The organism is Streptomyces sp. NPDC031474, from assembly GCF_055581185.1.
In genome coordinates, this window is the sequence record NZ_JBVIJX010000003.1 from 453,194 (window position 1) to 566,961 (window position 113,768).

At 71.8% G+C, this 113,768-nt stretch carries 96 protein-coding genes and 4 pseudogenes; 61 read left to right on the plus strand and 39 right to left on the minus strand.

The window, feature by feature from the left end:
* Positions 1-34 precede the first annotated feature (34 nt).
* On the plus strand, positions 35-1,441 hold the full coding sequence (locus tag ACZ5SK_RS07650) for a HEAT repeat domain-containing protein (RefSeq protein WP_334582174.1): 1,407 nt from the start codon (positions 35-37) through the stop codon (positions 1,439-1,441).
* 76 nt (positions 1,442-1,517) lie between these two features.
* On the opposite strand, the gene ACZ5SK_RS07655 is transcribed toward ACZ5SK_RS07650, so the two are convergent.
* Positions 1,518-1,934, minus strand: coding sequence for a hypothetical protein (locus ACZ5SK_RS07655; protein ID WP_334582175.1), 417 nt, complete (start codon positions 1,932-1,934; stop codon positions 1,518-1,520).
* 89 nt (positions 1,935-2,023) lie between these two features.
* Here ACZ5SK_RS07655 and ACZ5SK_RS07660 point away from each other — a divergent pair, with 89 nt between their 5' ends.
* From ACZ5SK_RS07660 to ACZ5SK_RS07685, 6 genes are all read left to right on the plus strand, one after another.
* Positions 2,024-2,503: a glycoside hydrolase family 25 protein gene (locus ACZ5SK_RS07660; protein ID WP_468575529.1), complete on the plus strand. Its 480-nt coding sequence runs from the start codon at positions 2,024-2,026 to the stop codon at positions 2,501-2,503.
* Positions 2,504-2,622: 119 nt separating this feature from the next.
* Positions 2,623-3,564: a coiled-coil domain-containing protein gene (locus ACZ5SK_RS07665; RefSeq protein WP_361702498.1), complete on the plus strand. Its 942-nt coding sequence runs from the start codon at positions 2,623-2,625 to the stop codon at positions 3,562-3,564.
* Positions 3,565-3,703: 139 nt separating this feature from the next.
* Positions 3,704-5,182 carry a glutamate-cysteine ligase family protein gene (locus ACZ5SK_RS07670; protein WP_468575531.1) on the plus strand — a complete coding sequence of 493 codons (1,479 nt, stop codon included), beginning with the start codon at positions 3,704-3,706 and terminating at the stop codon, positions 5,180-5,182.
* A gap of 72 nt (positions 5,183-5,254) precedes the next feature.
* Complete coding sequence (locus ACZ5SK_RS07675) at positions 5,255-5,752, plus strand: peptidylprolyl isomerase (RefSeq protein WP_334582179.1); 498 nt, start codon at positions 5,255-5,257, stop codon at positions 5,750-5,752.
* A 114-nt stretch (positions 5,753-5,866) separates the two neighbouring features.
* Positions 5,867-6,529, plus strand: coding sequence for a maleylpyruvate isomerase N-terminal domain-containing protein (locus ACZ5SK_RS07680; RefSeq protein WP_334582180.1), 663 nt, complete (start codon positions 5,867-5,869; stop codon positions 6,527-6,529).
* A gap of 74 nt (positions 6,530-6,603) precedes the next feature.
* On the plus strand, positions 6,604-7,149 hold the full coding sequence (locus tag ACZ5SK_RS07685; protein ID WP_334582181.1) for a YciI family protein: 546 nt from the start codon (positions 6,604-6,606) through the stop codon (positions 7,147-7,149).
* Between the two features lie 49 nt (positions 7,150-7,198).
* Here ACZ5SK_RS07685 and ligA read toward each other — a convergent pair whose 3' ends face one another.
* The 3 genes from ligA to ACZ5SK_RS07700 form a co-directional block, all read right to left on the minus strand.
* A complete protein-coding gene (gene ligA, locus ACZ5SK_RS07690) occupies positions 7,199-9,319 on the minus strand; it encodes an NAD-dependent DNA ligase LigA (protein ID WP_468575533.1) in 2,121 nt (706 codons plus the stop codon).
* A 121-nt stretch (positions 9,320-9,440) separates the two neighbouring features.
* Positions 9,441-9,896, minus strand: a complete 456-nt coding sequence (locus ACZ5SK_RS07695) for a hypothetical protein (protein WP_468418885.1) — start codon at positions 9,894-9,896, stop codon at positions 9,441-9,443.
* Positions 9,896-11,125: a molybdopterin-dependent oxidoreductase gene (locus tag ACZ5SK_RS07700; RefSeq protein ID WP_334582184.1), complete on the minus strand. Its 1,230-nt coding sequence runs from the start codon at positions 11,123-11,125 to the stop codon at positions 9,896-9,898. The genes ACZ5SK_RS07695 and ACZ5SK_RS07700 overlap by 1 nt, the downstream gene beginning before the upstream one ends.
* A 406-nt stretch (positions 11,126-11,531) precedes the next feature.
* Between ACZ5SK_RS07700 and ACZ5SK_RS07705 the strand changes: the two genes are divergently transcribed.
* Positions 11,532-11,837, plus strand: a complete 306-nt coding sequence (locus ACZ5SK_RS07705) for a hypothetical protein (RefSeq protein WP_468575534.1) — start codon at positions 11,532-11,534, stop codon at positions 11,835-11,837.
* Between the two features lie 165 nt (positions 11,838-12,002).
* Here the strand turns inward: ACZ5SK_RS07705 and ACZ5SK_RS07710 are convergent, their stop codons facing one another.
* Positions 12,003-13,022 (minus strand): LacI family DNA-binding transcriptional regulator, encoded by a 1,020-nt coding sequence (locus ACZ5SK_RS07710; RefSeq protein WP_334582185.1) that lies wholly within the window; start codon positions 13,020-13,022, stop codon positions 12,003-12,005.
* Positions 13,023-13,242: 220 nt separating this feature from the next.
* On the opposite strand from ACZ5SK_RS07710, the gene ACZ5SK_RS07715 reads away from it, so the two are divergent.
* From ACZ5SK_RS07715 to ACZ5SK_RS07755, 9 genes are all read left to right on the plus strand, one after another.
* Positions 13,243-15,177, plus strand: a complete 1,935-nt coding sequence (locus ACZ5SK_RS07715; protein ID WP_361702494.1) for a glycoside hydrolase family 127 protein — start codon at positions 13,243-13,245, stop codon at positions 15,175-15,177.
* Positions 15,178-15,258: 81 nt separating this feature from the next.
* Complete coding sequence (locus ACZ5SK_RS07720; RefSeq protein WP_334582187.1) at positions 15,259-16,512, plus strand: sugar ABC transporter substrate-binding protein; 1,254 nt, start codon at positions 15,259-15,261, stop codon at positions 16,510-16,512.
* Positions 16,513-16,521: 9 nt separating this feature from the next.
* A complete protein-coding gene (locus tag ACZ5SK_RS07725) occupies positions 16,522-17,490 on the plus strand; it encodes a carbohydrate ABC transporter permease (RefSeq protein ID WP_334582188.1) in 969 nt (322 codons plus the stop codon).
* Positions 17,487-18,308 carry a carbohydrate ABC transporter permease gene (locus ACZ5SK_RS07730; protein ID WP_079657547.1) on the plus strand — a complete coding sequence of 274 codons (822 nt, stop codon included), beginning with the start codon at positions 17,487-17,489 and terminating at the stop codon, positions 18,306-18,308. The genes ACZ5SK_RS07725 and ACZ5SK_RS07730 overlap by 4 nt, the downstream gene beginning before the upstream one ends.
* A 42-nt stretch (positions 18,309-18,350) precedes the next feature.
* The gene (locus ACZ5SK_RS07735; RefSeq protein ID WP_334582190.1) at positions 18,351-20,102 is read left to right on the plus strand and encodes an RICIN domain-containing protein; all 1,752 of its coding nucleotides are present in this window, start codon (positions 18,351-18,353) and stop codon (positions 20,100-20,102) included.
* Between the two features lie 227 nt (positions 20,103-20,329).
* Entirely contained in the window at positions 20,330-20,902 is a 573-nt protein-coding gene (locus ACZ5SK_RS07740) for an AMIN-like domain-containing (lipo)protein (protein WP_334582191.1), read from the plus strand.
* 149 nt (positions 20,903-21,051) lie between these two features.
* On the plus strand, positions 21,052-22,983 hold the full coding sequence (locus ACZ5SK_RS07745; protein WP_334582192.1) for a glycoside hydrolase family 5 protein: 1,932 nt from the start codon (positions 21,052-21,054) through the stop codon (positions 22,981-22,983).
* 141 nt (positions 22,984-23,124) lie between these two features.
* Complete coding sequence (locus tag ACZ5SK_RS07750; RefSeq protein WP_334582193.1) at positions 23,125-23,916, plus strand: polysaccharide deacetylase family protein; 792 nt, start codon at positions 23,125-23,127, stop codon at positions 23,914-23,916.
* A 285-nt stretch (positions 23,917-24,201) separates the two neighbouring features.
* Positions 24,202-25,368 carry a Cmx/CmrA family chloramphenicol efflux MFS transporter gene (locus tag ACZ5SK_RS07755; protein ID WP_334583768.1) on the plus strand — a complete coding sequence of 389 codons (1,167 nt, stop codon included), beginning with the start codon at positions 24,202-24,204 and terminating at the stop codon, positions 25,366-25,368.
* An 8-nt stretch (positions 25,369-25,376) separates the two neighbouring features.
* Here the strand turns inward: ACZ5SK_RS07755 and ACZ5SK_RS07760 are convergent, their stop codons facing one another.
* The 6 genes and pseudogenes from ACZ5SK_RS07760 to ACZ5SK_RS07785 all read right to left on the minus strand — a co-directional run.
* Positions 25,377-26,507, minus strand: a complete 1,131-nt coding sequence (locus tag ACZ5SK_RS07760; RefSeq protein ID WP_468575536.1) for an abortive phage infection protein — start codon at positions 26,505-26,507, stop codon at positions 25,377-25,379.
* A 143-nt stretch (positions 26,508-26,650) separates the two neighbouring features.
* Positions 26,651-29,701, minus strand: coding sequence for a glycosyl hydrolase (locus ACZ5SK_RS07765; RefSeq protein ID WP_468575538.1), 3,051 nt, complete (start codon positions 29,699-29,701; stop codon positions 26,651-26,653).
* A 309-nt stretch (positions 29,702-30,010) separates the two neighbouring features.
* Positions 30,011-30,451 carry a hypothetical protein gene (locus ACZ5SK_RS07770; protein WP_468575539.1) on the minus strand — a complete coding sequence of 147 codons (441 nt, stop codon included), beginning with the start codon at positions 30,449-30,451 and terminating at the stop codon, positions 30,011-30,013.
* A 17-nt stretch (positions 30,452-30,468) separates the two neighbouring features.
* A complete protein-coding gene (locus ACZ5SK_RS07775; RefSeq protein WP_468575541.1) occupies positions 30,469-31,320 on the minus strand; it encodes a DUF1932 domain-containing protein in 852 nt (283 codons plus the stop codon).
* Between the two features lie 101 nt (positions 31,321-31,421).
* On the minus strand, positions 31,422-32,903 hold the full coding sequence (locus ACZ5SK_RS07780; protein WP_468575578.1) for an MFS transporter: 1,482 nt from the start codon (positions 32,901-32,903) through the stop codon (positions 31,422-31,424).
* Positions 32,904-33,384: 481 nt separating this feature from the next.
* A pseudogene (locus ACZ5SK_RS07785) lies at positions 33,385-34,353 on the minus strand (helix-turn-helix domain-containing protein); the annotation flags it as partial.
* Between the two features lie 279 nt (positions 34,354-34,632).
* On the opposite strand from ACZ5SK_RS07785, the gene ACZ5SK_RS07790 reads away from it, so the two are divergent.
* Both ACZ5SK_RS07790 and ACZ5SK_RS07795 read left to right on the plus strand, forming a co-directional pair.
* On the plus strand, positions 34,633-35,958 hold the full coding sequence (locus tag ACZ5SK_RS07790; RefSeq protein WP_468575542.1) for an alpha/beta fold hydrolase: 1,326 nt from the start codon (positions 34,633-34,635) through the stop codon (positions 35,956-35,958).
* Positions 35,959-35,996: 38 nt separating this feature from the next.
* The gene (locus tag ACZ5SK_RS07795; RefSeq protein WP_468575543.1) at positions 35,997-36,506 is read left to right on the plus strand and encodes a molybdenum cofactor biosysynthesis protein; all 510 of its coding nucleotides are present in this window, start codon (positions 35,997-35,999) and stop codon (positions 36,504-36,506) included.
* A gap of 21 nt (positions 36,507-36,527) precedes the next feature.
* Here ACZ5SK_RS07795 and ACZ5SK_RS07800 read toward each other — a convergent pair whose 3' ends face one another.
* Positions 36,528-36,977 (minus strand): ATP-binding protein, encoded by a 450-nt coding sequence (locus ACZ5SK_RS07800; protein WP_334582202.1) that lies wholly within the window; start codon positions 36,975-36,977, stop codon positions 36,528-36,530.
* Between the two features lie 223 nt (positions 36,978-37,200).
* On the opposite strand from ACZ5SK_RS07800, the gene ACZ5SK_RS07805 reads away from it, so the two are divergent.
* The 3 genes from ACZ5SK_RS07805 (at position 37,201) to ACZ5SK_RS07815 (ending at position 39,850) form a co-directional block, all read left to right on the plus strand.
* Positions 37,201-37,848 carry an RNA polymerase sigma factor gene (locus ACZ5SK_RS07805; protein ID WP_334582203.1) on the plus strand — a complete coding sequence of 216 codons (648 nt, stop codon included), beginning with the start codon at positions 37,201-37,203 and terminating at the stop codon, positions 37,846-37,848.
* Positions 37,845-38,471: a hypothetical protein gene (locus ACZ5SK_RS07810; protein WP_468575545.1), complete on the plus strand. Its 627-nt coding sequence runs from the start codon at positions 37,845-37,847 to the stop codon at positions 38,469-38,471. The genes ACZ5SK_RS07805 and ACZ5SK_RS07810 overlap by 4 nt, the downstream gene beginning before the upstream one ends.
* A 149-nt stretch (positions 38,472-38,620) precedes the next feature.
* Positions 38,621-39,850 carry an acyltransferase family protein gene (locus ACZ5SK_RS07815; RefSeq protein WP_468575547.1) on the plus strand — a complete coding sequence of 410 codons (1,230 nt, stop codon included), beginning with the start codon at positions 38,621-38,623 and terminating at the stop codon, positions 39,848-39,850.
* Here the strand turns inward: ACZ5SK_RS07815 and ACZ5SK_RS07820 are convergent.
* Positions 39,838-40,671 carry a chitosanase gene (locus ACZ5SK_RS07820; protein ID WP_334582206.1) on the minus strand — a complete coding sequence of 278 codons (834 nt, stop codon included), beginning with the start codon at positions 40,669-40,671 and terminating at the stop codon, positions 39,838-39,840. The two genes, ACZ5SK_RS07815 and ACZ5SK_RS07820, sit on opposite strands and share 13 nt — an antisense overlap.
* Before the next feature lie 157 nt (positions 40,672-40,828).
* On the minus strand, positions 40,829-41,161 hold the full coding sequence (locus ACZ5SK_RS07825; protein WP_334582207.1) for a hypothetical protein: 333 nt from the start codon (positions 41,159-41,161) through the stop codon (positions 40,829-40,831).
* A 213-nt stretch (positions 41,162-41,374) separates the two neighbouring features.
* Here ACZ5SK_RS07825 and ACZ5SK_RS07830 point away from each other — a divergent pair, with 213 nt between their 5' ends.
* From ACZ5SK_RS07830 to ACZ5SK_RS07840, 3 genes are all read left to right on the plus strand, one after another.
* Positions 41,375-44,380, plus strand: coding sequence for a carbohydrate binding domain-containing protein (locus ACZ5SK_RS07830; RefSeq protein ID WP_361702481.1), 3,006 nt, complete (start codon positions 41,375-41,377; stop codon positions 44,378-44,380).
* 198 nt (positions 44,381-44,578) lie between these two features.
* A complete protein-coding gene (locus tag ACZ5SK_RS07835) occupies positions 44,579-44,653 on the plus strand; it encodes a tryptorubin family RiPP precursor (protein ID WP_443031380.1) in 75 nt (24 codons plus the stop codon).
* A gap of 102 nt (positions 44,654-44,755) precedes the next feature.
* A complete protein-coding gene (locus tag ACZ5SK_RS07840; RefSeq protein WP_468158202.1) occupies positions 44,756-45,802 on the plus strand; it encodes a cytochrome P450 in 1,047 nt (348 codons plus the stop codon).
* 33 nt (positions 45,803-45,835) lie between these two features.
* Here the strand turns inward: ACZ5SK_RS07840 and ACZ5SK_RS07845 are convergent, their stop codons facing one another.
* Positions 45,836-46,108 carry a hypothetical protein gene (locus ACZ5SK_RS07845; protein WP_079664549.1) on the minus strand — a complete coding sequence of 91 codons (273 nt, stop codon included), beginning with the start codon at positions 46,106-46,108 and terminating at the stop codon, positions 45,836-45,838.
* A gap of 174 nt (positions 46,109-46,282) precedes the next feature.
* Between ACZ5SK_RS07845 and ACZ5SK_RS07850 the strand changes: the two genes are divergently transcribed.
* On the plus strand, positions 46,283-46,987 hold the full coding sequence (locus tag ACZ5SK_RS07850; protein WP_334582210.1) for a hypothetical protein: 705 nt from the start codon (positions 46,283-46,285) through the stop codon (positions 46,985-46,987).
* A gap of 97 nt (positions 46,988-47,084) precedes the next feature.
* On the opposite strand, the gene ACZ5SK_RS07855 is transcribed toward ACZ5SK_RS07850, so the two are convergent.
* On the minus strand, positions 47,085-49,355 hold the full coding sequence (locus ACZ5SK_RS07855) for a M4 family metallopeptidase (RefSeq protein WP_468575551.1): 2,271 nt from the start codon (positions 49,353-49,355) through the stop codon (positions 47,085-47,087).
* A gap of 445 nt (positions 49,356-49,800) precedes the next feature.
* On the opposite strand from ACZ5SK_RS07855, the gene ACZ5SK_RS07860 reads away from it, so the two are divergent.
* Positions 49,801-50,268, plus strand: a complete 468-nt coding sequence (locus ACZ5SK_RS07860; RefSeq protein ID WP_334582212.1) for a hypothetical protein — start codon at positions 49,801-49,803, stop codon at positions 50,266-50,268.
* 58 nt (positions 50,269-50,326) lie between these two features.
* Here the strand turns inward: ACZ5SK_RS07860 and ACZ5SK_RS07865 are convergent, their stop codons facing one another.
* The 7 genes from ACZ5SK_RS07865 to ACZ5SK_RS07895 form a co-directional block, all read right to left on the minus strand.
* Positions 50,327-50,779: a flavodoxin family protein gene (locus tag ACZ5SK_RS07865; protein WP_334582213.1), complete on the minus strand. Its 453-nt coding sequence runs from the start codon at positions 50,777-50,779 to the stop codon at positions 50,327-50,329.
* Between the two features lie 63 nt (positions 50,780-50,842).
* Entirely contained in the window at positions 50,843-52,768 is a 1,926-nt protein-coding gene (locus ACZ5SK_RS07870; RefSeq protein WP_468575553.1) for a DUF2264 domain-containing protein, read from the minus strand.
* 23 nt (positions 52,769-52,791) lie between these two features.
* Positions 52,792-53,907 (minus strand): LacI family DNA-binding transcriptional regulator, encoded by a 1,116-nt coding sequence (locus tag ACZ5SK_RS07875; protein ID WP_334583770.1) that lies wholly within the window; start codon positions 53,905-53,907, stop codon positions 52,792-52,794.
* Complete coding sequence (locus tag ACZ5SK_RS07880; protein ID WP_334582215.1) at positions 53,904-55,553, minus strand: extracellular solute-binding protein; 1,650 nt, start codon at positions 55,551-55,553, stop codon at positions 53,904-53,906. The genes ACZ5SK_RS07875 and ACZ5SK_RS07880 overlap by 4 nt, the downstream gene beginning before the upstream one ends.
* A 48-nt stretch (positions 55,554-55,601) precedes the next feature.
* Positions 55,602-56,489: a carbohydrate ABC transporter permease gene (locus ACZ5SK_RS07885; protein WP_334582216.1), complete on the minus strand. Its 888-nt coding sequence runs from the start codon at positions 56,487-56,489 to the stop codon at positions 55,602-55,604.
* Complete coding sequence (locus tag ACZ5SK_RS07890; protein ID WP_334583771.1) at positions 56,486-57,340, minus strand: ABC transporter permease; 855 nt, start codon at positions 57,338-57,340, stop codon at positions 56,486-56,488. Before ACZ5SK_RS07890 ends, ACZ5SK_RS07885 begins: the two co-directional genes overlap by 4 nt.
* Before the next feature lie 236 nt (positions 57,341-57,576).
* Complete coding sequence (locus ACZ5SK_RS07895) at positions 57,577-59,145, minus strand: amidohydrolase family protein (RefSeq protein ID WP_457494863.1); 1,569 nt, start codon at positions 59,143-59,145, stop codon at positions 57,577-57,579.
* Positions 59,146-59,426: 281 nt separating this feature from the next.
* Here ACZ5SK_RS07895 and ACZ5SK_RS07900 point away from each other — a divergent pair, with 281 nt between their 5' ends.
* The 7 genes from ACZ5SK_RS07900 to ACZ5SK_RS07930 all read left to right on the plus strand — a co-directional run bounded on the left by ACZ5SK_RS07900 (position 59,427) and on the right by ACZ5SK_RS07930 (position 68,879).
* On the plus strand, positions 59,427-60,020 hold the full coding sequence (locus ACZ5SK_RS07900) for a hypothetical protein (protein WP_457494862.1): 594 nt from the start codon (positions 59,427-59,429) through the stop codon (positions 60,018-60,020).
* 144 nt (positions 60,021-60,164) lie between these two features.
* Positions 60,165-61,307: a LacI family DNA-binding transcriptional regulator gene (locus ACZ5SK_RS07905; RefSeq protein WP_334582219.1), complete on the plus strand. Its 1,143-nt coding sequence runs from the start codon at positions 60,165-60,167 to the stop codon at positions 61,305-61,307.
* Positions 61,308-61,693: 386 nt separating this feature from the next.
* On the plus strand, positions 61,694-63,091 hold the full coding sequence (locus tag ACZ5SK_RS07910; RefSeq protein WP_361702464.1) for an ABC transporter substrate-binding protein: 1,398 nt from the start codon (positions 61,694-61,696) through the stop codon (positions 63,089-63,091).
* 1 nt (position 63,092) lies between these two features.
* On the plus strand, positions 63,093-63,962 hold the full coding sequence (locus ACZ5SK_RS07915) for a carbohydrate ABC transporter permease (RefSeq protein WP_334582221.1): 870 nt from the start codon (positions 63,093-63,095) through the stop codon (positions 63,960-63,962).
* The gene (locus ACZ5SK_RS07920; protein ID WP_468575556.1) at positions 63,959-64,888 is read left to right on the plus strand and encodes a carbohydrate ABC transporter permease; all 930 of its coding nucleotides are present in this window, start codon (positions 63,959-63,961) and stop codon (positions 64,886-64,888) included. The genes ACZ5SK_RS07915 and ACZ5SK_RS07920 overlap by 4 nt, the downstream gene beginning before the upstream one ends.
* A gap of 38 nt (positions 64,889-64,926) precedes the next feature.
* The gene (locus ACZ5SK_RS07925; protein ID WP_361702462.1) at positions 64,927-67,053 is read left to right on the plus strand and encodes a beta-galactosidase; all 2,127 of its coding nucleotides are present in this window, start codon (positions 64,927-64,929) and stop codon (positions 67,051-67,053) included.
* An 89-nt stretch (positions 67,054-67,142) separates the two neighbouring features.
* Complete coding sequence (locus tag ACZ5SK_RS07930; protein WP_468575581.1) at positions 67,143-68,879, plus strand: RICIN domain-containing protein; 1,737 nt, start codon at positions 67,143-67,145, stop codon at positions 68,877-68,879.
* Between the two features lies 1 nt (position 68,880).
* On the opposite strand, the gene ACZ5SK_RS07935 is transcribed toward ACZ5SK_RS07930, so the two are convergent.
* Positions 68,881-69,531, minus strand: a complete 651-nt coding sequence (locus ACZ5SK_RS07935) for a phosphoribosyltransferase (protein WP_334582225.1) — start codon at positions 69,529-69,531, stop codon at positions 68,881-68,883.
* 21 nt (positions 69,532-69,552) lie between these two features.
* Positions 69,553-70,242: a dienelactone hydrolase family protein gene (locus ACZ5SK_RS07940; RefSeq protein ID WP_457494861.1), complete on the minus strand. Its 690-nt coding sequence runs from the start codon at positions 70,240-70,242 to the stop codon at positions 69,553-69,555.
* A 134-nt stretch (positions 70,243-70,376) separates the two neighbouring features.
* Here ACZ5SK_RS07940 and ACZ5SK_RS07945 point away from each other — a divergent pair, with 134 nt between their 5' ends.
* Together ACZ5SK_RS07945 and ACZ5SK_RS07950 are read left to right on the plus strand one after the other, a co-directional pair.
* Entirely contained in the window at positions 70,377-70,718 is a 342-nt protein-coding gene (locus ACZ5SK_RS07945; protein ID WP_334582227.1) for a hypothetical protein, read from the plus strand.
* Positions 70,719-70,726: 8 nt separating this feature from the next.
* Positions 70,727-71,182: an archease gene (locus ACZ5SK_RS07950; RefSeq protein WP_319672965.1), complete on the plus strand. Its 456-nt coding sequence runs from the start codon at positions 70,727-70,729 to the stop codon at positions 71,180-71,182.
* A gap of 52 nt (positions 71,183-71,234) precedes the next feature.
* Here the strand turns inward: ACZ5SK_RS07950 and ACZ5SK_RS07955 are convergent.
* The 3 genes and pseudogenes from ACZ5SK_RS07955 to ACZ5SK_RS07965 all read right to left on the minus strand — a co-directional run.
* Positions 71,235-71,393, minus strand: a pseudogene (locus tag ACZ5SK_RS07955) (RtcB family protein); the annotation flags it as partial.
* A 27-nt stretch (positions 71,394-71,420) separates the two neighbouring features.
* The gene (locus ACZ5SK_RS07960; protein WP_334582230.1) at positions 71,421-72,788 is read right to left on the minus strand and encodes a cryptochrome/photolyase family protein; all 1,368 of its coding nucleotides are present in this window, start codon (positions 72,786-72,788) and stop codon (positions 71,421-71,423) included.
* A gap of 16 nt (positions 72,789-72,804) precedes the next feature.
* A complete protein-coding gene (locus ACZ5SK_RS07965; protein WP_334582231.1) occupies positions 72,805-74,331 on the minus strand; it encodes an SDR family oxidoreductase in 1,527 nt (508 codons plus the stop codon).
* A 600-nt stretch (positions 74,332-74,931) separates the two neighbouring features.
* Here ACZ5SK_RS07965 and ACZ5SK_RS07970 point away from each other — a divergent pair.
* The 3 genes from ACZ5SK_RS07970 to ctaF all read left to right on the plus strand — a co-directional run bounded on the left by ACZ5SK_RS07970 (position 74,932) and on the right by ctaF (position 78,279).
* Positions 74,932-76,056 (plus strand): CapA family protein, encoded by a 1,125-nt coding sequence (locus ACZ5SK_RS07970; protein WP_334582232.1) that lies wholly within the window; start codon positions 74,932-74,934, stop codon positions 76,054-76,056.
* Positions 76,057-76,204: 148 nt separating this feature from the next.
* Complete coding sequence (gene ctaD / locus ACZ5SK_RS07975) at positions 76,205-77,878, plus strand: aa3-type cytochrome oxidase subunit I (RefSeq protein WP_334582233.1); 1,674 nt, start codon at positions 76,205-76,207, stop codon at positions 77,876-77,878.
* Entirely contained in the window at positions 77,875-78,279 is a 405-nt protein-coding gene (gene ctaF, locus ACZ5SK_RS07980; protein WP_334582234.1) for an aa3-type cytochrome oxidase subunit IV, read from the plus strand. The genes ctaD and ctaF overlap by 4 nt, the downstream gene beginning before the upstream one ends.
* On the opposite strand, the gene qcrB is transcribed toward ctaF, so the two are convergent.
* The gene (gene qcrB, locus ACZ5SK_RS07985; protein ID WP_443041366.1) at positions 78,197-79,744 is read right to left on the minus strand and encodes a cytochrome bc1 complex cytochrome b subunit; all 1,548 of its coding nucleotides are present in this window, start codon (positions 79,742-79,744) and stop codon (positions 78,197-78,199) included. The two genes, ctaF and qcrB, sit on opposite strands and share 83 nt — an antisense overlap.
* A 265-nt stretch (positions 79,745-80,009) precedes the next feature.
* On the opposite strand from qcrB, the gene ACZ5SK_RS07990 reads away from it, so the two are divergent.
* The 9 genes from ACZ5SK_RS07990 (at position 80,010) to ACZ5SK_RS08030 (ending at position 87,189) form a co-directional block, all read left to right on the plus strand.
* A complete protein-coding gene (locus ACZ5SK_RS07990) occupies positions 80,010-80,384 on the plus strand; it encodes a hypothetical protein (protein WP_079657579.1) in 375 nt (124 codons plus the stop codon).
* Positions 80,385-80,592: 208 nt separating this feature from the next.
* The gene (locus ACZ5SK_RS07995) at positions 80,593-80,955 is read left to right on the plus strand and encodes an ArsR/SmtB family transcription factor (protein WP_079664553.1); all 363 of its coding nucleotides are present in this window, start codon (positions 80,593-80,595) and stop codon (positions 80,953-80,955) included.
* A 181-nt stretch (positions 80,956-81,136) separates the two neighbouring features.
* A complete protein-coding gene (locus ACZ5SK_RS08000) occupies positions 81,137-81,604 on the plus strand; it encodes a hypothetical protein (RefSeq protein WP_334582236.1) in 468 nt (155 codons plus the stop codon).
* Positions 81,605-81,882: 278 nt separating this feature from the next.
* The gene (locus tag ACZ5SK_RS08005) at positions 81,883-83,313 is read left to right on the plus strand and encodes an ATP-binding protein (protein ID WP_468575561.1); all 1,431 of its coding nucleotides are present in this window, start codon (positions 81,883-81,885) and stop codon (positions 83,311-83,313) included.
* Complete coding sequence (locus ACZ5SK_RS08010) at positions 83,310-83,732, plus strand: roadblock/LC7 domain-containing protein (protein WP_334582238.1); 423 nt, start codon at positions 83,310-83,312, stop codon at positions 83,730-83,732. The genes ACZ5SK_RS08005 and ACZ5SK_RS08010 overlap by 4 nt, the downstream gene beginning before the upstream one ends.
* A complete protein-coding gene (locus ACZ5SK_RS08015) occupies positions 83,729-84,094 on the plus strand; it encodes a DUF742 domain-containing protein (protein ID WP_319346967.1) in 366 nt (121 codons plus the stop codon). Before ACZ5SK_RS08010 ends, ACZ5SK_RS08015 begins: the two co-directional genes overlap by 4 nt.
* A complete protein-coding gene (locus tag ACZ5SK_RS08020) occupies positions 84,063-84,689 on the plus strand; it encodes a GTP-binding protein (protein ID WP_334582239.1) in 627 nt (208 codons plus the stop codon). Before ACZ5SK_RS08015 ends, ACZ5SK_RS08020 begins: the two co-directional genes overlap by 32 nt.
* On the plus strand, positions 84,686-85,969 hold the full coding sequence (locus ACZ5SK_RS08025; RefSeq protein ID WP_334582240.1) for a cytochrome P450 family protein: 1,284 nt from the start codon (positions 84,686-84,688) through the stop codon (positions 85,967-85,969). The genes ACZ5SK_RS08020 and ACZ5SK_RS08025 overlap by 4 nt, the downstream gene beginning before the upstream one ends.
* Positions 85,966-87,189: a cytochrome P450 family protein gene (locus ACZ5SK_RS08030; protein WP_334582241.1), complete on the plus strand. Its 1,224-nt coding sequence runs from the start codon at positions 85,966-85,968 to the stop codon at positions 87,187-87,189. Before ACZ5SK_RS08025 ends, ACZ5SK_RS08030 begins: the two co-directional genes overlap by 4 nt.
* Positions 87,190-87,308: 119 nt before the next feature.
* Here the strand turns inward: ACZ5SK_RS08030 and ACZ5SK_RS08035 are convergent, their stop codons facing one another.
* Positions 87,309-88,844: a helix-turn-helix domain-containing protein gene (locus ACZ5SK_RS08035; RefSeq protein WP_334582242.1), complete on the minus strand. Its 1,536-nt coding sequence runs from the start codon at positions 88,842-88,844 to the stop codon at positions 87,309-87,311.
* Between the two features lie 212 nt (positions 88,845-89,056).
* A pseudogene (locus ACZ5SK_RS08040) lies at positions 89,057-89,518 on the minus strand (MarR family winged helix-turn-helix transcriptional regulator).
* A gap of 3 nt (positions 89,519-89,521) precedes the next feature.
* Between ACZ5SK_RS08040 and ACZ5SK_RS08045 the strand changes: the two are divergent.
* From ACZ5SK_RS08045 to ACZ5SK_RS08055, 3 genes are all read left to right on the plus strand, one after another.
* Positions 89,522-90,142 (plus strand): L-threonylcarbamoyladenylate synthase, encoded by a 621-nt coding sequence (locus tag ACZ5SK_RS08045; RefSeq protein ID WP_079657587.1) that lies wholly within the window; start codon positions 89,522-89,524, stop codon positions 90,140-90,142.
* A gap of 127 nt (positions 90,143-90,269) precedes the next feature.
* Positions 90,270-91,025, plus strand: a complete 756-nt coding sequence (locus ACZ5SK_RS08050; RefSeq protein WP_334582243.1) for a dienelactone hydrolase family protein — start codon at positions 90,270-90,272, stop codon at positions 91,023-91,025.
* A 169-nt stretch (positions 91,026-91,194) separates the two neighbouring features.
* Entirely contained in the window at positions 91,195-92,379 is a 1,185-nt protein-coding gene (locus tag ACZ5SK_RS08055) for a glycoside hydrolase family 64 protein (RefSeq protein WP_334582244.1), read from the plus strand.
* Between the two features lie 67 nt (positions 92,380-92,446).
* On the opposite strand, the gene ACZ5SK_RS08060 is transcribed toward ACZ5SK_RS08055, so the two are convergent.
* Positions 92,447-94,852, minus strand: coding sequence for a M4 family metallopeptidase (locus tag ACZ5SK_RS08060; RefSeq protein WP_457494855.1), 2,406 nt, complete (start codon positions 94,850-94,852; stop codon positions 92,447-92,449).
* A 372-nt stretch (positions 94,853-95,224) separates the two neighbouring features.
* Here ACZ5SK_RS08060 and ACZ5SK_RS08065 point away from each other — a divergent pair, with 372 nt between their 5' ends.
* The 4 genes from ACZ5SK_RS08065 (at position 95,225) to ACZ5SK_RS08080 (ending at position 100,124) form a co-directional block, all read left to right on the plus strand.
* Complete coding sequence (locus tag ACZ5SK_RS08065) at positions 95,225-96,052, plus strand: MHYT domain-containing protein (RefSeq protein WP_334582246.1); 828 nt, start codon at positions 95,225-95,227, stop codon at positions 96,050-96,052.
* 500 nt (positions 96,053-96,552) lie between these two features.
* Positions 96,553-98,058, plus strand: coding sequence for a metallophosphoesterase family protein (locus ACZ5SK_RS08070; protein ID WP_334582247.1), 1,506 nt, complete (start codon positions 96,553-96,555; stop codon positions 98,056-98,058).
* Between the two features lie 67 nt (positions 98,059-98,125).
* Positions 98,126-99,154: an LLM class flavin-dependent oxidoreductase gene (locus ACZ5SK_RS08075; protein WP_334582248.1), complete on the plus strand. Its 1,029-nt coding sequence runs from the start codon at positions 98,126-98,128 to the stop codon at positions 99,152-99,154.
* A 139-nt stretch (positions 99,155-99,293) separates the two neighbouring features.
* The gene (locus ACZ5SK_RS08080) at positions 99,294-100,124 is read left to right on the plus strand and encodes an aldo/keto reductase (protein ID WP_334582249.1); all 831 of its coding nucleotides are present in this window, start codon (positions 99,294-99,296) and stop codon (positions 100,122-100,124) included.
* An 18-nt stretch (positions 100,125-100,142) separates the two neighbouring features.
* On the opposite strand, the pseudogene ACZ5SK_RS08085 reads toward ACZ5SK_RS08080, so the two are convergent.
* The 6 genes and pseudogenes from ACZ5SK_RS08085 to ACZ5SK_RS08110 all read right to left on the minus strand — a co-directional run bounded on the left by ACZ5SK_RS08085 (position 100,143) and on the right by ACZ5SK_RS08110 (position 105,847).
* Positions 100,143-100,591, minus strand: a pseudogene (locus tag ACZ5SK_RS08085) (response regulator transcription factor).
* A gap of 233 nt (positions 100,592-100,824) precedes the next feature.
* The gene (locus ACZ5SK_RS08090) at positions 100,825-101,481 is read right to left on the minus strand and encodes a histidine kinase (protein ID WP_334582250.1); all 657 of its coding nucleotides are present in this window, start codon (positions 101,479-101,481) and stop codon (positions 100,825-100,827) included.
* Between the two features lie 214 nt (positions 101,482-101,695).
* On the minus strand, positions 101,696-104,038 hold the full coding sequence (locus ACZ5SK_RS08095) for a SpoIIE family protein phosphatase (protein WP_468575566.1): 2,343 nt from the start codon (positions 104,036-104,038) through the stop codon (positions 101,696-101,698).
* Positions 104,039-104,098: 60 nt separating this feature from the next.
* Positions 104,099-104,566: a peroxiredoxin gene (locus ACZ5SK_RS08100; RefSeq protein WP_334582252.1), complete on the minus strand. Its 468-nt coding sequence runs from the start codon at positions 104,564-104,566 to the stop codon at positions 104,099-104,101.
* Entirely contained in the window at positions 104,563-104,964 is a 402-nt protein-coding gene (locus ACZ5SK_RS08105) for a DoxX family protein (protein WP_334582253.1), read from the minus strand. Before ACZ5SK_RS08105 ends, ACZ5SK_RS08100 begins: the two co-directional genes overlap by 4 nt.
* A gap of 94 nt (positions 104,965-105,058) precedes the next feature.
* Positions 105,059-105,847 (minus strand): AraC family transcriptional regulator, encoded by a 789-nt coding sequence (locus ACZ5SK_RS08110; RefSeq protein ID WP_334582254.1) that lies wholly within the window; start codon positions 105,845-105,847, stop codon positions 105,059-105,061.
* A 147-nt stretch (positions 105,848-105,994) separates the two neighbouring features.
* On the opposite strand from ACZ5SK_RS08110, the gene ACZ5SK_RS08115 reads away from it, so the two are divergent.
* A complete protein-coding gene (locus ACZ5SK_RS08115) occupies positions 105,995-107,140 on the plus strand; it encodes an MFS transporter (protein WP_334583772.1) in 1,146 nt (381 codons plus the stop codon).
* A gap of 3 nt (positions 107,141-107,143) precedes the next feature.
* Here the strand turns inward: ACZ5SK_RS08115 and ACZ5SK_RS08120 are convergent, their stop codons facing one another.
* A complete protein-coding gene (locus tag ACZ5SK_RS08120) occupies positions 107,144-107,662 on the minus strand; it encodes a MarR family winged helix-turn-helix transcriptional regulator (protein ID WP_334582255.1) in 519 nt (172 codons plus the stop codon).
* Between the two features lie 408 nt (positions 107,663-108,070).
* On the opposite strand from ACZ5SK_RS08120, the gene ACZ5SK_RS08125 reads away from it, so the two are divergent.
* The 5 genes from ACZ5SK_RS08125 (at position 108,071) to ACZ5SK_RS08145 (ending at position 113,726) form a co-directional block, all read left to right on the plus strand.
* Positions 108,071-109,012, plus strand: a complete 942-nt coding sequence (locus tag ACZ5SK_RS08125; protein ID WP_334582256.1) for an SGNH/GDSL hydrolase family protein — start codon at positions 108,071-108,073, stop codon at positions 109,010-109,012.
* 118 nt (positions 109,013-109,130) lie between these two features.
* Positions 109,131-110,171, plus strand: a complete 1,041-nt coding sequence (locus ACZ5SK_RS08130; RefSeq protein ID WP_334582257.1) for a zinc-dependent alcohol dehydrogenase — start codon at positions 109,131-109,133, stop codon at positions 110,169-110,171.
* Between the two features lie 105 nt (positions 110,172-110,276).
* On the plus strand, positions 110,277-111,431 hold the full coding sequence (locus ACZ5SK_RS08135; RefSeq protein ID WP_334582258.1) for a sensor histidine kinase: 1,155 nt from the start codon (positions 110,277-110,279) through the stop codon (positions 111,429-111,431).
* 383 nt (positions 111,432-111,814) lie between these two features.
* Positions 111,815-112,795, plus strand: coding sequence for an ATP-dependent DNA ligase (locus ACZ5SK_RS08140; RefSeq protein ID WP_443041367.1), 981 nt, complete (start codon positions 111,815-111,817; stop codon positions 112,793-112,795).
* A gap of 154 nt (positions 112,796-112,949) precedes the next feature.
* Positions 112,950-113,726 carry an NPP1 family protein gene (locus tag ACZ5SK_RS08145; RefSeq protein ID WP_468575569.1) on the plus strand — a complete coding sequence of 259 codons (777 nt, stop codon included), beginning with the start codon at positions 112,950-112,952 and terminating at the stop codon, positions 113,724-113,726.
* Positions 113,727-113,768: the final 42 nt, after the last annotated feature.

Consider the following 113,768-nt stretch of genomic DNA (forward strand, 5'->3'; position numbering starts at 1 on the left):
CGGCGCTGTCAGTGGTCCCGGCTACGGTGGCGTCGTGGACAGAGAACAGTTGGTCGAAGCGCTCACCGGTGGTTGGGAAGACACCCGGACGGCCCGCGACGCCCTCGTGGAGCGAGGTGCCGAGGTGGTGTTCCCGCTGCTGGAAGTGCTCTGCGACGAGCAGTCGCCCGTCAACTGGGATTCCCCCGGGGAGATGTTGAGCCGCATCGGCGAGCCCGCGCTCGTCCCGCTCGTCGACGCCGTCACCTCGGCCGCTTCGCCCGAAGTGGAGCGCAGGGCCGGATGGGCGCTGGGGGGCCTTCAGGTCGAGGACATGACACTCTTCCTGCCCTTGCTGGAGCATCCGCACCCCCGCGTCCGGGTGAGCGCGCTCTCCGCCTTTCAGATCCGGGCGGAGGCAGCGTTGCCGTTCACCGAGCGGCTGTTGCCGTCTCTGGGCGACCCTGTGGAGGAGGTCCGGCGGCGCGCCCTGGCTGCGTTCACGGCCCTGGGCGCCGGCACGGTCGCCGCCCTGCGGCGGATACGCCGGGCGCCCGCGCGCGGGCCGCGGCTGCGGGCGGGGGCGTTGGAAGCACTCGCCGCCATCGGCGGGCCGGCCGCGCTGGACTCCGAAGACCTGGCCGCACTGCGCCGGTTGACGCGGATCAAGCAGCGTACGGAGGTGCCCGAGGGCATGCACCTGTGCGGATCCTGGTACGCGGTGCCGTGCGCCGATCGGCAGGCGGTGCTGGACGCCTTCGATCTGGGCGACGCCCAGTCGGTCACCCTGCGCACCGGCGCGGCCGCCTGGAACCACGACCGCCACAACTGGCGCCGGGTCCACGGACACGAAGCCTGCGCCCGAGCGTTCGTCAGCCCTGTGCTGGACGGCTGGACCCTGGTCTTCGGCCGGCCCTCCCAGGACGCCCACCGCATCGAGGAGGCCGACGACGCCTGTCGCGACGAGGTCATCGCGGGTGTGGTGCGCGAGCGGTGTGCGGAACTCAGCGACCGGTTCGGGGCGGCCCAGTGGTACGGGATGAGCTGCGGGGACGGCTGGACCGCCTGGTGCATCGCCGAGGCCGGTGAAGTGGTGCGCTTCTACGATGCGTTCAGCGCCGAAGACGACAGCGCCGAAGGAGACAGCGAGGAACCAGGCGACCGGCAACCGGGACACCCCGCCGAAGCCGGATACCTGCTGCCGCATCAGAGCGGCTCCTTCCCCGACAACCTCTTCGACGGGGTGGACCCATCGGACGTCGAAGCGCTCGGCGCCAGATACCGCCAGGTGAAAGAGGAACTCGGCATCCCCGACACCTGTTACGCCGCAGACGTGGCCGCCCGGCTGTCGGTCGATCCCGGCTCCCTCGGCCCCGGGACGACAGTCGCCGGGCACGGCGTACTCGCTCTCACCGCATGCGGCCGGGAACACGGCCACCCGGCCGGAGCACTGCCGATCTGAAGCAGCGGCCGAGGACCTCCAGTGCGAGCGAGCGGGGTGATCCCGGCGCAACCGGGCTCTCCCGCGCTCCCGCTCGTCACTCCGGCTGAGTCACCGTCAGCGCCCATCGGACGGACTCCGACGAAGCATCGACGGCGATGGTGAAGGAGCCCGGCCGGACGACGCCGGCGGGCATGGTCGCCGAGCCGACTCCGGTGCTCCCCGCCGGGCAGTCGACCGAGAAGTCGGCCACCTCCTCCTCCTGCGACTGCATCGTCACGCGCACGCTGCCATCGCCCTCGCACGCCACCGTGAGTACGGTCGGCAGGCCGTCCCAGGCACCGCCCGACGCGACTGCGCCGTCACCGGTCCGTTCTTCCACCCACACCAGACCGTCCGGGCCGGGGTGGGGCAACAGGGGACCGTCGGCTGCGGCGGCGGGCCCCGCCCCGACGCCCGCCAACGCACAGGCGGCCAGCGCCGTCACGGTCAGCGCTCTGCTCGTTCGACTCACGTTCGCTCCTCGGTGATCCGTCATGGACCCCGGAGTCTGCCGGGTTGATCGCTCCCGTTGCTGAGTACGCGTACTCAACAGCCATCAAGTTGGCCGAAACCGGTACCCCGAAGAACGGGCAACCTGGTCGGCAGTCCCCCGCACCTCACGGTGAGATCGTCCCACGCGCGGTCGGCTACACCGGGCAGCGTGCCGGCGACCTGCCGCCGGTCTTCGACCTGGAGCGCATGGACGACGGCAGTGAGGGCTGTCCCACCTATGCCTCGGTCTCCGACGCCAAGGCCTGGCTCGACACGGTGGAAGCGGCGTTCGGCCGGAAGCCCGTCATCTACACCCAGAAGTCGTTCCTCGACGACTGCCTGGGCTCGACCACCGCCTTCGCCGCGTATCCCCTCCAGCTCGCGGACTACCGTCGGTCGGTCACCGAGCCGCCGCTGCCGAACGGTTCCAGCACCTGGCTCATGTGGCAGTACACCGACGCCGCGCTCTTCGACGGCATCGCGGCCCCGGCCACCGCGGACCTCTTCAACGGCAGCCAGGCCGACCTCGACCGTGTGGCCAACCGGTGAGCCGTTCAATCGGTGAGCCGTTCAACCGGCGAGCCACTGACCGGTGAACCCTGCTCCCCGGCGCGGCGGCGGAGCGGCCCGAGGTGCGCGCCGGGCCTGCCGGGGGGAAGCTGACGATCATGGCACGCGAGGGTGGGCGGCCCGCCGAAGGGCACGACGTGGAGAGGCGTCTCGACGAGCTCTACGCCACGCCGCCCTCCGGCTTCGTCGCCCGGCGTGAGGAGCTGGCCGCCGAGGCCAGGGCGGCCGGCCGCGGGGAGGACGCCCGCCGGATCCGTGCCGCCCGCCGCCCCACGCTCGCCGCCTGGGCCGCCAACCTGCTGCTGCGCTCGCAGCCGCGGGAGTGCCGGCGGTTCCTGGACCTGGGGCGGGCGTTGCGCGAGGCGTACCGGACCCTGGACGCCGACGGGATCAGGGAGCTGTCCGAGCAGCGCCGCACGGTCGTCTCCGCGCTGTCCCGGCAGGCCGCCGAGCTGGCCCGGGACGCCGGGCACCGGCTGTCGGACACAGCCCAGCGGGACGTCGAAGCCACCCTGCGCGCCGTGCTCGCCGATCAGGACGCCGCCGACCGGTGGGCCGGCGGCCGTCTGGAGAGCGCCCTCACCCCGCCTGCGGAGTTTCCCTCAGGCGACGCCGAGGCGGCCGGCCCAGCGCGCGAGTCGGCCCGGACGGCGGTTGCGGCGCCCTCGGCACGGTCGCGGGCGAAGGACGAACTCACCGAGCGGCGCCGTCTGCGGCAGGAGCAACTCGCTCAGGCCCGCCGGGCGGCCGAGGCCGCTGACCAGCGGCTCCGTGAGGTGCACGCCGAGCAGGCGGACGCCGAAGCCGCGCTGCAACAGGCTCGTGAGCGGCTCGACCAGGTCGCTCGGCAGGAGTCCGCCGCCGAGCAGCGGCTGCGCCAGGCACGCCAGGAGCTCCGGCGGGCCGACCAGGAACGCAGCGCGGCCGAGGAACGGCTTCGGGCGAGCGCCGACGCCGTGTCCCGGGCCGGACGGGCGGCCCGGGACGCCTCGCGGGAGGTGGCACGTCTGTCCGGCGCCCACCGGCAGGCCTCTCGGTGACGGGCCCCTCGGTGACCTGCGAAAAATCCGCCGGCCGAGCAGGTCGTACCCCGGGGGACGTGCCACCTGGTGAGGGGCGTCCCGTGGTGCGACGCTGGAGACAGGAGGGCGTCCGACAAGGGACGAGCCGGGAGGGCCGATGGGACGTGACGTCCCGGCGCTGGTCTTCACCCGCGAGGACCGGCGCCGGTACCGGATCAAGATGCAGGAGTGCCTCGAGGTGTTCGCGCAGATGCTGCGCGAGTCGCGGTTCGAGTCCGAGCGGCCCCAGGTCGGCCTGGAGATCGAGCTGAACCTGGTCGACGACGAGGCCGAGCCGGCGATGCGCAACAGCGACGTCCTCGACGCGATAGCGGACCCCGCCTGGTCGACCGAGCTGGGCCGCTTCAACCTCGAGATCAACGTTGCGCCCCGCCGCCTGACGCAGGGCGGCCCCGACGCCTGGGAGTCCGAGATCCGCGCCGCGCTCAACCACGCCGAGCAGCGCGCCAGGTCGGTCGGCGCCCATCTGATCATGGTCGGCATCCTCCCCACCCTGCGGCAGGAGGACGTCGGCGAGGGGGCGCTGTCGGAGAACGCCCGCTATCGGCTGCTCAACGACCAGGTGTTCGCGGCGCGGGGTGAGGACCTTCGTATCGAGCTGGACGGTGTCGACCGGCTGCGGACCTACGCCGACACCATCACCCCGGAGGCCGCCTGCACCAGTACCCAGTTCCATCTTCAGGTCTCCCCCGACGAGTTCGCCGCCTACTGGAACGCGGCGCAGGCGATCGCCGGTATCCAGGTGGGACTGGCGGCCAACTCGCCTTTCCTGTTCGACAGGGAGTTGTGGCACGAGACCCGGATCCCGCTGTTCGAGCAGGCCACCGACACCCGCCCGCAGGAGATCAAGGTGCAGGGAGTACGGCCCCGGGTGTGGTTCGGAGAGCGGTGGATCACCAGCGTCTTCGACCTGTTCGAGGAGAACCTGCGGTACTTCCCCGCGCTGCTGCCACTGTGCGACGAACAGGATCCGCGCGAGACGCTGGCGCAGGGAGGCGTCCCCGAACTCGCGGAGCTGACCCTGCACAACGGCACGATCTACCGCTGGAACCGCCCGGTCTACGCCGTCGCCCACGACCGGCCGCACGTGCGCGTGGAGAACCGCTGTCTGCCGGCCGGTCCGACGGTCGCCGACACACTCGCCAACGGCGCGTTCTACTACGGCCTCACCCGCGCCCTGGTGGAGGAGGAGCGGCCGGTGTGGTCACGGATGTCCTTCCAGGCCGCCGAGGACAATCTGCACACCGCAGCGCGGCACGGGATCGAGGCCCGGCTGTACTGGCCCGGGATGGGCGAGGCGCCGGTGCCCGAGCTCGTCCTGCGGCGTCTGCTGCCGCTGGCGCACCGGGGGCTGGAGCTGTCCGGCATGGACGCGGCCTGGCGGGAGCCGTTGCTCGGCATCATCGAGCAGCGCTGTGTCACCGGCCGCAACGGGGCCGTCTGGCAGAAGGAGACGTTCCACCGCATCACCGACTCCGCCCACGCCGGTCGCCATGAGGCGCTGCGGCGGATGACGCAGCTCTACATCGACTACATGCACCTCAACGCCCCCGCGCACACCTGGCCGGTCGACTGACCGACCCCCGCCCGGGGACCGACACGGGACCCGCTGTGTGGCGGCACTCCCCGGACCGTGCAGGATAGGGGTATGACGAGCAAGGTCTATTTCGACATCACCATCGACGACAAGCCCGCTGGGCGCATCAACTTCAACCTGTACGACGACGTCGTCCCCAAGACGGCGGAGAACTTCCGTGCGCTGGCCACCGGCGAGAAGGGCTTCGGCTACGCCGGCTCGTCCTTCCACCGGGTCATCCCCGCCTTCATGCTCCAGGGCGGCGACTTCACCCGCGGCAACGGCACCGGCGGCAAGAGCATCTACGGCGAGAAGTTCGCCGACGAGAACTTCTCCCTCAAGCACGACCGGCCGGGGCTGCTGTCCATGGCCAACGCCGGCCCGAACTCCAACGGCTCGCAGTTCTTCATCACCACGGTCGTGACCGACTGGCTGGACGGCAAGCACGTGGTGTTCGGCGAGGTCGCCGACGACGAGAGCATGGCCCTCGTCAAGAAGATCGAGGCGCTCGGCTCCCGCAACGGCGCCACGTCGGCGAAGATCACCATCTCGGCGTCCGGTCAGCTCTGACCTCGCCCTGAACCGCCCACCTGCCGGCCGGGGTCCCGCCCCGGCCGGCTGCGCCGGTGCACGGCGGGGACGAAATCGGTCGCCGTGGGGGCAGCGCGCTGTTAGCTTGCGGGCGTGGATCTCTTCTCGCGCTCTTGGGCGGCGTTGCGCACGGCGGTCGCCGAACTCCCGGACGAGGACTTCTCACGCCCCTCGGGCTGCGCCGGCTGGCTCGTGCGGGATGTGGTGTGCCATCTGATCGTCGACGCCCAGGACGTCCTGATCACCCTTGTCACGCCCGCCGAAACGGAACCGACCCGGGACGCGGTGACCTATTGGAACCTCGTCGAAGCCCCCACCGGTGACGATCCTCTCGACGCGCTGACCGTCCGGCTGGCCGCCGCGTACGAAGAGCCGTGGCTGCTCAAGTTCCACCTGGACGATGTCGGTTCCGCCGCCGGTCGTGCCGCCGAACGCGCGGATCCGTCGGCCCGGGTCGGAACCCGGGACGTGGTGCTGACCACAGGCGACTACCTCGCCGCGTACGTCCTGGAATGGACGCTGCACCACCTCGACCTGATCGCGCACCTCCCGGACGCGGTGGAACCGCCCCCCGAGGGGCTCGCCCGGTCCCGCGAGCTGCTGGAGAAGATCGCCGGGGCCGCGTTTCCCGCGTCGTTCTCCGACACGGACGCCTTGCTGATCGGCACCGGTCGGCGTGTCCCGTCCGAAGCGGAGCAGGCCGAGCTGGGTGAGCTGGGTCAGTCGGCCCCGAAGCTTCCCCTCGTCCTCGGTTGACCGGCGCCGACAGCGCTCACCGCTGCCGGAAAGTCGGTTGATCTGCCGTCGCATGTCACAGAGGGTCTGTGGACATGGAGTTCTTCTGTTACCACCGCGATCGGCCCGGCTCCGGCGCATTGCGCGACAAGCTGGTGGAAGAGCACTGGTCGTACATGGACCGGTACACGGCGCAGTTGATCGCTCGCGGCCCGACCTTCGCCGACGACGACACCTGCACGGGCAGCGTGCACATCGTCGACCTGCCGGATCCCGCCGCCGCCCGCGCGTTCGCCTTCGACGAGCCCAACTACCAGGCCGGCGCCTACCGGGACGTGCTGGTGCGCCGGTGGCACAACCTGCTGGGACGCACCATGTGGGACTTCCCCGGCGGCCGGACCGGCGGCGACCGGTTCCTCGTGCTCGGCCTCGGTTCGGGGGATGCCGCCGACCTCGTCGTACCGTCCGACCGGGACGACCTGATCGCGTACGGGCCGCTGCTGTCCGACGACGGCGCCGGCTGGCTGGGGACGGCGGTGCTGCTCCGGGCCTCGGACCCGGACTCGGCACGCGCCGTCCTGACCCCGGACCGCTATGCCGACATCGAGGTCCACAACTGGGAGTTCGGCGGACGACGGTGACGAGACAAGGCCGCACCCACCTCGGCCGGGCCAGGGGCGGCCCGCCGTCTCATCCGGCATCGAGGTAGTCGGCGACCAGCGCCGCGAACTCGTCGGGGGTGGCGAGCCGGACGCCGAGGGTCTCGGCCTTGGCCCGTTTGGAGCCGGCGCCTTCTCCGGCGACGACCAGGGTGGTCTTCTTGGAGACGCTGGAGGAGGAGCGGCCGCCGGCCCGTTCGACAAGCTCGTTCATCTGGTTGCGGCTGAGTTTCTCCAGCGCCCCGGTCATCGCGCCGGTGACCACCACCGCCATGCCGGCCAGCGGCCCGCCTGTCGCATCCATGACCTCCGTGGCCTCCGTGACCTCCGTGGCCTGCCCACCGTCGGCGGTGTCGCCGGCTGTCCGGGCGGGCGGGGTCGCGCCGGGCTCCGTCATGTTCACACCGGCCACGGCGAGCTTGTCGATGAGCGGAGCCAGCTCGGCGAGTTCGGCGACGATGGACGGGGCCTTCTCGGTGCCGATGCCCTCGACCTGCTGGATCGTCTCGGCCTCGGCGGCGCGGAGCTCGTCCATCGTGGCGAAGTACCGGGCGATGCGGCGGGACATGGAACGCCCGGTGCCGCGCACGCCGAGCGCGCACAGCACTCTCGACAGCGGCTGCGCCTTGGCCGCGGCGATGGCGGCGAGAAGGTTGTCGGTACTGGTCTCCCCCATCCGCTCCAGCCCCAGCAACTGGTCGCGGGTAAGGGCGAACAAGTCGGCGAGGTCCTTGACGAGGCCCGCGTCGACCAGTTGGACGACCCGGGTGTGGCCGAGGCCTTCGATGTCGAGCTGGTCGCGTCCGGCGGCGTAGGAGAGGGCGGCGACGAGATGGCAGTTGCGGCCGTTGGTGCAGCGCCAGCGCTGCTCGCTGGTGTCGATGGCCGATCCGCACCGCGGGCAGGATTCGGGGAAGACGATGGGCTGTTCCTCGCCGGTGCGCAGGTGAACGACGGGGGCTTCGACGCGGGGAATGACGTCCCCGGGCCGGTGGACCATGACCGGGTCGCCGAGGCGCAGGTCGCGGCGGGTGATGTCGGCCGGGTTGTGCAGGGTGGCGTAGGTGATGGTGGAGCCGTCGATCTCCACCGGCTCCAGGACGGCCCGGGGCGCGATGATGCCGGTGCGCCCCACGTTCCACTCCACCGCCAGCAGCCGGGTGATCTTCTCCACGGCCCGCAGCTTGAAGGCGATCGCCCAGCGCGGGGCTCGCGACCCCGATCCGGCGGCTCGCTGGTCCGCGGCCAGGTCGGCCTTGACGACGATCCCGTCGATCCCGAACGGCAGCGAGGGGCGCAGTGCCGCGATCCCGGCCACGCGGTCCAGGACCCCCTCCACCGTGTCGGCGGTGCTGCCGGGCACCGCGGTGCTCGCGGTGGTGTTCACCCCGTACGCGACGGCACGCTTCATGAGGTCGCTGTGCGCGCACTCGCCCAGTTCCTCGGCCTGCGCCGGATCGGTGTCGGCGAGGGGCAGCAGGCCGTAGGCGAAGAACGTCATCGGCACCGTGTAGGCGCGCTCCCTGGCCCGCAGGGTGCCTGCCGCCGCGTTGCGCGGGTTCGCGAACGGCGCACCGCCGTGCGCGGTACGGACCTCGTTGGCATGCTCGAACTGGGCGGTCGTCATGAGGACTTCGCCGCGCACCTCCACGGTGACGGGCTCCGCCAGTTCGCCCGGCAGTCCGTCGATGGTGCCGATCGCGTGCGAGACGTCCTCCCCGGCCGTCCCGTCGCCCCGCGTGATCAGCCGCGTCAGACGGCCGTGGGTGTAGCGGGCCGCTATCGCCAGACCGTCCAGCTTCGGCTCCACGCTGTACCGGGTGACGTCGTGGCCGAGACGCCGGGCCAGCGACGCGGTCCACGCGGTGAACTCCTCCGCCGAGAACACGTTGTCGAGGCTGAGCATCGCCACGGTGTGCGGGACATCGCCCTGCACCGCTCCGCCGGCCACCTTCCCGGTCGGGGAACCCGCCAGCACCTGCTCGGGGTGCTCGGCCTCCCACGCCGCGACGGCGCGCACCAGACGGTCGTAGGCGTCGTCGTCCAGCACCGATGTGCCGGCCCCGTAGTAGGCGGCCGACGCCTTCACCGCATCCTCGACCGCCTGCGCGTAGGCGACGGCATCCACGATCACTGCACCGCGTGTTGTCATAGGTCACATCCTGCCTGCCACCACTGACAACGCCCGGGCCCTCGCCGGCGTGAACGCCGTCTGCCACCGGGCGGCGACCGTCGCCGACGAGGTCACGGCGCCCGCGTCGGCGCCGGTGAAGTCAGTGGGCGGCGGGCGGCCGCCGCTTCCTCGCCCGGCGCAGCCGCAGCGCCAGCAGCAGTGCCGAGCCGCCGAAGAGCGCGGCGGTGATCACCAGCCAGCGGGCGAGGAACCCGTCCGGCGACAGTCCGGTGGCCGACCGGTAGCGCTGGTCCACCCTGCCGCCGATCAGCGGGAACCACACGAGCAGCAGCAGACCGGAGAAGGCCGCCGGGACACGGACGTACATCGTCCACTCCCGGTGGCCGGCCGCCCCGAGCCCCCGCGCGAGCAGCCGGTCGGCCGACGCGTACAGGGGCAGCAGGACGAGGTCGTGCAGCAGCGCGGCGCCCACGATCCACAGTGCGACGCCGAACCAGTCGTCCTCCAGGAGCCGTACGCCGGCATAGGCGGCGAGCGCGAACGAACAAGCGAGCAGCAACAGTTGGAAGGGGCTGCCCCAGGGGATCCGTCGCATCACAGGTCTCCGAACGTCATCCGGGCCACCCACTTGGTGTTCAGCACACCGGGCGCGGCGGGCACGATCACCCGCGCCGGGTGACCGTGGTCGGGAGACAGCTCCTCCCCGTTGACGTACAGGGCGAGCAGGGACCGCGGGTCCGCGACCTGGTCGGCGCGCAGAGCGGCGTGCCGGAAGGCGCCGTGTCGCTGGAGGGACTCCACGAACAGGTCCGGCGGGTCGTCCTCGTACCCGACGAGCGCGGCGAGGTCGCGCAGCCGTACGCCGCGCCACCACTGGTCGGACGTCGACCACCCCTCGACGCAGGCGATGGGCAACGCGGAGCTGTGCAGCGGCAGTTCCGCGAGCCGGGCCCGGCTGAGGCGGACGGTGCCCGTGCGTCCGGTGACCACGAGCCGCCAGGCGTCCGCGCTCGTCTCGGCCGGGTCGATGACGGCGTACGCGGCGGTCTTGTTGATCTGGAAGCCGTTCGGGCCGCTGCCCGGGTCGGCTCCGCCGTGCGGGGCGAGGAGGGCCGTGCGGCGCAGGGCGTCGAAGTTCTGTCCCACCGTCGTCAGGAACAGCAGCAGCGAGCCGCCCCCGACGAACCACAGGGCGCCACGCCGCGAGACGGTCGGCGGGCTGGGGCGCGGCGACACCAGGTCGTCCCGCTCCTCGCGCAGGTGCCGCAGGTTGCGCAGTGCCTTGGGCGTCTTCAGGACGGCATGGGCGACGAACGCGGCGAAGAACACCCACGCGCCGTAGAAGTGCAGGCGGTAGAACGAGCCGGGGAAGACGTAGTCGAGCTGGACGTTGAGGACGCCGGTCGTGAACTCGAACAGCCCGCCGCCGACCAGCAACAGCAGGGAGATCCGCTCCAGGGCGTGGGCGAGCGAGCGGGCCGGCGGCAGCGCGAACAGCCTCGGCACCACCGACCACAGCTTGGCCAGCAGGACGGGGATCAGAGTGATGCCGAGGGTGACGTGCACACCCTGGTTCAGCCGGTACAGCCAGTGCGGGTTCGTCGGCCAGGCGAACAGGTAGAAGCCGAGGAGCCCCTTGTCCGGGGTCTGGTCGTTCACCGGCGAGAGGTCCGGGTTGTAGGCGGCGTAGGAGACCAGTCCCGTCACGAACAGCACGGTGATGCCGGCGAGCAGGACCAGGCCGAGCACCGAGGTGAACCAGGGGCCGCGCAGGGGGCTGCGCCAGAAGCCGGGAGAGGTGGGGAGCCGTGGGTCGTCGCGCATGCCCCGACCGTAGGCCGGGACACCCCGCCCAGAGGGTGCGCGGCCCATGACGAAACGCTGACGTCCGGCCCGCAGAGCGGCCCATGGTCCGCCACTCGGCCTAGTTGCCCCGCCCACCGGCACGGACAAGCCACCGTCGATTCCCTGCGGACGGATCCAGACGGCGGGCCATGGTGCCGGCGTGAAGCCCACCCCGCCGTCCGCCGAGCCGTGCTCCTCGCGCCCCGGCCGCAGCGCCGCCGGTCTCCGCCGCGACCTGTGTGCGGCCGGGGGCAGCCGCCCTGCTCGTGGCGGCGGACGTGCCGATCGGCCGCCATGTCCAACACACTGGCCACCCCGGGCCGGGCCCGCCAACTGACCGCTGGTACTGGGCAGTTGGGGCCCGCATGCCGGCCCGGGCACGCCGGTGGCCGTCCTGCCGGCGGTCGTGACGGCGGCGCACGGGACCGCCTTGGCCGCCGGGCCGCCCCAGCTACCCCGACTGCCCCAGCTACCCCGGCTACCCCAACTGCCCCAACTGCCCCAACTGCCCCAACTGCCCCAACTGCCCCAACTGCCCCAACTGCCCCAACTGCCCCAACTGCCCCAACTGCCCCAACAGAGCCTGCTCGCGACGTCGCGGCGTCGCGGCCTCCTGGCCCCCGGCTCCCGGCCCCCGGCCCCCGGCTCCTGGCTCCTGGCTCCTGGCTCCTGGCTCCTGGCTCCTGGCTGACGGTGTGGTTCGGCCCGGCCTCCTGCGCGATGTTCCTCCCCGGTCCTGTGCAGTCGGGTGAACGCAGCCGGGATCCACACCCGACAGCCCGTTCCCGGCAGCCCCGCACCCGACCGCCCGCGCGCGGGAACCCGGTGGCGGGGGCCGGGACCGCGCCGGCTGCGCTCAGCTGGACTCGCGCACCACCAGCCGGCACGGCACGGTGTGCACGCCGGGCCGTGGCTCGGTGTCGATCGCCCGGAGCAGTTCCAGGGCCGCGATCCGGCCGATCTCGGCGAGGTTGGTGTCGATGGTGGTGAGGGGTGGGCGGCTGGCCAGCGCCATGGTGTCCCAGTTGTCGTAGCCGACCACGGCGATGTCGCCGGGGACCGACACTCCGCGCTCGCGCAGCGCGTCCGCCACGCCCCGTGCTATCTGGTCGTTGCCGCAGAAGAACGCGTCGGTGTCGGGGGCGGTGCGCAGTACGGCGTCGGCGGCGCGCCGGCCCCAGGCCTCGCTCCACTCACCGAAGTGGATCCGTCCGGTCGACGGTTCGAGTGAGGCGCTCGCCAGTTGCCCGACCGCGTACTGGGCGCGTTCACGGGCGGCGGCGTGGTGTTCCGGGCCGGTGACGTGGGCGATCCGGGTGCGTCCGGTGGCCACCAGGTGCTCGATCGCCAGTCGCGCCCCGCCTTGGTCGTCGGTGACGACGGAGGTGTCGCGGGGGTCGGTGGACGGGGACAGCGCGTAGACGACGGGGACGGACTCGATGCCGGGCAGGGGCGGCCGGGGGTCCGTGCGGCGGCCGGTGACGATGATGCCGTCCACCCTGCGGTCCATGAGGTTGCGCAGATGGTGCTGCTCGCGGATGGCGTCGCCCCGGGTGTCGCACAGCAGGACGGAGATCTTCCCGGCGCCCAGCGCGTCCTCCGCGCCGAGCAGTACGGGTGTGCTGAACCGGCCTATCCCGTCCGTCGTCATCAGGCCGACCGTCCAGCTGCGGCCGCTGTGCAGGCTCTGCGCGTGCTGATTGGGCCTGAATCCCAGCTCCGCGACCGCGTCCAGCACCCGTTGACGCGTCTCGGGACGCATCCGTCCGCCGCCGTTCAACGCCTTGGAGGCCGTGCCGACGCTGACACCGGCGAGGGCGGCGACATCGGTCAGCCGGGCCCGGCCGTCGGGGGGAGAGCCTGGAGCAGAGGTCACGGGCAAACCTTTTCCTCGATGCCTCGATGATACGGACGCCCGACATGGTGGCAGGCGGCGGAGCCGTACGCCACCCCGCGGGAAAAACGAAAAAACTCTTGCGGCGGCTCTTGACCGGATAGGTCCGCTGCCCTCTACTTTCACGACGAGAAAACGGTTGCGCAAAACAGGCCCCGACGAGCACGTCGCTCGCCCTCGGCGCCCTCACCCCCGGAGAGTCATGCCCAGCACCCGCTCCACCCCGCCCGCCCCGGGACCGGTCCGCCTCGGCCCCGAAGCCCAGGCCGCGCTGCGCCCCGCCGCCGTCGGCATCGACACGGGTTTCTGGCACCACCGCCGTACGACCAACGCGCACGTCTCCCTTCCGCAGGGACCCGGTCTGCTGGAGTCCGCCGGGAACCTGCACAACCTGCGGCTCGCGGCCGGCGCCGCCGAGGGCGAGTTCCGGGGCGCGTACCCCTTCGTGGACACGGACGTCTACAAGTGGCTGGAGGCGGCCTCCTGGCAGCTCGCCCAGGCCCCGGACGACGACCTCGCCGCCGAACTCGCCGCCGAGGTCTCCCGGATCGTCGACCTGGTCGCCGCCGCCCAGCAGCCCGACGGCTATCTCAACACCTGGTTCCAGCTGGTCAAGGACGGGCAGCGCTACCAGGACCTGCGCTGGGGCCACGAGTTGTACTGCGCGGGCCATCTCATCCAGGCCGCGGTCGCCCACCACCGGGCCACCGGACGCCGCGAACTCCTCGACGTGGCGGTCCGGTTCGCCGACCAGGTCGACTCCGTCTTCGGCCCGCCCGGCAGCGGCAAACCCATCGACGGCGTCGACGGTCACCCCGAGGTCGAGACCGCCCTGGTGGAGCTGTACCGGGAGACCGGGGAGCGCCGCTACCTGGAGCTGGCCGGCTACTTCGTCGACCGGTACGGTCACGGCCTGCTGGGCGGCGAGGCGTACTGCCAGGACCGGGTTCCGCTGCGTGAGGCGACCAACGTCGAGGGGCACGCCGTACGGCAGTTGTATCTGCTGGCGGGCGCGGCCGACCTGGCGACGGAGACGGGGGACGCCGAACTGCGGGCGGCGGGCGAGCGGTTGTGGCGGGCGATGACCGCCACCAAGACCCACCTCACCGGCGGCCTCGGCGCGCACCACGACGAGGAGGACTTCGGGGACCCGTACGAACTGCCCAACGAGCGCGCCTACTGCGAGACCTGCGCCGCCATCGCCTCGGTCCAGTGGAGCTGGCGGATGGCCCTGCTCACGGGTGAGGCCCGCTACTCCGACTTGATCGAACGCACCCTCTACAACGGCTTCCTGGCCGGTGTCTCCCTGGACGGCGAGCGCTGGCTGTACGTCAACCCGCTCCAGGTCCGCGACGGTCACACCGACACCGGCGGCGACCAGTCGGCCCGCCGCACCCGCTGGTTCCGCTGCGCCTGCTGCCCGCCCAATGTGATGCGGCTGCTGGCGAGCCTGGAGCACTACCTGGCCAGCACCGACGACACGGGCCTGCAGATCCACCAGTACGTCGCCGGGCGCTACACCGCCGAGGGCGTCGCCGTACGCGCCGAGACCGAGTACCCCTGGCACGGCACCGTCCGCCTCACCGTCGAGGAGTCCCCCGTCGACCGTCCCTGGACGCTGTCCCTGCGCGTGCCGCAGTGGTGCCGCGACTTCCGGGTGCGCTGCGGGGAGCAGACGTACGACACGGCGGTGTCGGACGGCTGGCTGCGTCTGGAGCGCACCTGGGCGCCCGGCGACGAAGTGGTCCTGGAGCTGGGGCTCGAACCCCGGCTGACCGCGGCCGACCCCCGGGTGGACGCGGTACGCGGCTGTGCCGCGATCGAGCGCGGGCCGCTCGTGTACTGCCTGGAGCAGGCCGACCATCCGGGCGGCGGCCTGGACGACCTCGTCCTCGACCCGACCCGGCCGCTCGCCGTGAAGCACCGCCCGGACCTGCTCGGCGGTGTCACCACGGTCGTGGCGGCCGGCCACCGGCGCACCGTGCCCGAGCGGGACTGGTGGCCGTACACCCCCACGGACACCGCGCAGGCCGCCGGGCCCGCCGCCGGCGATCCCGTCGAGCTGACCGCCGTCCCCTACTACGCGTGGGCCAACCGCGAGGACGGCAGCATGCGCGTCTGGCTGCCCCTCTCCTGAACTCCCCCTGCTCCTGAACTCCCCCCGCTCCTGAACTCCCCCTGCTTCTGCGCCACTTCTCTACGACAACGAGGTCACCCCGTGATACCGACCCGCCGTACCCTCCTCGCCGCGCTCGCCGCGGTCGGCACTCTCGCCTCCCTCACCGCCTGCTCAAGCGGCTCCGACGGCTCCGACGGCTCGGGATCCTCCGACGCAGCCGGCGGGACCTACACCTTCTGGGACCCGTACCCGCAGTTCGACGCGTCCTCGCCGTGGGGCAAGCGCGTCGGCGAGTGCGGGACGAAGGCGGGCGTCACCGTCAAGCGGACCGCGTACGACACCACCGACCTCGGCAACAAGGCGCTGCTCGCCGCCCAGCAGGGCAACGCGCCCGATGTGATGCTGGTGGACAACCCGGTCGTCTCCACGCTGGTCGAGGCGGGCATCCTCAACAAGACGAGCGACCTCGGCCTCGACACCAAGTCGGTCCAGCAGAACATCATCGGCGCGGGCACCATCGACGACGCCGCCTACGGCATCCCGATCGGCGCCAACACACTCGCCCTCTACTACAACAAGAAGGTGCTGACCGCGGCCGGTGTCGACCCGGCCTCCGTCAAGGACTGGGCCTCCCTCACCGCGGCCCTGAAGAAGGTCAAGGCGGCCGGGAAGAAGGGCATCACCTTCTCCGCGATCGGCACCGAGGAGGGCAGCTTCCAGTTCTTGCCCTGGTTCTGGGGCGCGGGCGGGGACCTGACGAAGCTGGACTCGGCGAAGGGCGTGGCCGCGCTGTCACTGTGGAAGGGGTGGGTGGACGACGGCCTGGCCCCCAAGGACGTCCTGCAGAACACCCAGACCACCAGCTGGCAGGAGTTCGCCACCGGCGAGTACGCGTTCGGCGAGAACGGCACCTGGCAGCTCGGCAACGCCGACAAGGCCGGCTTCGAGTACGGCATCGTCAACGTCCCGGCTGAGAACGGCGGCTCGGCGCCGGTGCCGACGGGCGGTGAGTTCGTCACCGTGCCCGTCCAGAAGGACACCGCGCGCTATGACGTCACCAAGAAGATCGTCACCTGTCTGACCAACGACGCCAACCTGCTCGCCAGCGACACGACGCTGACGTATGTGGCGCCCACCGCCGCCGTCCAGGCCGAGCAGGTGAAGCAGAACCCGAAGCTCAAGCCGTGGGTGGACGCGGTGGCCGCGGCACGCGGGCGCACCAGCGGCGGTCTGGGCACCAAGTACCCGACCATCTCGCAGCAGATGTGGACCGCCGTGCAGGCCGCGCTGTCGGGGAGCAAGAGCCCCAAGGACGCCCTGGGCACGGCCCAGTCGAGCGCGCAGAAGGGCTAGGCGTCGGACATGACCATCGCCCGTGTCGACCGCCCGCGGCGGCCGTCGGCGGTGGTGAAGGCGAGCGGTTCCGGCTCGCTGCCGCTGCCCCGTCGGCAGCGGTGGCGAGGCCGCCTGGCCGCGTTCGCCTTCGTCGCCCCGCTGATCGCCTATCTCGCCGCCTTCTACCTCTATCCGCTGTACCGCAACCTCGACCTGAGCCTGCGCGACTACACCGTCCGCTCCTTCGTCGCCGGCGACGCCCCGTTCACCGGCTGGGACAACTTCCAGCGGGTCCTCGACGACCCCACGTTCGGCCCGGCACTGCGCCACACCATGGTCTTCACGTTCGTGTCGATCGCCTTCCAGTACGTCCTCGGGCTCGCTCTGGCCGTCTTCTTCAACCGGCACTTCCGGCTGGCCCCGACCCTGCGGGCCCTGTTCCTGATCCCCTGGCTGCTGCCGCTCATCGTCTCGGCGTCCACCTGGTCGTGGATGTTCAACAGCGAGTCGGGCGTGGTGAACTACTTCCTGCATCTTTTCGGGGCGGACCCGGTCGGCTGGCTCACCTCGCCGGACTGGGCGCTGACCTCGGTGATCGTCGCCAACGTCTGGATCGGCATCCCCTTCAACCTGGTGATCCTCTACAGCGGTCTGCAGAACATCCCCGCGGAGCTGTACGAGGCGGCCGCCCTGGACGGGGCGGGCGCGTGGCAGCAGTTCCGGCGCATCACCTTCCCGCTGCTGCGGCCGGTGTCGGCGATCACGCTGCTGCTGGGGCTGGTCTACACGCTGAAGGTGTTCGACCTGATCTGGATCATGACCAAGGGCGGGCCGGGGGACGCCTCCTCGACGCTGGCGACCTGGTCGTACCAGCTCGGCTTCGGCACGTTGCTGCCGAAGTTCGGTCCCGGCGCCGCGGTCGGCAACATCCTCATCCTCATCGCGCTCGTCTTCGGGCTCCTGTACATCCGTGTCCAGAGGAGGCAGGAAGCGTGAAGTCCCGTACCGGCTCCCGCCGTTACACCGTGATCGGGCTGGTCCTCACGGCGCTGATGCTGTTCCCGGTGTACTGGATGCTGAACGTGTCCCTCACCCCGCAGCAGGACATGCGGAAGTCCCCGCCCGACCTGTTCCCGCTGCATCCGACCTTCGAGGGCTATCGGGCCGTCCTGGACGACCAGTTGCCCTATCTGGGCACCAGCCTCCTCATCGGCCTCGGGACGGTCGCCCTCACCCTGCTGCTGGCTGCGCCGGCCGGCTACTCGCTGGCGAAGCTCCGCCCGCGCGGCGGCGGCGCCCTCGGGCTGTTCCTGCTGGTCGCGCAGATGATCCCGGGCATCGTCATGGCGATGGGCTTCTACGGCATCTTTCTCGACCTCGGCCTGCTGAACTCCTGGTGGGGGCTGATCGTCGCGGACTCCACCATCGCCGTGCCGTTCGGCGTCATGATCTTCACGGCGTTCATGTCGGGCATCCCCGGCGAGCTGATCGCCGCCTCCCGCATCGACGGCGCGGGCACCTTCCGCACGTTCTGGTCGGTCGTCCTGCCGGTGAGCCGCAACGCCGTCGTCACCGTTTCGCTCTTCTCCTTCCTGTGGGCCTGGTCCGACTTCGTCTTCGCCAACACCCTGGACGGCGGCGGCGATCTGAGGCCGATCACCCTCGGCATCTACAAGTACATCGGCAACAACAACCAGGAGTGGAACGCGATCATGGCCACCGCCGTGGTCGCCTCCGTCCCCGCAGCGGTCCTGCTGGTACTCGCCCAGCGTTACGTGGCCGCGGGCGTCACCGCCGGCGCGGTCAAGGACTGACACCCCCTCCAATTCCCTCCCTCCGTGAGGAGAACTCCCTTGATGAGCCGCACCAGACCACCCCTTCACGGCCGCCTCACCGCAGCCGTCGGCGCCGCCGCTCTCACCGCTGCCGCACTCGCCGCGGCGGTCCCCGCCGACGCCGCGCCCACGACAGCCACCACCCTGGTCGTCAACGCCAACCAGACCCTCCGGCCGGTCACGCACGTCGCGACCGGCAGTCTCTACGGCCTCGCGGACAACAGCACGCCCGCCGACAGCGTGGTCAACGCGCTCAAGCCGAACACCTTCGTCCAGATGGCCCCGGGCGGCTCCCAGCTGCCCAACGGCGAGCCCAAGCCCGCAGGGGACGCCCTCGTCGTCGCGCCGAAGGCGGCCCGCGCCGGCGCCAAGGTCGTCGTACGAATGCCGGACTGGTACCCGAACTTCCCCTACAAATGGGTGAGTTGGACCGACTGGCTGTCCGCGGTCGACAAGCAGGTCGCCTCCGTGCAGTCCTCCGGCGCGACGAACATCAGCGCGTACGAGCTGTGGAACGAACCCGACTGGACCTGGGACACCGCCAACGCGGGTGCGTTCAACGCGGGCTGGGCGCGCACGTTCAAGGAGGTCCGCGCCAAGGACACCAGGACGCCGGTCCAGGGACCGAGCTACTCGGCGTGGAACCAGTCCTGGATGAGCTCCTTCCTCACCGACGCCAAGGCGAGCGGCACGGTCCCCGACGTCATCGCCTGGCATGAGCTGCAGGGCAGCAAGGACATCGCCGCCCATGTCGCCGCCTACCGCTCCCTGGAGTCGAGTCTCGGCATCAGTGCGCGCCCGATCGCCATCGAGGAGTACGGGACTCCCGACGAGATGGGCAACTCGGGCGCACTCATCGGCTACGCCGCCAAGTTCGAACGGGCCGGGGTGCGTGACGCCGAGCTCGCCTTCTGGAACCACTACGGCACCCTCGGCGACACGCTCATCGACACCGGCGGTTCGCCCAACGGTTCCTACTGGACGTACAAGTGGTACGGCGACATGTCGGGGAACATGCTGGTCACCACGCCGCCCGCGCAGACCGGCATCGACGGTCTCGCCTCCCTGAACAGTGCGGGCAACCAGATCAGCGTCGTGACCGGGGGCTGCACCGGCTCCTGCGCCGTGACCGTGAACGGTCTCTCGTCCCTGTCGGCCTTCGGCAGCACGGTCCACGTCAAGCTGGAGTACAGCCCGCACACCGGCCGGCTCACCGCCTCCCCCGGCCCGATCACCGTCTCGGACGCGGACTACGCCGTCAGCAACGGCTCGATCACCGTGCCCGTCACGATGAACGCCTCCGACGGCTACCACCTGGTGATCACTCCGAGCGGCGCCTCCACCTCGCTCGCCGGGCGCTACCAGATCACCAACAAGAACAGCGGTCTCGCCCTGGACACCGTGAACGCGGGCACGGCCCAGGGCACTTCGGTGGTCCAGTCGACCTCCACCACGGGAACGGACCAGAACTGGACCCTGGTCGCGGCGGGCTCGGGCCTGTACAAAATCGTCAACCAGAAGAGCGGGCTGCTGCTGGGCATCAACAGCATGAGCACCGCCGACGGCGGCACGGCGCTGATCTGGGGTGACAACGGCACCGCCGACCACCTCTGGCAGCTCGTTCCGGCCCGCGACGGCTTCTACAAGATCGCCAACTACAACAGCGGGCTCCTGCTCGGCGTGAACGGCATGAGCACCTCGTCCGGCGCGCAGGTCCTGCAGTGGACCGACAACGGCACGGCGGACCACCTCTGGAAGCTGACCTCCCGCTGATCTCCCGCTGACCGCGCACTGACCCACGAGCCCCTGTGTCCCTGGCCGATGTCGGCGGCCGGGGACACAGGCTTGAGCTGCGGAAGAAGGTCCGTCGGTTTCAGGCCACGGGCTGCGCCTCGGGTCGGCTCTTCCGCGCCCAGCAGACAGACGTGAAGACAGTGCAACCCATGGGGCGATCCGGTTGTCTCAGTTGATGTCAGCCACGCAAATCCTTGGGGGAGATCATGGTGCGAAACAGAACCATCTGGGCCACCGCCGCCCTCCTGACCGCCACGCTCGGGGTGGCCGCGGTACCGGCCGAAGCCGCGCCGGCCGCCGCGGCCCGGACCGCTGCGGCCTGTCCCACCGGCTGGGGGAGCCTGGACAAGACGTTCGTCACCAGCACCGCGACTCCGGTCACGAACGTCAGGACCGGCGCCCACGACTGCTACGACCGGTTCGTCATCGACGTCCCGGGCGCGGGCAGCGACGCGCTCGGCTTCTCGGTGGGCTACGTCGACGTGCTCGAACAGGACGGTTCCGGCCGCCCCATCCCCGTCCGCGGCGGCGCCATCCTGGACGTCCGGGTGAACGCGCCCGCCTACAACCCCGAGACCGGCGCCCCCACCTACCCCGGCCGGGTCGCGCAACCGCTGCCGGGCGTGGACCTCACCGGCTACCGCACCTTCCAGGACACCCGGTACGCCGGGAGCTTCGAGGGCGTGACACAGTTCGGGCTCGGCGTGCGCGCACGTCTGCCCTTCCGTGTACTTCGGCTGGCCGACCACCTCGTGCTGGACGTCGCACACAGCTGGTGATATCCACGTCCACGGGCACTGCACCGCTGCGCGGCGCCCCGGCGCCCGGCCTCATCGGGCCGGCACCGGGCGCCGCGCGTCCGTAGGCAGGCAGCCGCCGCTCGTTCGCCTCCCACCGACACACACCCCACACGCCCCCAGAGGACCGGATGCAGACCTTCAGACCTGCCAGACTTGTCAAGTACCTGACAGCGCTTGCCACGGTTCTCGCCACCCTGACCCCGGCACCCGCCGCGGTCGCCGCCGCCCGGGCCCCTGCCGCCTCCGAGGGCGCCGCCCAGGCCACTCCCTGGGCGGCCGACACCTGGCAGCCACCGCTGTCCACCCGCGGCCGCTACATCGTCGACGCCCAGGGCCGCCGCTTCCGCCTGAAGTCGGCCAACTGGGACGGCGCACAGGGCTCGTGGACGGGAAACGGCGATGCCGCCGATCCCGCCGACCACCACGCCGGCCAGAACTCCTACGGCATCCCCCTCGGCCTGGACCGAGCCCCGCTGCCCGCGTTGCTCGCCGACTTCCACGCCCTCGGCATCAACAGCGTGCGGCTGCCGTTCTCCAACGAGATGATCCACGCCACGGCCCCCGTGCCGGACGCCGCGGTCACGGCCAACCCGCAGCTGCGCGGCAGGACACCCCTGCAGATCTACGACGCCGTCGTGGCCGCCCTCACCCACGACGGGTTCGCGGTCGTCCTCAACAACCACACCAACACCTCCCGTTGGTGCTGCGGCGTCGACGGCAACGAACGCTGGAACAGCGGCCAGTCCACTCGGCAGTGGACCGACGACTGGGTCTTCATGGCCCGCCGCTACGCCCCCGACCCCCGGGTCGTGGCCGCGGACCTCTACAACGAAGTACGCCGTGACGTGCTGGACGACCCCAACTGGGGCCTGGGCGACGACCACGACTGGTACACCGCGGCCCAGCTCGCCGCGGACCGCATCCTCACCGAGGGCAATCCGGGCCTGCTGATCGTCGTCGAGGGCATCAACTGGACCGGTCTGCCCGTCGACGGCCTCCCGCACGACCGCCCCACCCTCACCCCCGTGCGCACGCTGTCGCACACCCTGGTGGACGCCCACAAGCTGGTCTACTCCGCCCACTTCTACGGCTACACCGGCCCCCGGCACAGCGGCGCCACCGGAATCGGCGAGACCCACGACCCCCGCTACCAGGACCTCTCCCGCGACCAGCTGTACCAAGCCCTCGCCGACCAGGCCTTCTTCGTCACCGCGGAAGGACAGCACTACACGGCGCCCGTGTGGATCAGCGAGTTCGGCGTCGGCGCCCAGGAGACGGGCACCGCCGCCCGCACCTGGTTCGGGAACATCACCGACTACTTCGCCGACCGGGACGCCGACTTCGCCTACTGGCCCCTGGTCGGCTGGGAGGGCCACGACGACTGGGCGCTGCTGCGCTACGACAGCGCGGGGCGACGGTACGGGATCCTCGACCGGGGCGACTGGCGCGGCACGGCCTGGGAACACCTGATGGCCTCCCCGACCCGCACCGGCCCCGTCGCGCCGGCGCCTGTCTGGCGCATGCTCACCACCGACCACGGCGACGCCGTGCAGTCCCTGCGGGTGCGGTCGGGCGGCGACTGGGACCCCGGAGCCGCCAAGGCCGCCTGCCCCGACGGCCTGCGGCTGACCGGCCTCAGCCATACCGGCGGGCGGGGCCTGTGCACCGACACGAGCGGCGGCGATCTGCGGGCCGCGGGCAACGCCCAGACGGTCGTCACCGACGAACGCCATGTCCCGGCGGACGGCGACTGGGCCGGCGGGTACACCAAACTCCAGTGCCCCGCCGGCCAGTTCCTCATCGGCTACAGCCGGCGCGGCGACCGGGTGTCGGCGGCGCTGTGCGTCCCGTCCCGCACCGCGCTGGGCCGCCCGGGACGGACCGTCTGGTTCGACCGGTCCGACAACCGGCCCGCCGGCGACCCCGGCGGCGAATTCGCCCAGGGCCGCTACAAGGGCCAGTGCGCCGCCGACGAGTACGCCGCCGGCATCGCCTTCACCACCCGCCTCGGCAGCACGCCGGGCCCCGCGGCCCTGCTCTGCGGCCTGCTGCGGACCTGAACACCGTGCCGTGCGCGTGCTCGTGCGTCCCGGAACCTCCGCGAAATTGTCCGTGATCCGTAACAGACGGATCCCTTCCCGCTCTTAGCCCGTCCTGACAGCTGCAGGTGGTTCCAGCGACTCGACGAGGACAGGGCAGACATGGCGCGGCATGGCGGGCGGGGATGGTACGGCCGGGTCTTCGCGGCGGCGGTCGGGGTGACGGCGGTGGCAGCCGCCACCTCGGTGTGGACGGCACAGGCCGGCCAGTCCGACGATCCGCGGGCGGCAGCAGGAGTATCGGCGCGTCCCTCCGCCGCGGGCGCCGCCGCCGGCCGGGCGCCGGCGGCGGTGGCCGTGGAGATCGCCCACGCCTCGGACGCCGGGGCCCATGGCGTCAACATCACCATCGACGACGGGCCGGACCCGGTCTGGACCCCGCAGGTCCTGAAGGTGCTGGAGGAGAACGGGGTGAAGGCGACCTTCTGCATGGTGGGCACACAAGCCCAGGCCCACCCGGACCTGGTCAAGGCGGTGGTGGCGGCCGGGCACCGGCTGTGCGACCACTCCGTGTCGCACGACACGACCATGGACACCAAGTCCGAGGCCTACCAGTCGCAGCAGATCCTGGACGCCGAGCGCATGATCACCGAAGCCTCGGGGGGCGTGCGGCCCCTGTACTACCGGGCCCCCGGCGGCGCCTTCACCCCCTACAGCCGCACCCTCGCCGCGTCCCACGGGATGCGGCCGCTGGGCTGGAACGTCGACACCAAGGACTTCGAGCATCCCGGCGCCGCCGCGATCGTCGCCACCGTCAAGAAAGAAGTCTCCAACGGCCCGACCATCCTCTTCCACGACGCCGGCGGGGACCGCGCCCAGACCGTCGCCGCCCTGCGTGAGGTCCTGCCGTGGCTGAAGCAGCAGGGGTATTCGTTCGGCTTCCCGGTCCGTTGAGGCGAGTCAATTCGGTTGTGGGCGGGGGAGGCCGTCCGTAGGGTGCGTCGGGTGACGAGCCCCGAGTCGGACAGAGCGGAGCCGCCGGTCGCCCGGCGGCGGGTCGGCTGACCGGTCGACGACCGGTCGGTGCTCGACCCTGTTTCCGGTGACCGGACGCGCGCTCCGCGTGTCTCGTCCCGTTTCTGCTCTCGCCTCGGTCGCAGGTGACGCAGGTCGATGTCGACGGATGACGCGCGGATGCTTCTGCCCACGCATTCCGACGCTGGAGTCGATCCCTTGCCTGTGTTCGTCCACATCCTCGGCCTTGCTGTTTTCGCCCAGGGAACCTCCGAGTTCATGCTCTCCGGTCTCGTACCGGGAATCGCCCGGGACCTGTCCGTGTCGGTGGGTGCCGCCGCGAGTCTGACGTCCGCGTACGCCATCGGGATGGTCGTGGGCGCACCTGTGATGGCCGCGCTCAGCGCGCGTTGGCCACGCCGTCGCGCGCTCGCCGCGTTCCTGGCCGCTTTCGTCGTCGTGCATGTCGTCGGCGCCGTCACGACGAGCTTCCCCGTGCTGTTCGGGACCCGGGTCGTCGCCGCGATCGTCAACGCCGGTTTCCTGGCGGTCGCCCTGTCCGTGGCGACCGCGCTGACCCACCCGGCGAAGCAGACCAGGGCCACCGCCGTCCTGTTGTCGGGCGTGACACTGTCGTGCGTCGTGGGCGTGCCCGCGGGCGCGCTGCTCGGTGACTGGTCCGGCTGGCGTGCCGCGTTCTGGGCGGTCGCCGCGCTGTGCCTGCCTGCGTTGACGCTGGTCTTTCGGTCCGCGCCCGTCGACGCGTCCCGTCCGCGGAAGGTGTCGATCCGGGACGAGGCGCGGGACTTGAGGTCACGGGCGGTGCGGTCGGCGCTGGTCCTCGCGGCCCTGGTCAACGGGGCGACCTTCGCGACGTACGCCTATCTCGCCGTCCTTGCCACGGAGGTCGCCCACCTCCCCGAAGGCGCCGTTGCCGGGCTGCTCGCCGGGTTCGGGGGCGGAGCCTTCATCGCAGTGACGGTCGTCGGGCGGACGGGCGACGGCCGGATGCGGCGCGGCCTGGTACGCGCCCTGTGCGCGCTGCCGGTCGGATGGGCGGCGCTGGCCGTCGCCAGTACGGACGCGGTCCTGCTGTTCGTGCTGGCGGTCGTCCAGGGCGGGCTGTCGTTCGGTGTCGGATCGGCTCTCGTGGGCCGCGTCATGCGCGTCGCGTCCCACGCGCCGTCCCTGGGCGGGGCGTTCGCCACCGTGGCGTTGAACGTCGGCGCGTTCCTGGGGCCGCTGCTGGCCGGCGCCGCGACCGGCGCCGCGGACGACTACCGAGGCGCCGCATGGGTCAGCGCCGCCCTGGCCGCGGCGGCGACGGCGATCACCGTCACCGCCGCTTCACGCGCCCGCAACCGCGCACCCGTGCGGGAGCAGACGAGGTAGACGCCGGTTCAACGCGGTGTGCCCGGGGTGCGGTCGGCGTAGTGGCGGGCCAGGGCGTGGAAGGCCTGCTTGGGTTCCCAGTGCCAGCCCGCCTCCGGGTGCCCCGGGCGTTTCTGCACGGTCTTGGTGACGGCGTAGGACGCCATGTCGATGTCGAAGCGGGGGTTGTCCGCGCGGTGCGGGGCGTCGGGGGTGACGAACTCGAAGGCCATCGCCGCGTACAGTCCCATCGACTCGAAGACCCGTAGGAGCGCGGTGACGTAGTCGGCCTGGGTGCGTTCGCTGCGGACTAGGTGGCCCTTGATCTCCTCGGGGTCCTTGTCGTAGTCGACCACGTCCCAGCCCATGCCGCCCGTCTCCGGCGCTCCCACGTAGGCGCAGGTGCCGAACTCGGTGATGGTCAGGGGCTTGCCCCAGCGCAGGAAGCGGCGCAGTTCCTTCACGTAGTCGGCGGGCCGGGGGAAGAAGGAGTAGTAGTCGATGCCTACGACGTCGAACAGCGACCAGTCGACCTGGTCGTCCTGTGCGGCGGCGTAGCTGAGCCGGCCGTCGAAGACCGAGCGGCCGGTCCTCGCCGCGCGGGCCGTGAAGGCGTCGAGCCGGCGCTGCGTCACCACGGGGTCGTAGGTGCCGTTCAGGCGGTTGCGGACCCGCTCCAGCACGGTCTCCCCGGGCAGGATGCCGGGCACGAACAGCCAGAACTCGCAGCCCACGCTGAGGTCGACGCTCGCGCCCTGCCTGCGCAGCCGCTGCGCGACGCGGCCCGTCTCCGCGAGGTGTTCGAGGATGTCCCGCTGCGGGACGTCGCCCAGGGTGGGCTGCAGCCATACGTGCAGGCCCTGCTCGGCCGCCTCGGCCGCGGTCGCCGCGAGGCGTTCCACTCCGTCGCCGGTGACGTCGACCGTGTCGGCGTGCACGTCCTGGCGGATGGCCCGGATGTCCGCCCGCATCCGCTGGGCGTTCCAGCCCGTGGCCGGACTCTCGCCCTCCCCCACGGTGTAGACGACGCCCCGGTGCCTGAGTCCGCGCCGCCGTCCCGTGGCCTGTGCCCGCCCCGCAGGGCCGAGCGCGCCCGCGGCGCCGATCGCCGCCATCCCGGCCAGGAATCCGGCCCGACCGATCCGATTCGTTTCCGCCATGCCCCTACCGTGCTGGAGCCGGACGCGAGGCGCAGTCGGCCGATGGTCTGCCTCACGGCGACGAAGGTGGGTGCAGGGGGCGGGCGTACGGTCGTTTCGGCGGCCGGGACGCATCCGAAAGACGGCGCCCGCCCCCTCCCCCCTCAGCCGATCACGGCCTGACCGTACGGCAGCAGTCGTACCGGGCCCATGAGCCCGTGGTCCTGGCGGGCGACGGCGCCGAAGACGGTCGGCTGGGCGACCCGGAGTCGATTGACGAGGGGGGTCGCCACCTCCACCTCGATGACGTTGGCGCCGCGCCGGAGGAGGGGGCCGACGTCGACGACCGGCCTGAGCCGGTCGACGGGTGGCGCGCCGATGCCGTTGACGGTGACGCGGGCGGTGTCGGAGACCTGGCCGAGGTCCAGGTGTGCGCCGTGGCACGAGGTCCAGCCGGACGGCAGGTCGATCGTCGTGCGGTAGCGGCCGATGCCCGCGGAGTCGGCGAGTTCCGGGATCCGCGACCAGGGCAGCAGCGCGTCGAGGGTCAGCGTGCGGCGGACGAGCTCGGTGCGGGCGGGGGTGGCTCCGGGGCGCCGGTCCTCGACGTCCAGCCGCCACCGGCCGGGGGTGATCGGGGCGGGCACGGACGGGACGGTCGTGGTGACCGTGCGGCCTGAGGACAGCAGTGTCGTGTACGTCCCCGCCGTGGTCGAACGTGCTGTCAGCTTCCCTCCGTCGAACAGTACTTCGGGCGCGTCCGTGGTGAGGACGTGCGGTCGGGCGCCGTTGCGGTCGGCGAAGAGTCCCGGACGTCCCAGGGCGACGATCATCACCTGCCCGGGCTGCAGGGCGACGCGCACGGTGACGTCGCCGTGTTCCTCGGTGTACCGGGCGATCCGCGTGACCTCGCCCGTCCACGGGTCCAGCAGGTACGGGACGGTCGCCGCGCCCCGCGTCCGGCGGGTGTGACGCAGCGTCACCTCGTGGTCGATCGCTGCCACGGGCGGTTTGACGGCCTCCGCGTGCTTGCCGTTGCAGAGGTAGTAGAAGTCGGCGTCGCGGGTGACTCGATGGGCGTTCAGGAGTGTGGACGCGGTGGCGTGGCGTACGTCCGGGGTGACTCCGAGGCGGGTGAGGGCGTCGCCCACGGCGGCCTTGTCGGTGATCCGGGTGACGTTGGGCAGGCTGAGCAGCCGGGCGAGGAGCTCGTGCAGCCGGTCGGTGTCGCCGTCGTCCGGGACGCCCGGGGTCAGCGGCTGGTCGAAGGCGCCGAGCAGGACGATCGGCAGCCCGTCCTCGGCCAGCCTCAGCAGGCGGTGGGCGTCGGCCAAGGCGAGGGTGGGGGTGGAGCCGTAGAAGAAGTCGCCCTCGACGAACAGGGCCTTGTAGGCGGGTCCGTTCGGGGCGAGCCGGCCGCCGGAGACGGTGGCGCTCGGCAGGTCCAGGAGCGGGCCGCTGAGGAACTGGTGGGTCCAGCCGAGCGGCACGCCGGTCGCGGTGAACCAGGAGGCTCCGATGCCGGTGGCGGCGTAGCCGGTCTGCCGGAAGACGGCCACGTCGGCGCGGGCGGTGCCGGACTGGAGCACCCCGTGCACGCGTCCGAGACAGGCGGCGATGTCCGGCAGGTGCTGCCAGGTGGGCTGCCGGGGCCCCCACGATTCGCCGTAGCCGGGGCCGCCGTTGTACGGGCTGAAGGCGGCGAAGCCGGGCCAGCTCGCGCCGGGGGCGGTGGCGTAGGAGAAGCCGTGGACGACGGTCTGGTTGACGCCCGCCGCGTAGGCGCCGCCCATGGTGCGCAGGAAACGGTCCCAGGTGGTGCTGTAGGCGGTGCCGTTGTAGGCGCCCGCCTCGCAGGACAGGACGGTGTGGCCTGCCATGTCCCGGCCGCCGGCGAGGCAGCGGAAGTCGTCGAGGTTCTTGAAGCCGAGGGACTCGCCCTCGGGGAGGTCGAGGATCGCCGCCGAGGCGATCGCGTCGGTCTGCAGGCCGTAGGGCTGGGCGCGCAGGGTCATGCCGAGGGAGTGGGCCCAGTCCCGCAGCGCGCGGACGTGATGGCGGTTGAACAGGTCCGAGAAGGTATCCCAGAAGTCGTGCCGGATCTGCCGGGTCAGCTGCGCCTCGAACGCGAACACCTGGTTGCCGCCGCTCAGGACGAGGGCGGGCAGGTACGGCAGCAGGGGCCTGCCGGTGTGCTTCTCGAAGGCGTCCGGCAGTGACGTCGTCCAGGTCAGGCCGTCCGTCTCCAGCTCCACGGAGTCCTCGAAGAAGGCGCCGCCCGCCACCTTCAGCAGGCCGCGCAGGGTGGGCGTCAGCAGGTGCCGCTCCCAGTAGTCGGTGACGGCCGCGGTGCCGGCCGGGTCGAGATGATCGACGACGTAGGCGGCCGGGGAGGAGTGCGGGCCGGACTCGGGCTGCTGACCGCAGCCACGGGTCCAGTAGGAGACCAGCACCCAGTCCCCGGTCTCGGGCGCCGTCCAGGTCAGGGCGCCGTCCGCGTCGACGGCGGAGGTGAGGTCACGGACGCTGGAGGGGTCGAGCCCGGTCTCCTTTCGGGTGGAGTTGGCCGGGTCGACACGGGCGGCCTGCACGGCGAGGAGCCGCTGCCGGGTGACGCCGGCGGCGGGGGCGTGCGTGGGCGGCGGCACCGGGCCCCGGTAGGTGGCCCCTGCGGTCAACGAGGCCCGGCCGTGCACGAGTTCCTTGGCCGCGGCCTCGTCGTCCGGGGTGACGCCGGGGACCGCGACGGGCCAGCTGGGGCCGAGGGTGAGGTCGATGGTGAGGCCGCGTCTCGCGGCGCGACGCAGGGCGGCCTCGACGCCGTCGCGCCATGGTCTGCTGCCCCATCCGTGGTGCGCGGTGTCCAGGACCGACTTGTCCTTGACACTGTGATGGACGGCGGCGATCTCCGCGCCGCCGAATCCCGCGTCCGCGATCTGGTCGACCTCGCGGGCGATCTCGTCGGCGTTCACCAGACCGTCCGGCCACCACCAGCGGAACTTGGGGCGCACCCGGCGGGCCGGGTTCGTGAACCAGTCGGCGGCCGGTCCGGGGCCTGCGGCGACGTCCGGCGCCGCCACGGCGGGTGCGCCCGCGCCCAGGGTCGCGGCGATCCCGGCCGCGATGCCCGCCGTGGCCCCGGCGGCGAGAACCGCTCGCCGTGACATGCCGTCGAGCTGCGCGACCTCCGCGACGTCCGCGACCTGATCCTGCATGAGCGCCCCCTGTGATCGTCGACGGTGTTGATCGCCGAGGGTTTTTGAATCGTTTCAATCACTCTCGACGCGGGAACGCTAAGCCCAGGCTCCGACCAGGGTCAAGATCTACGACACTTCGGAGCGGCAGACGGACCGGCAGACGGACCGACGGCCGGTGACAAACACACCACCGGACACCGCCGCAGCCTCCGGGCCGTCAACCGGCCTGTGGAGTTGGACCAGTTGGCTACGGCGGCGGCTCCGGAATCCTGCGAGTCCTGCGAGTCCTGCGACGGCGAGGGCGGCCGAGACGATCAGGTCGAGCTGTCAGATCCGGCCGCCGGTGAGCCGGGTGAGGGGGCCGTGCGGGTGGCGGGCGGCGCGACGTCCTGCGGCGTACGAGGCCGCCGTCAGGGCGGACAGGCCGGCGCCGACTCCGGCGGCGACCAGCTTGCGGTGCGCGATGACCGTCCAGGCCGTCCTGGCGGTCGCGGCGACCTGCCCCGACGTCGCGACGATCGCCTGGCGGCCCGCCTCGACCCCCCGGGCGGCTCCGTGCGCCGCGCTCTGCACGGCCCCGGTCGTCGCCTCGGCCGAGCGCTCGACCCCGTTCTTCGTGGCCGAGGCCGCGTCGTCCGCCTTCGCCGCGGCGTTCTTCGCGGTCCGGGCGGCCGGAGCGGTCGCCTTGTCCGTGGTGCGCCGCGCCTTGGACGCGGTCAGCCGCTCCGCCGCGGACTCTTCGTTCGTCTTCTTGTTCGGTTCACTCATGGACATCGCGTTGCCGCTCACTGCGACGGCAAACTCCTCCGTTGACGCTTCGTGGACACCGGACCGTCCTCGACCAGCTCCGCGATCAGCTGCCCGCCGGTCACCGTCGGGTCGTCCTTGTGGGCCTCCCACCGTCCGAACGTCTCGGCGGCGGCCTCGGCGAAGGCTGCCGGTACGTCCACTGCGCGGCAGGCCCGGGCTATCTCGCGCATCTCCGGCTCCCACCGCCAGGCCCGCGGCCCGGCGGCGGCCAACTGCTCGATCCCGGCCAGTGGGGTGCCGGGCAGCGACTGCTCCGCCAGGTCGAGCAGATCGTCCAGCACCCCGTGGCCGTCGGCCAGCGCGCAGGCGTGGGCGGCCAGGGCGTACGAGATCTTGTTGTACGCGGCGAACGCCAGCTTGAGCGCGGACGCCCGCCCGATCGGCCCCGCCAGGACGACCGGGATGAGCGCCGTTCCGTCGAACAGGGCCGCGACCCGGGCCACGGCCGTGTCGTCGCCCGAGAGGTACAGCCGGGTCGTGCCCGTTTCGCGCGGGGGCGGCCCGGTGATGCCGCCGTCCACGACCGTCACGCCGGTGCCGTCGAACACCTGGGTGATGTCGGCCATCCGCTCCGGACTCACCGCGTTGGCATCGGCGTAGACGCCGCGAAAACCGGCCGCCGCCACCTGTCCGGCGACGTCGAGCGCAGCCGCGGGCGGACACACGCTGAGGACGACCTCGCATGTCCGGGCCAGTTCCTCGATGCTGCCGGCAGGCCGCAGCCCGAACTCGGCGGCCCGCCGCCGCGTCGCCTCCGACCGGCCTTCCGCCGGCCACCAGAGCCTGGCTCCCGCCGCCACGGCCTGCGCCGCAACGCGTGCTCCCATGGTTCCGGGGTACAGAATCCCCACGTCTCGATGCCCCATGTGCGGACACTAACCCGCCGGACCGCGCAGTTGCTCACTCGTCCCCCGTCGCGTCTGCGGGATCAGACGCCGCCCGGGACCGTGCTGCCCTTGAGGCGCTCCAGGTCGGAGGGGCGGACCTGGATCACCACGACCGCGATCAGCGCGGCCAGGAGCGTGAAGATCGCCGCCATGACGAAGGCGGCCGAGACGCCGGCGGTGAGGATCTCGTGGGACCAGGGGGCGGGAAGCTGCCCGGTGTGCCGGAAGCGCAGGCGTTCGGCCGGGGTCGCCTGGGCCAGGTAGGCGGGGATCTGCCGGTCCGCCTCGTTGCGGCTGGCCGTGCCGTACATCGTGACCAGGATGGACAGGCCGAGCGAACCGCCCACCTGCTGGGTGGCGTTGAGGAGTCCGGAGGCCGCGCCGGTCTCCTGCGGGGGCACGTTGGACAGCGCCATCAGGGTCAGGGAGACGAACTCCATGCCCATGCCGAGGCTGAAGACGAGGATCGGGCCGAGCACACTGCCCGCGTAGGTGGAGTGGATGTCGGTCAGGGTCAGCCAGGACAGGCCGGCCGCCGCGAGGATCGCGCCCACCACCATGAAGGGCTTGGGGCCGAACCGGGGCAGGAACCGCGAGGCCAGCCCGGCGCCGACCGCGATGACCGCGCTGACCGGCAGAAAGGCGAAGCCGGTCGCCAGCGGGCTGAAGCCGAGCACGTTCTGCACGAAGAGCGTGAGGAAGAAGAACATGCCGAAGATCGCGGCGGCGAGGCACAGCATGATCCCGTACGTGCCCGCCCGGTTGCGGTCGGCGAACATGTGCAGCGGCGTGATCGGCTGCCTGGACCGCCGTTCGACCAGGACGAACAGTGCGAGGACGACGACGGCCGCGCCGAACGAGGCCAGTGTGACGACGTCCCGCCACCCTTCCTGCGCGGCCCGAATGAACCCGTACACCAGAAGGACCATGCCCACGGTGGAGGTCAGCGCGCCGGTGAGGTCGAAGTGCCCGGGGTGGCGTTCGGATTCCCTGATCCAGTGGGGTGTGGCGAGGGCGATGAGCAGTCCGATGGGGACGTTGACGAAGAGCACCCACCGCCAGTTCAGCCACTCGACGAGCACGCCACCGGCGAGCAGGCCGATCGCGCCGCCGCCCGCCGAGACCGCGGCGAAGACCCCGAAGGCCCGGTTGCGCTCGGGACCTTCGCGGAACGTCGTGCTGACCAGGGAGAGCGCGGTCGGGGAGGCGACGGCGCCGCCCATGCCCTGCAGGGCGCGTGCGGCGAGGAGTTGGGCCTCGTTCTGGGCGAGGCCGCCGAGCAGGGAGGCGAGCACGAACAGCAGCACTCCGAAGACGAACATGCGCCGTCTGCCGAGGATGTCGCCGGTCCGGCCGCCGAGCAGCAGCAGGCCGCCGAAGGTGAGGGTGTAGGCGTTGACCACCCACGCCAGGCTCGTGGTGGAGAAGTCCAGGGAGCGCTGGATGTCCGGCAGTGCGATGTTCACGATGGTGATGTCCAGGACCACCATGAGCTGGCACGACGCGATGACCAGCAGCGCCATCGCGTTACCGCCGCCGTCCTGCCGGACGGTGGCCTCGGGTGCCGAGGTCGGTTGCGGAACGCTGCTCATGACATGTCGCCCGCTCGGACGCGGGCCCTGGGGAGAGGTCAGTGAACGGGCGCGTCCACTGTCGGGTCCACCGTTCGACGGTACGCCCGGGGCCGGGCCGTCACCACTCGATCACCCGTGGACGGCGTGCGTCGTCGGACGTGTACGGCGTGCGTCGTCGGGGGCCCGTGCCGTGCCAGGACTCCCCTGTTGTCCTGGCACGGCCTCGGCTGTCGCGGGTGTCGGCGTTCACCGCGGATCACCAGGATGCGGGAGAGGCGCCCGGGGTGTCGTTGGCCGACCGTCCACACCTGCTTGGCGGAGCGTCCACCCCTGTCTCCACCCCTGTCTCCACCTCTGCATCCACCGCCGCACCCTGCGCCGCGTCCACCGCCGATGCCGCGGGCGGCAGGGCTGAGCGTGCCGGGGGCTGCGCCCCGTTCAGCGCCTGTTCGCGCAGTTCGCTGGGCGGGAGGCCGTAGGCGGTGCGGAACGCCCGGGTGAACTCGGCGGCGCGGGGGAAGCCCCAGCGGGCGGCGACGGCGTGGATGGGCAGCGCGCGCCGCCGCGGGTCGGTGAGCTCGCGTCGGGCGTTTTCCAGTCGCTGGTCCCGGATGTAGGAGGCGACGGTGAGGCCTTCGGCCTGGAACAGGCGGTAGAGGTAGCTGCGGGAGATGTGGTGTGCGGCGGCGACCATGGCGGGGGTCAGGCCCGGGTCGCCGAGGTGTCGGCGGATGAACGTCTTGGCCTGGAGGGTGAGGGTGCGGCCGTGGGTCTCCGGCGGGAGCGGGAGGTCGGCGTCCGCGGCGTGCGCGAAGAGGGCCGTGACCAGGTCCGAGACGACCGTGCCCAACCGGGGTGCGTCCGAGGGCTGGTAGGGCGAGGTGTCCGCGACGAGTTGGAGGAGGAACTGCGAGAGCAGCGCGCCGATCCCTTCCCGGCCCGACAGGAGAGTCCCCAGCATCCGGTCGGCTCGGTGCCCGGGCACGGCCACCAGGGCGCGCGGGACCTCAAGGCCGACGATGGTGACGGAATCGGCGCCGGTGAAGACCTCCCACGACCGGGAGGAGGAGTTGATGTGGAAGTCGTTCATCCGGTAGGCGGCCTGTTGTCTGCCCCAGTCGGCGGCTCCCTCGCCCTTCAGCAGCAGGGAGAGGTGGTAGGTCTCGGGATCGGACTGGCGGACGAGCTTCGGCGTACGGCGGAAGACCAGGTGGTCGAAGGTGGCCGGCCACACCGTCACATCGCCCAGCCCGATCACGCGTTGGTGGCCGTGGTAGTCCGCGGTGCGGTCGCTGGTGAGGTGCATGGGCGCGTGGGTGTTGCCCATGCGCTCCGCCCACGCCTCGAACCGATCGTCCACCGGCAGGTCCGTGGTGCGGAACACCGACTCATGCAACACGGAGCAAGTCAACCACACCGCGCGAGCGGGCCTGATCGCCGATGCGCAGGCTTCGCGCTTGCTACCGGGGAGTCATATTACTGAACCGTAACCTACCGGCTGCTACCCGAGGTAACCGAACCACCGCTACGGTCCTGACAGATCGTCTAAGAGCGGTGCGGGCTGCGGTGGGCGACCGCGGTCGCGTGCCGCTCGGTCGTCACGGCCCGTACCCCACCGGGCCGTCCGCCACCCGAGCCGCAGACGAAGGCTCGGCCTCCCCCTTCCCGGAGGTCCGCCATGCCCACCCCCACCCGCCTGCTGGCCGCAGCCGTCACCGCGGCCGCCTGCCTCGGCGTCACCGCCGTACCCGCCGACGCCACAGTGCAGTCGGACGCCGTGGTCTCGCGCGGCGTCACCATCCCCACGTTCTACAACCCGCCCGCCACGCTCCCGGCGGCCGACGGCGCCCTGGTCCGCTCCGAACCACTGCCCCTCGCGCTGAGCCTGCCGGGCGTCGACGGACCGCTGCCCGGCACCGCGACCCGGCTGATGTACAAGTCCACGGACTCCGCCGGCCGGCCCATGGCGGTCACCGGCGCCTACATCGAGCCGTCGGCCCGCTGGAAGGGCAGTGGAGCACGGCCGCTGGTCGCCGTGGCGCCCGGCACCATGGGCCAGGGCGACCAGTGCTCGGCCTCCCTCGGCCTGGAACACCCGCTCCTGGTCAACGGCCAGACGCTGTCCGTCGGTTACGAGGACCTGGCGATCTACCGTCTCCTCGCGCGGGGCATCGCCGTCGTCGTCACGGACTACACGGGGCTGGGCTCGACGGACCGGCTGCACACCTACGTCAACCGGGTCGACGAGGCACACGCCGTCCTGGACGCCGTCCGCGCGGCCCGTGCCCTCGACGGTACGTCGCTCACGTCCGCCTCCCGGGTGGCGCTGTTCGGCTACAGCCAGGGCGGCGGGGCCACGGCGGCCGCCGCCGAACTGCAGCCCTCCTACGCCCCCGACGTCACCCTCGCCGGAACCTACACGGGGGCCCCGCCCGCCGACCTGGTCTCCGTCACCAGGGCCATCGACGGCAGCGATCTGGCCGGAGCGCTGGGCTGGGCGGTGAACGGGTTCCTGGAGTCCGACCCCGCCCTCGAGCCGATCGCCGACGCGCACCTCAACGCGGCCGGCCGCGCCGCGCTCAAGGACCTGTCGACGATGTGCGTCGGCGACGCCCTCCTCGCCTACAACTCGGCGCGCAGCACCGCCTGGACGACGGACGGGCGGTCCATCGGCGACGTCGTCCAGTCGGAGCCGGCGCTGAAGGCGTTCCTGGCCGACCAGCGCATCGGCGCCCTCGAACCGACGTCTCCGGTGCGGCTGGCGACCGGCACCGCCGACGATCTGGTGCCGCACGCGCAGGCGCGCTCGCTCGCCGCGGCCTGGTGCGCCAAGGGCGCCGACGTCACGTACAAGCCGGTGATCCTGCCGAGCGTCGGCCGGGCCCTGATCAACCACTTCACGCCGTTGCTCGTCGACCAGGGCCACGCGATCTCCTGGCTCACCGACCGGCTCAACGCTCGCCCCGCCCACTCCAACTGCGCCGCCCTCCCCCTCCTGCCCTGACCCGCCGAGCCGGGCGGCGCCGCGCTTAGGCTGGCTCCATGACCGAGATCGAGGTGGTGGAGCTGCTGGTGTCGGCGTCGCACCGGTTCGCGGGGCGGCCCGCGTCCGGGCCGTCGGACGGCCCGGACGACGAGCTCGTGCGGGAGGTTCAGGTCCGTCGCGGTCTCGGGCTGGTCGGCGACCGCTACTTCGGCCGCCCGGCCCACCGGGACGCGTCGGTGACCCTCATGGCCGCGGAGAACCTCCCGCGGCACATCGACGCGGCCGTCGGTCTCCGGCAGACGCGCCGGAACGTCCTGCTGCGGGGCGTCGACATCGACGCCTACGTCGGCTCGACCGTCGTCCTCGACGGCGCGGCCGGTCCCGTGGCGTTCGCCGTGAACCGCCCTGCGCGCCCCTGCGCGTGGATGGACGTCACCGTCGGCCCCGGCGCCCAGCGCGCCCTGCGCGGCAAAGGCGGCGTGCGGTGTACCCCGTTGTCGGACGGTGTGCTCGTCCTGGGCCGGGCTACGTTCGAGGTCGTCGACGCGTCTGCCGTCCGGGCCTGAGGCCGGCAGGGGCGGGACGCCTCATCGTGCGTCGGTCAGGCCCAGTCGGGCGACGATCCGTTTGCCCACGGGCGCCCGTACGACCTCGAATTCCTCGGCCACGGCCCGCACGATCTCCAGGCCGTGCTGGCCGACCCGGGTCGGATCCGGTGCGCGGGGTGCCGGCAGCACCGGATCGCTGTCCCAGACGGCGATCTCCACCGTGCCCCCGGTGACCCGCAGTTGCAGCAGGGCCGGCCCGGGCGCGTGTCTGAGCGCGTTGGTGACCAGCTCGCTCACCACGAGCTGGGACAGGTCCACGGCCCCCACCGGGACGGGCGGGCCACCCGGGCGCCGCACGCGGGTGAGGAAGTCGCCCGTGAGCTGCCGCGCCCGGGCGATACAACCGTCCTTGCCGTCCAGTGCCACCGTCGTCTCGGCAGGGGTCCCGTCGGACGCGGAGAAACCCTGGTCGGGCGGGACACCTGCCATCCGGACCGCCTTCACTACCCCGTTCATATCCGCGCGACTACCCGAGAACCCACCCCCTACGCCCCAGGCGCACCACTCACACGCCGCGCTCGGCGCGCCGACGCGAATCCGGCCGGCACGGCTGGGGGGTTCACCTTCTGTCGTGGACGTCTGTAACGCTTTTCGCGCCTCATTCCAAGAACAGGTGTAGTGCGTGTGACGAACCCGGTGGAAGGAGACGCCTGTGGCTGGCGCGGAACGGTTACCGAGTGGGCCCGCCGCGGCGGTGCGCGACCCGGAGCTCTTCGAGGAGTTCTACCGGCGCCACGTGGACGCGGTGCTGCGCTTCGTGGCGCGCCGGGTCGACGACCCGCACACCGCGGCCGACCTGACGGCGGAGATCTTCCTGACCGTCCTGCGCTCGGCCCACTCCTACCGGCCGCACCTCGGCAGTGAGACGGCCTGGCTGTTCGGCATCGCCCGCAATGTGGTGTCGTCGGAGCGTCGCCGGGTCGCGCGGGAGGCGGAGCGCGATCTGCGTTTCTCCGGGCGGAGGCTGCTGGAGGCCGACGACATCGTCCGTATCGAGGACAGACTCGACGCGGAGAGCCCGGGGCGGCGCGCCCTGGCCGCGCTGGCACGGCTCCCCGAGGGCGAGCGGGCCGTCATGGAGCTGATCGCGGTGGACCAGCTGACGATCACCGAGGCGGCGGCCGCGCTGGGCATACGCCAGGTCACGGCCCGCGTACGACTGCACCGGGCGCGCAAGACGCTGCGCAAGGAGGCGGACGTCGAGGCCACGGAGGCGAACCCGGTGCCCGCAGGAACGAGCTCCACGCCGGCCACGACGCCGGACGCATCGACGCTGTCCATCGCAAGGGGGGAAGCATGAGCACGAGGCCGACGTTCGAGGACCGGCTCCTGGACGAGCTCAAGAAGGAGATCGAGCTGCGCGAGGCCGGGGCGTGCCGGACCGAACCGACCGAGGTCGGAGCGGGCCGGGGCCGGACGAGGGCTTCCGTGCGCTCTCTGCTCGCTCCTCGCCGGATCGCCTTCGTCGCGGCGGCCTGCGCGATGGCCTGGCTCGGCGTGGCAGTCGTACCCGGCTCGTCGGCCGGCTCGTCGGCCGACACGGCGGCGTTCGCGGCGGAGCTGCACGGCGACGGCACGGTCGAGCTCACCGTCAAGGACCAGGCCATCGGGATCGACGCCCAGCGCGAACTGGCGAGGAAGGTGCGTCCTTGGGGCATCGAGGTGACGATTGATGTGCTGGCTCCCGGCTATGTCTGCGAGCGCAGCAGGTTCACCCCGTTCCCGGTGATCGACAGGCGAACCGGGAACGTGGTCCCCGGCATCGCGATCAAGGCCAGTTGGGACTTCACCTTGCGCCGGGGCAATGTGCTGGCCTTCGAGAACATGAAAGGCATGTCGCGGCCGCGCGCGGTCGAGCTCTACACGAGCAAGAACGAGGCCAAGCCCTGCGTTCCGCTGAAGCTCACGCTGCCCGACGAGTAGGGACTGTCCCGGCTCACGGCACACCTCAGCGAACACTTCACCGCACACCTCACCTCACCTCACCTCACCGAACACCTCGCCGCACAGAACCCGGTCTTCCCATGGAACCCCCGCTCGTCATCCGTCCATCCCCGGAGCCGTCACCCTCCGTGATCGCCCGGTCACCCGCGTCGCGCCTGGGCTGGCTCGACGCGTTGCGCGGCATCGCCGCACTCGTCGTGGTGCTCGACCACTCGTCGGCGGTGTTCCTGCCGGAGTTCCGGCAGGAAGTGATGCCGCAGTTCAACCTCGGCCGGTACGGCATCATGGTGTTCTTCCTGGTGAGCGGCTACATCATCCCCGCGTCGCTGGAGCGCCGGAGCTGTGTCCGGTCCTTCTGGATCGGACGGGTCTTCCGCATGTACCCGCTGTGGGCGGCGGCCGTCACCGGGTTCCTCGTCCTGAATCTGCTGGGCATCGCCGAGCTGCGCGACGGCCTGGGCCGACAGAGCCTCACCGCCGTGGCCGTCGCCCATCTCACCCTGCTCCAAGAGCTGCTGGGGACGCCGAGCGTCCTGCTCGTCCTGTGGACGCTCTCCTACGAGATGGCCTTCTATCTGCTGGTCGTCGCCCTCTTCACGGTCGGTCGGCACCAGCGGTCGGCGACGGTCGCCGTCGCCCTCGCCGGGTTCGCCGCCGTGAGCGCGACAGCGGGGGTCACCCTGCCGGCCTCGGCGCTCTCCTCAGCGGTCGGCACCGGCCCGCTGATCGCACTCGCCTCGGTCGCCATGGTGCTCGCCGTGTGCTGGGCGAGCGCCGGGTCACCCGCGCTACGGGTGGCCGGCGGGGTGCTGGGCGGGGCGTCGGCGCTCGTCCTGGTCGTTTTCAACGGCACGGTGCCCATGTGGGAGGGGCTGGTGATCCTCTCCGTGATGTTCCTCGGCACCGCCGTCCACCGGGCCGAGCACGGCCGGAGCAGTTGGCGGCGCGCGGCCGCCACCGCCGCCGTGGTGCTCGCGTGCGCCGTGGTGAGTGCGTACGGCCAGGGCGACGACGCCCACTTCACCCGGCGCGGCTGGATCCTGGCGTTCCTGCTGGCCGCGCTCACCTTCGGCGTGGGGCTGGCCGCGCGCCACCGGCGCGTACCGCGCGAGCTGACCGGTCTGGGAACGATCAGCTACTCGGTCTATCTGCTGCATCCCGTGCTGCTGGCGGTGACCGACGGCACGATCGGCCGGTGGCGGCAGGACAGTCCGGCGCTCGAGCTGGCGTTCTTCGCCGTGCTGCTGCCTTTGTGCGTACTGACCCACCGTTACATCGAAGTGCCGGGCCAGGCATGGGGCCGCAGGTTGGCACGACGTCGTCGGCCGGACTCGCGCAGAGCCGCTCAGCCGATGTGATAGCTGTCGCCGTACACCTTCCAGTCCAGGGGCGGGTCGAGGTCGAGGTTGCCCTTGCGCAGGAACACTCGCTGGGCCGTGTCGACGCGACTGGTGTCGCTGTGCGCCTCTTCCTGTTTCATGGCCCAGACCCGGGCGTCGAGGAAGGCGTTCAGATACGCCGTCTCGTCGCCGCCCTGGGCCGGCGGCTTCGCCTTGGTCAGCGCGCGCCGCCGGATGTTGCGGAAACTGGTGGAGTCGGAGCCGTCGCCGTGCATGACGATGGCGTCGTAGTAGGCGAACTGGCCCAGGACGCGCAGTCCGTCCGTCTTGCCCTGCTGGACGGCCGGGTTGAAGTAGACGCGGTCGCGTTCGTCGTTCTGGGCCTGCTGGAACGCCGTGTCCTGGGCGGCCTTGCGCCAGTCCTTCGGGTAGTTCGGGTCGAGGCCGGTGTGCGAGTCGGTGCCGTTGACGGCGCGCAGGGCGGGCAGGTACTTGGCGAGGACATTGCCGGGCTTGCGGTCGGTGTAGAGCTGTACGAGGTCGAGCATGTCGCCGGTGCCGGAGCAGAAACCGATGATGCCTGCGGTGTAGCCGCGGCCGTCGCCGATGTCCTCGATGTACCGGTACTGGGCCTTCCAGTCGAGCGAGGAGTTCTCCGCGCTCGACACCAGCTTCATGGCGATCTCCTTCTTCGCCGGGTCGTCGAGGCCCTTGGCTGCGGGGGCCGCGGTCGCCGGGTGGGCGTCGAGGAGGGGGGCTGCCACCAGGGCGCCGGCGAGGGCGAGGAAGAAGCGGCGGGAGGTGGGAGCGGGGGCGGGGCCGTCGATCGGCCGGGACATGTGCACCACAGTGGCTCCAGGTGAGGAGTGGGGGTGGGGTGGCTCTGCGCTGCAACTGACAGGAAGGTTTCCTATCAGAGCCCGGCGACAGAAGTAACCCATCGAAGCCATGTTCGTGCGATCGAACAAACTGACCCGCCGTCACGCGGGCCGCGCGTCAGAGCAGTCGGACCATGACGGAGATCAGGAACCCGGTGAGGCCGATGTGAAAGATGACCATGCAGACCCACTGCGACACCGACATGCGCCAGGACGCCGCGTTGAGGATCTCCCACTCACTCACCGCGAAGGCGGCCAGCACGAGGGCGAGCACCTCCCACACCACGTACCACCAGCCCGAGGGGGTCGCCCCCGTCGTACCGTCCAACGCGGCCGGAATGCGGGTCGCGCGACCCAGCAGGAAGAGGCCGAAAAGAAGCTTGTGCCAGCCATGACGGACCGCCGGTGCGGTGGTCGCCGCGTGAGTGGCGGGTGTGGATCCTGTAGACATTCGCACATTTGATCACCCTCCCGCGATGGAAGCCACCGTTCCGGTCGCCGAGCAGCCGCCTGCCCCGCGTCGCCCCCCCTTCCTGTGCGATCCCTTTACGCAAGTGTCATGGCCCTGTAACTTCCGTTCGCAAGTTCGCAAGTCCTTTCAGGAAGTTGCCGGTTTTTCTTTCAGGGCGACTCCCTGCCTTCGCTGCCCGCACCGGGAGAGGCCATGAGCCGCGCACCGAAGACGTCCCGTAGACGCACCCCGCCACGTCCGCTCGCTGTCGCCATGGCGACGGCCGGACTGTTCGGACTCCTCACGGGGCCGTCCGATTCCGATCCCGTCCCCCTGCAGCCGACCGCCGCCGCATCGAACACGGCGACCGTCTTCTACTACACGAAGACGAAGAACTGGTCCGCCACCTACCTCCACTACGCCCCCGACGGCGGCTCCTGGACCACCGTCCCCGGTGTGCGGATGGAAGCTGCCTGTACCGACTGGGTGAAGCAGAGCGTCGACCTCGGCTCGGCCGCGGGGCTGCAGGCCACGTTCAACAACGGCAGCGGCACCTGGGACAACAACGGCGGCAACAACTACGCCCTGGGCACGGGGACGGTCACCGTCAAGGACGGGGTGATCGCCCACAGCGACCCGTGCGCCGACACCGGCTCGGGGTCGGGGTCGGGGTCGGGGTCGGGCAACCAGGCGACCGTCTACTACTCCACGGCCGCCACCGGGTGGACCACCGCCAACATCCACTACGCCCCGGCCGGCGGGTCCTGGACGGCCGTCCCCGGGGTCGGCATGGAGAGCGCCTGCACCGGCTGGTGGAAGCGGACGCTGGACATCGGCACGGCCACGTCCCTCAAGGCCGCCTTCAACAACGGCAACGGGGTCTGGGACAACAACAACAGCGCCGACTACACGATCCCGCTGGGCGCCACGACCGTGAAGGACCGCACGGTCACCTCCGGCGCCGCGAACCCCTGCGCGACCCAGGCCCCCGACACGGAACCTCCGACGGCTCCCGCCAAGGTCACGGCGAGCGCCACCGGCACGTCGGTGGTGGTGAGCTGGGACGCGGCCACCGACAACAAGGGGGTGACCAAGTATCAGGTCACGCGGACCGGCGGCGCCTCGGGAACGGTGGTCACGGATGTCGGCTCCACGGTCCTCTCCGAGTCGGGGCTGGAGGAGAAGACCGCCTACACGTACACGGTGAAGGCTCTCGACGCGGCCGGGAACACCTCGCCCGCCTCCGCCGCGGTGACGGCGACGACGGGTGAGCGCGCCCCGGCCCCGGCGCCCGGCGCCCCGCTGGGCACCGACCCGCGCAAGGACCCCATCTACTTCGTGCTCACCGCCCGCTTCTACGACGGCGACACGTCGAACGACCGCGGCGGCAGCCAGCACGTCAAGTCCGGGAACGCGGCCGGCAACGACCCCATGTTCCGCGGCGACTTCAAGGGCCTGGTCGACAAGCTTGACTACATCAAGGCCCTCGGCTTCTCTGCGGTCTGGATCACACCCGTGGTCCTCAACCGCTCGGACTACGACTACCACGGCTATCACGGCTACGACTTCTACAGGGTCGACCCGCGGCTGGAGTCCGCCGGCGCCTCCTACCAGGACCTGATCAACGCGGCCCACGCCAAGGGCATGAAGATCTACCAGGACGTCGTCTACAACCACAGCTCGCGCTGGGGCGCCAAGGGCCTGTTCACCCCGACCGTGTACGGGGTCCGGGACACGCAGTGGAGCTGGTACTACGACGAGAAGGCCGAGGGCTTCGAGTACGACGGCCTGACCGTGGAGCCGAAGTCGGGGAAGTCGTACTACAACGGCGACCTGTGGTCGACGGCCGAGCCGACCGGCAACACCTGCCTGAACTGGGGCAAGCCCACCGGAGGCAAGAGCGCCGAGGGCTACACCCTCTACAACTGCCAGTGGCCGAGCCCCACTTCGGGCATGTTCCCGAAGGCGTACTACCACCAGTGCTGGATCGGCAACTGGGAGGGCGAGGACTCCCGGTCCTGCTGGCTGCACGAGGACCTGGCGGACTTCGACACCGAGTCGACGCCCGTGCAGAACTACCTGATCGGCGCCTACGACAAGTACATCGACATGGGCGTCGACGGCTTCCGGATCGACACGGCCGTCCACATCCCGCGCGTCACCTGGAACCGCCGTTTCCTGCCTGCCATCTACGACCGGGTCACCCAGAAGTTCGGCGCGGACGCGGCACGGAACTTCTTCGTCTTCGGAGAGGTCGGCGCCTTCGTCAACGACAAATGGAACCGCGGGTCCGTGAACCACTCGGCGCAGTTCTTCACCTGGAAGGAGCGCAAGGAGTACAGCGCCGACGACGAGAAGGCGGCCATCGAGCAGTTCACCTACGAGAACGACCTCGGCACCGGCAATCAGCCGACGTCGGCCAATGCCTTCCTGAGCGGCAACAGCTACCACACGCCCGACCGCAGTCTGTTCTCCGGCATGAACATCATCGACATGCGGATGCACATGAACTTCGGTGACGCGCAGAACGCCTTCAGCAACGGCAAGGATTCTGACGACAGCGTCAACGACGCGACCTACAACGTGGTCTATGTGGACAGTCACGACTACGGCCCGAACAAGTCGAGCACGCGCTACAGCGGGGGCACCGACGCCTGGGCCGAGAACATGGCGCTGATGTGGACCTTCCGCGGCATTCCGACGCTGTACTACGGCTCGGAGATCGAGTTCCAGAAGGGCAAGCAGATCGACTGCGGGCCGACCTGCCCGCTGGCGTCCACCGGGCGCGCGTACTTCGGTGACCACCTGGCCGGTTCCGTCACGGCCTCGGACTTCGGCACGGTCGCGAGCGCGAGCGGGACGATCGCCACGACCCTCGCCCAGCCGCTGGTCAAACACCTCCAGCGGCTGGGCCAGATTCGCCGGGCGGTGCCGGCGCTGCAGATGGGCCAGTACTCGACCGACGGGATCAGCGGCCAGATGGCGTTCAAGCGCCGCTACACCAGCGGGAGCACGGACAGTTTCGCGCTGGTCACGGTCACCGGTGCGGCGAGCTTCACCGGCATCCCGAACGGCACGTACACGGACGCCGTCACCGGCGATGTGAAGACCGTCTCGAACGGCTCCCTGTCGGTGGCCGCACCCGGCAAGGGAAATCTGCGGGTGTACGTGCTGAACGGGCCCGGAAAGGTCGGCGCCGACGGGCCCTATCTGAAATAGCATCGAATACGGCCGCCCGTCTATCCGAGAGTGCACGGCTTTTTGACTGGCAGTGCACTCCCGTTTTCACACCTGCGACGGGCATTCTGGCGTGATCACATCGCGTGTTTCCGATCACCGTTGACGCCTCGTCGGCCGGCGGCTCTACTCGATTCCGGTTCAGCGTCACTTCCTTTGCGATGGAGGTATTCCATGAAGATGTTCGGGGCACTGAAAAGGAAGATCGTCGGCGAGAAGAGCCTCAAGGCGTACGCCTGGTACCTCTGGTACTGAGCCGCCGTTGAGTAGGTGAGAAAACGCGTGCGCCCGCCGTCGCCGGTGACGGAGACGCGGGCGCACGCCACCTAAGGTCCGTCGCTTCGATGTGGAGACACCATGCCGTCGTCGCCCTCCCTCACCCAGCGTCGCAGGGTCGAATTCGCCCCGCGGATCCGTTCCCTGCTGGACGATCACCTCGGGGACGAGGTGTTCCGGCTCGATCCCGGCACGGTGGGCGTCGGCTCCGCCGGACTCATCGAGCAGGTCATGGCGACCCGGCCGGCGAACGACTTCGAACGGCCCACCTTCAAGCCCCTGCTCGGCCGGGCGATCCCACGGACCGAGGCCTCGGCCTTGATGCGGGCCGTGGGCCAGGACGTGCGTGCGGCGCTCGCGCAATCCACCGATCTGTCCACCGACCTCTCCGGGACCTGGCCGCGGGTGGCGCACACCTATCTGCGGGACACCGTCTTCGGGCGTGACCCGCGCCGGCTCAAGGTGCTCGTCGACCGGCGGCTGGAGTGGACGCCCAAGCTGACGTGGACGGTCATCGGCGTGGGGGCCGCGCTGCCGGGGCGCGGCGGGGCGCTCGCGCGGACCTCGCGGCTCGGCGCGTGCACGGCCGAGGCTCCGACGTACGGAGAACGGCGGCACGCCATGGGCATGTACCGCCGGGCCGCGGCTCCGGTGTGCTTCACGGTCGCGGCGCTGGTCGCGAACGCGCTGTGGCTCGGGGCTCCCTTCGCGCCCGGCACGCCGAACCGGCACATCATCCACGAGTCGCTGCGGCTGTTGCCGGTGTCCTGGAACGTGTTGCGGGTCGCCTCCCCCGAGTTCACCGCCCTCGACGAGCGCATCGGCGCCAAGGACGATGTCCTGATGCTGCCGCTGCTGTCCCACCGGGACCCCGCGCTGTGGGACGACCCGCATGCCTTCCGCCCCGAGCGGTGGCACGACCTCGACCCGGACACCGCTCCCGGATACCTCCCCTTCGGGCATGCGAGCGAACGCTGCTGGGGACGGCACATGGTGCTGCCGCTGGCCGAGCGGCTGCTCGACATCGCCCGGCACAACGGACTCGCCCCCGACCCCCGGCAGACGGCGGCCAGTGTTCCGCTGGCCGGCCTGATGGGTGTGGTCGACGTCCGCATGCTCTCCAGGTAGCGAAAAACAGGGGGAGTTGACGGGCCGGGTGGTTCAGGGGGTGCCCGGGGCGTCGCCGCGCCAGTCGAACCGGCGGTCGGCGGTGCCGCGCCGCTCGTACAGGGCGTGGCCGCCGGGCCCGTAGCGGCCTATCTCCGTGGTCAGCGCCACCTCGCGCAGCTCGTGGTCGGAGCGGTCCGTGATGTCCAGCAGCAGCCCGTCCAGCGGGCCGCCCACCAGGTGCGCGTACCGGCGGTCCGGGCGGGGGCCGGCGTCGTCGTGATCGGCGCCGTAGACCCGGCCCCGCAAGAACTCAACCTCGTCCATGACCAGCAGCTTGTCATCCACCACTGACAATGGCCCGGCGCCCTCGCGCTGCGGCCTCCGGCGGCGTTCTTCGGCCAAGCCGGTGGCGCAAACGTGGTGTCGGAGGGCATGTCCCGACTCAGCGGGTATCCACCCCTTACACGTCGTTGTGTGAGGGGTGGGGGGCCGGCCCTGATGGCACGCAGGCGGGAGCGGGCGCCCGCCGGGGAGTCGGCGTGGGCCAGGCGTCGGCGGTCCGTGCGTGAGCTGCGGGCCTCGGGCCGCGACGGGCCTCGATTACGCGAAGTGCTGCCGGCCCTCGCCACCCTGCTCGCCGTCGCGTGCGCCGCGGTCGCGGGACTCGCGCTGGTCTCCCGCACGTTCGGCGGCCGGGCCGGCGCGCTGCTCCTCGTGCCGCTCGCGGTCGTCGCCGTCGTCGTACGGCGTCGGTCCCGGCGGCCGGCCCGGCGGCGCGGTGGGTACTACACCGCCGAGGAGCTGGCCGAGTTGGACATGCCCGCGCTGGTGGTCGCGGTGGCCCGGATGCTCCGGCGGGACGGCTGGCGGGTGCTGCCGCCCCCTCGGCACGACACCCTTCACCTCGCCGCTCGTGACGGCCGGGGGCTGCTGCTCGACGTGGCGTTCCGTCCGGTGGCCGAGCCGCTGCCCGACGAGGAGTCGGCCTGCTCCTGCCGGGCCAGGATGCCGGCGCGGGGCCGGGCCGGTCCCCCGCTGCGACTCGTCGTGCACCGGGGCACGTTCACGCACCGGGACGAGGTGTGGGCCGCGCGCGAGGGCCGCATGTATCTGATCGACGGTCCCCGGCTTCGGCTGTGGGCCCGCGGCACGCCCCTGGCCCAGGTCGCGGGCGGAGTCGTCCCCACGCCTCGGCGTAGGTGAGGCCCGGCGACCTCGGCGGCCCGGCTCCACCGTCCGCGGACACGCGCCGCCGCCCGGGCCTGGTGAGACCCGGGCGGCGGTGTCAGGCGGTCTGCGGTCAGGGAGTGAGCTGCCAGCGCTGGATGTAGCCCGTGTCGATGGACGCACGGTCCTGGACGCGCAGCTTCCAGGTGCCGTTGACGGGTTGTGCGGAGGCGTCGACCGTGAAGGTCTGGTCGACGTTGTCGGCGGCGCCGCCGCTGCGGTTGAGCAGGGAGTAGACGGTGCCGTCGGGGCCGACGAGGTCGACGGTCAGGTCACCGCGGTAGGTGTGCACGATGTTGACGTAGACCGAGGTGGTGGCGGAGGCGTTGCCGTCGCGGCCCGCGATGGTGACCGGCGACTCCACGGCGGCGCCGTTGTCCGGGATGTCGACGCGGGTGGCGTTGGCGTAGATGTAGGCGATCCGCCAGGTGAAGGTGTCCGAGACGGACGCGCCGGTGCTGTCGGTGACCTTGAGGGTCACGTCGCTGCTGCCGAGGGTGGTCGGCGTGCCGGAGATCAGGCCCCTGGGGCTGATGCTCAGACCGTCGGGCAGCCCGGTCGCCTCGTAGGTCAGGCCGGCCCCGGTGTTGGTGGTGTAGGCGTCCACCTGCAGGCTGACGGCCTGGCCGATGCCGCTGGTCTGGTCGGCGATCGGGGCGACGTTGACGCCGAGGGCTATCCGGCTGCCCACGTTGATGCCGGCCCAGGCGTCGGCGACGGCGAGGTAGGTGGGGCTGTAGGCGCCGAAGAGGTCGGCCGCGGCCGACAGGGTGGCGGTGCGGGCGCTCGCGTAGTCGGTCGAGGAGGTCATGTACGTCGTCAGCGCCCGGTACCAGATGGCGGCGGCGTTCTCGATGCCGATGCCGGTGACGGCCTGGCCGTCGTAGGTCGGGCTGTCGTAGGCGACGCCGTTGACGGTCTTGGCGCCGCTGCCCTCGGAGAGCAGGTAGAAGAAGTGGTTCGCGGGACCCGAGGAGTAGTGGACGTCGAGGCCGCCCAGGCTCGGACTCCAGTTGTCGGCGGAGTCGCCGTCCTTGGAGGGCTTGTCCATGTAGCGCAGTGGGGTGCCGTCGCCGTTGATGTCGATCTTCTCGCCGACGAGGTAGTCGCCGGGGTCGGCGGTGAGGTTCGAGTGGAACTCGACGGCGGCGGCGAAGATGTCCGAGGTCGCCTCGTTCAGACCGCCGGACTCGCCCGAGTAGGTCAGGTTGGCGGTGGCGGCGGTGACGCCGTGGCTCATCTCGTGGGCGGCCACGTCGAGGGCGGTCAGCGGGTGGGTGTTGCCCGAGCCGTCGCCGTAGGTCATGCAGAAGCAGCTGTCCTGCCAGAAGGCGTTGACGTAGCTGCTGCCGTAGTGGGCGCGGCTGTAGGCGGCGACGCCGTCGTTGCGGATGCCGTTGCGGCCGTACACGTCCTTGTAGTAGTCCCAGGTGGCTGCGGCGCCGAAGGCCACGTCGACACCGGCGGTCTGGCGGTTGGACGGGGTGCCGTCGCCCCAGACATCGTTGTCGTCCGTGAAGAGGGTGCCGGTGCCGGAGGTGCCCTGGTTCAGGTCGTACGTCTTGTGTCCGGCGCGGCCGCCGTCGGTGAGCTGGTACGTCGATCCCGACAGGGTCGTGCCGAGGGGGACCGTGCCGGTGTACTGGCCGGTGCCGGTGCCGGTCTCCACCTGCTCGGCGGCGAGGAGCTGCTTGCCGGTGGTCGCGTCGGTGACCACCTGGAGTTCGCTCGGTGTGCCGTCCTGCTGGACGCCCCCGACGACCGTCTCCCAGGCCAGGACGGGCTTGCCGGCGCCGGCCCAGACCACGAGGCGGGGCGTGTTCGCGGTCGCGGAGCCCTTGACCTCGGCGCTCTTGGCGGCCGCGAGTGCCTTGCCGGTGGCGTTCGCGGCGGAGAGCTTCGGGGTGAGGGAGGGCACGGTGAGGGTCGCCCCGCTCGCCTTGGAGACGGTGGTGCGGCCGCTCTTGTGGTGGACGACCAGGTCGCCGCCGAGGACGGGCAGTCCGCCGTAGGTGCGCTCGTAGCGGGTGTGGGTGGCGCCGTCGGCGTCCTGGATGACGTCCCTCACCACGAGCTTCTCTTGGGCGCCGAGGGCGAGCTGCCGGGCCGTGGTGGCCGACGTGGTCTGCGCGCTCTTGATCAGCGAGGCGCGGCGGGCCGGTGACAGGGGCGTCGCGGCGGCGCCCGCGCGGGGCGTGGCGGTGATCCTGGACGGGCCCGGGTCGGCCGGAGCCGCACCGGCGGTGCCGGTGGGGGCGCCCAGGGCCAGCAGGGTCCCGATGGTCGTCAACGCGAGGGCGGTGGCGCGTCTGCGCCGGAGGGTGGGGCGGTGTCGCCGGGGCAACGGGTTCTCCTTCAGTGCGACGGTCGGCCGGTGATGGGGCCGAGGTGGGGCGGGCCGGCGGGGTGGGGCCGGTCCGGAGCGCTGCACGACAGGCGGGTGGAAGGAGGTGGGGGGTGAATGACAGGTGCGCCGCATGATGCGGGCGTGAAGGAATGGTGAACTTCGGCAGCAGAGTGGCACTCCGTGCACAGTTTTGTCATGGGAATGCCAAAACAACGGCTTGAATTGACCATGACCTTCTGGGGATTCGGTCTGCTCGGCGCATGTTTTCGGCCGGGGGGTGCACACCCGGCTCCCCGGCAGGACGAACCGCTTCCCTCGCCACAAGGCCTGTGCGACGGCCCGTTCGAGTGGTCGCGCCGCGCTCGTCGTCGTAGCGTCGGTAGAGAACCTCACCGGGGCGCGGCAAACCGGCGGGTCCCGGGTCGGGCGGGCGGGAGCGGAGATGCGACACACGACGAGAACAGCGGTCATGCTGTGTGCGGCGCTGGGCCTCACGGCGGCCGTCGGCTCGGCCTCGGCGGCACCGGCCGCGGCACCGCCCACGGTGCGCGAAGCCGCGGTGCAGAAGGCCACGGCTCCTGTACTGGTCGACTGCTTCTGGCACACACAGGTACGGCCGACGGGCTTCATCCTGGCGTGCGGCGACGGCAACAGTCGTCTCGTCTCACTGCACTGGAACAGCTGGGGCTCGCACTCGGCGCGGGCCACGGGGGTCAACGTCGTCAACGACTGCGACCCGTACTGCGCGGCGGGCACCTTCCATCCGTACGCCGTCGTGGTGAAGCTGGACCGGCCGCAGTCCTGGAAGAAGAACCCGCAGGTGCAGCACTACAGCCGGATCAGCCTGACCTACCCCGGGGCCAGGCCGGCGCAGTTCGCACGTGTCGTGACGTATCCGCTGTGGAACTGAGCCCTGGGCCGGCCGTCCTGCCCTGCCCGCCTGCCATGATCCACCGCGGCCGGGCCGGTCAGTCCAGCAGACCGGCCGCCACCGTCGCCCCCAGTTCCCACGCGGCCGCCACGTCCGCCTTGCCCGGTTCCCCGGTGACCGTGACCGGCTCGGCCGCGCGACGCCAGCCCAGGCCCGTGGTGATGGCCTCGATCCCGCGTACCGCGCCGGTGACGTCGTTGCCCCCGTGCACGTAGTAGCCGAAGGGCCGGCCGCGGGTCGTGTCGAGGCACGGGTAGTACACCTGGTCGAAGAAATGCTTGAGCGCGCCCGACATGTAGCCGAGGTTGGCCGGGGTGCCCAGCAGGTAGGCGTCGGCGGCCAGGACGTCGGAGGCGGTCGCGGCGAGAGCCGCCCGCCGTTCGACGCGGACGCCCTCGATCTCGGGCGCCGTCGCGCCCGAGACGACCGCTTCGAACAGCGCCTGGCAGTTGGGCGAGGGGGTGTGATGGACGATCAGCAAGGTGGCCACGGCACGGAACCCTGCCCGCTCCCCCGGCCCGGCCGCAAGCGGCGACGCGCGCGGCGCCGGCGTTCACCCCGGACCGGCCGGCGGGGTGACGGTCTCGATGGCGCCGTCCGGGAAGCGGATCTCCAGGGCGCCGTCGGCGACGCGGACGGCACGGGCTCCCGTCCGGGTGTCCGCCGGGAGAAGCGGGTCGGCGGTGAGGACCACCAGCGTCGCCAGGAGCAGCGTGCCGCCCGGGTGCGGTGTGGTGAGAACCGGGACGGCCGAGTCCTCGCCGTAGGCGTTGTGGCCGCGGGCCCGCGCCACCTCGGCGGTGGCGTCGTCCCAGCCGAGCAGGCCGACGAGGGCGGAGGTCAGGCCGTCGGCGCGGCGGGCCTGCGCCCAGGCCTCACCGGTCTGCGCGACGGGCGGAGCGTCGTCGCAGGCCACCGCCCAGCCGCCTTCGCGGACCGGCGTGCCGGCGGGTGCGGCGACGCGGTGCACCCGGACCTCCCACGGTCCGTGGACCACACTCACGGTGGTGAGGTGCGGGCGCTCGTCGCCGTCCGGGCCGAGCGGGGTGTGCCAGGACGCGGCGCGCCGGCCGGCCGCGTACAGCGGGTGGATGCGGCCGCGGCGGGACGGGCCGGTCGGCGTCAGCAGGGCGATGCGGTTGTCGGGTCCTGGCGGTTCGCCGGGGGGCGGGGTCTGGGGGGCGGTGGCGGAGGAGTAGGCGAAGCCCGTGTAGTGCGGGCTGTCGTCGGACGCGGCGGGCGGGGGCGGGAGCCGGTCGGCGCCGTGGTTGACGAGGCGGACGATCCCGTCGGCGGCCGTGGAGTGCAGCAGCCATCCCGGGGCGGGCAGGGCCAGGTGCCGGTCGGCGGTGTCGACGGGGGCCGCCTCCTCGCGTGCCGTCCACACGGGGTGGTCGGCGGGCAGGAGCAGACCGAGGAAGGCCTTGCTCGCCCAGTACGGGGACGCCGGTCCCGAGTACGGCTGGGTGACGGGAAGGTAGGACCGGTACCAGCCCAGCGTCAACAGGCCCTGCTCGTTCGGGACTTGGCGGTCGGTGAAGTGTTTCAGGGCGCCCGAGGCGAGGCGGCGGGTCCGGCCGGGTGACAGGGGGGTGGCGTCGGCGAGGACGCCCGCCCAGAGGGGGGCGGCGACGGCGTAACGGTAGGTGAGGGAGCGGCCCTGGTGGACGGGGGCGCCGTCGGAGCCGAAGAAGTACTGGTGGACGCCGAGGAACTCGCGCAGGCGGGCGCGGTGCACGGCGACCCGGGCGGGCTCCGCGCGGGGCCCGGCGACGCGGGCCCACAGGGCGGGGTAGAGGTGCAGGGCCCAGGCGTTGTAGTAGTCGAACTTGCGGCCGTCGCCGTCGGTGTACCAGCCACCGCCCCGGTACCAGTCGTCGAGGCGGTCCAGGCCCGCGTCGATCTCGGCGCGCTCGTGCGGACCGCCGACGGAGGCGAGAAACTCCTCGGTGATGACCTGGAACAGCCGCCAGTTGGAGTCGTTGGCGGTGGCGCCGACGAAACCGCCGAGCCAGGTGATCGCCATCTCCCTTGTTCTGTCGGACAGTTGGTCCCAGATCCAGGGGCGGGTCTCGTGCAGGGCGAGGGCGACGGAAGCCGCCTCGACCATGGGCTGGGAGCGGTCGGTGATGGGCGGCCAGTGCTCCGGATGGCGGGGGTCGACTCCGGCGGCGAGCCCGGCGGCGTAGCGTTCGACGAGGTCGTCTCCGACGGCGCCGTGCGAGCCCGCGATGCGGAAGGCGGCCAGCAGGAACGAGCGGGCGTAGCCCTCCAGTCCGTCCGACCAGGCGCCGGAGTGGCCGGTGCGGCCGGGCAGGCGGTACTGGGCGAGGCCGGGGGTGGCGTAGGGCCGCAGTGCGGCGAGCAGCCGGTCGGCGGTGGCCTCCCAGTGGGCGCGGGTGTATCCGGTGCGCGGGGACAGGTCGAGGTCGGGGGGCGGCAGTTGGCCGGCGTCGGCCGACAGGTGCGGCGCGGTCATACGGGGGCGGTTCCCTCCGTCGGTCAGTGGGCGCGCCCGGGCGGGGGCGCGGCGACGCTGTCGCGTACGACGATGTGGGTGCCGAGCAGATGGTGGGCGCCGGCGGCGTGTTCGGGGTCGCGCAGGGCGATGCGCACGGCGGCGCGGCCGAGTTCCTCGGCGGGCGTGCGGACGGTGGTGAGGGGCGGGTTGAAGTCCTCGGCGAGCGGAATGTCGTTGTAGCCGACGACGGACATGTCGTCGGGGACGCGCAGTCCGGCCTCGGCCAGGGCGCGCAGGGCGCCGGCCGCGACCATGTCGTCGCCTGCGAAGACGGCCGTGAACTCCGGGCGTTCCTTGAGGAGTTCGGTCATCGCGCGCAGCCCGGCGGCCCGTCCGAGTCCGCAGTCGACGACGTGGGCGGCGCTCGGCGGCAGTCCGTGCTCGGCGAGGGCGGCGCGGTAGCCGTTAACGCGCGCGTCCAGGGCGGTGTTCCCGGGCAGTCCGCCTAGGAAGACGATCCTGCGGTGGCCCGCCGACAGCAGATGTCCGGTGATGGCGCGGGCCCCGGCCTCGTTGTCGAACTCGACGACCAGCGCGGGGATGTCGGGGTCGGGGGCAGGCCGCCCGCACAGCACCAGGCGGGCGCCGGCGGAGTCCAGGGCCTGGGCGTAGTGGGCGACGCGTTCGCGGTAGGCGTCGTCCTCGACGACCCCGCCGACCAGGATCACCAGCCGGGCGCCCTCCTCCCGCATGAGTTGCACGAACTCCAGCTCGCGCTGCGGGTCGCCGCCGGTGGTGCCGACCAGGCAGAGCCGGCCGTGGACGGCGGCCTCCGCCTCGACGCCCTCGGCGACCTGGGCGTAGAAGGGGCTGGTGACCTGGCGCACGACGACGGCGACCGTCCTGCGGCCGCCGCCGACCAGGGCGCGGGCGTTGGCGTTGGCGACGTAGTCGAGGGCGCGGGCGGCGCGCAGGACCCGGGTGCGGGTGGCGGGCGGTACCGGATAGTTGCCGCTGAGCACGCGGGAGACCGTGGCCACGGACACGCCCGCCCGTTCGGCCACCTCACGGATGGTCACCCGCCCCTGTGTCGTCATGTCGCTCCGCGTTCCCCTCGCTCGTGTCCTCGTCCGCGTCCGCCGCCGCCGTCGCCTCAGGTGTTGGCGTGGTACTCCTCGGCGTACTCCCCGGCCATTCTGTCGCCGCCCCGGGAGCGCCACTTCTTCACCGCCTCGTCGTACTCCGACAGCGGGGCACGGCCGGCGACGACGGCGGTGATCGTGTCGTCCATCAAGGCCTTGAGAGTGGCGCCCTGGGAGGTCTCGGTGCCGGACTTCAGGCCGAAGGAGGCGTTGCGGATCGCGACCGGCGCCACCTTGCTCTGCCAGGTGTGCAGGGCTCGTACGGCAGCGGGCAGGCCCGGCAGGAACAGCACCTGAGGGCCGTCGGCCAGGAAACGGAACGGCAGGTTGGTGACGTTCTCCACCTCTCCGAGTTCGGTCGCCTGCGGGGAGCCGTCCTTGCCGCGGGTGAAGTGGACGCCCTCCACGCCGAAGTGGACGAGTTCCCACTCCTTGGTCCCGAAGGGGGCGGCGAGGTGGTCGAGGAGGCGCAGCAGCATCTGGATGCGTTCCTTCGACGCCTTCTTCAGGATCGTGTACCCGAAGGAGCGGCGGGCGGCGACGATGCCGCCGGGCGTGCCGTCGACGCTGTAGGGCAGGGCCGGCGCCGGGGTCAGCAGCCCTTCGGCGTCGAGGTAGCGGCTCTGGTAGGCGTTGAAGCCGTCCTGGAGGGAGGCGACGGTGCCGTTGAGGAAGAGGGTGCTGAGATCCACCGGGGAGATCGAGGTGGCGTCGGGGTGGTACGAGCCGTTCTTGCGCAGCTGGGCCTGGAAGGCGATCGCGGCCTTGTAACGGTCGTCGGTGTAGTGGGGGTGGAAGGTGCCGTTCTTGTCGACGGCCCAGGCGTTCGGGGCGTTGTGGGCGGCGGCGTGGACGGCGTTGCCGAAGAGGGAGCCGACGGAGGCGCCGAGCGCGTACCGCTTGCCGTGGGTGGCTTTCTTCGCCACGGCGGTGAAGTCGGTGGAGGTCCAGCCGTCCTTCATGCCGGCGTCGGTGAACAGGCCCTGGTTGAGCCAGAGGGTCGAGCCGGGCAGCGGGCGTTCGACGGGGACGCCGTAGAGCCGGCCGCCGATGCGGCCCATGTCGCGCCAGGCGTGGGTGGGGATGCCGGCCAGGTTGGGGTAGTCCCTGACGGCCGCGCCGGAGAGATACGGCGTCAGGTCCTCGGCCCTGCGCTGGACGAACTGGGCCTCGCGGGGCAGGGTGACCCCGCTGAAGACGTTGATGACGTCGGGCAGCGCGTCAGGGTCGCCGGCCATGACGGTGGCCATCTTCTTCTGGTAGTCGGCCTGCGGTACCACCGTGAACTCGATCTTCACGCCGAGGGCCTTCTCGACCGCCCGCCAGTACTGGTTCTGCGCGGCCGGCTTGGGCGGGGTGCCGAAGGTGACGGTCAGGACCCGCACGGTGGAGCCGTCGCCGGGCGTCCGGGCGACCGAGGTGACCAGGGAGGAGGGGTAGGACGTGAAGCCGGCCTGGACGCCGGCGTCGGTGGGGGCGAGGTCGGGGCGGGGTCCGGCGGGGGCAGCGTAGGCGGGCCAGGGGGCGAGCTTCTTGCCCGCGTTGGAGACGTCTGCGTCGTCCGAACCCGTGGAGCAGGCGGTGAGCAGACCGGGGACGGCGACGGCGGCACTCCCCGCGGCCACGGATCGCAGCAGCGAGCGTCGGGACATGCTGGGCATGACGGATGACCTTTCCGCGTGCGGCTCTTGAACGTGCTGGGTGATGGCTCAGCTCTTGACGGCGCCGGTGAGCACGCCCTTGGTGAAGTACTTCTGCAGGAAGGGGTAGACGAGCAGGATCGGCACGGTGGCGATCACCAGCACGGCCATCTGGATGGTCTGCGGCGCGTTCACCGTGGCCTCCCCGGTGGTGGTGTCGGTGAGGCCGGAGCCGGCCACGACATAGGTGCGCAGCACCTGCTGCAGCGGCCAGTGGTCGCTCTCGAGGTAGAGCGAGGCGTAGAACCAGGAGTTCCAGTACGCCACCGCGTAGAACAGTCCGACCACGGCGAGCGCGGCCTTCGACAGCGGCAGCACGACGGACCACAGCACACGCCAGTCGCCGGCGCCGTCAAGGCGGGCCGCCTCGTACAGCTCCTCGGGGATGCCCTGGAAGAAGCCGCGCAGGACGACCAGGTTGAAGACGTTGACCAGTACCGGGAGGATCAGCGAGCCGTAACTGCCGAGCAGATCCAGCTCCTTGACCAGCAGGAAGCCCGGGATCATGCCCGGCGGGAAGAGGAAGGTGAACAGGATCAGCAGCAGCACCGGCCGGCCGCCGAACACATGGGGGCGGGACAGCGCGTAGGCGAGGGTGACCGTGCAGACGAGGCTCAGCGCGGTGCCGGCGAGGGTGACTCCGGCGCTGACGGCGAGGGCGTGGGTGACGATGCCGCCGTCGAGGATGTCCCGGTACGCCTGCAGGGTGGGGTGTTCGGGCCACAGCACCCAGCCGCCGTTGGCCACGACCTCGCGCGGGGCGGCCAGCGAGGTCGACAGGATGACGAGGAAGGGCACGCAGACCAGCAGGACGACCGTGGTGAGGGCGACGGCCTTCGCCGCCTGGGTGACGGGCCGCGGCTTCTCCATCCAGCCGGGCCGGACATGGGCGCTCACTTGTAGACCCCCTGTTCGCCGAGGCGCTGGGCGACCTTGTTGGCCGCGTACACGAGCAGCGCGCCGACCACGCCCTTGAACAGGCCCGCGGCGGCGGCGAATCCGTAGTCGCCGCCGACGATGCCCCGGTAGTAGACGAAGGTGTCGATGACCTCGGCGGTCTGCGGACCGACGGCGTCGCGCTGGAGGAGCATCTGTTCGAAGCCGACGGAGAGGATGTCGCCCAGCCGCATGATGAGCAGCAGCACGATCACGGGCCGGATGGCGGGCAGGGTGATGTGCCAGAACCGCCGCCACGGTCCGGCGCCGTCGATCGCGGCGGCCTCGTAACTCTGCTCGTCGACCTGGGAGAGCGCGGCGAGGAAGATGATCGTGCCCCAGCCGGCGTCCTTCCAGATCACCTGGGCCACGACGAGCGGCCGGAAGGCGTCGGGGTTGCCGATGATGTCGACGGTGTGCAGACCGGCGTCGCCGAGATAGCCGTTCACCATGCCCGTGTCGCCCAGGACCTGCTGGAACAGGGCGACGACGATCACCCACGAGATGAAGTGCGGCAGATACGCCACCGACTGCACGAAGCGGCGGACGGTGCTCCAGGTGAGGCTGTGCAGGAGCAGCGCGAGGGCGAGCGGGACGGGGAAGTAGAAGACGAGCTGGAGGACGGCGATCCAGAGGGTGTTGAGGACGGCGTCCCAGAACTCGGCGTCCTCGAACATCCGCCGGAAGTTGCCGAGACCGACCCAGGGGCTGCCCCAGAGCCCGTCGAACGGCACGTACTCCTTGAACGCGATGACGTTCCCGGCGAGCGCGCCGTAGTGGAACACGAGGAAGTAGGCGAGCCCCGGCAGCATGAGCAGAAACAGGGTCCGGCTGCGGTGCTTCTGAAAACGTTTTCGCTCCCTTCGACGCCGCAGCGGACGACGGGACGCGCCACTCTCTTCCGTCTTGCTGGGGTCCTCGCGCAGCAGCGTCGCCACGGAGTCTCCTCCCCTCGATGGTCGAGTGAGGTGACGTTAAAACGTTTTCAGAGACCCGGTCAACACTTCTGACACAACTGCGGGTTGAGCCCTCGACGCCGTCACCCTGCCTAGGGGTGGCCGCCGCAGCCGCAACCCGTCGAGGTGGCGCCCTCCTGCGGCGGCGGGGTCTGCGCGGCCGCCCGCTGCACCGCGGCGAGCAGCCGTTCGCGCTCCTGCGGCGGGATCCAGCGGCCGTCGACCATCACCCCGTGGATCCGCTTCGTGTTGCGGATGTCGCGCAGCGGGTCGGCGTCGAGGACCACGAGGTCGGCGCTCATCCCCCGGGTCACGGTGCCGACCTGCGGCAGGCCCAGGGTGCGGGCCGCCTGGCCGGTGGCCGCGTGCAGCGCCTGCGCGGGGGTGAGTCCCGCCCGTACGAGGAGCGCGAGTTCGTCGTGCAGGGCGAATCCGGGGACGAGATAGCCGGTGCCGGTGTCCGTGCCTGCGGCCAACGGCGCACCCGCTTCGTGGAGTTCGGCGACGATGCGCAGTCGGTGCGTGAAGATCCGGCGGATCCGGCGGGCCTGTTCGGGGGTGCGTCCGCCGGTGAGGGCCGCGAGTTGGTCGGGCCAGGTCTCCACCTGCCAGGCGGGGAGGTACTTCCACTCCTCGGCGCCGGCCGGCACTTCGTCGGGCAGTTCCAGGGTGCGGTGCACGCTGAGGGTGGGCACGACCGTGGTCCGGTTGACGGCGAGCCGCCTGAACAGCGCATCCGCCCGGTCCCGGTCGTAGCCGAGGACCGCCCGCCACTCCAGCGGATGCACCTGGTCGAACCAACGGTGGTACCGGGACAGGCTGCTGGGGTCCGTGCCGTCGACGCGTACCTCGGCGAGGGCCCGCCGGATCTCCCGCTCGTGGCGGGAGGTCGCCAGCAGCAGTGCGTGCAGGTGCTCGATGCTGCGCTGCCCGGCGTCGCTGGCCTCCGCGATCCGTACGACGTCGGGGCAGTGCCCGAGGAAGGGAACGCCCTGGCGCCGGGCCTCGTCCGCGACGGCGAGGTACGCCTCCCGGGTCAGCCGCGAGTAGACCTTCACGAAGTCGGCGCCCTCGCGCACGACCTGCCGCACCGCGCGCCGGGCCGCGGCCCCGTCCGGCACCTCGATTTCGCCGCCCACGTCCTGGGCCCACAGGGACGGCGAGCCGTCGAGGACAGGGCTGCCGATGACCCAGCGGGGGCCCAGAAGGGCGCCGCCGCGGATCTTCTCCCGCCATGCGTGGTGCTCGGCCCTGCCCCACATCTCGCGCACGGTGGTCACGCCCGCGAGTGCGTACAGCGCGGGGACGACCGTCTCGGGGCCGTCGCTGTGGGTGTGCGACTCGACGAGTCCCGGGATCAGGTACTTGCCGGTCAGGTCCACCGTCCGAACGCCCGGCCGGGGCCGGCTGCGGGCGCTCGGCGCGACCGAGGCGATCCGGCCGGCCTCGACCACGACGGTCATGTCGGGGGCCGGCGCCGCCCCCGTTCCGTCGACCACGGTGGCGTGCGTGAAGGCCACCGCGTCCGGCGAGCGGCGCGCCCCGGCGTCCCGCCCCGCCTCGGCCGCCCGCGCCGGCGCCCCGCCCGTCAGCGCCGTACCCGTCACGGCGACGGCCCCGGCGACGAACCCCCGGCGTCCGATCCTCTGCACCTCGGTCATGTCCACTCCCCTCCGACGGCCTTTCGGCCCTCACCGTCCTGTTCGGCGACAGCGACCACGGTGTCGGGAAACGGGCGGCAGGTCAGTGGGCCCAGGACGTGGAACGGGGGTGGTGCTGAATGCACCTGCCGGCGGCGGGCACGGACAAGCGGCAGGGTGAGGTCAGTGTCCGGGCGAGGACGGACGGTCCGGGCATGAGGCCTGCTTGCAGACGGCTGAACTCGCGGCATGGCACCCTGATATGACGGTTGTTCAGGTGCCGACGACTCAAGGAGTGCGTGGTGCTCACCCGGAGTTCGGCGATGGTGTGCGCGGTCGGTGTGCTGGTCCTGGTCGGCTGCTCCACCAAGGGTGGCGAGAGTTCGGCGGCGCCGACGGACACCGGGCACTCAACGGTGAGCGGCGCCTCCGCCCCGCCGCCGTCGGCCTCTCCCAGTTCCCCGCCCTCGCCCTCGCTCTCGCTCTCCCCCTCGCCCTCCCCTTCCGCCTCTTCTTCGGCGCCGGCGTCCACGAGTCCGTCGCCGGTGCCCGTCACCGGCCCGGATCAGAAGCTGGTGACCATGACCGTCAGCGGCGGCTTCGCCGGGGTGAACCGGGAGGTCGTGCTGCGGGGCGACGGCACCGTACGGACCAACGACGGAGGCGAGTCCGCGGTGCGCCGCACCACAACGGCCCAGTTCACGAGCCTGCGCACCCTGCTCGGTGATCCGGAGCTCGCCGACGTCCCCTCGTTCACCAGGAACACGGGGGCGGCCGACATGTTCCAGTACACGCTTCGGTTCGGCGGCCGCACGGTCATGACGGACCGCTCCGCCGAGGAGCCCGCGCTCGACCGTCTCATCGACGCCCTGGAGAAGTGGCTGCCGGCGAACTGACCTCCGTGTTGGTCACGGATGCGTCCCCGACTCTTGACGACCGTCGTATGACTGCGTAGACATGACAGCGCAGACATGACTGCGCAGTCATGCAGTCGGCGTCTGTCATCATCGGTATGAACATCCGGCCGTACGGGAGACACCATGACGCGAGGGACAGGGCGGGGCGGGAGTTCCGCCGCGCCGCGCAGCGTGGACGTGGCCCGCCTGGCCGGCGTCTCCCAGAAGACGGTCTCGCGGGTTTTCAACGACGAGCAGTACGTCTCCGCCGACGTGCGCCGACGCGTCCTGGAAGCCGCGGAAACACTCGGCTACCGGCGCAACAACGCCGCTCGGGCCCTCGCCTCGGGGCGCACCCGCTCCATCGGCGTGGTGACGCTGGGCACGGCCCTGTACGGCCCCGCCACCCTGCTCATGGGCGTCGAGCGGGCCGTCCGGGACACCGGATACGCACTGCGAGTGGTCAACACCATGGAGGGCGACCCCGCGGGCATCGCGGGAGCCGTGGACTCGCTCCTCGACCAGGGTGTGGACGGCATCGTCATCTCCGAGCCGATCGACGAGCAGACGGACGACGGTGAGGTCGTCCTCCGCGTCGACGTGCCCGTCCTCGTCCTCGGCGCGCCGTCCCCCGTCGAGGCGCCCATGGTGCTGACCGCGGGCGACGGAGCCGACCAGATGGCCCGCGCCGCCACCGAACACCTGCTGGCACTCGGCCATATGACGGTCCATCACCTCGCCGGACCGCTGCGCTGGTATGCCGCCCGGGACCGGCTGGAAGGCTGGCGGAGGACGCTGACCGCCCATGGCCGGGACGTCCCGCAGGTCGTCGAGGGCGACTGGTCGGCCGCGTCCGGTTACGCGGCGGGACGCGCACTGGCCGCGGACGGCGACGTCACCGCGGTGTTCGCCGCCAACGACGACATGGCGATCGGTCTGATCCGCGCGCTGACGGAGGCCGGACGGCGGGTGCCGGAGGACGTCAGCGTGGTCGGTTTCGACGACATTCCGGTCGCGGCCTATGTGTCTCCTCCGCTGACCACGGTGCCTCAGCCCTTCGACGCCGTGGCGCAGGAGGGACTCAAGCGTCTGCTGCACGCCATCGAGAACCCGGACGCCGAGCCCTTGCCGGCGAGCGACCCACCGGTCGACCTCGTCGTCCGCACCTCGACCGCGCCTCCTGCGCACCGGACGACCCCGGCGCGCGGACGGCGTCCCGCCTCCCGGTCGCGCAGAGGCACGTCCAGCGAGCCGCTACCGAACGGAGGACCCTCCACCCGGCACTGAAGAACACGGATCGGCCCGACCGAGGCCGGCCGAACGCACCCAGCAACCAGTACCCAGCACCCATGGCCGCGCGCGTGATCCGAAGGCGAGCCGCCGTACCCCTCGCGCCCGCGTCCTCCCCGAGCACCGCGTCGCCCGCACCACATCGGGCCGCACCGAGCCGCCGCCCCTGAACACAGCGGGCCCCGAGCGAGGTCCTTCGCACCTTCGCTCCCCCTCTTCTCCCTCTCCTCCCTCTTCTCTCAGTACGTCTCTCAGCCTTTCTCTCAGCACGTCTCCCAGTACTTCTCTCAGTACTTCTCTCCTGTCTTCCCTCCCTGCTTCACCACGCCCCCGCACGCCCTCGCCCGGCGTGCCGTGACATTCGCCTCCGGCGGGAGTTCACCATGCCCAGAATCACGTCCTCACCCCTGTCCGGCAGCTCCGCGATGAGCCGTCGGCTGTTCCTCACCACGACCGGCGCCCTGTCGCTCGGCGCGGCCCTGACCGCCTGCGGCGGCGGCGACTCGGGCGGCTCCTCCGCCGCCGGCAAGCCGGTCAGCCAGGCCGACATCGACAAGGCGATGAAGACGCCGACCGAGCTGACGTTCTGGACCTGGGTCCCGAACATCGACAAGGAGGTCGCGCTCTTCGAGGCGAAGTACCCGGCCGTCAAGGTCAAGGTCGTCAACGCCGGCCAGGGCACCCCGCAGTACACCAAGCTGCGTACGGCGCTGAAGGCCGGCAGCGGGGCCCCCGACATGGTGCAGATCGAGTACCAGGCCATCCCGACCTTCACGATCACGGGCAGCCTGCTGGACCTGCGGCCCTACGGCGCCTCCGCGCTCAAGTCCACGTTCGTCGACTGGACTTGGGGTCAGGTCAGCGGAACGAACGGCGAGGTCTGGGCGATCCCCCAGGACACCGGCCCGATGGGCATGCTGTACCGGCAGGACATCTTCGACGCGCACGGCATCCAGGTGCCCAAGACCTGGGACGAGTTCGCCGAGGCGGCCCGTAAGTTGCACAAGGCCGACCCGGACGTCTACCTCACCAACCTCGCGGCCAACCAGGTGGCCGCCTGGCACGGCCTGTTGTGGCAGGCGGGCGCGAAGCCGTACGTCACGTCGGGCAAGAGCGACATCACGATCAGCGTGGACGACGCCGCCTCCAAGAAGCTCGGCGCGTACTGGGGCGGGCTCGCGAAGGAAGGGGTCATCGGCGTCGAGCCGGACTTCACCGACTCCTGGTACGCGGCCCTCAACAAGGGCAAGTACGCCACCTGGATCACCGCCGCCTGGGGACCCGTGTTCCTGTCCGGTTCCGCCAAGGCCACCGCGGGCAAGTGGCGGGCGGCCCCGCTGCCGCAGTGGGACACCGCCAAGCCCAGCTCGGGCAACTGGGGCGGCTCCACCACCGCGGTCATCCGCTCGACCAAGAACCCGATCGCGGCGGCGATGTTCGCGCAGTTCCTCAACAGCGACCCGGCCAGCGCGAAGATGTTCGCCACCGAGCAGTTCTTCTTCCCGGCGACCAAGGCGCTCCTCACGGACGCCCAGTTCACCGGCGACGCGCCCGCCTTCTACGGCGGCCAGAAGGTCAACCAAGTCTTCGCCGACATCTCCTCCACGGTCAACTCCTCCTTCCAGTGGCCCCCGTTCCTCGACCAGGCGGCGACCGACTGGACCGAGACCGTCGGCAAGTCCCTCGCCGACAAGTCCGACACCGTCGCCGCGCTCGGCGCCTGGCAGTCACGGCTCACCACGTACGCCAAGGGCCAGGGCTTCACGGTCAAGGGGAGTTGAGATGAGCCGTCGCCGGGCGGCAGGACCGCTGTTCGTCGCACCCTTCATGGTGCTGTTCCTCCTGCTCTTCCTCGCCCCGCTCGCCTACGCCGCCTACCTCAGCCTCTTCCAGGAGCGTCTGATCGGCGGAACGGTCTTCGTCGGCCTCGACAACTACGTCCAGGCCCTCAAGGACCCCCAACTCCTGCACGGCGTGGGCCGCGTGGCCCTGTTCTTCCTCATCCAGGTGCCGGTGATGCTGCTGCTGGCGCTGCTGTTCGCGCTCGCGCTCGACAGCGGGCTGCTGCGGCTCGCCCGGGTGATCCGGCTGGGCATCTTCGTGCCGTACGCCGTGCCGAGCGTGGTCGCCGCGCTCATGTGGGGCTATCTGTACGGGCCCGACTTCGGCCCGTTCGCCCAGCTCGGCCGGAAACTGGACCTCCCGGTCCCCGACTTCCTCGGTGACAGCTGGATGCTCGCCAGCCTGGCGAACATCGTGACCTGGGAGTTCGTCGGCTACAACATGATCATCCTGTATGCCGCGCTGCGCACCATCCCCGGCGAGCTGTACGAGGCGGCCGCGGTGGACGGCGCCGGCGCCTGGCGCATCGCCTGGTCGATCAAGCTGCCGGCGTTGCGCCCGGCGCTCCTGCTCACCCTGCTGTTCTCCGTCATCGGCAGCTTCCAGCTCTTCAACGAGCCGAACCTGCTGATGAAGATCGCGCCGGACGTCATCAGCAGTTCCTACACCGCCAACCTCTACGCCTACACGCTCGCCTTCACCGGCCAGCAGGTCAACTACGCGGCCACGGTGTCCTTCCTTCTCGGCCTCGTCATCGTGGTCGCCTCCTACGCCGTCCTGCTCACCGCGAACCGCCGGAGGACCCCGTGACGACGACAACCCCGGCGGCACCGGTGGCGCCGACGGCGGCGGTGCCGGCGGACAGCGCTGCCTCGAAAAGGCGCGCGGGCCGCCGCAGCACCCCCCTGACCATCGCCATGCTGGCCGCCCTGGCCTACTTCCTCCTCCCTCTGTGCTGGCTGCTGATCGCCTCCACCAAGAGCACCCAGGACCTGTTCAACAGCTTCGGCCTGTGGTTCTCGCACGCCCCGCAACTGCTGACGAACATCAGGCAGACCCTCACCCAGGACGACGGCGTCTTCGTGCACTGGCTGCTCAACACGGTGATGTACGCGGGGGTCAGCGCGCTCGGGGCCGCGCTGCTCGCGGCCGCCGGCGGGTACGGGTTCGCCAAGTTCCGCTTCCGCGGCGACCGGGGCGCCTTCAACCTGGTCCTGGGCGCCGTCATGGTGCCGACCACCGCCCTGGCCATCCCGACCTACCTGCTGTTCGCGAAGGCGGGACTGGTCAACACCCCCTGGGCCATCATCCTGCCCTCCCTCGTCAACCCGTTCGGCCTCTACCTGATGCGTATCTACGCCCAGGACGCCGTCCCCGACAGCCTGCTGGAGGCCGCCCGCATCGACGGCGCCGGAGAGGCCCGGATCTTCTTCCGGATCGCGCTGCGGCTGCTGGGCCCCGGCCTGGTGACGGTGCTGCTGTTCACGCTGGTGGCGACCTGGAACAACTACTTCCTGCCGCTGATCATGCTGAACGACCCGGACCTGTACCCCGTCACCGTCGGTCTCTCCTCCTGGGCCGCGCAGGCGCAGAACGGCGGAGCCGGCTCCAGCAGCGACATGCTCGCGCTGGTCGTGACCGGCTCCATGCTGTCGATCATCCCGCTCGTCGTGGCGTTCCTGCTGCTCCAGCGGTACTGGCAGAGCGGCCTGGCCGCCGGCGGCGTCAAGCAGTAACCCCCCCTCACGTCACTTCTCCTCCGGAGGTCCCCTTCATGGCGGAACTGCCCGCCCGCGTCCTGTTCGGTGCCGCTTACTACCACGAATACCAGCCCTATGAACGGCCGGACGAACGCCTCAAGACCGACCTCGACCTGATGGCCGACGCGCATGTCACCGTCATCCGGGTCGGTGAGTCCGTCTGGTCGACCTGGGAGCCCGAGAACGACGTCTTCGACCTCGACTGGCTCCAGCCGGTCCTCGACGGCGCCCACGAGCGGGGCATCTCCGTCGTCCTGGGGACCCCGACGTACGCCGTCCCGCCGTGGCTGGCCCGCCAGTACCCCGAGATCACCGGTGAGCGGCGCACCGGTGAGCGGATCGGCTGGGGCGCCCGGCAGGAGGTCGACTTCACCCACCCGGCGTTCCGCTTCCACGCCGAGCGGGTCATCCGGAAGATCGTCGCCCGGTACGCCGACCACCCCGCGGTGATCGGCTTCCAGGTGGACAACGAGCCGGGCAACGAACTCCTGCACAACCACGGCGTCTTCCAGCGCTTCGTGGACCATCTGCGCGAGACGTACGGCGACGTCGAGACCCTCAACCGCGAGTGGGGGCTCGTGTACTGGTCCCACCGCCTGTCCAGCTGGTCGGACCTGTGGACCCCGGACGGCAACGCACAGCCGCAGTACGACGTCGCCTGGCGCGCCTTCCAGGCCCGTCAGGTCACGGAGTTCATCGGCTGGCAGGCCGACATCGTCCGCGAGTACGCCCGGCCCGAGCAGTTCGTCACCACCTGCATCTCCTACACCCGCCCCGCGGTGGAGGACGACGAGCTGACCGACCCGCTCGACATCGCCTCCGGCAACCCGTACTACGGCATGCAGGACGCGCTGCAACTGCCCGACCCCACGCCCGACGGCCATGAGCAGATCTGGCAGACCACCGGCACCTGGGCGCTGTACCAGACCGCCGACTGGATGTTCTCCTCCCGCCAGGAGCCGTTCCTGGTCACCGAGACCAACGCCGGGTCCATCGGCTTCCCCTGGGACAACCGGCCGGCCTACGACGGCCAGTGGCGGCAGGCCGCCTGGGCGCTGGTCGCGCGTGGCGCCCGCATGATCGAGTACTGGCACTGGCACACGCTGCACTTCGGCGCGGAGACCTACTGGGGCGGCATCCTCCCGCACACCGGCCGCCCGGGCCGGACGTACGCCGAACTCGCCCGGCTGGGCGCGGAGTTCGAGGCCGCGGGCCCGCTCGTCGCCGGGCTCGAACCGGACGCCGACATCACGATGGTCTACTCGACGCCCAGCAAGTGGCTCATGCAGAAGTACCCGCCGCTCGCCAAGCCGGACGGCTCGCCCGACCCCGCCGCCTACCACCGCATCTTCGACCCCTTCTACCGGGGCGCCTTCGACGCGGGCCGTCAGGTCCGCATCGTGCACGCCCGCCAGTTGCACGACCCGAACGGCGAGCGCGAGGGGCTGACGCCCGAGGAGGCCGTCCGCCGTCATCCCGTGCTCGTCGTGCCGGCGCTGTACCTGGCCGCCGACTCGCTGCTCGACTGGCTGGCCGCCTACGCCCAGGCAGGCGGCCATCTGGTCCTCGGCCCGCGCACCGGCTACGCGGACGAGGAGGCCCGGGCCCGGGCCGAGGCCGCGCCGGGACGCCTCACGGAGGCGGCGGGCGTGGCGTACGACGAGTTCAGCAACCTCGTGCGGGAGGTCCCCGTACGACCCGCGCCGGGCAGCCCGCTGCACGTCCCCGAGGGCGCGACGGCGACGCGCTGGGCCGACGGCCTCACCGTCACCGACGCCGACGTACTCGTCGGCTACGACCACCCCCACTTCGGCCGCTGGCCCGCGGTCACCACCCGCGGCCATGGCGAGGGCCGTGTCACCTACGTGGGGACCGTGCCCGGCCGTGACCTCGCCCGGGGCCTGGCCGAGTGGCTGACCCCGGCGGCACGCCACGCCTGGGGTTCGCTCCCGGTCTCGGTCACGGCGACGACCGGCGCCTCGCCCGACGGACGCCGCGTGCACATCGTCCACAACTGGAGCTTCGAACCCGTGAGCGTCCCCGTGCCCGTGGACCTCTTCGACGCCCTGACCGGCGCCCGCGTCCCGGCGGGTGCGGCGCTGGACCTCGGCCCGTGGGACGTACGCGTCCTCCACTCCTGACCCACCCCCAAGGAGGGGCTGTGCAAAGAAGAAGACTCGCCCGAACGCTGGGCGGCCTCACCGCCGCGTCGGCGCTGCTGGTGATCCCGATGGCCACGGCGCAGGCGTACGACCCGACGGGCGGAATCCTGTACCAGCTGGGCGGCGAACCGTGTCTGAAGGGGCGCGGCAACTGCGCGATCTACCCGAAGTCGGCGGAGCTGGCCAGCGGACGGCTGGTCGCGTCGTTCGAGAAGTCCACCGTCGTGCCGGCGACGGGCAGCGCGGACCAGCAGACCCTCCCGGTCTACAAGAGCGACGACCACGGAACGACGTGGCAGCCGCTGTCGGAGGTCAAAGCTCCGGCGTATCTGTCCAGCGATCCCCGGTACGCGAAGTACACGAGCAACTGGACCAACCCGTACCTCTATGTGCTGCCGCAGGACGTCGGGAACCGGAGGCAGGGCACGTTGCTGCTGGCGAGCGTCGTGTCGGGCGACGACTACTACTACAAGGAGCACAAGGCGGCCGACCCGAACTGGACGCCGTCCAACGACGGGGACCGCAAGGACCTGGCGATCGCCCTGTACTCCAGCACCGACGACGGTGCGTCGTGGAAGGTCGTCAACGTCGTCGCGACGGGCGGCTGGCAGGGCGGCAGCGCGGGCGCGGTCGGGCAGAACATCGCGGGTGCGAACACGAACAAGCAGGTGGACCCCGTCTGGGAGCCGTACCTGATGGTCTACAAGGGCCGGCTCGTCTGCTACTACTCCGACGAGAACGACTACACCGGCTTCGACGCGGCCACCGGCGTCGCGACCCTGGACCCCGCCAACGACACCGCCGCGGACTCCCACGGCCAGATCCTCGCCCACCGGACCTGGGACGGCCGCAGTGCCGCGTGGAGCGCCCCCGTCGTCGACGTCGCCGGGCTGACCCAGGACATGGGCGGCGGCAAGACGGAGATCGGCGGCGGCCGGCCCGGCATGGCGAACGTCGTCCGCACGACGGACGGCAAATGGCTTCTGACCTTCGAGTACTGGGGCGGCGGGGTCAACACCAAGTACGTCCTCGCCGACGACCCGCTGAAGTTCTACACCGGCTCCGCGACGGGCACCGGCGTCACCGCCCTGCCGCTCGACACCGGTTCCCGCGCCCTCGCGACGGGCGGCAGCCCGGTCCTCATCAGGCTGCCCGGCGGGCGCCTGGTCTACAACGCGGCCGGCAGCGGCAACGTGTGGGTCAACGACAGCGGGCGCAGCAACGGCGCCTGGAAGGAGTACCAGACGACCTCGGCGGCCGGTTACAGCCGCGACCTGCAGTACGTCCACGGCACCGGCCGCATCGCGATCCTCAACAACCAGGGCACCTCCACGATCGCGTACGCCGAGGTCGATCTGGGTCACTCGGACGGCGCCTACTACCAGCTGGTCAACCGCAGGACCGACCAGGTGATCGGCACCGGGAACAAGACCAACGACGCCAACATCGGCAACGCGGACGTGCCCGACGTCCGGCTGGAGGCGCCGGGGTCGGCGGCGAACGCGGACACCCAGTACTGGCATGTGGTGACCGAGCCGAACGGCGGGGTGAGCCTGCTGAACAAGTCGGGCGGCCGGGCCGCGGCCATCTGGACGGGCAACGCGACGGCCGGCCAGAAGATCGGACAGTGGGTCGACAACAGCGCCACCGGCAGCTGGAACCTCGTGAAGACCAGCGACGGGTTCTACAGACTCCAGTCCGTCAAGAACACGAGCCTGTATCTGACCGGTGCGTCCGCAGGCGCGCAGCTCACCTTGCAGAGCGCGCTCACGGACGGTTCCCAGGACTGGGAGCTCGTGGAGTAGATCACCGCTGGGCGGCCGTGTGCAGGGCGTCCAGTACGTCCGCGTCCGTGAGCTGCTGGAAGTCCTCGTACCACAGGCCCACGGCCATGAAGTGGGCCGGCTGGTACAGGCAGATCACGTCGTCGGCCTCGGCGCGCAGGAGGAGCACCGCCTCCGGCGCGCCGACCGGCACCGCCAGCACGACCCGCCGCGGCGCGCGCCGCCATACGGACCGCAGCGCGGCACGGGCCGTGACGCCGGTCGCCAGCCCGTCGTCCACCACGATCACGGTACGTTCCCGCAGGTCGGGGGCGGGGCGGCCCTCTCGGTACAGCTCCTCGCGGCGACGCAGCTCGGTGCGTTCCCGCTCCACCACCGGGGCGAGCCGGCTCCTGCTGAGGCCCAGCCTGCCGAGGACGTCGTCGTCGAAGAGCGCCTCGTCGTCGCCGGTGATCGCGCCGACGCCGAGTTCCTCCTGGAAGGGGGCGCCGATCTTCCGTACGACGAGCACGTCCAGCGGGGCGTGGAGCACCCGGGCGACCTCGGCGGCCACGGTGACGCCGCCGCGTGGCAGGGCGAGCACGAGGGGGTCGGGCAGGGCGCCCTGCTCCTGCCGGGTCCGCAGCTCGTCGGCGAGTTTCCGTCCGGCCTGTCGTCGATCACGGAACTGCATGGCGACTGCCGCTCCTTCCGGTCAGTCCTCCCCCGTCCCGGGCGCTCCGCGCGTCGGCGGCGGTGCGGGCTTCAGGCAGTCCTCGCACCACTGCCTCGCCGCCTCGGCGACCTGCTCCAGCGCGCCGGGCTCCTCGAACAGGTGAGTGGCGCCCGGCACCACCTGGATGAAGTGCGGGACATGCAGCCGCCGGGCCGCCTCCTGGTTCAGCCGCAGCACCTCCGGGTCCCGGCCGCCCACGAGGAGCAGGACCGGCGCCCGTACGCGTTCCAGGGCCGCGCCCGCGAGGTCGGGCCGTCCGCCGCGTGACACCACGGTCAGGACCCGCTCCGGCCGCTCGGCGGCGGCCACCAGCGCCGCTGCCGCGCCCGTGCTGGCGCCGAACAGCACGAGGGGCAGCGTCCCGGTGTCGTGCTGGGCCGTCAGCCAGTCGAGGACGGCGACGACGCGGTGTCCCAGCAGCGCGATGTCGAAGCGGTACACCCCCGTCGCCGCGTCCTCGGCGTCCTCGCGTTCGGTGAGCAGATCGACCAGCAGGGTGCCCAGAGCGGCGGTGCGCAGTTCGGCGGCGACCATGCGGTTGCGGGGGCTGTGCCGGGAGCTGCCGCTGCCGTGGGCGAACAGCACCACGGCCCGGGCCTGCGTCGGCAGGACGAGGTCACCCGTCAGCGCGGCGCGGTCGACGGGCACCCGGACCAGTTGGGTGATCATCGCTCGTCGTCTTCCTTCCCCGGCGCGCCGGGGCCCTCGCGGGGCCTCGCCGGCCCGTCCGGACTCCTTCCGGGTATCCAGACTGCGGCCACCCAACCGGGGTACTCGGGGCGTCGAAGCACTCTTGCGGGGAGATGACCAGGATGCTGTTCGTCGGGCTGCTCCTGCTCGCGGCCACCGGTGCCTTCACCTGCCTGGTGATCGCCGACAACCTGTCCGGCGGCCCCGAGTACAGCGTGTCGGTGCTCGATCACCACATCGCGACCATGAACACGCTTGCCGCCTTCAGCTCCGGTCTGGCACTGGCACTCCTGTTCAGCCTGGGCCTGGCCGTGGCGACGAGCGGGGCGGCCCTGCGCCGGCGCCGCCACCGCAGGCCGCGGGTGGGCGGCACGGGCCGCACGACGGTGTCGGGCGAGCCGGCCGATCCGGCCGATCCGGACGCCCCGGCCGACGCATCGGGCCGGGAGAGGTGACGGCGGGCATGGTCGGCGACGGGGACGACGAGATTCAGGCGCGGCGGCAGGGCGAGAGCGGCCACCGCACGGTGCCGCACACCGCCGACATCCGCGTCGACGCATGGGGCACGAGCCGCGAGCGCTGTCTGGTGGAGGCGGCGCTGGGGATGGTGGAGTGCTTCGCCGACGTCACGGCGGTGCGGCCCACGGCCGTGGAGCGGGTCCAGTTCGCCGAGGCCGCCGACGACGATCTGCTGGTGGCGCTGCTGGACGAGGTCGTCTACCGGCTGGAGGTGCACGGTCAGGTGCCCGTCGATCTGGAGGCGGTGGCCATGGACGACGGCCTCGATGTGCGGCTGGCGGTCGCGGCGCTGTCGGAGGTGGAGATCGTCGGCTCGGTGCCGAAGGCCGTCGCGTGGCACGAGCTGCACATCGGGCCGGGCCCGTACGGCTGGTCGTGCGCGGTGACGGTCGACGTGTGACGGCCCGGAGGTCCGGGCGGGGCGAGGCGTCGGCCGGTGGGCCGCGGGGCGTTCAGCCCTTGACCACCCCCAGCGGCACCAGCCGGGCGTCCGTGCGGCACAGTCCGGCTCTCTCGCTCGCCGCCACCACCTCGCCCACGTCCTTGTACGCCTCCGGAGTCTCCTCGGACAGCCCGCGCAGCGACCGGGGGCGCACCGAAAACCCCAGGTCAGCGGCCTGGGGTTGGTTTTGGTCCGGTCACTCGGCGGCCCGTCGCTCCCTGAACCGGGCGGCAGCCGCGGCGAGATCCACGATCGGGGCGGGGTACTCCAGGCCCGCACGGGCGGCTGCGTCGAGGTGGGGGACGCGGTGGACCGCCGTGGCGTCGAGGTGGCGGAGCTCAGGGAGCCAGCGGCGTACGTACTCCCCGCGGGGGTCGTACCTGCGTGCCTGGACGAGTGGGTTGAGGAGCCGGTTCGGGCGGGTGTCCGTGCCGGTCCCGGCGACCCATTGCCAGTTGAGCTGGTTGTTCGCCACATCGCCGTCGACAAGAAGGTCCAGGAAGTGGCGGGCTCCCACCCGCCAGTCCACGTACAACGTCTTGGTGAGAAAGCTCGCCGCGAGCAGGCGGGCCCGACCCGGCATCCAGCCCTCGTGGCGGAGCTGTCGCAGGGCGGCGTCGACAACGGGGTAGCCCGTGCGGCCGTCCCGCCAGGCTTCGAAGTCCTTCGTGGCACGGCGCCAGCGGTCGTGCCGGGGGCGGTAGTCGTGGTCGGCCGCGTCGGGGCGGGCGGCCAGGACCTGGTGATGGAAGTCCCGCCAGGCGAGCTGACGGACGAAGGCATGCGCACCGGGACCGCCCTGGGCGCGGGCCCGGTGCAGCAGTTCGGTGGGTGAGAGGCAGCCGAAGTGCAGGTAGGGGGAGAGCCGGGAGGTCGCGTCGGCGGCCAGGTCGTCGTGCCGGTCGTCGTATGCGGACAGCGGGCCCGCCAGCCATGACCGCAGCCTGCGGCGGGCCTCGGATTCCCCGCCCGCGGGCAGGCCCGGCGACGTGGAGCCCGACGCGAGGGACTCTGCACGAGGAAGGCCGGCCGAGCCCACGTCCGGTAGCCGTACGACGTCCGGTGCGGGCAGGACGCCGCGCGCGGAGAAGCTCTCCCATCGGCGGAAGTACGGGGTGAAGACGGCGAAGTGGCCCTTGCCCGCCGGTGTCAGCGCTCCTGGCGGTACGACCGTCAACGAGGCTTCGTGGACGCGTAGCTCGCGTCGGTCGCCGGCCAGCTCCGCGCGCAGCCGGTCCTCGCGCCGTGCCGCGTACCGGCTCACCCCGCCCGCGATGTGCACCACGGCCGCCCCGGTCTCCGCCGCCACCCGACAGGTCTCCTCGACCACGTCGCCGACGCGCACCACCAGGCGGCCGCCCCGAGCCCGCAGGGCCGCGTCGAGGTCGGCCAGGCTGCCGGCGAGGAACGCCGCGCGGTTGGGTCCGGCGAAGCCGGTGCGGCGGATGCCGGTGTCGACGACGAAGAGCGGGACCACACGTTCGGCGTCCTTCAGAGCGGCCTGGAGGACCGGGTTGTCGTGCACCCGCAGGTCGGCGGTGAACAGGGCGACCGAGACGCGCACAGTTCCTTGAGCCCCCTCAGTGCGTACGGGCTGGTTCCGGGGTGGCCGATTCGGCCGCGGCGGCGATGTTGCGGGCCATGCCGCCGAAGACCACGGCGTGGAAGGGCGCCACGCCCCACCAGTAGGCGTGCCCGGCCAGGCCGTGCGGATGGAACAGGGCCCGCTGCCGGTAGACCGTGCGCCCCTGCGAGTCCAGGTCGACGGCCATCTCCAGCCAGGCCAGGCCCGGCAGCCGCATCTCCGCACGCAACCGGAGCAGCCGGCCCGGCTCGATCTCCTCCACCCGCCAGAAGTCGAGGCTGTCGCCGACCCGCAGCCGGGTCGCGTCCCGGCGGCCCCGGCGCAGACCGACACCGCCCACCAGGGTGTCCAGCCAACCCCGCAGGGACCAGGCCAGCGGCGAGGAGTACCAGCCGTTCGCGCCGCCGATCGCCTCCAGCACCCGCCACAGGGCCTGCGGCGACGCCGTGACCGTGCGCTCGCGGTGATCCGTGTAGAGGCTGCCGCCCGCCCAGTCAGGGTCGGTGGGCAGCGGGTCGCTCGGGGCCCGGGGAGTCGAGGCCGAGGACCACCTGGTGGCGACGTCCGCGTCCTGCACGCGCCGCAGAGCCAGCCGGATCGCCCGGTCGAGGGTGACCGGTCCCTCCGGAGGGTCCGGGACGTAACGGACGATGTCCCGCTCGGCGCAGACGACCTCGTGCTTCAGCGACTCCACCAGCGGGCGCGCGAGGGCGCCCGGCACCGGGGTGACCAAACCGACCCAGAGGCTGGACAACCGGGGGGTGAGCAGCGGAACGGGGAGGATGACGCGTTTCGGCAGCCCGGCGACGACGGCGTACCGCCGCATCATCTCCTCGTACGTGACGACATCCGGTCCGCCGATGTCGAAGGCGCGGTTCACGTCGTACGGAAGCCTCGCGCATCCCACGAGGAAGCGCAGCACGTCGCGGACGGCGATGGGCTGGATGCGGGTGCGCACCCAGCTCGGGGTCACCATCACGGGCAGCCGCTCGGTCAGATACCGCAGCATCTCGAACGAGGCCGAACCCGACCCGATGATCACGGCTGCCCGCAGTACCGCGGTCGGCACGCCCGAGGCCAGGAGGACGCGGCCCACTTCCACGCGGGAGCGCAGGTGGGGTGAAAGCGCGTGCTCGGGTACTCCGGAAGGGCTCAGACCGCCGAGGTAGACGATGCGACGTATTCCGGCGGTACGCGCCTGCTCACCGAAGATCCCGGCCGCGCGCCGGTCGGCCTCCTCGAAGCCCCGGCCGGTGCCCAGCGCGTGCACCAGGTAGTACGCGACGTCCATGCCCTCCATGGCCGCGCGTACGGCCCCCTCGTCCGTCACGTCCGCGCGCACGGCCTCCACCTGCCCGGCCCACGGATGGTCCCGCAGCTTGCCAGGGGCGCGGGCCAGGCAGCGCACGGAATGCCCGGCGGCCAGCAACTCCGGCACCAGCCTGCCGCCGATGTAACCGGTGGCACCGGTGACCAGACAGCGCAGCGGCCGGTCGTCGTCGGTCATGCCGATCGCACGCATGACTGTCGGGTGCGCCTTGTCCCGCGACGGCTGACGGACCAGGGGGCAGGAAACGTCATGGCTCTCATGTCCTCCCGGGGCGTTCCCCTCCGATGTGCTCTGTCGCTGTTCTCCTGAGCCCATGCTTGGGCCCAAGGACGAGCACCGCAACCTCGCCGGTCCCGGCCGGAGGATGGTGCCCACAGGGCCGGCGCACGCCCTGAGTGCCAACCGTGTGGGGCGCCCCGGTGTCAACCACGGCAACCACGGGCGCCCGGGCCCCCGTACAACGATGCCAGCGGCACGAGAACTCGCCCTGGCGGAAGAGCCTGCCGACGCCGACCGAGGCGAGGCAACCGGCAGTCAGTCGGAACCCACTCCGTCAGCAGCCGGCTGGAGCGCCTCACGTAGTCCACCTCGTCCACGACCACCGACAACGGGGCCTGGCCGAAGCGGAACGCCTTGGGTGGCACCCGCATCCGTCCCCGGGGTTCGATGCGGAAGCGGTAGGGACGCTCCTCGACCAGCTCCATCGCGGCCCTCCAGCGGCTCGCGTGCGCCCTTTCGGGGTACCCGGGCCCGGCCGCCGCCACGCATGCCCGGGAGGGTTACCGTGGGGACATGGGCGGCGCTGTGGTGACGCTGTTCCTGTGCGGCGATGTGATGCTCGGGCGCGGCGTCGATCAGATCCTTGCGCATCCCGGCAGTCCTCGGCTGCGGGAGGGATACGTCGGCGACGCCCGGGACTACGTCCGGCTGGCGGAGTCCGTCAACGGGCCGATACCCGCTCCCGTCGCCCCCTCCTGGCCGTGGGGCGAGGCGCTGCGGCTGCTGGCGCAGGCCGACCCGGACGTCAGGATCGTCAACCTGGAGACGGCCGTGACGCGCTGCGACGCCTTTGCGCCCGGCAAGGCGGTCCACTACCGGATGCACCCGGCGAACCTGCCCGCACTCACGGCCGTCCGTCCGGACGTGTGCGTCCTGGCCAACAACCATGTGCTGGACTTCGGCCGCCCCGGTCTGGAGGAGACGCTCGACTCGTTGGCCCGTGCGGGCCTGCGGACCGCGGGGGCCGGACGCGCCCCGGACGAGGCCTACGCGCCCGCCGCGGTGCCCCTCCCGGGCGGCGGCCGGGTGCTCGTGTTCGCACTCGCGGCGCGGTCCAGCGGCGTACCGGCCGACTGGGCGGCGAGCCCGACCGTGCCCGGTGTCTCCTATCTGCCCGAGCTGTCGGCGGACACGGCCGCGGCGGTGGTCCGGCATGTGCGGCGGACGAAGCGCTCGGGCGATCTGGCGGTCGTGTCGGTGCACTGGGGTGCCAACTGGGGGTACCGCGTCCCCCGCGATCAGATCCGCTTCGCGCGCGCCCTGGTGGACGGCGGCGTCGACCTCGTGCACGGCCATTCCTCGCACCATCCGCGCCCCGTCGAGGTGTACCGCGATCGGCTCGTCCTGTATGGCTGCGGGGACTTCATCGACGACTACGAGGGCATCTCCGGCTACGAGGAGTACCGCGACGACCTGCGGATCGCCTACCTCGTTCAGGTGGGGGCGGACACGGGACGGCTGGCGGGTCTGCGGATGGCGGCCCTGCGGGCCCGGCGGATGCGGCTCGAACCCGCGCCGGACGCGGACCGGGCCTGGCTGCGAGCGACGCTGGACCGGATCAGCGTCGGCGTCCGCATCACCCTGGACCCCGACGGCACGCTCGCCCTGGTGCGCCCCACGGCCCCGCGCGGCCCGTGAAGTGTGCGCGGCGGACCTGCGTCCTCTGACGGCGGACAGGAGGCGTGGCGCGGCCGGATCGCGCCGGTCGCGGCAGTAGCGTCGGCGCTGTCGTGCGGGCTCACCCCGCGTCCGCACCCGGTCACCGCCGGTCACCTGGAGGAGGACGATGACCGAACTGTCGGAACGCGCCGACGAGGACCACAGCGGCGCCTCCTCCCCGCAGTCGCTCGGCCGGACGCTGTTGCGCTGGGCGTCCACGACCGACCACAAGGTCATCGGACGTCTGTACATGGTGACGGCGTTCTGCTTCTTCCTCTTCGCCGGTCTGCTGGCGCTGGCGATGCGCGCCGAACTGGCCCGTCCAGGGCTGCAGTTCACCAGCGAGCAAGGCTACAACGAGCTCTTCACCATCCACGGCACGATCATGATGCTGCTCTTCGCGACCCCGATGTTCGCGGGGTTCGCGAACGCCGTGATGCCGCTGCAACTCGGGGCGCCGGACGTGGCCTTCCCCCGGCTGAACGCGCTGTCGTACTGGATGTACCTGTTCGGCGGTCTGATGGTGGTGTCGGGGTTCGTGGTGCCGGGCGGCGCCGCGGCGTTCGGCTGGTTCGCGTACGCGCCGCTGAACAGCGGCTACTACTCCCCCGGCGCGGGCGGCGACCTGTGGGTGATGGGGCTCGTGGTCACCGGCGTGTCGACCACCCTGGGCGCGGTCAACTTCATCACCACGATCATGTGTCTGCGCGCCCCCGGGCTGACGATGTTCCGGATGCCGATCTTCAGCTGGAACGTGCTGTTCACCTCGATCCTGGTGCTGCCCGCGTTCCCCGTGCTCACCGCGGCGCTGCTGGCGCTGGAGTCGGACCGGAAGTTCGGCAGCCATGTCTTCGACGCCGCGAACGGCGGCGCGATCCTCTGGCAGCACCTGTTCTGGTTCTTCGGCCATCCCGAGGTGTACATCGTGGCGCTGCCGTTCTTCGGGATCATCTCGGAGATCATTCCCGTGTTCGCGCGCAAGCCCCTGTTCGGCTACCTGCCGATGATCGGCGCGACGATCGCCATCACCATGCTGTCCGCGGTGGTCTGGGCTCACCACATGTTCGCCACCGGAGCGGTGCTGCTGCCGTTCTTCTCGCTGATGTCGTTCCTGATCGCCGTGCCCACCGGCATCAAGTTCTTCGCGTGGATCGGCACCATGATCGGGGGGTCCCTGTCGTTCGAGACGCCGATGCTGTGGGCGCTCGGGTTCCTGGTGTCGTTCCTGCTGGGCGGGTTGAGCGGGGTGCTCATCGCGTCCCCGCCGCTCGACTTCCATCTCACCGACTCGTACTTCATCGTGGCGCACCTGCACTACGTGCTGTTCGGCACCGTGGTGTTCGCGATGTTCGCCGGGTTCTACTTCTGGTGGCCGAAGTTCACCGGCCGGATGCTGGACGAGCGGCTGGGCAAACTGCACTTCTGGCTGCTGTTCCCGGCGTTCCAGCTGACGTTCCTGGTACAGCACTGGCTCGGCGAGGAGGGCATGCCCCGCCGGTACGCCGACTATCTCCCGCAGGACGGCTTCACGCTGCTGAACACGCTGTCGTCGGTGGGCGCGTTCCTGCTCGGGGTGTCCACGCTGCCGTTCCTGTACAACGTGTGGCACACGGCGCGGCACGGGCGGCTCGTCGCCGTGGACGATCCCTGGGGGTACGGGCGCGGGCTGGAGTGGGCGACGGCGTGTCCGCCGCCCCGGCACAACTTCACGGCGCTGCCGCGGGTGCGGTCGGAGTCCCCGGCCTTCGATCTGCACCATCCGGCCGTCGTGGAACTGGCGCGCGAGGAGGGTCTGCGATGAGGGCCGAGTCGTTTCTCTTCGGCGGTGTCGCCGCCTTCTTCGGGGGCTGCGCGGTGCTCTACGGGGTGTGGTCGCACGCCGATCCGGCCGGTACCGCGGCGCTGATCGTCGCGTGCCTCATGGCCGCGGTGATCTCGTTCTTCTGTGCGACCCACTACCGGCGCAAGGGGCTGCGCCCTCAGGACCGCGGGGACGCCGAAGTGGCCGACGGCGCCGGGCCGCTGGAGTTCTTCCCGCCCGAGAGCCCCTGGCCGGTCGTCGTCGCCGCCGGGTTCGCCGTCACCGCGACCGGGGTGGTGTTCGGACTGTGGCTGTTCCTCATCGGCGCCGGCGTACTGGGAGCCGGGGTGTTCGCGATGGTCTTCCAGTACGCAGACCGGGACTCCGGCCGGGTGGACTGACCGGTGTCCTGGGGGCGCCCGGCCGGAACCTCTCCACCGGCCGGTGGTCGCTCTCGTAACCGCCGGACACGGACTGGCGCACCTCGCCGGTCTCCTCCCCCTCGGTGAGGCGTTCCCGCTCGGCGGCCAGCAGGGCGTGGCACAGGCGCCGGGTCAGCAGGAAGGCCAGGACCGGGCCGACGACGAGGGCGACGCGCAGGATCCAGGTGAGGGCGTTGACGGAGATGCGGAACGTCTGGGCGACGATGTCGTTGCCGCCGCCCAGCAGCAGGACGCCGTAGAAGACGATCCCGGCGACGCCGAGCCCGGTGCGCACGGGGCGTTCACGCGGCCGGTCGCACAGATGATGCTCCTGCTGCCACTCCCCCGTGAGCCGCTGCTCCACGAACGGGTACGCGTACAGGGCGGTGAAGAGCAGCCCGGGCAGGACGACGGCCGGCAGCAGGACGTTCCACATCAGGGTGTGTCCGGCGAGGTTGGTCTCCCAGGGCGGTACCAGTCGTAGCGCGCCTTCCAGGAAGCCGACGTAGAAGTCGGGCTGGGAGCCGGTCGACACGATGTCCGGGCGGTAGGGGCCGTACACCCACACGGGGTTGATCTGCGCGAGACCGCCCATCAGGGTCAGCACCCCGAAGACCATGAGGAACAGGCCGCCCGAGCCGGCCGTGAACTGGGGGACGAAGGGTCTGCCGACGGCGTTCGCGTTCGTCCTGCCCGGGCCGCGCCAGTGCGTGTGCTTCAGGTGGAAGACGAGGATCAGATGGAGGGTGACCAGCGCGAACAGCGCGCCCGGCAGCAGCAGAATGTGCAGGCTGTACAGCCGGGGCACGATGTCGTGACCGGGGAACTCGGCGCCGAACGCGAACATGCTCACGTAGGTGCCCACCACCGGGATGGACAGCATGATGCCCTGCGCGATGCGCAGGCCCGTGCCGGAGAGCAGGTCGTCCGGGAGGGAGTAGCCCGCGAAGCCCTCGGCCAGCGCGAGCACGAACAGCGTGACGCCGATGACCCAGTTCATCTCCCGCGGCCTGCGGAAGGCGCCCGTGAAGAAGATCCGCAGCACATGCACGCCGATCGCGGCGACGAACACCAGGGCCGCCCAGTGGTGCACCTGCCGGATGAGCAGCCCGCCGCGCACGTCGAAGCTGATCTGCAGGGTGGAGTCGAAGGCCGCGGACATCCGGACGCCGCTCAGGGGCACGTACCGGCCGCGGTAGACGACCTCGTGCATCTCGGGCTGGAAGAAGAACGTCAGCCACACCCCGGTCAGCAGCAGGACGATCAGGCTGTAGAGGGCCAGTTCGCCGAGGAAGAACGACCAGTGGTGGGGGAACGCCTTGCGCAGCAGTCCGCCGCCGTCGTACAGCGGCAGCCGCTCGTCGGTCGCGTCGGCGGCCCTGCGGACCGCGCTGCCGCGCTCACCCTCCACGGACCGCCTCCTCCACACCGGTGCTCGGGTCATGCCTAGCCGCCGGCGCGCCGGTTGAGTGCCCGTGCCGCGCCAAACACCCGCGCGACACGGCAGCGGCACCCGTTCGGCCCAACAGGAGGAAGTACCGCTCAACTCTCGTATGTCCACGGTCAAAAAGGTGCGGAGATCTTCATGTTCCGACGCCTCTTGGACCAGTCCCGAAGCACGTCACCCACTCGGGGGACAGGCTTCGTACGGTCGGGGCACCAGCGGGGCCGGAGAAGCCCGGGCCCGTGCAACCGGCAGGAGGAGCGCCATGGCGAACGTGGAGATCTCGATGAAGGAGACGATGACCGCGGTGGAGGGGGCGCTGGGGGTCGCCGTCGTCGACTACACCAGCGGCATGGCTCTCGGCACGCTCGGCGGGGGCAAGGATCTCGACCTGAACGTCGCGGCGGCCGGCAACACCGATGTGATCCGCGCCAAGGTCCGCACCATGGAACACCTGGGGCTGAAGGGCGAGATCGAGGACATCCTGATCACGCTCGGCGGCCAGTACCACCTGATCCGGCTGCTCAAGGGGCGTGGCGGCAGCGGTCTGTTCCTCTACCTCGTCCTGGACCGCGAGCGGTCCAACCTGGCGATGGCCCGCCACCAGCTCAAGCGGATCGAGGCCGACCTCGAGGTGTAGAGGACCGGACGGACCGTGGCTTCGCACGCCCTCGAATTGAAGATTTCTTCATCTCGACACATCCAGATCAACGCATCACACGGGTGTGCGGGGCCCGCAGCCACCAGGATCGTGGCGCAGCACGTCGCGCGCGGCGGCGCACGGACAGGCGCGCCGCCGCACCATCGAGAACCACGCGCCGAACGCGGCAGGGAGCGAGTGAGTGACCATGCAGGTTCCCCTCTACCAGGCCAAGGCCGAGTTCTTCCGCATGCTCGGGCACCCGGTACGCATCCGGGTCCTGGAACTGCTGCAGGGCGGCCCCGTCGCCGTGCGGGACCTGCTCACCGAGATCGAGATCGAACCGTCCAGCCTGTCCCAGCAGTTGGCGGTGTTGCGCCGGTCCGGGATCGTGGTGTCGATCCGGGAGGGTTCGACCGTCACCTACGCGCTCGCGGGCGGTGACGTGGCCGAATTGCTGCGGGCCGCCCGTCGCATCCTGACCGAACTCCTGGCGGGGCAGAACGAGTTGCTGGCCGAGCTGCGCCAGGCCGAGCCGCCCGGCTTCAGGCTTCCTTCGGGCACGCCCTGAGGCGCGGGGTCCCGGCACGGACCCTCGGTGTACCCGGAGGGTGCCGAACAGTGGCGCGAACGTCGAACGAAACAGACTGAAACGCCACGGTTCGCCACCCCTTCCGCCACGTAGAAATATCTACCAGCATGCATACGCCCGGTCGGCGTGCGGCCGGTGGCGGACGGTACACGGAGCCGACATGAGCAATGTGATGTGGATGCGCGGCGTGGAGTGGCTGGCCGCCGCCGCGACGGACCCGCGCAGGTGCAAGCGGGAGTGGGACCAGGGCGACGGGGTCGCTCTGCTGGAGGCCGGCCGTTACTGGGACGTGCTGAGCGTGCCCGACGGCCTGGGGTTGCTCACCCTGGACCTGCTCTGGCAGACCTCGCGCCCCGCGCCGGGACCCACGCTGGTGGACACCGCGGCGCACCGGGTGGGGTTCTTCCTGCCGCCCGACCCCGGCAGCCGGTGGATCGGGGCGGGGCTGCGGCGGGCGGGCCGGGGTTCCTGGGTGGCGGTGCCTCCGCCGTACCGGGCCGCCCGGTTCCTGGAGTGGCTGATTCCGCCGGACGGTACCGGTGCGCTGCACGCACCCGCCACACTGGAGCTGGCACTGCGCCAGGCCAACGGCACACTGGCCGTGCTGGCCCCGGTGTGCGGTCGGTGACGCGTCGGGGACACCCCCTGCACGCGGGGCAGGCGGGCACGGTCCGGCGGCGGGGGCGCCGAAGCGGCCCTCCCAACTCACCTGTGCCCCAAGGACATTCAGACAGCCAACGCAGAAGTGAACAGATACCGGGCACATTCGGAGCACAGTCTCGCTCAACCGCACGGGATCGGTCGATGGCGATGTGTAGTGTGCTGCACGTGCCCGGTTCAAACGCATCGGGCCCAGCCCTGCCCTGAACCTCGCGACGACGCCCGACCCTCCCTGGAACCTCTTCGATGATCGAATTACCGGACCTGGTGACCGGCGGCCTGGCCGCCGGCACACTGTCCGCGCTCGCCCTCGGCGGCGGACTGCTGCGGCTACGGCGGCAACAGGCCCGGCAGCGAGCGGAGATCGCCGCCCTGCGCACCCAACTCGACGGTTCCCTGCGGTCGTTCACCGCCGAGGTCGAGCATCTGGCCGTGCGGCGGGTGCCGGCCGCCGCCCGTCAGGTGGCCCATCCGCACCTGACGGTGCCGGGACCGCTCCAGCCGTTGACCACCGGCACGTCCCTGGGCATCGCCCTGGAGAACGTGGTGCTGGCGCTGCAGTCCGAGGTGGCCGCCCAGCGCACCCGGGTCGACGCCGCGGCGCAGGCCGGGATGCGGGGCGCCACCCGGGAGATCCAGGCGGCCCTCTACCGGCTGCAGGACGCTCTGCGCGGACTGCAACAACGCTACGACGACCCGGAGTTGGCGCAGACCCTGTTCCGGCTGGACCACGAGAACGAGCAGTCGCTGCGCCGCGCGCAGGTCGCCGCCGTGGTGTGCGGGGCGTGGGTGGGGCTGGCGCGCGAGGAGTCCCACCTGGTGGACGCGGTGACCGGCGGTCAGGCGCGCCTCGCGGGCTATCACCGGGTCAAGGTCCACAACCACCTGGAGCCCGGTACCGCCCTGGTCTCGCACGCCGTCGAGCCGGTGGCCATCATCGTCGCCGAACTGCTCGACAACGCGCTGCGGCACTCCGCCCCGGACACCGACGTCGTGGTGAGCCTGGAGCACGTCCACCACGGGGCGTGCGTCACGATCGACGACGCGGGTCTCGGCATGACACGGGACGAACGCGACCGCGCCCAGCGGCTGGTGGCCGGTGACGACCCCATCCTGCTCACCGACCTCGGCGATCCGCCGCGCATGGGGCTGGCCGCGATCGGCCGACTGACCCGGCAGTTCGACCTGGCCGTCGACGTCTCCTCGGCCTCCCCGTACGGCGGAGTGCGCGCGGTGCTGCGGGTCGACAGCCACCTCCTCAGCATCCTCGACCCGGCCGACCGGCCGCCGGCCGCGAGCGCCCCGCGCACCACGCGTACGACACGCGCGGCTGTGCCCGACCGGCCCGCGGCCGCCCACGCGTACGACACCGAGGCCGGCGTGCCGGAGCCGCCGCCCGGGCATCACGAACCGCTGGACGCCGACGGCCTGCCACAGCGCCGTCGCCGCACCCGGGCAGCCGCACCGCAGGAGACCCCGGTGCGGCGTCCGGCGCGCGCCCCGGAGGAGGCCGCGGCCGCGCTCGGCGCGCTGCAGTCCGGCACGGCGGCGGCCCGCGCCGCCGCCCGGAACACCGGCGAGGGCGTCCACGCGGACGCCCCGGCCGACCAGACCGACCAGACCGACCAGACCGACCAGACCGACCAGACCGACAACGAAGGGGGAGCGGCCGGATGACCAGCCGCAACACGGGCGACACGGCATGGGTGCTGGACCCGATCATGCAGGTGCCGCACGTGCTGGCCGCCGTCATGCTGACCCGGGACGGGCTCGTGACGGGGTACACCGATGCCCTGTCGCAGCCGTCGGCGGAGCGGGTGGCCGCCATCACCAGCACGGTGCAGGGGGCCTGCCGGACGGCGGCGGCCGCGTTCGCCGACCGGGAGCGGGCCGACGTACGGCAGATCGTCATCGAGTCCGACCACGGATATGTGCTGATCGTGCCGACCGACCACGGCACCTGCGTGGCCGCCTACGGCGACGGCGAGGTACGGCTGGACCTGCTGGCGCACCGGGTGCACTCCCAGGTGGCGCGACTGGGCGAGAAGGCCATGGCGGCCGCGCCCCGAGGAGCCGACGACATCCCCTCGGCATGACCCGCCGCCCGGCCGGCCGGCCCCTGGTCCCCGCATATCTGTCGACCGGCGGAGTGACCCGGCCCAGCCGCCCCCACCTGGAGCGGCTGTCGGTGCTCGCCCGCAGCGGGGAGCCGCTGCCCGCCGGGCTCCCCGCCGCCGAACTCGCCCTGCTGGACACCCTGGAGAGCGGATCGCTGGCGGTGGTGGAGGCGGCGGCGCTGCTCCGGCTGCCGGTCTCCGCGGTGCGGGTGCTGGCCGCCGACCTCGTCGACCGGGACCTGGTCCTCGCCCGCGCGCCGATCCCGCCCGCCGACCGGTTCGACCCCGACCTGTTGAAGAGAGTGGCCGATGGCCTCCGCGCCCTCAAGCACCGCACCTAGCGCCGGCGCACCCGGCGCCGTCCACCTGCCGGACACCGCCCGCGATCTGGTGAAGATCCTCGTCGCGGGGCCCTTCGGGGTGGGCAAGACGACCCTGATCGACTCGGTGTCCGAGATCCGGCCGCTGCACACCGAGGAGCACCTGTCCGAGGCCTCCGCGCACGTGGACGACCTGGCCGGGGTGCGGGAGAAGACGACGACCACCGTCGCCATCGACTTCGGGCGGATCAGCCTGCCCGGTGGCGTCGTGCTGTACCTGTTCGGCACGCCCGGGCAGGAACGCTTCCGTGAGCTGTGGGACGACATCGCCTACGGGGCGCTGGGGGCGCTCGTCCTGGTCGACAGCCGCCGGCTCGACGCGTCGTTCGACGTGCTGGGCCTGGTGGAGGAGAGCGGGCTGCCGTACGCGGTCGCCTTCAACGCCTTTCCCGACGCGCCCCGCCACTACGGGGAGGAGCAGCTGCGCCGGGCGCTGGACCTGGAGCCGGGGACGCCGATGGTGACGTGTGACGCGCGGGACGCGAACTCCTCGATCGACGCGCTGCTCGCGCTGGTCGACCATCTCGTCGGCCGCGACCCCGTGGAGGCCCGGTGACCGCCTACCCCGCCGACCGGCGCGACTTCTCCCGCTCCGTGCCCGTACGCCTGTGGGAGGACGGCTTCGCGCCGGATCCGCACCGCTACTACAACGCGCTGCGCGCCCAAGGACCCGTCGGCTGGGCCGAGTTGGCTCCCGGAGTGCCCGCGTACGTGATCACCGACCGGCGGGCCGCGCTGGACGTGCTGCACGACGAGGAGACGTTCTCGCACGACCCGCGCGCATGGGAGGCGACCGTGCCCGTCGACTCGCCGGTGCTCGGCATGATGCGCTGGCGGCCCAACGCCCTGTTCTCCGACGGCGCCGCGCACCTGCGCTACCGCACCACCCTCATCGACGTCTTCGACCTGGTGGAACCGCACGACCTGCGCGAGCGGGTGCACCGGGCGGTGCGACTGCTGGCCGGGCGCATCGGTCCGCACGGCGAGGCGGACCTGGTCGCGGACTTCGCGCGGCCCCTGATGGCGCTGGTGTTGAACGACCTGTTCGGGCTGCCGGACGCTCAGGGCGACCGGCTCAACGAGGGTCTGGGCAAGATGATGGAGGGCGGCGCGCAGGCCGCCGAGGGCGAGGCGCAGTACGCGCAGTACGTGCTGGAGCTCATCGCGGCCAAGGCCGAGCAGCCCGGCGACGACCTGCCCAGCCGGCTGCTGGACCATCCGGCCCGGCTGACCCGCGAGGAGGTCACCTGGCAGGTGTTCCTGACCCTCGGCGCCGGGTTCGAGCCGACCGCGAACCTGCTGTCCAACACGCTGTCGAGGGTCCTGGGCAACCCGCTCTACTACTCCACCCTCACCAGCGGCGCCCGCCCGGTGCTGGACGCGGTGGTCGAGGTGCTGCACCACGAGACGCCGCTGGCGAACTACGGCATCTACTACGCCCGCGAGCCCGTGGCCTTCCACGGGGTGTGGCTGCGCGAGGCGGTGCCGGTGGTGATGTCGTACGGGGCGCTCGGGCTCCCCCCTGACCCGAAGGGCGGGGGAGGCGCCCCTGTCGCGGAGCAGCAGGTCACCGGCGGCCGGCATCCGAACGACGCCTCGCACCTGTCGTGGGGGGCCGGGGCGCACGCCTGTCCGGCAAAACAGCACACGCTGCTCATCGTCACCGAGGCGATCGAGCAGCTCACCCAGTGGCTGCCCGACCTCGACCCCGTCGTGCCGCGCGAGCGGCTGACCTGGCGGCCCGGCCCGTTCCACCGCTCGCTGACCGCTCTGCCCGTCCGGTTCAGCGCCCGCTCCGCCAGTTCCTCTCCCGACCCCTCAGGAGTCCGTTCGTGACCGTGACCGACCGCATCGTCCTCGACCCGTTCGGCGCCGATGTGCACGCCGAGAGCGCCCGGCTGCGCGCCCTGGGCCCGATCGTGCCCGTCGAACTGCCCGGCGGCATCCCGGCCTGGGCGCCCACCGGGTACGACACCCTCAAGGCGCTGATCCTGGACCCGCAGGTCAGCAAGGACCCCCGGCGGCACTGGCGGCACTGGGCGGAGCTCGGCGAACACCCCTCCTGGGGCTGGATCCTGGGCTGGGTCGGTGTGATCAACATGCTCTCCACGTACGGCGCGGACCACACGCGGCTGCGCAGACTGGTGGCGCCGAGCTTCACCCACCGCCGTACGGAGGCGCTGCGTGAGCGAGTGGAGGCGATCACGGCGGAGCTGCTGGACACGCTCGACAAGGGCGAGGGCGCCGTCGATCTGAAGGCCGGCTTCGCGTACCCGCTGCCGCTGCGGATCATCTGCGAACTCTTCGGCGTGCCCGAGGAGTTGAGGGCGGCCACCGGCCGGCTCATCGCGGCGATCATGGACACCTCCGACCCCAGCCCGGAGCATGCCGCCTTCGTCCAGGAGCAGATCGGCACGGTGCTGGGCTCGCTCATCGCCCACAAGAGCGAGCACCCGGGCGACGACATGACGACCGAGCTGATCCGGGTACGCGACGAGGAGGGCGACCGGCTCAGCGACGAGGAGCTGCTGTACACGCTGCTGCTGGTCATCGGGGCCGGCTTCGAGACGACCGTGAACCTGATCGGGAACGCGGTGGTGGCGCTGCTGCGCCGCCCCGAGCAGCTGGCGGCGGTGCGGCGCGGCGAGATCGGCTGGGAGTCGGTCGTGGACGAGACGCTGCGGCTGTATCCGTCGATCGCCACGCTGCCGCTGCGCTTCGCGGTCAGCGATCTGAAGGTCGGTGACGTGACGATTCCCGCCGGGGACGCGATCATCACGACGTACGCGGCGGCGAACGTGGATCCGGCGCACTACGGGCCGCAGGCGGAGGTGTTCGACGCGGCGCGCGCGGCGGACGACCATCTGGCCTTCGGGATCGGTGTGCACCGGTGCATCGGGGCCCCACTGGCCCGGATGGAGGCACTGACGGCGCTGCCCGCGCTGTTCGACCGCTTCCCCGGCCTGCGGCTGGACACCGGCGCCGGGGAGCTGCGGCAGGTGCCCTCGTTCATCGCGAGCGGCTGGCAGGAGATCCCGGTCCGGTTGCGGGACTGAGCGGGCGCGGGGGTGCGACCAGTCCCCCGTGCCGGTCGCACCTCCGCGGTTCCCCGAACCTACGTGCCCGGTGACCGCGTTGGGTATCGTGCCGGTGCCCGCTCACGGGGCCGGAGGACTCACCTGTGCACAGCCGAGTCCGGATGGCCCGATTCGGACCGCCCGGCCGATCCGTGCAGGTCGGGCTGGTCGAGGTCGCCGACCGCCAGATGGGCCAGGACGACTTCGTAGAGGTCGCTGCCGGCGGCGAGGAGCTGGCGTTCCAGGACGGGTTCGGCGCTGCGGACGTGTTCGCGGACGGTCTGCGCGTGCACGCCCAGCCGGTGGGCGGCCCGTTCGGCGTTGCCGCCGGCGGCGATCCAGGCGCGCAGGGTGCCGCGCAGGTCACGGCCGTCGGTGTCGAGACGGGCCAGCAGGTCCTGCGCCCAGCCGCTCAGCGCGGGCCCGGCGAGCAGTTCACCGAGGCGGGCGGGGGCCGGCTCGCCGGCCGTGAGGTCGTCCGCGATGGCGACCTGGGCGTTGAGCGCGAGGTGGACGGCGGCCCGCACGGTGAGGTCGGAGAAGTCGGTGCGCAGCAGGGCCTCGACGCGTTCCATGCGGGCGCGGACGGTGTTGCGGCTGACGCCGAGCACCTTCGCCGCGCTGACCGCCGTGAACTCCAGACCGAGGCGGGTGGTGGCGAGGAGTTCGGCGCGGGTGTGGTGCGCCAGGACGTCGAGGGGGCGCAGCAGACGGGTCGTCCAGGAGCGCAGGACCTCGGGGTCCATCAGGCGTTCGGGGTGGGTGCGTTCGGCGTAGACGGCCGTCTTGTCGGGTCGGAAGCGGGCGACGGCGAGGGCGCTGACGGCCTGGCCGTAGGCGGTGGCGGTGCGGGCGAGGCTCTGGCGGACGCTGCCGCCGAGGAACGCGCCGGGGTGGCGGTCGCACAGGGCGCGCAGGGCGCGGCCCGCGCTGTCGTCCGGGACGACGACGATGACGTGGCCGTCCATGGCGGGGCAGCGCACGACGAGGGCTTCGTCGTGGGTCGCCGCCAGGCAGGCCGCGGCGAGCCGGTCGCGTTCCTCGGGGCTGCTCTCGACGACGTAGACGCAGGCGGTGTCGGTGTCCAGCAGGCCGGGCCACAGCCCGGCGGCGACGCGGCGGGCGGCGACGGTGTCCTCGACCATGAGCAGTTGCAGGATGGCCAGGCGCAGATCGGCGGTGGCGCGGGCCAGGCGGTGTCCGGTCGCCGCGGTCTGCTGTACGCGCAGCAGGAGTTCCAGAGCGCCCACGGTGTGCGTGACGATGTCGGAGGCGCGCCGGTCGAAGGGGCTCGTGCGGGTCACGGCGAGCACGCCGGCGGCGGCCGGACACGGGAGTTCGACCCTGATCAGGCGCGTGTACCTGCCCCCGCCCTCCCAGGCGGCGGAGGCGAGTCGGCCGCCGGTGATGTCGGCGACCAGGCTCTCGTCCAGCGGGGTCGGCGCTCCGGCGAGGCAGGCGCCGGTGTCGTCGCGCAGGGAGACGGTCGCGTCGGCGGTGGCCGCCAGCCACTCGACGATTCTGCCGACGTCACGTCCCGCGGGACGCAGGTGGTCGAGGAGTTCCCGCGCCCACGCCGCGTCGGCGCCGTCCGCCGGGTCGGTGTGGAGGCTCTCGTCGTCCGGGCCGGCCATCTCGCCGCTCTCCTCGTCCCCTCACGGCCCGCGCGGGCCGAACCAGTCATATCGGTCCGGGACGTTACCCCACCCGATGCGAACACTCCCCGATGCGAACACTCCCCCGCCGCACGGCAGCCGGTGACCACGGAGGCGGACGGCGTGAGGAGCAGGGCCTTGTCCGTGTACGGGTGCGGTGAGGGAAGGGGCGACACGGGCGCGCGCGGTGCTCAGTGCGCGGCGGTGCGCAGATGGCGCGTCAGTGAGACGAGCGCGTCCGGCTCATCGTCGGTGAGGGACCGCAGGGTCTGCGCGAGGAAGGCCGCTTCCAGGTCGCCGACGTCGGTGAGGCGCCGGCGTGGCGTCGGACGGAGGTGGGCGACCGGCTTGTCGCCGCTGTCCTGGCGGCGCTCCAGCAGTCCGAGCGCGGTGAGCTGGGAGACCAGGGACGCTGACGTTGTCGGGTTTCATCAGCAGGGCGCCGGCGGCCTCGCGCACGGTGGCACCTTCCTGCTGCCCGACGAACTTCAACAGCAGGAGCTGCCCCTCGGAGGGCTTGGGATGCGGGACGGCGGACGGGGCCGGCGGTCCAGGGCCCGGTGCAGGGCGGGAAGACACGCCGCGAGCTCACAGGGCGCACGTCGTGGGCCGCCGCCGAGAGGACCGGCGGCCGCGGCACGGCATAAACTCAGCCAATGGCGAAGTACTACGACGTTCACCCCGACAACCCCCAGCCGCGCACCATCTCCCAGGTCGCGGCCGCCATCCGGGCGGACGCGCTGATCGCGTACCCGACGGATTCCTGCTACGCGCTGGGCTGCCGCCTGGGCAGCAAGGACGGCATCGACCGGATCCGGGCCATCCGCGACCTGGACGACCGGCACCACTTCACTCTCGTCTGCCAGGACTTCGCGCAGCTCGGCCAGTTCGTGCGGGTGGACAAGGACGTGTTCCGCGCGATCAAGGCGTCGACGCCCGGCAGCTACACCTTCATCCTCCCGGCGACGAAGGAGGTGCCGCGCATGCTCCAGCACCCGAAGAAGAAGACGGTGGGCGTGCGCATCCCGGACCATGTCGTCACCCAGGCCCTGCTCGCCGAGCTCGGCGAGCCCCTGCTGTCCAGCACCCTGCTGCTGCCGGGCGAGGACGAGCCGATGACGCAGGGCTGGGAGATCAAGGACCAGCTCGACCACGTGGTGGACGGGGTGGTGGACTCCGGTGACTGCGGCACCGAGCCGACGACGGTCATCGACTTCTCCGACGGCGAGGCGGAGATCGTGCGGCACGGGGCCGGTGACACCTCCCGGTTCGAGTAACTCCCCCGCCGCTCCTGCGGGTCAGGGGCCCTCGCGGCCGGTTCGGTGGTGCGTGCAACGATGAGCGCGGACCGGCCCGGCCGGACCGGTCGAGTGCTCGTCGTGAACCGCACAGAGAGGCGCCCCCATGACCTCCGTACAGGGAACAGCCGTGGACATCCCCACCGAGGACGGCGTCGCGGACGCCTATGTCGCGCATCCGGGCGACGGAACGCCCCGGCCGGGCGTGCTGCTGTACCAGGACGCGTTCGGTCTGCGTCCGCACCTGCGGGCGATGGCCGACCGGCTCGCCGAAGCCGGCTACACGGTGCTGGTGCCCAACTTGTTCTACCGCCACGGGCGCGCCCCCGTCAGGGAGTTGCCCGAGTTCATCGACCCCGCCGCGCGCCCGGAGATCTTCGAGTCGGTCTACCCGATGGTGCTGGCGCTGACCCCCGAGCTGATCGTCCGGGACGCCGACGCATATCTGCGGTGGATGGAGGAGAGCCCTCTGGTCGCAGCTGGTCCGGTCGCGGTGACCGGATACTGCATGGGCGCCCGGCTCACCCTGCCGACCGCCGGCGCCCATCCGGACCGGATCGCGGCGGTGGCCGGTTTCCACGGCAGCCGTCTTGTCACCGACGCGCCGGACAGCCCGCATCTGGCCGCCGAGCACATCACGGCCGAGGTGTACTTCGGCCACGCCGACAACGACCCCGGCCTGCCGCCGGAGCAGATCGAGCGCTTCGATCAGGCCCTCACCGCCGCCGGTGTCCGGCACACCTGCGAGGTCTACACCGGCGCCGAGCACGGCTATACGCAGGCCGACACCTCCGCCTACGACGAGCAGGCCGCGGAGCGGCACTGGGCCGCGTTGCTGGATCTGCTGAAGCGGACCTTCTGACCCCGACTCCGTTGACAGGGGCGTCCGCGGCAGGCCGTGCCGCGGGCGCCCTCTTTCGTTCACGTTGTTGACATGGGCACACCCCGATGTCACGTTGAGAGCGCTCTCAACAGGTACGGACCAACCCCCACAGGCCTGCCCCACAGGCCTCCCCCCACGGAGGTGGAGAGTGCTCACCAGGATCAGCACAGCACTGCTCGCGGCGATCGCCCTCATCGGCGCGCTGCTCACCCTCGGACCGCCGGCCACGGCCGCCGTCCCCGACACCGTCCCGCTCAAGATCACCAACAACTCCGGCCGTGGCGACGCCCTGCATGTCTACAACCTCGGCACCCTGCTGACGACGGGACAGCAGGGCTGGGCGGACGCGAACGGCGCCTTCCACGCCTGGCCCGCCGGCGGCACCCCGCCCACCCCGGCACCCGACGCGTCGATCACGGGACCGGCCGCCGGACAGTCCGCCACGATCCGCATCCCGAAGTTCTCGGGCCGGCTCTACTTCTCGTACGGGCGCAAGCTCGACTTCCGCCTGACCACCGGCGGGCTGGTGCAGCCGGCCGTGCAGAACCCGAGCGACCCGAACCGCGACATCCTGTTCAACTGGTCGGAGTACACGCTGAACGACTCCGGGCTGTGGCTGAACAGCACCCAGGTCGACATGTTCTCCGCGCCGTACGCGGTCGGCGTGCAGCGCGCCGACGGGAGCACGGTGAGCACCGGGCATCTCAGGACCGGCGGCTACAACGGGTTCTTCTCCGCCTTGCGCGCTCAGCCCGGCGGCTGGGCGAACCTCGTGCAGAGCCGGTCCGACGGGACCGTGCTGCGGGCGCTCTCCCCGCTGTACGGGGTGGAGACCGGGGCCCTTCCGGCGAACGTCATGGACGACTACGTCAACCGCGTCTGGCAGAAGTACGCCACGACGACCCTGACCGTGACGCCGTTCGCCGATCAGCCGGGCACGAAGTACTACGGCCGGGTCTCGGGCGGGGTCATGAACTTCACCAACGCCTCCGGAACGGTCCTCACCAGCTTCCAGAAACCGGACGCAGCGAGCATCTTCGGCTGCCACAGGCTCCTCGACGCCCCGAACGACGCCGTGCGCGGGCCCATCTCCCGCACCCTGTGCGCGGGCTTCAACCGTTCCACGCTGCTCGTCGACAGCAATCAGCCGGACACCACGACGGCGAACTTCTACCAGGACGCCGTGACCAACCACTACGCGCGCAAGATCCACGCCCAGATGGCCGACGGGAAGGCCTACGCGTTCGCCTTCGACGACGTCGGACAGCAGGAGTCGCTCGTCCACGACGGCGCGCCGCGCCAGGCGTACCTGACGCTCGACCCGCTGAACTGAGCGGTCGCGACGACGTCCCGCACGCGGAGGGGAGTCCGCGTGCGGGACGTCGGTCGAGCGGGGCGGATCAGCCGGTCGTGACGGCGGTGTCGTCGATGACGAAGCTGGTCTGGAGCGAGGTGTCCTCGACGCCGGAGAACTTCAGGGCGACGGTGCTGCCCGCGAAGGATCCGAGGCTGAAGGACTTCTGGACGTAGCCGGAGGCCGCGTTGAGGTTGGAGTAGGTGGCCAGGGTGGTCGACCCGGCGGTGACCGTCAGCTTGTCGTACTGGGTGCTGGTGGTGGTCTCGGCCGTGTCGACGTGGAGGTAGAAGGTGAAGGTGGTGTTGGTGCAGCCGCTCGGGATCGTCACCGACTGCGAGACCGTGTCCGTGTGGGTCGAGCCGTAGCCGTCGAGCCACGCCTTGTAGGAGCCGGTACGGGCCGCCTGGCCGCTGTCGTTGGTGATGACGCCGCTGGTCGCCGTCCAGGTGGTGTTGCCGGACTCGAAGCCCGCGTTGCCCAGGAGCTGGGTCGCGGTGCAGGAGCCGCCGCCCCCGGAGGAGTTGACGGTCCAGGTGAAGGACGCGGTCCCGGTGGCGCCGGTCGAGTCGGTCACCGTGACGGTGGTGCTGTAGGAGCCGGCCGTGGTGGGCGTGCCGGTGATCGCGCCCGTGGAGCTGTTGATCGACAGGCCGGTGGGCAGTCCGGTCGCGGCGTACGTCAGGGAGCCGCTGTTGGTGCTGGCGGCGGAGATCTGCAGGCTCACCGCGGTGCCGACGGTGGCGGTCTGGCTGCCCGGGTTGGTGACGGTGACGCCCGTCGACGGGACGGTGATGTGGCTGCCGACGTTGATGCCGGCGAAGGCGTTGCCGACCCCGGCGTACTGCGTGGAGCTGGAGCCGTACAGCGCCGCGGCCGCGTTGAGGGCGGCGGTGCGGGCGCCCGCGTAGTCGGTGCTGGACGTCATGTATGTCGTCAGCGCCTTGTACCAGATCTGCAGGGCCGCGGCCCGGCCGATGCCGGCGACGGCGACGCCGTCGGAGGTGGGGCTGTTGTAGGTGACGCCGTTGATGGTCTTGCTGCCGCTGCCCTCGGAGAGCAGGTAGAACATGTGGTTCGCCGGGCCCGAGGAGTAGTGCACGTCGAGGTTGCCGACGCCGGAGTACCAGCTGTCGGCCGAGGAGCCGTCCTTGCTGGGCTTGTCCATGTAGCGCAGCGGGGTGCCGTCGCCGTTGATGTCGATCTTCTCGCCGATGAGGTAGTCGCCCACGTCGGAGGAGTTGTTGGCGTAGAACTCGACGCCCGTGCCGAAGATGTCCGAAGTCGCCTCGTTCAGGCCGCCCGACTCACCGCTGTAGTCGAGTCCGGCCGTGTTGGAGGTGACGCCGTGGCTCATCTCGTGGCCGGCCACGTCGAGCGAGGTGAGGGCGTGGGTGCCGCCGGAGCCGTCGCCGTAGGTCATGCAGAAGCAGTCGTCGTCCCAGAAGGCGTTGACGTACGACGAGCTGTAGTGGACGCGGCTGTAGGCGGCCACGCCGTCGTTCTTGATGCCGCTGCGCCCGAAGGTGTTCTTGTAGAAGTCCCAGGTGGTCTGGGCGCCGAAGGCGGCGTCCACGCCGGCGGTCTGGGTGTTGGAGCCGGAGCCGGTGCCCCACACGTCGTCCGTGTCGGTCATCAGGGTGCCGGTGCCGGACGTGCCGTTGTTCAGGCTGTACGTCTTGTGGCCGCCGCGCGTGGTGTCGTACAGCTGGTACGTCGACCCCGACTGCGTGGTGGAGAGGTTGACGGTGCCGCTGTACTGGCTGTTGCCGGTGCTGGTCTCGACGCCCTCGTACCGGGCGAGTTGTGCGCCGGTGGCGGCGTCGGTGATGACGTGCAGCTTGCTGGGCGTTCCGTCGTCCTGCAGACCGCTGACGACCGTCTCCCAGGCGAGCTTCGGCGTGCCCTGGCCGGCCCAGATCACCTTGCGGGCGCTCTGTGCGGCGGGGTCCTTCGCGTCGAGCGCCTTGGCGGCCGTCAGGGCCTTGGTCTCGGCGGCGGCCTTGCCGTACGTGGCGGTCGTGGACTTGACCGAGACGGTACGGCGGTTGTTGTTGAAGGTCGTGCTCACCGTGCCGGCGGCCAGTGAGGCCGGGGGCGTGTGCACGACCAGGTCGCCGCCGAGGACGGGCAGTCCGGCGTAGGTGCGCTCGTAGCGCGTGTGCACGGTGCCGTCGTTGTCCTTCACGACGTCCTTGACGACCAGTTTCTCCTGGGCGCCAAGGCCCAGGGTCTCGGCCGTCTGCGTCGTCTTCGCCTCGGCGCTCTTGATCAGCGTGGTGTGCTGGGCGGGCGTCAGGTCGGCGGGCAGGCCGCCGGTGCGCAGGGGGCTGGGGTGGGGGGCCGCGGGCAGCGCGGTCGCCGGAACCGTCTGGACGCCGAGGGCCACGAGGGCGGCGGTGGAGAGCAGGGCCGCTCCGACGGTGGTCCGCTTGCGGGGGTTGGGTCTCACTCGTTCTCCTACTGCTGCGGCCGCGGGGGACGGCCGGTGACAGACCGGGCAGACGGCTGTGCTGTCCGGGACGAGCCGAGCTGTGCGGGGCCGAGAGAATCCGAGGGTGACGTGCCGCTGGCGTGCGGCAGTTGGGTGGGAGAATGACAGGCTTGTCGGTGGCATGTCAGCCTGACGGCGGCGCTTCGAGGGTTATCCCTCGGTGCCGGAGGCGCTCGCGGCCCGCACGCCCGGCCCGCCTGTGCGTGAGCTGTGCGTTCGCTGCCCGGGGAAGGGGCGGGCGGGCCGACAATCGGGAAACGCTTGCTATTACCACTCCCGTAGACGTAGACCTTCTGTCGTAAACAGCCGTCGCTCAGGGGGGAGTTGGCGATGGACGGAACGATCGACGGATTCCGGTACGGGGTGGTGACCCCGATCGCGGCCTATGTGATGGCCTGCTTAGGAGGAGCTCTGGGGCTGCGCTGCATCGTGCGGACGCTGCTCAACAACGATTCGTGGAAGCCGGGTTGGCTGGCCATGGGGGCCGCTTCGATCGGCTGTGGCATCTGGACGATGCACTTCATCGCCATGATCGGCTTCCAGGTGGAGGAGACACGGATCGGCTACCACGTCGGTCTGACGGTGCTCAGCCTCGCCGTCGCGATCGCGGTGGTCGGCGTCGGCGTGTTCATCGTGGGCTACCGGGGCGCCGGCCGCGGGTCACTGTCGCTCGCGGGCGTCGTCACCGGTCTCGGGGTCGCGGCCATGCACTACCTGGGCATGGCGGCGCTGCGGCTCAACGGGGACATCGACTACGCCCCGCCCACCGTGGCGCTGTCCGTGCTGATCGCGGTGGTCGCCGCGACGGCGGCCCTGTGGGCGGCCGTCACGATCCGCGGGTTTCTGCCGAGCCTGGGCGCCAGCCTGGTCATGGGCGTCGCCGTGTCCGGGATGCACTACACGGCGATGGCCGCGGTCAGCGTCCATGTGCACGGCGCGACGTCGTCGTGGGCCGGCGACAGCCCGACCTCGCTGCTGCTGCCGATGCTGATCGGCCCGGTCATCTTCCTGTTGCTGGCCGGGGTGGTGGTGATGTTCGATCCGCTGCTCGTGCTGGGCGACGGCGAGTGGAACCGGCCCGCCCGGGCGGGGCGTGCCGGTGCGGCGCAGGAGACGGCCGACCGGCCTGCCGCCGGCCGGTCGTGGAGCGATGGGTGAGGGGTTCGCGCAGGCCGAGGTGGTCGCGCAGCGTCGTGGCCGGGTACGCGGTGCGGTAGACACCGCGTTCCTACAGCTCCGGCACGCGCAGGTCGACGATGCCGTCGAGGCCGTCGAGGGCGAGGTACGGCGTGACGTTGAAGCCGTCGATCGCGCCACTCGGCGACCACCTTGCGCGGGTCGGCGAGCCGCAGGGCGGGGCCGGACAGGGTGGTTCCTTCCGAGGGCACGACGAAACGACCGGCCCGACGGGCCGGCGAGGGTCAGCGGCGTACGGAAGGACCGACGGCGGAGGCGGTGCGGCAGTGGCCGACATGCCGTCGGGTGATCAGGCGCAGGCCCGTGGCGGCACCCTGCGGTGCCGTACGGGATACGCGCATCCGGGCCTCCCCCGTCCGGGACGCACTGCCTCAACCTACGTGGTCGGCCGGGGTGCGCCGGCGGGACGCGCGGAAGTACCCGCCCGTGGCCGTGCATTGGATCATTGCTACGGTGCAGCGGTGTCTGACTCCTCACGCGATACCGCCGAAGGCGCAGGCTGGGGCGGAGCCGAACGCGGCGCCTACCAGCAGCTCATGCCAGGCCGGGTCGAGAAGATCTCGTGGCTGAATCCCCGGACGCTGTGGGCCGCCCGCAACGGTGTGCTGGCCTCATGGTTCGGCGACCCCACGGGCCGCACCCGCGGCCGCCTGGTGGCGCAGCGCGCGGCGGCCGGCGCCCCCGCCGACAAGGTGATCCGGCGTCAGGACCCGGACGACTTCTCCTTCATGGTCATCGGCGACACCGGCGAGGGCGACGACCCCCAGTACGCCGTCGTGCCGGGCTTTCTGAGGGTCAGTCAGGGCACGTCGTTCGCCGTCGTCGCCAGTGACGTCATCTACCCGGTCGGCAGCGCCGACGACTACGACACCAAGTTCTTCCGCCCGTACCGCGACTACCGCGCCCCCATCTACGCGATACCGGGCAACCACGACTGGTACGAGGACCTCGGCGCGTTCATGCGGGTCTTCTGCGGCGACGCCCCGCCCCTGCCCGCCGAGCCCGCGCCGCGCCTTTTCAGCCCGGCCTGGCTGCGGTCCCTGCTGTGGCACCGGCCGCGCCCGGGCGACGGTCAACGGCTCGCCGAGGCACGCGAGTTGAGGTCGGCCCCGGTCCAACAGACCGTACAGCCGGGGCCGTACTGGGCGATCGACGCCGGCCCCGTGCGGATCATAGGGATCGACACCGGACTGCTGGGCACCCTCGACGCCGAACAGGGCGCGTGGCTGCGCGAGGTGTCCCGGGGACCGCGGCCGAAGATCCTCATCACGGGCTCACCCCTGTACGTCGACGGCGAGCACCACCCCTGCCCCATCGAGGGCGGCGGTACCGTCGACGACATCGTCAGCGCGCCCGAGCACCGCTACGTCGCGGCGATAGGCGGCGACATCCACAACTACCAGCGCTATCCGGTGCGGCTGGCGGACGGCCGGACCCTGCAGTACGTGGTCTCGGGCGGCGGGGGCGCCTTCATGCACGCCACGCACACCATCCCCCGGGTGTCCGTCGCCGGCGTCACCGAGCAGGACTTCCGCTGCTATCCGCTGCGCGGCGACTCCCTCGCCTTCTACAGCCGGCTCTACGGGCGCCGGCTGCGGCTGAGCCGCTTCTTCGCGCTCACCGAGGCCGAGGGCCAGGCGGTCGTCGCCGAGCGGCTGGGCATCGGGCCGACCCGCACGCCGGGCCCCGAGGTGCGCGTGACGCGGCGGATCCGGCTGATCGCCGGCCTGCTGGGCACCGGGAGCCGACCGGACCGCCGCAAACGGTTCCGGCTGCCCGTCCGCAAGATCTACACCCAGCTGTTCTCGCCCAGCTCGGCGACGTACAGCCCGCCCTTCTTCAAGTGCTTCCTGCGGCTGGACGTCACGCCGGAGTCGGTCCGGCTGCGCTGCTACGCGGCCACCGGCAATCTCGCGCAGGAACTGAACCCGCCGGTCGAGGACGAGGTCACCATCCCGCTGATCTGATCACACGCACGCAATGTTCGCCTGACAGAATCGGGGCAGCACTGACGTACGACTGCTGGAGGAGTCCGTGTCGCCGACCTCACGCCCCTTGCGCAAGCTGGGCTTCCTCACCATCGGACTGTTCGAAGGGGACGACCCCGGCCGGGGTCACGAGACCACCCTGGAGATCATCGAGCTGGGCGAGCGGCTCGGCTTCGACAGCGCCTGGGTGCGCCACCGCCACCTGCAGTACGGCATCTCCTCCCCCGTGGCCGTGCTCGCGGCGGCCTCTCAGCGCACCCGCCGGATCGAGCTCGGCACCGCGGTCATCCCGCTGGGCTGGGAGAACCCGCTGCGTCTCGCGGAGGACCTGGCGACGGTCGACATCCTGTCCGGGGGCCGGCTCAACCCGGGGGTGAGCGTCGGCCCGCCGATGCACTACGACCAGGTCAAGGAGGCCCTGTACCCGGACACGTCCGGCGCGGAGGACTTCGGCTACGAGCGGGTGCGGCGGCTGCTGGACTTCGTGCGCGGCAAGTCCGCCACCGACTTCAGCGGGGTCGAGGGCTTCGAGGTGTTCTCCGACCGGGTGCAGCCGCACTCCCCGGGCCTCGGCCGCCGGCTGTGGTACGGCGGGGGCAGCCTGAACTCGGCCGAGTGGGCCGGGGACCACGGCATGAACTTCCTCACCAGCAGCGTCGTCAAGGCCGAAGGCCCGGACGACACACGGGACTTCGCCGAGATCCAGCTCTCTCACATCCGCGCCTTCCGCGCCGCGCACCCCGACGGCGAATCCGCCCGCGTCTCCCAGGGCCTCGTGGTCATCCCCACCGACTCCGCCTCGCCCGAACAGCGCGCGAAATACGAGGAGTTCGTGGCCAAGCGGCTGCCCCGTACGACCTCCCCGCAGGGGCCGGCCCGGCTGCTGTTCGCCCCCGACCTGGTGGGTTCCTCGGACGAGATCGCCGAACGCCTGCACGCCCACGCCGCGTTCCGTGAGATCGACGAGGTCGCCTTCGCGCTGCCGTTCACCTTCGAGCACGAGGACTATGTGCAGATCCTGACCGACACGGCGACGAAGCTGGGTCCGGCGCTGGGCTGGCGGCCGGGGACCTGACAGGTCACCTGCGGCCCGGCTCGGTTCCCGGTGCGTGGGAAGCCTGTGGGGGGCTTCTCGCCGGGGGGCGCTCCGGTTGATCGATGCGCCCCCTGTCCCCGAGGCTGGAGGGACGACACAGTCGAGGGAAGGCCCCATCGTGATCAACATCCCGGAGCACCCGCTCAACGACGGCACGAGGCTCCCGGCCCTGGGCCTGGGCACCTGGCCGATGGACGACGCCCAGGCGGAGGAGGCGGTGGCCGGGGCGCTCGGCCTGGGCTACCGGCTGCTCGACACGGCGACGAACTACCGCAACGAGAGCGGGGTCGGCCGCGGGGTGGCCCGGAGCGGGGTGGCGCGCGAGGAGATCGTGGTGACCACGAAGCTGCCCGGCCGTCATCACGGCTACGCGGAGACCCTCGCCTCCTTCGAGGAGTCCCGGCAGCGGCTCGGTCTCGCCTACGTGGACCTGTATCTGATCCACTGGCCGCTGCCCCGGGTCGACAAGTTCGTCGACTCCTGGCGGGCCATGATCAAGCTGCGCGAGGACGGCCTGGTCCGCTCGATCGGCGTCTCCAACTTCACCGCCGAACACATCGAACGGCTGGAGAAGGAGACGGGCGTGCTGCCCTCCGTCAACCAGATCGAGCTGCACCCGCTCTTCCCGCAGGACGCGCTGCGCGCCTTCCACGAGGCCAAGGGCGTCCGCACGGAGAGCTGGAGCCCGCTGGGCCGCGGCTCGGCGCTCCTGGACGATCCGGCCGTCGTCTCCGTCGCCGAGGCGATGGGCGTGACTCCCGGCCAGGTCGTGCTGCGCTGGCACCTCCAGCTCGGCGCGGTCCCCATCCCGAAGTCGTCGAGCCCCGAGCGGCAGCGCGCCAACCTCGACGTCTTCGGCTTCGAACTCGGCCCGGCGCAGATGGCGGCGATCGCGGACCGGGTGCCCGAGCGCCTGGGCGGGGACCCCGAGGTGCACGAGGAGTTCTGAGCGGCGGCGGCGTTCCGGTCAGCCGGCGAGACCGGCGTCGCGGGCCAGCAGGGCGGCCTGGACGCGGTTGGTGACGTCCAGCTCCGCCAGGATGCGGCTGACGTGGGCCTTGACCGTGCTCTCCCGCATGGCGAGGCGGGTGGCGATGTCGGCGTTGGTGTCGCCCCGGGCGAGAAGGGCGAGCACGTCGCGTTCGCGGGGCCGCCGTGGGGTGGAGCATGGCGGAGCCGACGGCCACCAGGTGGACGGCGCGCAGGATCTCGGCCGGGTCGGTGTCCTTGAGCAGAAATCCGTCGGCTCCGGCGGCGAGGGCGTTGTAGACGTACTCGTCGAGGTCGAAGGTGGTCAGGGTGATCACCTTCGGGTCGACGAGGGCTACGTCGACGCGGTGTGCGGTGGCCTGTTCGACGGCCTGGAGGCCGTCGGCGGACCAGGGCGTCGTCGTCGACGATCATGGTGCGGATCATGTGCGGGTGCCGTTCCGTTCGAGGCAGGCGGGGTGAGGGATGCGGGCGGTCAGTCGCCGGGCCCCCGCGCGGGCGGGACCGGCATCCAGCTGGCCGCCGAGGCTCGTGACGCGTTCGCGCAGACCGACGAGCCCGTAGCCGGAGCCGACGGTGTCCGCGCGGGGTGCGCCGGAGGGATTGGTGACCTCGACGAGGGCGTCCGACGGCCGGCGGCCGGTGGCCGAGGCGGACGGTCACTGGTGGGAGCCTGCTCGGGTTCGCCGTCCGTGGTCAGCTCGACGCGGTGCGCAGCAGACCGAGGCGTTCGACGACCGGTGCGGGCAGGGTGGCGCGCTCCTGGTGGCGAGCACACCGGTGTGCAGGGCGATCAGGCTCAGCCGGTGGGCCGGCACATCGTGCATCTCGGTGGACATACGGGACCGCTCCGCGGCACGGGCCGCCTCTTCGCGCAGCTCCGCCTCGACGCGCAGATGCCCGACGTCCGAGGCCAGCGCCTGGATCGGGCGTCGCCTGCTGCCCAGCCACGGGCCGACGAGCACAGCCAGCGGCGGCACCAGCACAGCCGACGCGTAGGTCTGTGCCCTCCACAGCTGGGTGTCCGGGTAGCTGAGCAGGTCGGCACCCAGCGCGGCGAGGGCGGATCCCACCGCCAGACGCGCCCGCAGGACCACCGCCAGGTCGAACAGGGCGATCCCCAGCAGCGGCAGCAGCGGCCATCCCCACCACGCGGTGGCCACGGTGACCAGCAGGGGGGCGGCAGGCCACCGCCACCGGCGCACGACCAGAGCCACTCCGCACAGCACGGCGGCGACGGTCACTTGACGCGCCATGGCGGCCGGGCCGTCTTCCTGGCCGGTTTCCTGCCCGTGGTCCGCACGCTCGCCCCCCATTTCGCGGGCGCCACCCGGCTGTCCTACCGCCGCATCGCCCTTGCAGCGTCGCCGCCGCCGGTCTGTGGGCGGCGGCCGAAGACGGCGTCGGCTACGCAGCGGCGACGTCTCTTCAGCGATCCTCACCCTCTGTCGGCGATCGGGGCGGCGCTCCTGCGGCATCGCTCAGTCCTGCGAGCACGCCGCGCCCCGCCCGCCCGGCCCTGCGTGCCGCTCACTCCGGCTCCAGCGACTGCTCCGCCCAGATCGTCTTGCCCCGGCCCGTCTGCCGGCTGCCCCACCGCTGAGTGAGCTGCGCGACGAGCAGCAGGCCACGGCCGCCCTCGTCGAAGGCGTGGGCGCGGCGCAGGTGGGGCGAGGTGGAACTGCCGTCGGAGACCTCGCAGATGAGGGTGCGGTCGCGGATCAGGCGGAGCTGGATGGGGGACGCGCCGTAGCGGATGGCGTTGGTGACGAGTTCGCTGACGACGAGTTCGGTGACGAACGCGGCCTCCTCAAGGCCCCAGGCGGACAGCTGCTCGGTGGCGGCCTGCCGGGTGGCGGCCACCTGCGCGGGGTCCGGGGTGACGTCCCAGGTGGCGACCTGATCCGTGCCGAGGGCGCGGGTGCGGGCGAGCAGCAGGGCGACGTCGTCGCTCGGCTCCTCCGGCAGGACGGCCTTCAGCACCGTGTCGCAGAGGGCGTCGAGGGTGGCGGCGGGTGCGGTCAGGGCGCTGCACAGTTCGCCGGTGGCGCGGTCGACGTCACGATCGCGGTCCTCGATCAGACCGTCCGTGTACAGGGCGACGACGCATCCCTCGGGCAGCTCCAGCTCGACGGCCTCGAAGGGCAGTCCGCCGACGCCGAGCGGGGGTCCGGGGGTCATGTCGACGAGGCGGGCGGTGCCGTCGGGCAGGACGAGGGCCGGTGCGGGGTGGCCGGCTGCGGCGAGGGTGAGCCGGCGGCTGACGGGGTCGTAGACGGCGTAGAGGCAGGTGGCGCCCAGTTCGGCGACGTCGTCGCCGCCCTCGTCGTAGGCCGCCAGATGGGTGACGAGGTCGTCGAGGTGGGTGAGGAGCTCGTCGGGCGGCAGGTCCACGTCGGCGAGGGTGCGCACGGCCATGCAGAGCCGTCCCATGGTCGCCGAGGAGGGGATGCCGTGCCCGACGACGTCCCCGACGACGAGGGCGACCCGGCTGCCGGAGAGCGGGATGACGTCGAACCAGTCGCCGCCGATGCCCGCGGTGGAGCCGCTGGGCAGATAGCGGTGGGCCACCTCGACGGCGGCCTGTCCGGGCAGGCCCCGGGGCAGCAGGCTGTGCTGGAGGGTGAGTGCGGTGGTGCGTTCGCGGGCGAAGCGGCGGGCGTTGTCGATGCAGACGGCGGCCCGGCTGGCGAGTTCCTCGGCGAAGACGGCGTCGTCGGCCTCGTAGGCGTCGACATGGGCGATACGAACGCCGACCAGGACGCCGAGGGTGGTGCCGCGGGCCAGCAGAGGCACCGAGATCACCGAGTGAACGCCGGTCCGGTGCCGGCGTCCCTCGGGGGCGCGCGCGTTGCGTTCGGCGAGCCACTGCATGAAATCGGGCTCACCCGCCTGCAAACGGATGGCGCGCCCCTCCCGCAGGGCGCGCGCGGGCGGACTGAAGGGCGGATGGACGTCGGTCTCGCCGAGACGGACCGCTGCCTCCGGGGTGCCCTCGTGGGCGGACCCGTGGGCGACCCGGCGCAGCACGACCTCGCCGTCCGGGACCGGCGGCGGCTCCTCGGCGCCGAGGACCCAGTCCAGCAGGTCGACGCTGACGAAGTCGGCGAACCGGGGAACGAGGAGATCGACCACCTCCTCGGTGGTGCGCACCACGTCGAGAGTGGTGCCGATCGAGGCCGCGGCCTCGTTCAGCAGGGTGAGCCGCTGGCGGGCCAGGTACTGCTCGGTGCTGTCGAAGGAGGCCAGGGCGACACCGACGACCTCGCCCGTTGGCTCCCGCACGGGCCACATCTCGGTGGTCCACGCGTGCTCCCGGTTGAGGGAGGGGGCGCCGGTCCAGCTCTCGTAGCGGACCGGGCGGCCGGTCTCGGCGACATGGCGGAGGTGCCAGTTGAAGCCGCGGCTGTGCTCGGCCTCCTGGACGGTGTCCGGGAAGTAGCGGCCGAGCAGAACGTCCTCGGAGACGCCCATGACCTTGCAGGCGACCTCGTTCAGACGCAGATAGTGCTGGTGGGGGTCGAAGACGGACATCGACATGGACGCCTGCTGGAAGGCCCGCCCGGCGAGGGTCGGTTCCGGGTCCGAGGGCCGTTCGGTGGAGACGGTCCAGCCGACGGGCTCCCCGTCGGGGCCCAGCACCGGGCAGGCGGTGACGGTCAGGGTGACGTGCCGGCCGTCGCGGTGGCGTACCACGACGGGCCGGGTCCACGCCGACGCCGGACCCCGCGGGAGCTCCTCGGCGAGCAGATCGGTCACCGCCCGCCCCACGGCCTCTTCGGCCGTATGGCCCGTCAGCAGACGGGCACCCTCGCTCCAGCCCGTCACGATGCCGCGGGCATCGATGACCGCCGCAGCGACGACATGCTCCATGCCGTCCAGAATGGTCCCTTTGTCCCGCCGCATCAACCGCGCCGGTCCGGCCCCCGGCCCTCAGGCGCGGTGGGTGCGCAGCACGTCGAGGGCGCGGTCGGCGTGGGTGTTCATGCGCAGTTCGCTGCGCACGACCTCCAGGACGGTGCGGTCCTGCCCGATGACGAAGGTGACCCGCTTGGTGGGGGCCAGGGAGAAGCCGCGCTTCACGCCGAACCGTTCCCGCACCGCGCCGTCGGCGTCGGACAGCAGCGGCATGCCGAGCGTGTGCTTGCCGGCGAACTCCTGCTGACGGTCGACGGAGTCCCCGCTGATGCCGACGGGGCGGGCGCCGACGGCGGCGAACTCGGCCGCCAGGTCACGGAAGTGGCAGGCCTCGGCGGTGCAGCCCGGGGTCAGGGCGGCGGGGTAGAAGAAGAGGACCACCGGCCCCTCGGCGAGCAGGTCCGTCAGAGTGCGTACGGCGCCGGTCTCGTCCGGCAGGGCGAAGTCCTCCACGACGTCGCCGGTCTCCAGAGCCTTGGTCATGCCCGTCCCTCCAGGGTGTTCACGGTGTCGGTGCGGCGGTCGGCGACGCTGCGGGCCCACAGCACGAGCGGCGCCTGCAAGGGCAGGCGGCCGACGGCGGCGGCCTTGAGCGGGGTGGGACGGTGACGCCAGTCCCACGCCATCTTGACGTTGGCGGGGAAGACGCCGACGAAGAACGCCGCCGTCGCCAGCGCGGCCGTCCTGCGGGTCCGGGGCAGGGCCACCCCCGCGGCCAGCGCCAGTTCGGCGACGCCGCTGGCGTACGTCCAGGTCCTGGGCGAGCCGGGCAGCGCGCGCGGGACGATCGCGTCGAACGGGCGCGGCACGGCGAAGTGGGCTACGCCCATGCCGGCCAGCAGACCTGCCAGCAGCAGGGGTGAGCGTTCGGACCGGGGCACGGTTCCTCCTCAGATGACCTCGCGCCCGAGATTACGGGAGGGCAGAGGGGCGGCCGGAGGCGGGGTACGCGGTCGGGGTACGCGGTCGGGGACCTCAACTCGCGGGCAGCACGGTGCTGTTGTCGGCGGGCAGGGTGCGTCGGGCGCTCCGCTGGTGCCGGCCCGGGGTGTAGCCGTACGCCGTGCGGAACACGTCGATGAACGCGCTGGCGGAGGACCAGCCGCAGCGGTGGGCGACCGTGGTGACGGGTGTGTCGTCGGCCAGCAGGCGCAGAGCGTGGTAGAGCCGGGACTGGGTGCGCCACTGGGGGAAGGTCATGCCGAACTCGCGGCGGAAGAGGCGGCTGAGGGTGCGTTCGCCGGTGCCGGTCGCGGCGCCGAGGGCGGCCAGGGTGCGCTGGTCGGCGGGGTTCGTGTGGACGAGTGCGCAGACCGCGGCGAGCCGGGGGTCGACCGGGGTGGGCAGCCGCATCGGCTGCTGTGGGGAGGCGCGCAGCTGGTCGCGCAGGACGGCGAGCAGGCGGTCGCGTTCGGGGCTCGTGTCCTCGGGGGCGCGGGTGTAGGCGAGGATCAGCTCGCGCAGGAGCGGGCTGACGGCGAGGACGGTCGGGGCGTCCAGGCCGAGCGGGTTGTCGTCGGCGGACAGGCCGACCAGGTGCAGGTCGAGATGGCCGTAGGCCCGGTGCGCGTGCGCGGTCCCGGCGGGCACCCACAGGGCGCGGGTGCCGGGGGCGAACCAGGTGCCGGCGTCGGTGGTGACGGCCAGGACGCCGGAGCCCGCGTAGACGATCTGGTGGTCGTCGTGCCGGTGCGCGTCGATGCGCTCGCCGGCGGCGAGCGGCTGGGCGCGGGTGGGCGCCTTGGGAGCGTGACGGACGGGCACGGCCCGACCGTCGTGGCGGATGTTCGGCACAGGACGGCAGATTATCGGAAGTGCGACAGCCGCCCCGGCCGCGACGATCGCAGCGTGCCGAGAAACCGAACCTCCAAGAGCCGGACCGTCACTGCGAAGAACCGAGCCGTCACCCTGATGTCCCTGGGCCACGCCTGTGTGGATGTGTACCAGGGGGCGGTGGCCGCGCTGGTCCCCTTCTTCGTGGCCGAGCGGGCCTATTCCTATGCCGCCGCCTCCGGGATCGTGCTGGCGGCCTCCTTGTTATCGTCGGTGGCACAGCCGCTGTTCGGCGTGCTGACCGACCGGTGGGCGATGCCGTGGCTGCTGCCGCTCGGCGTGGCGGCCTCCGGTGCGGGGATCGCGCTGAGCGGGGTCGGCGGCTCGTACGCGCTCACCCTGGCGGCGGTGGCCGTGTCCGGGATCGGCGTCGCCGCCTATCACCCGGAGGCCGCGCGGACGGCCCGTGCGGTCTCGGGCGGCCGTCACACGGCGATGGGCTGGTTCGCGCTCGGCGGGAACGTCGGCTTCGCACTCGCTCCGCCGCTGGTCGCGGCCGTGGTCGCGACCTGGGGGCTGCGGGCCTCGCCGCTGCTGGGTCTGCCGGCCCTGGCGGGGGTGGCGCTGTGCGCGGCGGCGGTCCGCTCGGCGGCCGACCGCACCGGGCCCGTCCCGGCGGCGGCCGAGGGGGCGGCCCGGGACGACTGGCCGTCGTTCCTGCGGCTGTCGGGTGCGGTGGTGTGCCGGTCGATCGTCTTCGTCGGCCTGAGCACGTTCGTCCCGCTGTACGTCCGCGAGCGCACAGGGGGCGGGGCGGCGGCGGGAACGGCCGCGCTGTGCGTGCTGTACGCGGGCGGCGCGGTGGGGACGCCGGCCGGGAGCCGACTGGCCGAGCGCTACGGGCGACTCGAGGTCGTACGCCACTCGTACGCCCTGACGGTGGTGGCGGTGACCGGTGTGCTGCTGGTCCCGGGCCCGCCCCTGTTCCTGTGCGTCGCGCTCGCCTCGGCCGGGCTGTACGTCCCGTTCTCGCTGCACGTGACGCTGGGCCAGGACTGTCTGCCCCGGCGCGTGGGCACCGCGAGCGGTGTCACCCTGGGGCTGACCGTGAGCGTCGGAGGCGCGGCAGCTCCGGCTCTGGGCGCGCTCGCGGACGCCGCCTCCCTGCGGACGGCCCTGCTGCCGCTGGTCCTGCCGCCCGTGGTGGCCTGGCTCCTGCTGCGCGGCCTGGGCGAGCCGGTTCCGGCGACCGCTCTTGCGGCCGGGGCCGGCTCACGCGCCTGAGCGTCAGACGCCGCGGGCGGCGGCCGGCTGCTCGGGTTCCTCTTCGACGGCGTAGGCGAGGAAGTCGTCGACCATGCGGTGGAAGAGCGTGGCGAGCCGGCCCAGCTCCTCCGGGGACCAGTCGGAGAGCGCCAGTTGCATCCCCCGGACGCCCGCGTCGCGGACCCGGTCGATGGCGGCGCGGCCGGCCTCGGTGAGCTCGATCCGCTGGGCCCGGCCGTCGTGGGGGTCGGGGACCCGGGTGACGTATCCGGACTTCTGGAGCTGCTGCACCGTGCGCGTCACATGGGAGGCCTCCACGCCCAGGCGCTGGGCCAGCTCCCCCGGCCGCAGCGGCTCGGAGTCGGCCACCTGCCGCAGCAGCGCCACGGCGGCGCGGTCGAGGGGGACGCCGGCCAGCGTCATCAGCCGGTCGTGCTGGCGGGCGCGGGTGCTCAGATAGGTGATGCGGGTGAGCGCGCGCTCGATCTCGATCACTTCCGGCGAGGCGACGGAGGGCAGGGGGAGCGGTTCGGTGGACATAGACCCACTTTACCATCTTGTTGCGTAACTCAAGTAATTTGCTGCGGGTTCGAGGGGGCCGCCCGCTCACGGCTGGTCACTTGCTTGACTCAAGTAATCCACATATGCTTGCCTAACTCAAGCAATATAGAAACCACCCGGCCGCCCCTCCCCAGGGGTGTGACCGCACAGACCGGAGTCGCCTTGAGCGGAGACGACTCCCACGCACCGAACCCGTGGGGACGGGCTCGGCGCGGTCCCGGGCCCGGCCGCCGGCTCACTCCCCCCGACCGGCGCCGGGCCCCGGGACACCTCCCCCTCCACGCCCGCCCGACCGCCCCGGCCGCCCCTCCCCCGGACGGGCACAACAGCCCCACGCACCACGGCTGCACGGCGTGGACCACCCGGGACGAACAGACAGGACCGCCTATGAAGACCTCCGTACGAGCCGCGCTGGCCGGGGCGCTCGCCTGCGGCGTGCTGACCACCGCGATCGTGATCAGCCGGCAGGACGACAGCCCCTCCGCCGCCCCGCCGAAGGGCCCGTACGTCGCGCTGGGCGACTCCTACACCGCCGGTCCGAAGATCCCCGACCAGGGCGGCAGCCCCGCCGGCTGCGACCGCTCCGACCGCAACTACCCGGCGCTCGTCGCCCGCCGGCTCGGCCTGGCCGCCGCCGACTTCCGTGACGTCAGCTGCAGCGGCGCCACCGTCGCCGACCTGAGCGCGGCCCAGTCCACGGACCACGGCACCAACCCGGCGCAGCTGTCCGCGCTGTCGGACCGGACCCGGCTCGTCACCCTCGGCATCGGCGGCAACGACATCGGCTTCGCCGCGCTCGTGAAGAGCTGTGTGAAGTCGGGAGTGCTGCACTTCGCGCTGAGCGGCTTCAAGGCCGACACCGAGGACGCCGGGGAGGCCGGGAACGCGCCCTGCCGGGCCCAGTACGTCTCCGCCGGCGCCGACGAGGTACGGCAGCGGATCGAGGCGGCGGACGAACGGCTGGGCCATGCCCTCGCCGAGGTCAAGCGCCGCGCGCCGAAGGCCCGCGTCTACGTCGTGGGCTACCCCGCGATCCTGCCCCCGCACACCACCGACTGCGCCGGCGAGATGGGCCTCGCGTCCGGCGATGTCAGCTACCTCCACGACAAGGAGCAACAGCTGAACCGGATGCTGCGGGAGCGGGCCGACAAGGCGGGGGTGGGCTACGTCGACACCTACACCCCGTCGGTGGGGCGTGACGCCTGCGCCGATCGTCAGGTGCGCTGGGTGGAGCCGCTCGTGCCGCTCGCCCCGGCCGCCGCCGTCCACCCCAACGAGCGCGGCGAGCGGGGCATGGCGGACGCCGTGGCCAAGACCCTCGGCCTCTGACGGCCACTCGCAGCGACCGGTCCGTCGGACGACGGGCACGGCCGCCTGACACCCACCCCCGGCACCACCTGTTTCCCGTTCCGTAGCGCGTTTCGAAGCACCGAGAAAGGCTCCCCTCATGAGCACGATGAAGTCCGTCCGCACCGGCGGGGTCGACAAGATCGACGTGGTGGACGTCGAGCGGCCGGCGCCCGGCCCGAAGGACGCGCTCGTGCGGATCCGCGCCTGCGGCATCTGCGGCACCGACGTCACCTTCCTGCACATGGGCGGCATGCCCGCCCGGGCCCATCTGGGCGGCGACCTGCTCCCGGTGGCGCTCGGGCACGAGCCGGCCGGTGAGGTCGTCGAGGTCGGCGCCGAGGTGGACGGCCTGAAGGTGGGCGACCGGGTGGTCGTCAACCCGCAGGACGCGCCCACCGGGATCATCGGCTGCGGCGGGAAGTTCGGCGGGATGAGCGAGTTCCTGCTGATCGAGAACGCCGAGGTCGGCAAGAGCGTCGCCGTCTTCCCCGACAGCGTGCCGTTCGACGTGGCCTCGCTCAACGAGCCGATGGCCGTGTCCCGGCACGCCGTCAACCGCTCCGAGGCGAAGCCCGGCGACAAGGTCGTCGTGTTCGGCGCCGGGCCGATCGGGCTGGGCGCGGCGATCTGGCTGAAGCTGCGCGGTGTGGAGCACGTGGTGGTCGTCGACGTCATCCCCTCCCGGCTGGAGAAGGCGCTGGCCGTCGGCGCGGACGCCGTGATCGACTCCGCCGAGGAGGACGTGGCCGCGCGTCTGACCGAGCTGCACGGGCAGAGCGCCAACGCTCTCGGCCAGCCCCGGCCGGGCACCGACGTCTTCCTCGACGCGGCGGGTGCCCCGGCCGTCTTCAACACGGTGGTGCAGTCGGCGAAGTGGGGCGCGAAGCTGGTCATGGTGGCCGTGCAGAAGAAGGGCGAGTTCGACCTCGGCGGGATGCTCCGCAGCGAGCTCACCCTCGTCGCCTCCCAGGGCTACCCGACCGAGATCTTCGAGGTGACCCCGGAACTGGTCGAGCATCAGGAACGGTTCGCCAAGCTGATCAGCCACCGCGTCCCGTTCTCCGCGGCCGACCGAGCCTTCGAGCTGGCCCTGACGCCGGGCGCGGCCGAGAAGGTCGTCGTCACGCTGGACGACTGAAGTCCGCGTCGGGGTCCACCGGCCGGAGTCGCTCCCCGGCCGGCGGCCCGCGCAGGTCCCCCCTCCACCGTCCCCCTGCTGCTCTTCACGAGAGGAACGGCATCCATGCGCGCGACCCTGCGACAGGCTGCGCGGGCCACGGTCCACCTGTTCCTGGCCGCCTTGACGGCCTTCGGGTCGTATCTCTTCATCACCGTCCTGCTGATCACCGCCACCGGTGCGGTCGCGGTGGTCGGGATCTGGCTGCTGCCCGAGACCGTGCTGCTGATCCGCCGGATGGCGGGCGCCAAGCGGCAGTTGACGGCGTCCTGGACCGGCCGCGAGATCCCCGAGGCGTACCAGCCGATCACCGGTCCCGTGCGCGAGCGACTGCGGACGGCCGTCCGGGACCCCGGGACGCTCACCGACGTGCGCTGGATGGTGGCGTACTACGCCTACGGCTGGCTGGCGGTGCTGATCCTGCCGTTGTGGCCGGCGGGCCTGCTCGTCGACGGGGTGTGGAGCGGGCTGCTGGGCCGGGAGGCGCTCGTCCTGCCGCTGATCGTCAGGCTCGCCGACCGGGAGGCGCACTGGTCGGCCGCCCTGCTCCGGCCGTCCCCGAAGGCGCTGCTGGCCCGGCGCGTGGAGCAGCTGACCGCGACCCGCGCGGACGCGGTCGCCGCGCACGGCGCCGAACTGCGCCGTATCGAACGGGATCTCCACGACGGCGCCCAGGCGCGTCTCGTCGCGCTCTCCCTGCGGATCGGGCTGGCCCAGCGGGCGTACGGGGCCGATCCGCGGACGGCGCGCAAGCTGCTCGCCGATGCGCAGGACCAGGCCGAGGAGGCGCTGACGGAGCTGCGGCAGGTGGTGCGCGGCATCCATCCGCCGATCCTCACCGACCGGGGGCTCGTGGGAGCGGTGCGGGCGCTCGCGGCCGGCAGCGGACTGCGGGTGGCGGTGCAGGCGGACGACGACCTGACAGACGGGCCCAGGGCGCCGGCCGCGGTGGAGGCGGCCGCCTACTTCGTGATCGCCGAGGCGCTGACCAACGCCGCCAAGTACAGCCGGTCCGACCGGGCGGATATCGTCCTGGCGCGTTCTGGGACCGGGCTGAGCGTACGGGTGCGCGACGAGGGGTGCGGCGGCGCCGACGAGAGGGGCGGGTCGGGACTGCTGGGAATGCGGCGCCGGGTCGCCGCGCTCGACGGGACCGTACAGGTGACGAGCCCGCTCGGCGGGCCGACGGTGATCGATGTGGGCCTGCCGTGCGTGTGGTGAGCGCAGGCCGTGGCGCGCGGCGCCCGGCACGGCGCCCGGGTCGTGGTGGCCGCCGCGCCGCTCGTGATCGCGGTCAGCGGTGCGGAGGAGGCGCAGGGCCGTGTCGTCGAGGAGCGGGTGCGCATCGTCCGGGCGCTGCACGACCTCGTCGCCCACCAGCCGGCCCTGGCCGACGCCCCGGCGGGCCGACGACCTCCGAGATGGACGAGCACCCGGTGCCCGGGACCGCGCCCAGCCGGTCGTCAAGGCCTGCCAGGCCGGGCTGATGGCGGCCCCTGCGGCGGCGCCGGACGCTTACTGAGGGCGCGTCGGGCACAGCGCCGTTCAGGCGAAACCGGCGTGTGTGCGGCGTGCATCGGTCCGGCCGTGTCCACACCTCACCCGTGACACTCCCCCTCATCGCCCCGATGCTCGCCACCCCGGGCAGGCTGCCGCCCGCGGCCCACGACGCGCGCTGGGCCTACGAGACCAAACAGGACGGGCAGCGGGCCGTGGTGTACCTCGCCGGAGACGGCAGCATCACGCTGCGCGCCCGCTCGGGACAGGACATCACCGGCGCCTACCCCGAACTGCGCCCCCTGGGCGACGCGCTCGGCGCCACACCCGCCGTGCTGGACGGCGAGGTCCTCGCCCTGGACGAACAGGGCCGGGCCGACTTCCAGTTGCTGCAGGCCCGGATGGGGCTCGTCCAGGCACCGGGAAAGGCCGCACGGCTGGCCGCGACGGCCCCCGTGCACCTCGTGCTGTTCGACGTTCTGCACCTCGGCGACCGCTCCCTCCTGCCGCTGCCCTATCTTCAGCGCAGGTCCCGGCTGGAGTCGCTGGCGCTGGAGGGGCCGTTCTGGTCGACGCCCGGGGCCCTGGTGGGGCACGGACGCGAGGCCCTGGAGGCGACCCGTGCCCACGGTCTGGAGGGGCTCGTCTGCAAGCGGCTGGACTCGGTGTACGAGCCGGGCGTGCGTTCCCGAGCCTGGATCAAGATCCGGAACATGCGCGTCGCGGACGTTCTGGTCGGCGGCTGGCTGCCCGGCAAGGGCCGGCTGTCGGGGCTGCCCGGCGCCGTCCTGGTCGGCCAGCGGTCCGCGACGGGGCTGCGGTACGTCGGCGGGGTGGGCACCGGTTGGAGCGAGGCCGAGCGGGTCGAACTCGCGTCGCTGCTGCGGGCCGCCGCGACGGACGTGTGCCCCTTCCACCCCGTACCGCAGGCGGCGGGCGCGCACTGGGTCGTGCCCCGGCTGGTCGGCGAGGTCCGCTACAGCACCCGTACCCGGGCGGGGCTGCTGCGCCAGCCGTCCTGGCTGCGGTTGCGGCCGGACCTGACACCCGAGGAGTCCGCGGCCGACCTCCCGGACATTTCCTCCTGACCTCACCTCAGCAGCCAACTATTGGGCTGTGCTTCACCACCGGTACGCCCGCGACCCCTTGGCGCGGAAGGGAAAGGCGAGGAAGCTGAACTGCTTTCAACTCCCTCTCCGCACATAGCCGTTGGGCTGCGCCCGCAACCCCGAGGAGGACGCGGTGTCATCACCGAAGTTCAAGGCCCACCGCAGGAGGTGGCTCACCGGGCTCGCCGGCGCCGCCGCGCTCGTCGTCGCCGTCCCGTCGGTCGCCTTCGCCGCCCCGCCGGCGGCGCTGCCGTCCAACGCCAAGGCCGCCGAGCTGGCCTACCAGCCCGCGTTCGACTACGACACCGACGGCTGCTACCCGACCCCCGCCATCGGCCCCGACGGCACGATCAACGGCGGCCTGAAGCCGACCGGTTCGCTCAGCGGCGACTGCCATGACGCGTCCGACCTGGACAACACCAACAGCTACTCGCGCTACAAGTGCAACAACGGCTGGTGCGCGTACCTGTACGGCCTGTACTTCGAGAAGGACCAGGCGGTGGCCGGCAGCAGCATCGGCGGGCACCGCAACGACTGGGAGCATGTCGTGATCTGGGTGCAGAACGGCCAGGTCCAGTACGTCTCGACGTCCAACCACGGCTCGTTCACCGTCACCGCGGCCTCGGGCGTCCGCTTCGACGGCGCGCACGCGAAGATCGTCTACCACAAGGACGGCATCCGCACGCACTGCTTCCGCCTGGCGAACGGCAATGACGAGCCGCCGGAGAACGCCAAGCACACCTGGCAGTACCCGCCGCTGGTCGGCTGGAACGGCTACCCGTCGGGCCTGCGCGACAAGCTGAGCGCGTACGACTTCGGCAGCGCCAACTTCGGTCTGAAGGACGCGAACTTCGCCAATCACCTCGCGTCGGCCAAGCCGTCGGGTATCGCCTTCGATCCCGCCGCGTGAGTCCCGGCCGCCGTCCGGGCCATCTGTTCCTCGGCCGTGGAC

Excerpts from the sequence above, each read along its gene's own strand:
- ACZ5SK_RS07685 (WP_334582181.1), top strand. The coding sequence starts at position 6,604 with ATGGAGTTCTTCTGTTACCACCGCGATCGGCCCGGCTCCGGCGCATTG.
- ACZ5SK_RS07780 (WP_468575578.1), bottom strand. The coding sequence starts at position 32,903 with ATGGCGCTGCTGGTCATCGCGTCGTGCCAGCTCATGGTGGTCCTGGAC.
- ACZ5SK_RS07860 (WP_334582212.1), top strand. The coding sequence starts at position 49,801 with ATGCGACACACGACGAGAACAGCGGTCATGCTGTGTGCGGCGCTGGGC.
- ACZ5SK_RS08100 (WP_334582252.1), bottom strand. The coding sequence starts at position 104,566 with ATGACCAAGGCTCTGGAGACCGGCGACGTCGTGGAGGACTTCGCCCTG.
- ACZ5SK_RS07850 (WP_334582210.1), top strand. The coding sequence starts at position 46,283 with ATGGCACGCAGGCGGGAGCGGGCGCCCGCCGGGGAGTCGGCGTGGGCC.
- ACZ5SK_RS08005 (WP_468575561.1), top strand. The coding sequence starts at position 81,883 with ATGATCGAATTACCGGACCTGGTGACCGGCGGCCTGGCCGCCGGCACA.
- ctaF (WP_334582234.1), top strand. The coding sequence starts at position 77,875 with ATGAGGGCCGAGTCGTTTCTCTTCGGCGGTGTCGCCGCCTTCTTCGGG.
- ACZ5SK_RS07740 (WP_334582191.1), top strand. The coding sequence starts at position 20,330 with ATGGTGCGAAACAGAACCATCTGGGCCACCGCCGCCCTCCTGACCGCC.
- ACZ5SK_RS07775 (WP_468575541.1), bottom strand. The coding sequence starts at position 31,320 with ATGGGAGCACGCGTTGCGGCGCAGGCCGTGGCGGCGGGAGCCAGGCTC.
- ACZ5SK_RS07830 (WP_361702481.1), top strand. The coding sequence starts at position 41,375 with ATGAGCCGCGCACCGAAGACGTCCCGTAGACGCACCCCGCCACGTCCG.
- ACZ5SK_RS08120 (WP_334582255.1), bottom strand. The coding sequence starts at position 107,662 with ATGTCCACCGAACCGCTCCCCCTGCCCTCCGTCGCCTCGCCGGAAGTG.
- ACZ5SK_RS07870 (WP_468575553.1), bottom strand. The coding sequence starts at position 52,768 with ATGACCGCGCCGCACCTGTCGGCCGACGCCGGCCAACTGCCGCCCCCC.
- ACZ5SK_RS07880 (WP_334582215.1), bottom strand. The coding sequence starts at position 55,553 with ATGCCCAGCATGTCCCGACGCTCGCTGCTGCGATCCGTGGCCGCGGGG.
- ACZ5SK_RS07750 (WP_334582193.1), top strand. The coding sequence starts at position 23,125 with ATGGCGCGGCATGGCGGGCGGGGATGGTACGGCCGGGTCTTCGCGGCG.
- ACZ5SK_RS07930 (WP_468575581.1), top strand. The coding sequence starts at position 67,143 with ATGGCCACGGCGCAGGCGTACGACCCGACGGGCGGAATCCTGTACCAG.
- ACZ5SK_RS08090 (WP_334582250.1), bottom strand. The coding sequence starts at position 101,481 with ATGGGGGGCGAGCGTGCGGACCACGGGCAGGAAACCGGCCAGGAAGAC.
- ACZ5SK_RS08095 (WP_468575566.1), bottom strand. The coding sequence starts at position 104,038 with ATGGAGCATGTCGTCGCTGCGGCGGTCATCGATGCCCGCGGCATCGTG.
- ACZ5SK_RS07725 (WP_334582188.1), top strand. The coding sequence starts at position 16,522 with ATGACCATCGCCCGTGTCGACCGCCCGCGGCGGCCGTCGGCGGTGGTG.
- ACZ5SK_RS08015 (WP_319346967.1), top strand. The coding sequence starts at position 83,729 with ATGACCCGCCGCCCGGCCGGCCGGCCCCTGGTCCCCGCATATCTGTCG.
- ACZ5SK_RS07910 (WP_361702464.1), top strand. The coding sequence starts at position 61,694 with ATGCCCAGAATCACGTCCTCACCCCTGTCCGGCAGCTCCGCGATGAGC.
- ACZ5SK_RS07915 (WP_334582221.1), top strand. The coding sequence starts at position 63,093 with ATGAGCCGTCGCCGGGCGGCAGGACCGCTGTTCGTCGCACCCTTCATG.
- ACZ5SK_RS07995 (WP_079664553.1), top strand. The coding sequence starts at position 80,593 with ATGCAGGTTCCCCTCTACCAGGCCAAGGCCGAGTTCTTCCGCATGCTC.
- ACZ5SK_RS07965 (WP_334582231.1), bottom strand. The coding sequence starts at position 74,331 with ATGCGTGCGATCGGCATGACCGACGACGACCGGCCGCTGCGCTGTCTG.
- ACZ5SK_RS08125 (WP_334582256.1), top strand. The coding sequence starts at position 108,071 with ATGAAGACCTCCGTACGAGCCGCGCTGGCCGGGGCGCTCGCCTGCGGC.
- ACZ5SK_RS08050 (WP_334582243.1), top strand. The coding sequence starts at position 90,270 with ATGACCTCCGTACAGGGAACAGCCGTGGACATCCCCACCGAGGACGGC.
- ACZ5SK_RS08035 (WP_334582242.1), bottom strand. The coding sequence starts at position 88,844 with ATGGCCGGCCCGGACGACGAGAGCCTCCACACCGACCCGGCGGACGGC.
- ACZ5SK_RS07665 (WP_361702498.1), top strand. The coding sequence starts at position 2,623 with ATGGCACGCGAGGGTGGGCGGCCCGCCGAAGGGCACGACGTGGAGAGG.
- ACZ5SK_RS07735 (WP_334582190.1), top strand. The coding sequence starts at position 18,351 with ATGAGCCGCACCAGACCACCCCTTCACGGCCGCCTCACCGCAGCCGTC.
- ACZ5SK_RS07890 (WP_334583771.1), bottom strand. The coding sequence starts at position 57,340 with ATGCTGCCGGGGCTCGCCTACTTCCTCGTGTTCCACTACGGCGCGCTC.
- ACZ5SK_RS08045 (WP_079657587.1), top strand. The coding sequence starts at position 89,522 with ATGGCGAAGTACTACGACGTTCACCCCGACAACCCCCAGCCGCGCACC.
- ACZ5SK_RS07790 (WP_468575542.1), top strand. The coding sequence starts at position 34,633 with ATGCCCACCCCCACCCGCCTGCTGGCCGCAGCCGTCACCGCGGCCGCC.
- ACZ5SK_RS07825 (WP_334582207.1), bottom strand. The coding sequence starts at position 41,161 with ATGTCTACAGGATCCACACCCGCCACTCACGCGGCGACCACCGCACCG.
- ctaD (WP_334582233.1), top strand. The coding sequence starts at position 76,205 with ATGACCGAACTGTCGGAACGCGCCGACGAGGACCACAGCGGCGCCTCC.
- ACZ5SK_RS07760 (WP_468575536.1), bottom strand. The coding sequence starts at position 26,507 with ATGGCGGAAACGAATCGGATCGGTCGGGCCGGATTCCTGGCCGGGATG.
- ACZ5SK_RS07945 (WP_334582227.1), top strand. The coding sequence starts at position 70,377 with ATGACCAGGATGCTGTTCGTCGGGCTGCTCCTGCTCGCGGCCACCGGT.
- ACZ5SK_RS07800 (WP_334582202.1), bottom strand. The coding sequence starts at position 36,977 with ATGGCAGGTGTCCCGCCCGACCAGGGTTTCTCCGCGTCCGACGGGACC.
- ACZ5SK_RS07695 (WP_468418885.1), bottom strand. The coding sequence starts at position 9,896 with ATGCGACGGATCCCCTGGGGCAGCCCCTTCCAACTGTTGCTGCTCGCT.
- ACZ5SK_RS08020 (WP_334582239.1), top strand. The coding sequence starts at position 84,063 with ATGGCCTCCGCGCCCTCAAGCACCGCACCTAGCGCCGGCGCACCCGGC.
- ACZ5SK_RS07700 (WP_334582184.1), bottom strand. The coding sequence starts at position 11,125 with ATGCGCGACGACCCACGGCTCCCCACCTCTCCCGGCTTCTGGCGCAGC.
- ACZ5SK_RS07940 (WP_457494861.1), bottom strand. The coding sequence starts at position 70,242 with ATGATCACCCAACTGGTCCGGGTGCCCGTCGACCGCGCCGCGCTGACG.
- ACZ5SK_RS08135 (WP_334582258.1), top strand. The coding sequence starts at position 110,277 with ATGCGCGCGACCCTGCGACAGGCTGCGCGGGCCACGGTCCACCTGTTC.
- ACZ5SK_RS07675 (WP_334582179.1), top strand. The coding sequence starts at position 5,255 with ATGACGAGCAAGGTCTATTTCGACATCACCATCGACGACAAGCCCGCT.
- ACZ5SK_RS07925 (WP_361702462.1), top strand. The coding sequence starts at position 64,927 with ATGGCGGAACTGCCCGCCCGCGTCCTGTTCGGTGCCGCTTACTACCAC.
- ACZ5SK_RS07765 (WP_468575538.1), bottom strand. The coding sequence starts at position 29,701 with ATGCAGGATCAGGTCGCGGACGTCGCGGAGGTCGCGCAGCTCGACGGC.
- ACZ5SK_RS07905 (WP_334582219.1), top strand. The coding sequence starts at position 60,165 with ATGACGCGAGGGACAGGGCGGGGCGGGAGTTCCGCCGCGCCGCGCAGC.
- ACZ5SK_RS07745 (WP_334582192.1), top strand. The coding sequence starts at position 21,052 with ATGCAGACCTTCAGACCTGCCAGACTTGTCAAGTACCTGACAGCGCTT.
- ACZ5SK_RS07810 (WP_468575545.1), top strand. The coding sequence starts at position 37,845 with ATGAGCACGAGGCCGACGTTCGAGGACCGGCTCCTGGACGAGCTCAAG.
- ACZ5SK_RS07840 (WP_468158202.1), top strand. The coding sequence starts at position 44,756 with ATGCCGTCGTCGCCCTCCCTCACCCAGCGTCGCAGGGTCGAATTCGCC.
- ACZ5SK_RS07715 (WP_361702494.1), top strand. The coding sequence starts at position 13,243 with ATGCCCAGCACCCGCTCCACCCCGCCCGCCCCGGGACCGGTCCGCCTC.
- ACZ5SK_RS07795 (WP_468575543.1), top strand. The coding sequence starts at position 35,997 with ATGACCGAGATCGAGGTGGTGGAGCTGCTGGTGTCGGCGTCGCACCGG.
- ACZ5SK_RS07845 (WP_079664549.1), bottom strand. The coding sequence starts at position 46,108 with ATGGACGAGGTTGAGTTCTTGCGGGGCCGGGTCTACGGCGCCGATCAC.
- ACZ5SK_RS07670 (WP_468575531.1), top strand. The coding sequence starts at position 3,704 with ATGGGACGTGACGTCCCGGCGCTGGTCTTCACCCGCGAGGACCGGCGC.
- ACZ5SK_RS07770 (WP_468575539.1), bottom strand. The coding sequence starts at position 30,451 with ATGAGTGAACCGAACAAGAAGACGAACGAAGAGTCCGCGGCGGAGCGG.
- ACZ5SK_RS07950 (WP_319672965.1), top strand. The coding sequence starts at position 70,727 with ATGGTCGGCGACGGGGACGACGAGATTCAGGCGCGGCGGCAGGGCGAG.
- ligA (WP_468575533.1), bottom strand. The coding sequence starts at position 9,319 with ATGACAACACGCGGTGCAGTGATCGTGGATGCCGTCGCCTACGCGCAG.
- qcrB (WP_443041366.1), bottom strand. The coding sequence starts at position 79,744 with ATGACCCGAGCACCGGTGTGGAGGAGGCGGTCCGTGGAGGGTGAGCGC.
- ACZ5SK_RS07820 (WP_334582206.1), bottom strand. The coding sequence starts at position 40,671 with ATGTCCCGGCCGATCGACGGCCCCGCCCCCGCTCCCACCTCCCGCCGC.
- ACZ5SK_RS07990 (WP_079657579.1), top strand. The coding sequence starts at position 80,010 with ATGGCGAACGTGGAGATCTCGATGAAGGAGACGATGACCGCGGTGGAG.
- ACZ5SK_RS08000 (WP_334582236.1), top strand. The coding sequence starts at position 81,137 with ATGAGCAATGTGATGTGGATGCGCGGCGTGGAGTGGCTGGCCGCCGCC.
- ACZ5SK_RS08065 (WP_334582246.1), top strand. The coding sequence starts at position 95,225 with ATGGACGGAACGATCGACGGATTCCGGTACGGGGTGGTGACCCCGATC.
- ACZ5SK_RS07970 (WP_334582232.1), top strand. The coding sequence starts at position 74,932 with ATGGGCGGCGCTGTGGTGACGCTGTTCCTGTGCGGCGATGTGATGCTC.
- ACZ5SK_RS08010 (WP_334582238.1), top strand. The coding sequence starts at position 83,310 with ATGACCAGCCGCAACACGGGCGACACGGCATGGGTGCTGGACCCGATC.
- ACZ5SK_RS07935 (WP_334582225.1), bottom strand. The coding sequence starts at position 69,531 with ATGCAGTTCCGTGATCGACGACAGGCCGGACGGAAACTCGCCGACGAG.
- ACZ5SK_RS08130 (WP_334582257.1), top strand. The coding sequence starts at position 109,131 with ATGAGCACGATGAAGTCCGTCCGCACCGGCGGGGTCGACAAGATCGAC.
- ACZ5SK_RS07895 (WP_457494863.1), bottom strand. The coding sequence starts at position 59,145 with ATGACCGAGGTGCAGAGGATCGGACGCCGGGGGTTCGTCGCCGGGGCC.
- ACZ5SK_RS08115 (WP_334583772.1), top strand. The coding sequence starts at position 105,995 with ATGTCCCTGGGCCACGCCTGTGTGGATGTGTACCAGGGGGCGGTGGCC.